The following is a 115,343-nucleotide window of genomic DNA, read 5'->3' as shown; positions in this document are numbered from 1 at the left end:
AAAGGTTTCATCCAACATAAAGCAGTTTGTGCCAGCTTCTTTAATCGCATAGCCTGCCGCATCTAAACGAATAATATTGACATTATTATCAGCAAATTTGCCAAGCACCGTATCTAAATACTCGATACCCGCCGTTGATTTCACATTGATATCAATTTGGTTATCGGTAAAAGTGGTCCAAAAATCATAGCTTTGGCCGTCACCACATGTAATTGGTGTAAAACAACTACCTGGACGCGGACGATAAATCGCTTGTTGTTCAGCCTCAGACATGCCATTTGGGAATACATCATCTTTGGTTAAAAATAAATCCCAAAATTCAGATTGCTTGCCTTTAGCGAGTACATCTTTAAATTGGAAAGATTGTGCTGAAACATGGTTAACAATTAAGTCAGCCATTAAGTCATAGTTTGCACCAAGGACTTTTATATCGTCCCAGCTACCAAGGCGCGAGTCTACTTCACTATGATCAATAGGATCAAAGCCAGCATCACTGCCATCAATCGGATTATAAAATGGCAACAAATGTACACCTGCAAACACATTGTTAAGTGGGCCATTTAATAAATTACTTAATTCATCAATACCTTGACCAGTAATACGGTCTGCGTAGGTGATTAATTGCACTTTATTGTTGATCATAATTGTTAATACCAAGTTGAAACTTAATCGATTAAGATATATCTTTAACCACGACAGCAAATTATTCAAGCAGTTTTTATAGTTTTTATACACTAATATACATAGTAAAGGCGCAGACCTTTCGGTGGGGATACAACAATGAATAGAACACACGATCCTTTGCAAACCATTAGATGGCTGACATACATGATGTTTTTTATGTTTGCGATGACCTCTGATGCGGTTGGTATGATCATACCTGAGCTTATCGAAGAATTTAATTTAAGCATGACCCAAGCCAGTGCTTTCCATTATGCACCGATGGCACTTATTGCTTTTAGTGGCCTGTTTTTAGGTTTTTTGGCCGACAGCTTTGGCCGCAAACAAACCATCATGCTAGGACTCGGCATCTTCACCATTTGTTGTTTTCTATTTGCTGTTAGCAGTAGTTTTAGCGTATTTGTAGTGCTGCTTAGCTGTATTGGTCTTGCTATTGGCCTATTTAAAACCGGTGCTTTGGCACTGTTAGGTGATATTTCTACAAACAATTTAGAGCACACAAAAACCATGAATTTGGTCGAAGGTTTCTTTGGTGTTGGCGCCATTGTAGGCCCTGCCCTTGTCAGCTTTTTAATCACCCAACAGGTTAGCTGGACCTACCTTTATGTTATCGCTGGGGTTTTATGTTTGATTTTAACCATAATTGCTTGGCGTGCAGATTACCCTAAACCTAAAAAGCTAGAAGAACACGCAAAACCGGCCTCTCTTGCAACCACCATGAGCATGATGAAAAACCCTTATGCACTGGGCTTTTCATTAGCAATTGCCCTTTATGTTGCAACCGAAGTAGCAATATACGTTTGGATGCCTACTCTACTTGGCGATTACGACGGCCCGTGGCAATTACTGGCAACCTATGCACTGACCTTATTTTTCATTTTACGCGCTGCGGGGCGGTTTTTAGCGGTATGGCTATTAAATCACTTAAGCTGGCAAGCGGCGATGCTGTATTTAAGCTTAGGAATTGCACTGTGTTATTTAGGCTTAATCTTCGGTGGCGTTGATTGGGCGGTATTCTTACTCCCTTTATCTGGGCTGTTCATGTCGATGATCTACCCAACTTTAAACTCAAAAGGTATTTCTTGCTTTGCGGTGCAGCAACACGGTGCGGTAGCTGGAGTTATTTTGTTTTTTACCGCCCTTTCTGCGGCAGCAGGCCCATTATTAATGGGTGTGATCAGTGACTACTTTGGCCACATTCGTTACGGCTTTTATCTCGCAACAGGCTTCGCATGTTTACTGTTTTTAGCCATGCTATATAACTACTTACGTAACCCTGCTGAGCAAGCGTTAGCGCAGCACAGTGCATTAAGCCACTAAATAAAAATCGTTAAAAATCAATTATCGAACATAAATCGTGCAAGTTTTTCACTAAAAAGACTTGCACTGTGTAAAATTATTGTTATCTTAACTTAATCGATTAAGAAAACAATTTAGACAACAAACCATCTGGGATTGAGACGAGGCACATTATGACAACACACAAACATGCCCTTTATACATTAAGCGCGCTTGCATTAGCAGTAAGCCAAAACTTACACGCCGAAGAGCAAGCACAACCTGAGGCTAAAAAAAGCGGCCTTGAAACTATCGTTGTAACCGGTGTACCACGCCGTACAACCATCATGGCATCAAGCTCATCGGTTAGCAGTGTTACATTAGCTGAAATTGAAGTATCAACACCACGCTCTACTGCAGAAGCCTTCAGAACAATTCCGGGTGTACGTTCAGAATCGACGGGCGGTGAAGGTAACGCAAATATCGCGGTACGTGGTTTACCGGTTGCATCGGGCGGTGCTAAATTCTTGCAACTACAAGAAGATGGCTTACCTGTTATGCAGTTTGGCGATATTGCCTTTGGTAACGCAGACATTTTCATGCGTTTAGATTCAACAGTACAAAGTGTTGAATCAATCCGTGGTGGCTCAGCATCAACAGCAGCAAGTGATGCCCCAGGTGGTATCATCAACTTTATTTCAAAAACAGGTGAGAACGAATCAGGCAGTGTATCAACCACTGTTGGCCTTGATTATGACTCTATTCGTACGGACTTTGAGTATGGTACTTACCTAAACGACAGTGTGCGCTATCACATTGGTGGCTTTGTTCGCCAAGGCGAAGGCCCGCGTGAAACTGGTTATACATCTAATAAAGGTGGCCAAATTAAGGCAAACCTAACGAAAGAATTTGATGCCGGTTATGTACGTGTGTACTTTAAACACCTCGATGATAAAAGCGTAGGTTACCTACCTATGCCTATGTACTCAGATGGCGATTCAATCCCAGGTTTCGATGCGCAATCAGATACGCCGCATTCTGCTCTTTTCACACAAACGCTGCGTTTAAATGGTGATAACCAAATCAGCACGGGCGATATGACCGACGGTATGAACCCAGTTGTTACCTCAGTAGGTTTTGAAGCAGCATTTGATTTAGAAAACGACTGGCGCATCGAAAACCGCTTTAGAACGTCATCAGTAAGCGGTAACTTTATTTCTCTTATTCCAGCTGAAGTTGCAAGTGCAAGCTCTATTGCTTCTAGTATTGCTGGTGATGGTGCATCGCTTGTTTATGCAAATGGTGGTTCAGCAGGCGAAGCCTATGGCGATGACGATTTAGCAATGCGTATTCACACATTCGATGTAACGCTAAACGACATGGGCTCAATTGTTAATGACCTTAAGTTAACTAAGTCGTTCTCTGATGACACCAGTGTCACGTTTGGTTACTTTGCATCAAGCCAATCGATTGATATGTCGTGGCTTTGGAACTCATATGTTATGGAGCTAAAAGGCGACAACGCGGCATTACTTGACGTTTACGCTGCAAATGGCGACAGCTACTCAGATAATGGCTTGTACGCTTATGGTACACCTTACTGGGGTAACTGCTGTCAACGTAACTACGACACAGAATACGAAACACGCGCACCTTACATTAACTTAGCCACTAAGTTTGGCGATTTAAGCATTGATGCAAGTGCTCGCTATGATTCAGGTGAAGCACGCGGTAACTACGCAGGTGCCGTAACATCAACAATTGATATGAATGGCGACGGTACCATCTCAATTCCTGAGCAAAGTGTTGCTGGTATTGATAATGCAAATCCTAGCATTGTTAACTACGACTGGCACTACAGCTCATACTCAATTGGTGCGAACTACCAAATTGATCCAAGCTTTGCGACATTTGCCCGCTTAAGTAAAGGCGGCCGCGCGAATGCAGACCGCTTATTATTTGGTAAAGTAGAAGCAGATGGTTCGGTTGCCGAAGCCGATGCAATTGATGAAGTAAATCAATACGAAATCGGTGTGAAAAAACGTTTTGATTCACTATCAGTATTTGCAACTGCATTCTACGCAGAAACAGAAGAGCAAAACTTCGAAGCAACATCACAAAAGTTCTTTGACCGCGAGTACGAAGCAAAAGGTATTGAGGTTGAATCAACCTACTACGTAGGTGATTGGGATTTCCGTGGTAACTTTACTTGGACAGACGCAGAAATTGCTAAAGATGCGTTATCGCCAGAGTTAGTCGGTAATACACCACGTCGTCAAGCTGACCTTATTTACTCTCTAATGGCAACTTACAACTTTGACAAAGGTGCTGCAGGCCTAAGCTTTATTGGTACAACGGATGCTTACGCACAAGACAGTAACGACCTTGAGTTTGATGGCTATACACAAGTGAATGGCTTTGTAAGTTACAATCTATCTGAAAACTTAAGTCTATCGCTTAACGTGAACAACCTGTTCGACACCGTAGGTATCACAGAAGCAGAAGAAGGCTCAGTACCAGATAACGACATTATTCGTGCCCGTACTATCAACGGCCGTACAACGTCGCTTACTTTAAAATACTCTTTCTATTAATTACTCTCCTCCCTCGTTTTAGCCCAGTGTTTACTGGGCTTTTTGCGTTTATGTGTTCTTACCAACAGTAACAAAAGGGTGCTGTATTTGACTAGGTTGCTGCTCATTTCGTTTTACATAACTAAATAGTATTAAGCACCCAAGGGCTAAACTTGCTGCTAACATTGAGCCAAGTGTTGCAAACCTAAAACTATAAAACTGTGCAACAACCCCAGTTGCCCCTGCCCCGCACATAACACCCAGTTTAATGGCGTTCGTGTAAAACGCTGAGGTAAACCCTATTCGTTCGGGGAGCTGATCTTGTAATACGGTTAAGCCAATGCCCGCAAAAATACCGTAAAACAACCCATTCAATACTTGCAACGCGATCAAATGCCAAACTTGAGTGGCAAAAAATACCCCTAAATAAAATACAATGGCACAACAAAATGCCACCGCAAGCATCGACACTTTACTGTATTTTTTAGCAAGCTTTGCCCCATACAGCATGATAGGAATTTCTAACAGCGCCACTACACCCATAAACAGCCCAGGCGTATGTTCAGCGAATCCTAGTTCAGTAATGCTATAGAGCGGCAGTGCCGATGAATACATAATATTGCCCGTTGAACCAAGCATAATAGCTAAGCCCAACAACCAAAATGATAAACTCGCTGCGGCTGCAGGCTCTCTGCCGTTTTGTGATTTCTTAGCGCTGTAGTCAGGAATAAACTTAAATGCAAAAAAAAGAGCAACCAAGGCACACACCGCAGCAAAGTAAAACGAGCGGCTAAACTCGCCTCCAGCGGCTAACAAATAACCAAGTGGCGGACCGCCCACCCAAGCAAAGGAAATAGCAGCACGTAAACGGGAATTAAAACTGGTGATGTCGATGTTCTGTTGACGCCCAGCCCATTGTCTTGCCACGGTCATCATTTGCGGAATTGCCGCATTACCCATCGCAAGAAACAACACGCCTGCGAGCAAGACTTGCCAAAATGCAGTAGCATTCGCAAAGGCCACTAACGCACACACCATACCCGATACAGCCACCATAAATAACTTTCGCGCACTGGTGCCTTTATCAGCCATGCTACCTAGCCACTGACTGATAACTAACCCCATAATGGTGACCGCCACCACATAAACACCTAAGTACATAGGGGGTGCTCGCAGCCCTTCTACAATAAATAAGCTCATCAATGGGTTAACGAATGCCCCCATTAACCCGGTTAGCATACTTAGAAGAATAAAAATTACACCATGCTGTTTCAGCAATGCTTTCACTCACAACCCCACATCAATACGACAAGTCAACATTTAAAGGGCGCATATTATACATTGTTGTAGTAGAAAACTCATTTTGTAATACAAATAAAAAAGCCCAGCGGGGAAACTGGGCTTTGTCGTGTGGAACAATGTTAGTCGAAGGACACTGTTACTGGGTTAGAACAAGTCGTTTCAGTTACACAGACTTGATACTCATAGCTTGGCAACTCAGCCTTACGCTGTACATCGCGGTAGAAACCACGATCAGCGACTGTTTCAAGTAGTTCACCGTTACGATAAATGCTTACTTGATCGGCCACTGTTTGCCAACCTAAATCAACACGCATCGTACCTAATCGTGTTTTACTTGCACGTTTAACAGATAGCTCAATTTCGACATCAGATACCACAACCGTTTGTGTAAACGTATCTGTTTGACCTTCGCTATCGGTCGCAGTTAGCGTTACTTCATAGCTACCCGCTTGTGCGTAACTATGCATAGGGTCAGCATCTGTTGAAGAAGCACCGTCACCAAAGTCCCACGCCCAAGCAACAATATCATCGTTACTATCAGTGCTGGTGTTAGTGAAAGTGACATTTAAGCCTGATGTTTCAAATGCAAAGCCAGCTTGTGGTGGCTGCGGGCTTACTTCACCAATAGCGCTAAACGTCAGTGACCAGCTGTTTAAAGTACCCGTATCAGCTGACAGTACGTCTTTCACATTAAGTACCCAATCACCTGTCGCAACTTCACCATTAAAGTTTGCTAGCGAATAGCTTTGTACTAGGTCGTCGGCACCACCACCTGATTGGCTGTGTAGTGTAGCTGTTGTACCTTGCGGCGACGTTAAGGTAACAACTAAATCACCAATGTAAGTATGAGCAATATCAATACTTGCATCCGTTGAGAAAACCGTCAGCTCATCTGCAACTGTAATGATTGAATCAACACCCGTGTCATTGTTATCTGGAATAGACACTGGTGTTTCATTTGAGTAAGTAAAGTCATTTAAGCCAACAGGGTTAACAAACAATGACGCACTGCTTTGTTTAGCTAGCTCGCCCGATGTTGCATCAACAACAAAACTATAGCTACCCCACGCTGTTGCCTCTTCTGTTGGTACAGTTAAAGTAACTACATCACCCGGTACCGCCTCAGTTTGCGATAGCGTTGCGCCCGCTAAGTCAGCTTGAAGTGCTAGGCTAACAACACCTTCCCACTGGGCGATTGAGCCAATTTCAAAGGTATAAGTTGCCGTTTCACCAGCAGTAATCTGCTGTGAACTTGGCGAAACCGAGATTTTGAAGCTTGGAGTCGGATCAGCTTGTTCTAGTGCCTGATTCACATTTAAACGATTGCCAGACACTGTTTTACCTTGTAGTGCTTCATTCTGGTCACCGCTATTCATTAGCAACTCTTTGAGTTCAAGCGCTGTTAAATCAGGATTAATCGATAGCACTAATGCTGCGGCACCCGCAACATGTGGTGTTGCCATTGAAGTACCCGAATAACTAGCATAACCATTGCCCGGTACCGTTGATAAAATAGCACTACCCGGTGCACCTAAATCAACACTGGTTAAACCCCATTGTGAAAAGCTAGACATGTTATCTCTGCTATCAGTGCTGGCAACAGATAATACGCTGTCGTGCTCGTAGTTTGACGGATAGTGAGGGTTTTGGTCATTATCAACCGCATCGTTACCCGCAGCAGCAACGAATAAGATATCAGCTTGTTCACTCGCTGTGATAGCATCCGCTAGAGCTTGGCTAAAGCCACCACCGCCCCAACTGTTATTTAGAACACGTAAATTTACGCCTTGATTCTTAAGATCAACCATGTAATCGATACATTTAATAGCGTCAGAAGTGGAACCGGTACCATCTGCACTTAAAAATTTACAACCTACAATCGATACTTCGTGGTTAACACCTACAATACCCGTGCTGTTATTACCTGACGCGCCAATTGTACCCGATACGTGAGTACCATGGCCTTGGTCATCCATTGGATCACCAGAGTCAGTGATAGCATTAATACCGTGAACGTCATCAACATAACCATTACCGTCGTTATCGATGCCATCTCCTGGAATTTCGCCTGGGTTGATCCATGCATTATCAGCTAAGTCTTCATGGCTGTAATCAACACCCGTGTCAATCACACCAACAACAACATCGCGACTACCTGTTGAGATAGACCATGCTTCAAGCGCATCGATGTCAGCATCATCTACACCACCTGTCTGACCTTCATTGTGTAACCCCCACAATGATGAAAAATCTGGATCATTAGGCGCACTTGCAATTGAGACTCGATAATCTGGTTCTACATATTCTATGGCGGCATGAGTTTGTAGACGCTTGATAGCTTCTTTTGTACTCATTCCTGCAATTTTAAACTTAGCTAAACGGCCAGATAAAATCGCTGAGTAATTATCATCAACACCATCTTTATTCATATCGCTGATTGTGGCTCTGACTAAGCTACGAGCATGAGCACGCATTGCTGCAGAAGTGCCCTTTTTATACATAACGAGTACAGAATCTTCACTTGCACCGACGAGAGTTGTTTTTGCTGGTGTGCTGATTTGCGCAGCACCTATACAAGGTAATAAGGCGAGGCTTAATACAGATAATTTAGTTTTCATATTTACTATCCATAATTAGTAATACTGACCGAATCAACATGATTCGACCACCAAAGCTCATTACTTCTGAAAATGATTATCACGCGGCATACCCCATAAATGGCGAATTGCAGATAACAGGCAAGGAAAAAAATTAAACAGGCAGCAAATCCATGCTTTTTTACCAATTTAGATTCTAAATTCAGATAAAAATCAGCCTTTTTCGTGACAAATGGAGCGTCAATTAGCCGAGGTTATTTATCAAACTTTTTTACTGCTTTGTAATAATTCCTCATATCAAAACCTGATTAGATAATTATAAGATCATGAAAATAAAGAATTAATTAAAACCACAAAAACTGCTGATTTTATATTATTCCATATCTGTCTAAAGTGATTTTCTGTTAATTGCTTTATCTTTTCAGTGCATTTAACAATTTTGCTTCATTCACTTCTGATTGTTAGCGAACACTTGAATATCACGCAATTTAATCCGGCAAGGCATGCCGGTACATGGCCCTAAAAGCAAAAATAATATTTTAGGGCTTTGATTAATAATAATTTAAAGGAAATAATCATGAAGTTAAGAAAGTCTCTTCTTACCTGTGCAATCACCTTTGCACTCGGTTCAAGCTTTGCTGCTAACGCAAATACTGATGACAAAGCGCAGTCTAGCTCTGAGCTTGCTACTCAGGTAACAACTTTAGGTGTTAGCAACTCAATTATTCTAGATCAAGTATCTGTAACAGGTGTGGGTAATGAAGCAGTTATTACCCAGCAAGGCACTGGACAACGTGCAGAAACCGTCAGTATTGGTGACGGCAATATGGTTCAAGTTAACCAAGCACAAACATCTAACTTATCACTTATTTATAATACAGGTGATTTCAATGATGTTGCTCATACTCAGAATGGCACAATGAATGGCGCACTGTCTGAAACAGTAGGTAACGACAACGCTATTCGTGTTGAACAACAAGGTGCTGGCTTCTTTGGTATTAATAATGAAGCTATTAACACAGTTACAGGTGATGAAAATACAATTACTGTAACCCAAGGTGATGGGGGCCACTGGTTCTACAACTTCGATTTAGAAGGCAATAGCAACACAGTAAGCTCTGAGCAAGTTGGTTTATTAAATGAAGCTACATTTAATACTGTCATTGGTGATGACAACACGATTGAAGTAGCTCAAGAAGGCTTATTCAACGCCTTTACGTCAGATGAAATTGTCGGCAATGGCAACGACATTACAATTGACCAGACCGGTGCCTTTAACAGTGCAACATTAACTTCTGTTCGTGGTGATTACAACGAAGTTGAACTTGAGCAAGATGGCGACTCAAACACTGCGTTAATTGCTGAAGTTACAGGTAATGATAACGAAGTTAAATCAGACCAAGAAGGCAACAGCAATAGCTTTGAATCAGCGGTATTAATTGGTGACGGCAATACGTTACTTGTTAATCAAAAGCAAGATGGGAATACTGCAGGCTTAGATGCAATTGGCAATGATAACGAGCTAACGGCATTCCAAAATGGTAACGGCAATGATGTATACCTTGGCGCAATTGGCAATGATAATGAATTTGTTGCAAACCAAATTGGTGATGCAAACAGTGCACATATTGCTAACTTCAATGGCAACGATAATAACGTTGATATTGCACAAGCAGGTGATGAAAACACGGTACTGGTTCAGTCTTCTTATCCAGATACATCGCTATCTTCAAATGATAATGATATTGCGATTAACCAAGAAGGTAATCTAAATGAAGCCGCACTAACGTTTGCAAGTGTGCTTGATAGCAACAATAACCAGGTTGCTTTCACACAAGTTGGTGAACTGAATGCGATTGACCTTATCATGGAAGGAAGTAGCAATTCAGTTGATATTAGCCAAACTGGTTCTGAAAACTTTGTTGCAGGCATTGGTGAAGGCGCATTCTTGTTAGGTGGTGAAGGTAATTCACTGGTAGTTGTCCAAGAAGGTAATGCTAACCTTGTAGAAGGCTCAATGATTGGCTCTAACAGCACGGTCGTTATCACTCAGCTAGGTGATGGCAATATCGCGACTGTAACCCAAGAATAATCATATTTAGGGGGAGCCTTGCTCCCTCATTTCGCTATGAAATTAAATAACTTTCTCCGCATATGTTGTATCTTGCTTGCAGCTCATAGTGCTGCTAGTTATGGCGAAGATCTCGAAATTGATGGTTTAGTACTCGATAGAAGCATTAGCCGATTTGGCCATCAATTTTATTTTGAGTTTGCCAATCTTTGGCGTGACTTACCTTCAACAGCTGGCTTTAATATCGAAATAAAAGAAACGGTATTACCTCGAGCGGGTACTCGCCTTGTTTTAAGAATGAACAACCAAATTGTGTACGTTACCTACCTAGGGCGTCGTTTAGAGCCATTAGATGAGCGTGTTAAACAAGCCATGTATAGCGTAATGGATGCAATGGCGCGTAACAAAATGCAGCAATCATCACCTGATATGGCAAAAAATGGATGGTAAAATGAAATACTTAACAACACTAATAATAATACTCTGCCCCCTCTACAGTTGGGCAACTGAACTCGTTTATACCCCTATAAATCCAAGTTTTGGTGGCAGTCCACTCAATGGCAGCATGCTGCTTAATAAAGCGCAATCCCAGAATAAACATAAAGCGCCAACAATCGAACAAACTTATGGTGAAAAATTTCAAGACTCATTAGAGCGTACCTATTTAAATCGCATGGTTCGTGAGATCACCGATATGGCGTTTGGTGATGAAATCGACGACAGTATTTTTAACGGTGACTCTATCTTCATGACAGGTGATTATGAAATTCAGATCATTACCAGTACTAGCGATTCTATTACTGTAAGAATAACAAATACTTCTGATGGAACAATTACAGTTATTGAAGTACCGAGGTTTGGATAATGAGAAGTTTAATCTTAACCACACTAATCGTAATTTTGTCGGGTTGTTCATCAATGGGCAATTTAATTCCACCGACAAAGCAACTCGCAAGTACACTAGAGCCAACAGAAACCTTTAAGGCATTGCAAGCACTTCCACAACCAGTGGGCAGCATTCCTGTTTCTGTGTATTCATTTCGCGACCAAACTGGGCAATACAAACCTCAAGCTAATGTCAGTTCGTTTTCTACCGCAGTGACCCAAGGCGCAAACTCTATTTTAGTGCAAGCATTACATGAATCAGATTGGTTTATTCCGGTAGAACGTGAAGGTCTACAAAATATTTTGACTGAGCGTAAAATTATTCGTGCCGCGCAAGCCGAAAACGACAAACTGCCTGAACTGCCACCGCTTACGACTGCAAAAATAATCTTAGAAGGCGGTATCATCAGCTACGATACTAATATTAAAACGGGCGGTATTGGGATGGAATACTTCGGGATTGGCGCATCAGAGTTATACCGTGAGGATGCAATCTCAATTTATTTACGCGCTGTCGATGTTCGCACAGGCCAAGTTTTGCTATCCGTTGCGACAAGCAAAAAAGTGCTCAGTCAAGAAATGCGCGCAGGGTTCTTTCGCTATGTCAGTTACAAGCGTTTAGCTGAAGCAGAAGCCGGTTTTACCGACAACGAGCCTATGAGCATCTGCGTAACTCAAGCAATAGAAAAAGCATTAAGTGATCTTGTACTAAAAGGTATTAACAAAGGTATTTGGGCTGCAAAAGCGGTCTAATTGAATTGTGGCGCTGAACATCACAGCGTCACACACTTAAAATGAACTGCCGACTTTCGTCACCAAGAACTACTACTAACCATGCTAGAGCTAAGCACTGGGTAAAATCACTCTCCTTTAAACGCAATACTTACACCTTTGGATTATAATCACTGTGTATTTTGTAAAGACAAACTCACTGCCATGTAGCTTTGTGCCCAGTTAGCTAGTTCTACGCGATTACGTGATGATGTTTTCTTAAATGCGCTGTAAAGATGGGTTTTAACCGTATGATCGCTGATGTTTAAACGCTCTGCGATATCTCGATTACTCGCGCCTTGTGCAAGTAGATGAATCACTGATTTCTCGCGTTTAGTTAGTAAGCTGAGATCAATATCGTTATTTACCGAATCATTACTGGCACTAAATTGACTACGAGACATAGCATAAAGCATGTGATTAAAGGTTGTAGAAATACTTTTACGACTAAAAAATAACTCACCATTGATCACTCTCACAAGCCCTGAAAAAATATCTTCAGGTGATTGCTCGGCAAAAAACACGCCTTTAATGCCATTTAAAAGTAGGTTCTTTTCACAGATGGCGTCAGCATCTGCATTAAAAATAACCACTGAGTTTTGCTTAGCAAGTTGTACTAATTCTGCTGGTAATAAGTCTTTCCAATCGGTGTTAGTGCTATCTATCAGATAAAGATCAAATTCGTCGCGCATCGCATCTTGGGGTAAGCTTGTATCTACTTTGACGCGGACAAAGAATGCATCAAGCATCTTGATTAAATATTGATAGCTTTGACTACGGTTTTGCAGTTTTGGTTGTGCTTTTAGAAAAACAGAAGTTGGTTGAATCATCTCATTTCTTCCTTGAAACATTTTATTCACAATACCCAATTTGGATACATGATTCAACCATTTATAATCCTTTATTTTAGTAATTTACAACATCACCAATCCATTTAGATGGCCAGACGCGAGAGTTAACAAATTGTAAACAACCATACTCGCATCTCCCCTTTTACAGTGAGTCATTGAGTAGTTTATAAAAACGTGATGTTACGCCGTTCGTCCAACCAAACCCTTGTTGTACTGTGTATTCACCGCCACCAGCACGACTTACCAATTCACATACATTGTATTTTTCAAGAAGACACTTATCCTCAGCAAAACGCATTTCGATCATACTCAACCAATTTTTCATGACAGCTTCAGCTTCGCTGATAAAGCCATAGTCAAGCAAACCCTTAACAGCAAACCATTGCAGAGGTGCCCAGCCATTAGGGCTATCCCACTGCTGAGGAGTATTAGATAATGTTGTAACTAACCCTCCAGGTTTTAAAAAGTCACTCATTAGTTTAGTTTTTACTTGCTGAGCTTGCTGCTCAGATGCTGCACCGACAAATAAAGGTACAGCCATTGCCATAGAATCAATGGGACTTTGCTTATTTAAACGAATATTAAAGTCTCTATAAACGCCTTTATCATTGTCCCAACAATATTGATTAATTGCTTCTAGTCTAAATAATGCCAATTCAGCAATTGCTCGACTTTTATGCTCTTTGTTAATTAAGCTGTAAAACCTTTCTAAGGTCTTTTCGAGGTTATAAACTAAACAATTTAAATCAATGGGTACTATATTTGTTGTTTCAATACTCTTCAAATCACTTGGCTCACTGAGCCAGCGACTGCTGAAATCCCACCCTGATTCACAGGCAGCACGAATATTTTGAAAGTAACTCAACTGCTGATCAGCTGAAAGATTTTGCGCATCATGCAAATCTTCTTTCAACGACTCTGGTCGTGGCGAGCGGGCGCTATCCCAATATCGATTTAAAATAGCCCCATCAGACATTTTAACGACACGCTTAGTAGCTTGTTTATCGTCAACTAACTCTTCACACCCTTTCATCCAAAACTGATATTCAGCTTCTAATGCCGCTATCGCATTTTCTAGCCAAGAAAAGTCTTTGCGTTGCTCATATTTAGCCTCCCATAATAGCGTAACCATCAAAGCTAAAACGGGCGGCTGAGACCGAGAGCTGTAATAAACTCTATTTCCATTTGGAATGCAGCCATTGCGCTTTTGCAAGTCAATAAAATTATTAACCATGGCTTCAATGGTTGCCAGGTCGCCTATGTCCTCAAGGCCTAATGCTGTAAAGTAACTATCCCAGTAGTAAATTTCTTGAAAACGTCCACCAGGAACAATGTAGTCAAACTGTAGAGGCATCAAAGAGCTTGATAAATCACTATCGGCACTGCGATGCAGGTGCGGCCATAGATCGAGTATATACTGGTTTACCGATGTCGTATTGAGTTTCGCCATTGGTATAGCTTGGTTGGCGAATGAAAAGTGTGACATAACAAACTCACGAAGCTTTTCACCTTGCAGAGGACCTACTAATTGGTATAACTCACTCGCACTCTGCCAAGATAAATTGGGGACTGCATCTGCAAATGTTTTAGAATCAGCAAAAATTTCTGCCATTTGCACATCTTTAAATAGCTGGCTATTAACAAAGTTCATAATCATTCCTTAATTGCCTGACGTGTCAGACCATTTTCTAAAACAAGCGTCGCTTTTTTAAACGCCGAAACACTTACTAACAACAGGACTATTGGCAGCAAAGTTAAATAAAAGGCGTGCTGGCCACTAAACTTATCGAACACAAAGCCCGTAATTATTGAACCCGTGGTGCCCCCTAAAGCCGAGAAAACAACGATTAAGCCAGTCATCGCAGCATGTTTATGCTTTTCTAAAGAACTCAGCATGACTGAGTTGAGTAAAGGGTAAATAGGTGCCATAAAAAAACCGACTAGAGGCAACATATATGCCGCAAAAGGCACATCAAAAATATTTTTTACTTGGCTGCCATCAACATCATGAGTAAGAGGTAAAACAAGTAAAATCAACAGCCCCATTGTAATCAGGCAAGTCAATAACATCTTGAACCAACTAATAAACCTAAGTACTTGCCCAGCAACCAAACGGCCAAGCGCTAACGCTGCAGCAAATAAACTAGCGAGCTGAATACTGACATCAACGGGGAGTTTTAAAACTTGATTGTTAAAGGTAGGCAGCCAGGTACCCACTCCTTGTTCAATTAAAACGTATAAAAAAGCACTAACTACAAAAATAAGCACTAAGGGTTGGTATGTTAATTTCAGCATATCTAAGAAAGCGTCTACTTGTGACTGTTTCTGGTTATGTAACTCAGGAGATTTAATAGGCGCTGTTAAAACAGTAAAGGTAGTCACTAAGACGATCGCTGCTAGCATGTAATATACATTCAACCATTCATTACTTTGGGGGTTATTAGCATCGATGAATAATGCAAAGATCCAGTAACCCGATAACACCCCAAGCATAAACACCCCTTCAATAGTGTTTAGCAAAGACGAATGTTTGTTCGCGTTATCAGAAAGTTGACCAATAATTGAGTAAACAGAGATTTTCACTACAGCGAAGCTACAACCAATTGCTGCAAATAATGCTTTTAGCACCCAAAATTCAGCAATGCTTGGCACCAATAAACAAAGAGCCGACACTAACAATAATGCACAGAGCATCGCGATTTTGTAGCCTATTCTTGGAATGAATGAAGCGACTAAAAAAGACATAATGGCAATGCTCAAATCCTTAAATCCCTCTAAAATAGAGGCATCCGTCTTGCTAACATCCAGGCTATTAATTGCTTGTAAAATAACAGTGCCTACACTATTGAGCATAATTGCAAATACAAAATAGCTGCTTGCTAACGCTATGGTAATTCTTAATGAAGCCATTTAACTATACCGAAAGTAATTTTTACTCAGTCTAGTTGAGTGGAATTTCTTTTGCAAACGTTTGCAATAACAAAATACACAATTTATTCACAAAAAACCGAACTCTATTTGCTAGATTGTCGATTTATCATTTCAATTTCAACAACTTGGGAGTTAACTTTTTGGCCTGCGAGTTGTGCAAGTAGTTTTTCAACCAAAATAATAGAGGCGCGCTGGGTATTTTGCTTAATAGTTGAAAGTGATGGATGACTAATATCAGCCATAGAAATGTCATCAAATCCGATAAGACCAACATCATTTGGTATGCTGATGTAGCGTTCTTTAAGGGCCTTCATAGCGCCAAGAGCAACCATATCACTACATGCCATAATCCCATCGAAACAAAGCCCCTTATCTACCAGTAACTGATTTATACCCTGATAGGCAGCTTTACTCGTGATATCGATAGACAGTACATTTGGCGTGGCTTTTGCCTTTGAAACTGCATCTAAGTAGCCTCTGTAGCGCTCACCAATTTCTGCGTGAGCAGGATCGCCCAAAAACAACACATTTTTTGCACCGTGCTCAAGTAAGCGTTCAGTGGCTAAACGGCCTCCCAAGTAATTATCACTACCAACTATAGGGTAATTACTTTCTGTTTTTGGATCTCCCCAAACAACCAATGGAACACCCGCATTTGCAGCTGCCTCAATATTCGCCTGGCTTTTACCTTGTCCGACAACAATCAAACCATCAGCCCGACGGCTGTTGATGAAATAATTGACCCAATCATCACTTGCCATAAATGAGTTAGAAAGTAACAGTTCGAGGCCATGCTTATTCAGTGCAAGGTTTATTTCGCCAACAAGTTTCAGTAAAAAAGGGTCATTAATTGATTGTTCTGTGTCACCATCAAGATTGATCATCACAGCAATCACATTGGTTTTTTGCGTTCGAAGACGGCTTGCAGCAGTATTCAGACTAAAGTTGTGTTTCTTCGCTAAACGCTGAAGCTTCTGCCTAGTTTCTAGTTTAATCAAAGGGTTATCATTAAGTGCTCTTGACACTGTCGAGGTAGATACACCTGCTAATTTAGCAAGATCAACTAATTTTAATTTTTTATCGTTCATGGCAGTAACACAGTAATCCTTAAACTGGGATAACAATATAGCATTTTTTTAAACAAACAACTGCTTAAAATTTTTTATTAAAAATCAATAACAAAACCAAGTTAACTGGAAGAAACCAAGAAAATTGTGAAAAACAGTTACAAAATTGTTTGCAAACGTTTGCATAAACTTCTATGGTTTAAATAGGCAAAGCATTAACAATTTTTTAAAATCTTGTTATGCAGTGTACTTAACAACAGATTAGTGGGAAAAAACTATGGCAACAAAACACACACGAACTGCAATTGCATCCGCAATTCTTTTAGCAATGTCAGGCCAAACTGCTTTTGCTGAAGAGCAGACACAACAGGCAGCAGAAGAAAAAGTAGAACGCATTATTGTATCTGGTACACCAGGTGGTGTAGGTGTTCGCAAAATTGACGCTGGTTATGCCGTGACGAATATTGATGCTGACCAAATTGTTAAACTTTCACCTAAAAGCACCGCGGACTTGTTTAAAGCTGTACCTGGTGTTTGGGTAGAAAGCTCTGGTGGTGAATCAGGCGCGAACGTATTTGTACGTGGCTTTCCGGGTGGTGGTGATGCACCATTTTTAACAATTAGCATTGATGGCTCTCCTATCTACCCTGCTCCGACGCTCTCATTTTTAGAAAACTCTTCTATTTTCCGTCTTGATGAAACAATTGAGACAATGGAAGCACTTCGCGGTGGCCCTAACCCAGTTGTTTCAAACGGTCAGCCCGGTTTAACAACAAACTTCCGCTTAAAGCGCGGTAGCGAAGATACCGAAGCTATTTTTAAGTACACAACATCTGATTATGACCTACAACGTATTGATGCGATGGTAAGTGGTGAAATTTCTGAAGATTTTTACTACATGGTAGGTGGTTACGTTAAGAGTTCACCTGGTATTCGTGACGCAGGTTTTACCTCAGAAAAAGGCAATCAATTTACGATTAACCTTACAAAGGTGCTAGACAATGGCACCATCAACTTATACAGCCGTCATACCGATGATCACGGTGCGTGGTACTTACCTACGCCTTTAAATGTTGAAGGTATTGATGCTGGCTACACACAACTTGGCACTCTAAATCGTCAAGCAACTATATATACTGGCCCTAACAATGATGAACATCAAATTGACTTAGGTGAAGGGCGCGGTTGGAAAGGTCATGTGTCTGGCGGTAGCGTCAAGCTTGAATTTGATAATGGCTGGCAGTTTGTAGATCGCTTTAACTTTACTAAAGGTGATGCAAATACCTACGGCCTTGTTCCAGCAGGCTCTGCAACAACATTGGGTGAAGTAGCAACTAATGGTGAAACCGCAGCAGGTGCAGCAACAGGCACTGTTTATGATGCAGATACACCAGTACAACAACTTGGCCGTTGGGTTGTATTAAAAGAAATTAGTTCATTCACTAATGATCTTGCCTTTTCTAAAGACTTTGGTGACCTGTCTGCCGCATTCGGTTATTACACAGCAACCACATCAGCAAACGACTGGTGGAGCTTAGGAAACGCTGCTTATCATGTACTTGAAGCTGGCGGTGAGATGTTAAATGACATTGAGTGTAATGCAAGTACTGAAGGTTGTGCATGGAACTACGATATTAACTCGACAGGTGATGCACGCACCAATGCGTTTTACTCAACAGCTCAGTATAAAATCAATGATGCATTCACACTTGATGCAGGTATTCGTTTTGAAAATCACGAAGTAGAATACACGGTAGATGAAGGCCTAGATGGTGTTATTACTAAATCTATCCAGTACGATGAAAGCAAAACATCATGGACAACAGGTATTAACTACTCAATTAATGATGATATGGGTGTATTTGCACGTGTTAACCGTGGTTATAAAATGCCTTATTTCGATGATTTTCGTGATAACTACGGCGCTTACCAAGGCGGCGAAAAGTTAATCAAAGAAGTGACACAGGCTGAATTCGGTTACAAGCTTTTGACCGACAGTACTGATTTTTATGCCACTTTATTCACGAATGAAGTAAAAGGTGACACTTTTGTTCGTCGTCCAGGCGCCCCTGCTGAAATTTTAACAAATGAAGCATACGGTATTGAGCTTGATTACAACTATAACCACGAATCTGGTTTCTCAGTTAACTTAAACTCAACACTGCAAGAAACTGAGATCACAGAAAGCCCGACCAACGAAGGCAACGAAAGCCAACGTCAGCCAAAATGGCAAGTACGTGTTACACCGAGCTATGACTTTGAAGTCAGCGGCATGTATGCAACTCTATACGGCACAATTTCAGCAGTTGATGATCGTTGGGGCGACAACGAAAATACTGTTACATTAGAAGGCTATGAAAAAGTTGACCTAGGTTTAATTGTTGAGCCTATGGAAGGTATTAAAATACAGTTAGCTATTGATAACTTAACTGATGAACAAGGCATTACCGAAGGTGATCCTCGTAATGCTGATGCACCAAATGGCCGTTATATTATGCCTCGCACCACGCGTTTAAGCGTAAGTTATGAGTTTTAAACTCTCCTAAAATCCCTTGGTTGTAAGTCAATCAATACCCAAGCCACAGTGTTTTACAACCTGTGGCTTTTTTGTATTTATACTTCCAAAAAAAGCTTATTAATTAAGTCTTTCTCTTGTTCATTAAGTTGTTCTTGCAACGCTCTAATAAAATCCATTGACGTTGCTGGTCGGTTAGGAAATGCATATTTTTGCCATACTGATTTTAAAGCAGCCACAATCACAGCATCGCCAATTTCATTTCTAAGTTTTGCAAATACAAGAGTAGCTTTGGAATACTGATCGTAACTTTTTGATGAGTCTACCAACGCTTGCTTTGTCGAAATATCTAGCCGAGAAGCTTGTTGATATCGCTGAGTTTCATATTTGACTAATGCATCGACAGCCTTTTTTCCGTATCGTTTTTCAATCACCACAAGCTCTATATACTTAGCTAATGATTCAATCAAAAAAGCGCTATCTTCAGGAACACTATTGCCAATATCATGACCAAACCATTGATGAGCCGTTTCATGTACTGCACGGCGGTAGCGTTGATCAAAACCTGCGCCTTCACTTGGTTTAGCTCTAAAACCGACCTTATTATCAATCAACATGATTTCAGGTAATGCATACCCTGTCCCACCAAATCCTGTTGCGTCGATCAAACTGAGATTTGAACCTTTGTACGCATTAAGATTATTATTAAACCAAAAAAGCGTGTCACTCATAGCTTGTAAGTTAACTTTTACGGCATCTTTATTAGCTTCTGTTGCACTTGATTTAGTAAAAACCTGTAACTTCACACCCTCATAAATTAACTCAGTTGCTGCAAATGGAAATGACAACCAAGCAGGTAAGTTGTTAATTGGCACTGTCGTCTGAAATTTAAAAACGGCTCTTTGCCCTTCAACAATATGCGCTATTTTCTTCCCCTGTGAAACGACCTGATAACCTAGGGCGGTGGTAACTTTGCTTTTCATGGTGATGCGTTCATAGTTATATGGTACTTGGTATGTTGCATTAAAAAGCTTTGAAGGCGGTGTTTTAACATAGAGTGGAAGCCCATAATCTAACCTTAACTGCTCGTCATCTAATTCATAGTTTCTTTGATACCCAAGCGTCGGTAATAGCGGAACTGAACGAATATAACTAAATTCAGGCGTTATGATTTGATGCCCTTGTGTAGGCCATAAATTGGCTTGCTTTACTACAAATTGCGTTTTTAGTTGCCTTGTTTCGAATGGCTGAAGTGCGGATTTAAACTCGTAAATAGCTTGGTTCATTGATGGATAAAATGCGACTTCCTCAGCTCCTTCTATTTTAATATCTGCCCATTGATAGAAGCCTGCACGACCTATCAATACCTGTTTTATTGGTTTTTTGTGAGGGTTAGTAAATGAGTAGGTTAAGTTAAATTGGGCTGACTGCTTATAAGGATAGAAATCTATTTCTGCATCGATATGACTCACTTTTGGCTGAGCTTTATGTTTCCAATCAGCAAACATTTTTTCATAATTTGCTTTAAATGTTTCTCGTTTATAAGAGTTACTTAATGGCTTTTCTGAAATTAAATTAGTATGTAGCTGCCAAAATAAATTGATAGCCAAAACTGCAGGTATTAACAGCCAAGCATCTTTATTTTTAAGTGCCCTACTGCCCATTCCTGTCCCGCGGTGATTAAAAGCCTGACTAACAAGCACAACACTAAGTAATAATACTAGCCACGCGCGGACATAAGGCCAGTAACTACTTAAACTTGCTCGATATCCCCAAAATTCATTAGCCGGCTGCAATGGTGTCCAAGCTACACTCCAAAACGTGTGTGTTAGCCCCAAATAAGTCATTACTGGGGTAAATTTAAGTAACAAAATGGCAAACACCACTAAAGAAGCAACAAGCTCTGAGCGCAATAAATTAAAAATACATACAAATATCGAAGCAATAATAGCTAGCGGCAGTCCCATTAAAGCTAAGGTATAAATAGCGTGATAAGCGTCAAAGTCACTGCCAATAAAAAGTTCAGCTAACGATGCACCAACAAAACCTATTAACGAAAAAACAAACACCAAACTCACTATTGCCAATAATTGGCTATGCAAAATCGAAGCAGTCTTAATAGGCGCTGCCGCAATTATCTCTGCTATTTTATAGTGCCTAGCATGACAACTAAGTTGCCAACTCCATAGAGCCATCAGTAAACAACCGAGCAATATATACATATCAAAGGCATATTGATTAACAGCATCAATGCTAGTTGCTTTAATAACACTCATTGGTTCTGCATACTGAGAAGAAGATGCAACACTATTGAACACTAACCCTAGCCATAAAAGTAACAGAATAAGAGTTATAGGTTGTTTTAATATATTTAAAATTGCAGCTTTATATAGCTCGAATAGAATCGAGCTTTGACGAAATGTAGGCTTTACCGTTTGAAATTGAGTGTAAGGCCTAAGGTCAGACTCAATACATTGTTGTTTGGGTTGCTTTGTCCTTGCATATACTTGGGGGTGCGAGCCAACAGCATGAGTAAAAATAACAATTGCTAGAGTAAAACAAATAAAGCGATTAGTATAAAAAGGCGTATTTTGTGACTCGCTAAAACTTGCTATTACCGTTGTATAAGCAAATGGGTCTAACCAAATAAATAGCTGATAAAACGTTTCGTTTAGTACACTACTTCCTGCCAAAATTGGATTACCCGTTATACTCGCAGCGAACAAATAAGCAATCCAAACACTTGCAAAAGCGGCGTAGATAATCATTGAGCTTCGAAACCTTTGACAAAGCCAAAATGCCAAAGCAATAAGTAAAAAACAGTTTATGAGTAGAACAAAACCACTATAAAAAACTGTATAACCAAGTATTTGCCAACTAAATCCATTATTTTGAAAATGTACGTAACTCATAACCAACGTACTGCTTAATGAAACCATCATTAATAGACTTACAAAACCACCTATTCGAATATAGTTTTTTTGTTTTGAACTTACTGATGCAACAGCAATAATTTCGTCCATATGAAAGAGGTGGTCACGTAAGAAAATTGCTGGCGATAATGCTCCAACCAATAAAGCCAATTGCATCATGTGTAATGACACTAAATGCAATTGATACTGCTGTAATGGGTCAACATTACTTGTTGCAAGCCCTGAAGAAAGTGAAAATGCAAAACTTGGCGCAATAAGCAAGCATACCCAAACTATTGGTTGACGAAAAAGATACTTTAACTCATTGATTATTAGCATAATTCACCTCTTCGAGATTTTAGTTCAAAGAAGTACTTATCTTGTAATGATTCTGCAGCCAAAACAGCCCCAGTAGTTGGGCGCTCTGCGGCATAAACTCGAAAGACGGGCTCACCATATCGATAACTTTGGCTCAGTACTAAAGCGTCTTTGGGCAGTGCGCGTGGCAAAGTTTTTAATACCCATACTTTACCTTTGAGTTGGTTTACTAAGGTATCGATATGGCCACTTTGGATCAGTTGACCACCTTTAATCATCGCCACAAAGTGACATTGGTTTTCTATGTCTTCCACAATGTGTGTTGAAAGCAAAATCAGTCGATTCTTACTCATTGAAACTAATAAGTTATTGAGACTCTCTCGCTCTGCCGGGTCAAGCCCAGCAGTAGGCTCATCTAAAATGATTAATTTAGGATCACCCAACAATGCTTGAGCAATACCAAAGCGTTGTTTCATTCCCCCTGAAAAGTGACTGACTCTTTTATTTGCATGCTGAGTTAAGTTTAATGCAGTAAGCAGGTCATCAATCTGTTGCTTTGTCTTTTTAGATTCAAGCCCTTTTAATATGGCGATGTGTTCAAGTAATGCTCTACATCCCATATGTGGGTAAACACCAAATTGTTGTGGTAGATAACCAAGTTGCTTACGTAACTTGTCAGGGTCTTTTAATATATCTAAGCCACTAAACTGTATACGGCCAGAATTAATAGTTTGCAGGCATGCAAGAGTTCTCATCAAACTAGACTTGCCAGCGCCATTTGGCCCCAGCAACCCTACCATGCCGCTGGGTAACTCAATGGTTATATCGTTAAGTGCTTGAGTTCCATCAGGGTATGTTTTCGAAATATGCTCAAGTGTTAGCATTTATTGGCTCCTTAATTAGCACAAATCTAGATTAAGGAATGGCAAAGCTCGCTGCTACGAAGTAATGATCAATGAGTCAAGTTTGATGATGAAAGCAAAATTTCTTATTTCGTCATCAAAAAAAGAACTTTCATCAAGATGTGGATGAATAAAGAAATAAAAACGTTAAGCTAAATCCATTATAACGCTTAATCAGAGTATTACTCCCTCAGTTTCCACATTATTTAGAAATTAGGGTAATATATAAATGTTCGAAAAAACAACAGTGTACGTTGCAAAAATAAAAACTGAACGGAGTAGATTTTGCTGGCAGCTATTAGCTATCTATCATCACCTAAAAACACAAAAAACATGGTTGCTCTACTACCATTAATCGCTGCGATACTACTTGAAAGTCATGTTCGCTATCTTTCGCTGAGAATTGATTCACCCAGTACTTATCTAACAGTAAATTTACAGCTAATATTTGAGTGTATCCCTTTCTTAATCGCTCACTGGATGGCATCACAGCATTCTTCAAAGCAGGCTTCAATATGGTGGTTATCTGGGTTTATTGGTTACCCAATACTCATTTATCTGTTAAGCAACAGCTTGCCACTTTATGATAAATGGCACTACTTACAAGAGCAATGTTGGTTACTGTGCAGTCTAGCAAGTTTACTTTGGCTTTCATCCCAACGCTTTAAGAAGAACCAAAAATCCAAATTAACCAGTTGGATGAGCTCTTTGTTTACATTAAATAAAGTTGTTTTTGTTATATGTTTTGGCTGGGCCTTTGTCATGGCTGGCATACTCAACAGCCATAACGAACCTTTGCAAAATCAACCCTTTGCATTGATATTTGATACTCAAAAGCTACTTACAAACTATAATCAATTTATTTGGTATTTTTCTCAGCTTTTGGTCTACGCAATTATTGTACACGGCACTTTTTTATTTAATCGTTACATTTTAATACGTCAATTCTTAGCCAAGCATGGAGTGCTCATTTTTGTATCTGCATGCTTAATTAGCATGGTTGTTTTAACACCATTACTTGCCGCTATTGTGCTTACATTGCCTGTTAATGACTTACCCTCAAATGTTGCCAATCTAACTCCGGGAGGCAACCTAGACATTATCAATAAGTACAATTATCAGTTTATGTTTTTATTTTTAAGTATCTCTACACCCATTATCTTGGCGTTTGAACGCCAGCAGCACCATCATAAATTAGAAGAAATTGCCAAACAGCAAATAAAAACAGAACTAAAGCTACTGCAGCAGCAAATTAATCCGCACTTTTTATTTAATACTTTAAATAACTTATATGCACTTGCATTAACAAAATCAGAAAAGACACCTGAATTGGTATTACAGCTGGCTGACTTACTGAGATACACCGTCTATGAAGGGCAAAAACCATTTGTTCTACTCGAAAAAGAGCTAAATTACATTAAAAACTTTCTTGAACTGCACAAGATAAGGCATGCAAATAACTGTAGATTTAACCTAGCATGGCCTGAAACTAGTCACCCTCTTTATATAGCACCACTGCTTCTTATTATTTTAATCGAAAACACCATAAAGTACGGTGTTGAACACGCACAAGAAAACGCTGAAGTAACGATAAAACTATCCTTAAATGGCAACGCTTTAACGTTATATTGCGAAAATAGCATTCCTCGCAAAAACAATAATGATAATTCAGGCATGGGGCTAAACAATTTAAGGCGCCGTTTAGAGCTTCTATATCCAGAAAAACATACTTTATTGGTGCATAATCACAATGGACTTTGGCAAACCACCCTCTCTTTGGAATTATCAAATGATTAAAGCAATTATTGTTGATGATGAACCACTTGCTCATCAAGTAATTCTTCATCATTTAGAGTCGTATTCAGATATCAAAGTAGTTTCTCAGCATTTCAGCGCAAAAGATGCTTTGTACCAATTAGCAAAATCAACTATTGATGTCGTTTTTTTAGATATAAACATGCCAGAGTTGTCAGGGTTAGAACTCATTCAATCACTCGCTAACCCGCCTCAAATTATCATTGTGAGTGCTTATGAAGAATATGCACTCGCAGGTTACGAGCTAAATGTTACTGATTATTTACTCAAACCTGTATCTGCACAACGTTTACAGCAAGCAATAAATAAAGTCCGTGAACGTATTTCCCAAACGCCGAAAAGTAAAACAATCACCCTAAAAGTAGATCGCGAAAAACGCAAGCTTAGCTTAGATACAATTGAATACATTGAAGCGTATGGAAATTATGTAAAAGTGCACCAAGAAGACCAAACGATCCTCGCAACAACAACCCTAAAACAGATCTTAGAGCAGCTATTAGGCTCATTCACTCAAATCCATAAATCATACATAGTGAATAACAGCAGAGTCATAGCTGTTACGAACGAACATGTAGAGCTAGATACTGGTGATAAGATAAAAATTGGTAAATCATTTAAAGAACACAGCAAAGTATTACTTTAGAGACAACTTCTCAAGTGATCTACAAGTGTCTTATGCTGTGAGCTTGGCCAATGAACGCCTTCTGAAGAACATGGTGTTATTAATTCAAAGCAGTTAACGAAACAGCAGTTGTTGCTGTCAGCAACATTTTTAAACTCTTCCACTAACCGTTTTGCTTTTAGCTCTGCTCCTGCATAAATAGATTTATACGCGCCAACCTCATACACCGCTGGCGGGCTCAAAATTATTATTTTGGGTAATTCACGGTGCCGATAATAGTTTTTTATATCTAAAATAAGTGCTTCTAGTGCGTTGGCAATATCAACAACCGACAGCGCAAAACGGCGCTTTAAATCATTCGTGCCGAGCTGAATAACAATCACATCTAAATGATAAGCCGCTAGGTAAGGCTCTAGGTATTTAATGCCCAGTTTATCACCACTAAAAGGTGGGTCGTTCACCAGTGTACGATTGGGCTGGCCAGCTTCAATCACTTGATAGCCGGCACCTAATTTAATACCCAGTAAACTAGGCCAGCGCTCATCGGCTGCAAAGCGTTTACCATCGACGGGCGAAATACCATAGGTGTTTGAATCACCAAAACATAAGATATTCATTAGAATGGATTCAGTGTGTAACCTTGCTGCTGCAACTGAGCATGCGCGGTCATTGCCGATAACGCCATTTGCACACCAGGAATAAGCTGTTGCTGTTTTACCTTCATGTGCGTTGCAGACTGTCCACACACATAAACAACGGTATTATGCGCTAACAATTGAGTGATCAATTGCTGATTTTTATTGTCACTGGCAAAGCGCTGTTTATAAAAACTGTTTTCCAGTACATCAACACTTGCGCCACCATGCACAACTAAAGCAAGTTGAATGTTCTCAGGCTTCACACCATGGGCTATATGCATATTAATAAACCGTGCTAATGAGTTCATTTTGTTGTTCTGCGCCCCTTTTTCTGCCGCATCAGCTACATCAAATGCCACTTTGAAAACCGTTTGATCAGAGATTGGTGCATGGTTTGGCACGTCATAATAATAACCAAAGCCTTTGATAACGGGCTCAGCTTGCTCTGCATGACTAAACGAAGATAATAAGGCTAAAGATAAACCTAACAGTGTTGATTTCATAAAAGTTCCTGTTGTTTTTACTCTAGCCTACCTTGTTTAAACGCGTTTAACTAGCATCAATATGTTGGTGCGCTTTAAAGGTCATGCCTAAGTAATTAAAGGTGTTTTTAAACATCTCGATAAACGCGTTAGGTGCGTGAGCAGACCCTGCATTTGAGAGCAATGAAAACTGCTTTTCACGCAGTGTTCTCAGTTTTGGCCTGAGTGTGTCATCATCCATATAATCAGTGATCCTGTCTAAAAATGCTTTAAACTGCGGTGTGGTGTTATACCAATACACTGGCGATGCCAGTACCCAGTGTTGATAATTCAACAGCGCTTCAAATACCGCATAAAAATCATCATTTTTATATTGCTTATCGTAGCAATAAGGCGAGATAACATAGTCATCTAGACATACTACATCGCCGCCATATTGGGTTTTATAATCATTAACTTGTAAGCTCGTGTTACCCGCTTTTCGTGCACTTGAATAAATAATTACCGTATTTGTTGTTGGTTTTTGTTGCATGACTATCACTCCTTTTTTATGATGTGTGCAGCGTAAAACCTCAAGCTAACTTTAGGTCAACACCTTGGAGCAAATTATGTCAGATAAAAAACTTATTGATGCAAACCTAGCGGTTGGCTTTGTGGCAAAACGCAGTGGCGTAAAAGTTTCGACCTTGCATTTTTATGAGTCAAAAGGGCTTATTCGCAGCTGGCGTAATAACGGCAATCAGCGCCGCTATAAACCCGATGTATTGCGCCGAATTGCAGTAATAAAAGCTGCGCAAACCATGGGCATAACCCTTGAAGACATTAAACAAACGTTAAGCACCCTACCCGAGCAACGCACACCCACTAAACAAGATTGGGCTGCCCTTTCTAAAGTCTGGCAAACACAATTAGATGAACGCATTCAATACATGCAGCGATTGCGCGAGCGCGTTAACGGTTGCATTGGCTGCGGCTGTTTATCAATGGCTAAATGCCCAATCTACAATAAAGACGATTATTTAGGTGAAGATCACAGTGGTGCTGTGCTATTAGAAAGAGATTAAATATACAAATCAAATAATTGTGAGATACTAAATCAAAATAGTAAAAGGAATTTAATAATGGATAAAGGAAACAACCCAAAGATCACCACTGCATTTAAAACCGTTGATAATAAAGAACTAAAAAGTACTGGCTTTTGGCTAAACCAATTATTCCTCGTTTTTTCAACTATTTTTGGAGTTTATCTTGCAGCTCAAAGTGGCTTAGAACAAGCTTTAAAATTCGACTCATTCAGTAAAATGGAAGATAATTATTATCTTAGAACATCTCTATATGATGAAGTTAAAGATAATGCTGAACATCTCAAAGAATTTGCTATCTTATTAGCAAAAAGCCCACCTAAGTCCGAACTTGAATATAACAAGCCAACCATCGAAAAGTATATTTGGCAGACCATGCAGTATTCCCCCACAACCTTAGAAACGCCCAGTGAGTTTTTAACTGAAATTCGTCGTTTTTACAGCAAAAGTCAATTAATTATTGATGCAGCAATCAGTAGAAAAATGTCGGCCAAACATGCTTCAGAGCAGTTAAGTGAAGCGGTCGAAATCATAAATAACAAGACGTTACCAAATTTAAAAAGCAGTGCATTAAAGCTACAAAGTGAGCTGAGTAAGAATGGAATACAAATAAGCTCATTAAAAGAAAGCGAACAACGATAAGAAATGGGCATGCTAATCAGCATGCCCAATTTGTTATTAATCTAAACCATTTAGGCCATCTTTTGCGGCGCGATAAAGAGCACCAAGAGTCGAGTCAAAAGCCCACTTAATAACACTGTATGTTAGTTCAACGGCTTTGCTAACAACTTTGCCGGCAAACACCAACATATGACCAATAAGACCCAATGTTTGTGCAGCAAATGAGGCTGATGCTTTCGCAATTTTATCTAAAGTTCGAGCAAGCATATCGTAAAATGTCAGGCCTGTTCCAATTGCTGCTTGTGCAGCAACAGCGCTGTAATAACCAGCGTCTTTTAATAAGGTAACAAGCGCCGCACCTAATTTATCAGCCCAGTGTGAATTGAATGATGCTTGATTACGATCTTCAAAATTTAAACGCACAGGTGTATTCAAATAATGATTTGCACGGATCGTCAGATTGCCCCAATCATTACTATTTGCGGTATTGATGTAGCCAGGTGTCCCACTGAGTTTGTGGGCAGCACCTTTTAAGCCTTGTCCGCTGTCTAAACGAATTTCTTGGCCCTGATAAGGAGCATGAGAAAATGGCCATAACGGCACTTTAGTGACAGGATCGGCACCATGAGTACAACGATAAATCTTATCGATTCTGCCTGTTGCGGCTCTTGAGAAGTTATCTAGACCAACACGAGGAGAGCCAAATGTATACAGTTTTACAGGTAACGAATATTCAGCTTTGATCCAATCTGCCGCTAACGTTGCAAGTGCACCACCTAAGCTATGACCAACTAAATGTACGCACCCTGTTACTTTGTCTCGTATATTTGCTGTAACAAACTCTTGCAGGCCCGGCTTCATGGTGTAAAACGTTTTATTAAACCCCGCATGAACCATACTACCGTTTGAACCACCACTTAAACCGAAGTTTGCATCTGTTAAACCATCTCTTAAAGAGGCTGTGCCACGAATGGTGATAACAGAATCACCTTGATACTCATTTTTTCCGTGTGCAACTAAACCAAAACCTGTGCTTAAACCAAATAAATGAGAGAAAAAACCACCCGACACCCCCTGAACAGCACTTGGGTTAATTGAGAAATTAAAGCTATTTCGCAAAGAAGCGTGCAATGAGTGATTAAGTAAATTAGTTGTTTTAATACTTTTTGCTTTATAAGCAAGCTCAGCGAGTTGCACCGCTTGAGTAGGCGTCAAGGTATTCATATAAGTTCCCTTTGTATGAGATGTTTTAGGTTAAAGTTTACATGATGTATAAATCGCAAAAGTATGGCTTGTATCTTCTTCGATAGGAATATCGTATGTTTCTGGCTCTTTAGAAATATCGCATTCTAAATCAGCAAGTAATCGTTTGAGGGTTTGACTATTTTCATGCAGTGAAACCAGTGTGTACCACAATACTATTCCCTCTGGCGTGCCATTTTCTAAATAAATGTGCTGTACCAATGAGTCATTATCGAACATGTTAGCTGGTTTACTGGTTTTAATTGTTTTTTCTGAAAACGTAAAATAGCCCTGTTCATCAGTTACTGTTGCGTCGATATATTCATCACCGTAAGTAAGTGAACGCATTACTTTGGTATTTGCAACAGGCTTCCCATCATCAAGTAGCTGCCCTTTAACAGGGGCAGACAAAATAAAATCACTTTTATTAAAAAAACCAAACATATTCGCAAATACCTGTGTCGTAGTGAATAAAACAAATAATGTAGCAATTAATATAGCTAACTGCCTAACCCTTGATGAGAACACACCAAGCCTCCTTGCAATGCAATTTATGGCAACAAAAACCTTATTATGCTGATTTATACATTATTAATTTACGCAGAATAAAAACAACAAAACAGGTACAAATAATAACTAAAAAACAACCTCCCTTGCAAGGTTAAAAATCAAACTTCAGAAGTAAAAAATATTACACGTATAATTTTTATGATAATGGCCAACCCAACTCCCATTGATAATATATATGCATAGAAAAAAGCAATCGCTCCGCCAGAGGGGTCATTTATTTTATTAATTTCCATATACATAGAGCAAAAAATAAAAAATATGGCGATATTTATAAACAAGCCAAGAATAAAACTGCCATCAACGAGTGGTGATATACCGATTAACGCTGCCGCAAGTATCAAAAAAGTACCAGATAATGCTGGCTTTAATTGAAAGCGAAACTCGAGTACTTTAAGTAAAAATGTAAAAACCATTAAACCTAAATAGTAAAATGAAGGCCAAAATAGCTGATAAAACGGCTCAACTTGCTGATCAGCATCAGCAATTGTTGGCTGAACTTCTGGTGAGCCTGTAAATAATGAAATTAACCAATATATAACGCCAAAAATAAGCAGCCACGACGTCAAAAAACGCAAAGTTAGGATGAGATCCAATGGCCTTTTGCCCTTTGATTCTAAAGTTTTAGCAAGTGTTAAACCTAATAGCGTGACGCCACTTAACATCCCAACTGCGAACCAAAACTGCTCCATGTAAAAATAAGCAACACTAGGCGTGATACCCAAAAGACCAAAGTTAAATAGCATGACAGTCGAATCTTGCGAGTCTTCATTAAGATCAACTTCTTTTGCAAATAACGCAATGTAAACAAACAATGGCTGTAACAGCAGCATTAAAATGCACGCATTCATTAATGACATAAACCATCCTTGTAATTGTTTACCTAACTCAGATTTTGTAGCTTACTGATTAATTCGTTGAAAATAAGGCTTAAGCTTTAAAAGCCCTGACTCAAGCTCAAACTTTTGAATATTTGGGTTGGTAGATTTAAGGCCATTAACTAAATGGCAGTGGATCATCGTAGCCATCCCCTCAAACCCCGCTGGCGCACTAGCCACCAAGTCTTTTAATAAAGGTTGAATAAGAACCTGATGCTCTTCGATTAAGTCCGGTTTGTTATAAACATCGTTGACTAGTTGGGTGAGTGTTTGTTGATGTAGTTGTTCCATACTATTTCTATAGCGCATTTAATAGCGTTTATAGCTCCTTGCTGTGAGATTAAACTTCTTGATTTAAAATAGGTGAATAAAGCCCATGAGTTTTAAATTAGCGTATATGGGCTTCATACAATATGACCTTGTTTAACTAATTCCAATATAAGGAGATACTTTTACTGCTGCTATTACTAACTGATTGAGTTTCTCTAGCATCCAATAAAGTATTTTCTTCACTTTGGAATAGGTAATATCAACCAAAGTAACGCCAGACTTACCAACAAAGTTAAGTATATGGCCTAGCACCCCTTTACAATCTTCTGCATATTTCGAGGACATTTTTGATATTTCAACCAAGCTACGCGCTAAAGCATCATATATAGTCAAAGTACCAGCAACGACTCCTTGCGCTAATATGCTTGTTATTTTGCCACTCTCTCGTAAGAGCGTTAATAGTGCGCTCGTGATTTTATCTGCCCAGAGAGCATTAAATGATGCATGGTGGCGATTAACGTACTTTAAACGTGTCATCGTCAAATTAGATAATGAGCCTCTTTCCATACTTTTATAGTCTGGGTAACGAGAAGCGGTATTAATATAACCTGGTGCATTCCCTGCCATTTTGTGAGCAGCCCCAGTTAAAGAGACACAAGTACTAAGCCTATACTCGCTCCCAGCATGTACAAATGGCCAAACAGGTACCATAGGGACTGGATCACTCCTGTGTACTGCACGATAAATACCATTTAAATTTGTTTCAGTTTGAATCGCAAATGGGTTGCAGCCGACTCTAGGAGCACCAAATGTATATAACTTTACCGGCATTTTAAATTGCGACTTTATCCAATTAGCAGCCAATGTTGCAAGAGCACCACCTAAACTATGACCGACACAATGAACTGGTCTGCTACCTAATTTACTGAGTATCTTTGATAATTGTGGTTTAATAGATTCAAAAGTACGATTAAAACCTGCATGTACGGCTTTATAGTTTGGCCCCACAGTCATTCCGCAGTGTAAATCAGTTAGTGTGTCAGCAATACCTGCAGTACCACGGAAAGTTAACACTACTTCACCCTTATGGTTTCCTTTATTATTACCAATTCCAAAAAAGCCAAACCCTGTACAATGATCCAAAATATGCTCAGCAGCAGTTCCGCTAATGCCTGTAAACGTTGAAGCTGATGGATCAAATGCAAAGTGGCTAGTAATGATTGGGTTGGCATTTATTTTTCTAGAAGTATTATTTGCTTCTAAGCTTTTATAAGCAAAGTTAGCCAATTGCGCCGCTAAACTTGGCGATAAAACATTCATGTAATCTCCTTTTACTATCTAAAATCTTTAAAATAATCCGTGTCATCCTCGTTTTCGTATATTTCAAAGTCATTTTTCCATCTACAAATTGTCGAACCATAAAAATTTAAGTTCTTATTAGAATGGTTTGTAAATATGAAATCTACATTTTGAGATGATAAGTCAGCTATCAAGCTATTTAACTTTTCTTTATATTCATTTCGCTCTTCAATTCCTACTAACTCACAATTCCATAATTCGTATTCACTTGAATTGTATAAGACTGTTATATATTGGTAAGTAACTTCATGAGAAAACATATCTCCAGGAATTTTAGAGTCGATCACTACTTCTGGCATGAAGAATGAGCCATCAGCTGCAGTTAAAACTTGATCCTCTTTTTCAACTCTGTGGGCAAACTTCAAGTTTCGAATAATAACAGCTCCTTCTACAGGTTTTCCCTTTAAAGTAATAACTCCCTTAACCTCAGAGCACATATGAACATCGAATTTTTTTATTAAGCCAAACATATGCTTAAACCTCCCTTTAACTTATGACAGAAAGAATTTGTTACCTTCTCGGTATTATCAGTTTTAAGCTAAGATGCTTTATCCCTGAAGAATTATATAGTATTACTTTCGATTCTGATTTCTATTGCGCAACACTTCTTGCTCAATTGCTGCTCGAGCCTCTTTTATATCCTTAAAAAAATCAAACTGATATTGAACTAAACTTTGGTATTTTTCACTTTTAATTATATAAAACGCGAGTAACATCAATACGATATTGATAGCAGAAGCTATTTTATAGGGAGCTCCATCAATTAATATAAAAGCAGGCATACAAATAAGTGCTAAAAATAACGCGTAATACTTTAATATTTTTGCACACGTATAAGAGCCGTGACTCACTTTAAAGTTTAATAGACAAAACGCTGTGCCAACAGAAAACAAAATAACGATAATCCATTCAGGCTCGGCACTAAAATATTGCGTTAAGAAAGTCATTCCAGAAAAAACAGTTCCCAAAAGTAAAAGCACGGTAACAAATAAAAATGACCGCAATAATTCCCAAGGTGGAAATATCGACACTCTATAGTTTTTTGACACTATTTACTAAACTCCTCATAAATTCCAACAGCAAGAGAGTTTACACCCCCTGATAATGCACTTCCGCTAAAGCTAATAGATGCACCTACAGCATCTTTGATTTGCAGCTTTAAAGCTTGTGTAATCTGAAGTCCACTATACCTTTTAGGAAATTGCCCTGTTCTGACCATTCTTTTCAAAATATTATTAGACACTCCTGGATGATTCATCCTAATTATATCCTGCGTTAAACGCTTCCTTTCACTACGAGTAAGCCCTTTTAGTAATACATCTGTACTCTTGTTTGTATTTGCTTTTAATAATTTCACAGCTTTTAATGTTGCAGCCCCCGCAGCTGCTGCACCTGCTAATGAAATCACATCTAACGCCATGGTTACATTTTGATACCATTCTTTAGAGTCGTACAAATCATTTAACTCTGGATTTACGCTTTCGTTATAAGTTCGTACCCCTCCATTAATACATTGAAGTGAGCTTGCCGTACTTGCTGCTACAGCCAAATAAGTAACTGCTGAACTTGTCCCTCCAGAGAGTGGAATTGCAGCAGCACTTCCAAATACAACGATCCATCCTAACACTGCAGCGCTACAGCTTAAGACTGTGCCAGCAATTTCACCGACTAAACGAGATTCTCGTACATTGTTTTGACTATTTTTAAGATGGCCTGCAAACTCAGCCTGATTCATATTTCTAGGCTGTTCACGAAGTACTATTTTGGTGGGGGCTAAAGACGTGCCACTATAAGGTCTTAACTCTACGACAGTAAAACTTGAATCTATATATACAACCCCGGCACCTGCCAAGCCAGGTATCTTATCGATACTTTTAAAAAGCCGCTCTTGATCCATTTCAAAACTAAGGCGTGCTCTTAACCCCCTTTCTTTGTAACGATGATAGTCACTATTGAACATTATTGAATCCTTTCCAACATATTTAATTTACTTTTAAAACCAAAAAAAAGTTCATGTTATAAACACAAAAATCATAACATTGAGAATTTTAAACTCGTCGCTACAATTTCATCATAAGCTGACTATTAGATAATTTATCAAGCCTTCCTCAAGCTATGTAAAAATAGATTTTATTCAAAAAACCATCTAAATAACATTTAACAAAATATATAAATAGAATTACGCACTGATAAACTTATAACACCTAAAATATCAACCAAACACTTCTAAACATTAAAAATAAAAAACAACACCACCCCCTCACATTAAGTCACCGTAATTTAATATCAAAATAGTATCAAAGCAGCTATAAAAAACTGAAAACCCATACCTTAACACCAACTAATAATAAAAAACATTGATAACTAAATATCCCCCTCACTCTCTTCAATTAAAAAATCTACAACATTACACTTTTCCCTTGTCATAATTTCTAATTGTGGCTTATATTTTTTAATAAATTTAGAATTCCTAACTGTGTATTTTATGTTTTCATCAATAAAATCCTTATAAGGATTTTTTATTTTTATATCATCCTGAAAAGATAATTGATCGAAGTTTTCATGATAAACCATAACTCCTGGCTTAGGTAATTTACAGTTTTGGAAACACTCCTCACAAAACCAAAACGATAAGAAGCTATCACTTAAAAAGTTTTGTTCATAAACAGGATAAATTTTCATCTTTTCGTCACATTCTTCAATATTATCTTTAATGTGGATACATAGATTTGGACTTCTTATTGCATTATCAACAAAGTTTTTATATTTTGTGTTGTTTTTTCTATCCATCAGTTCTCTCTTTTTCTTCTTTTGTTAATTTAAGTAAATACTTTTTACTTTCCTTTACTTCGGAAGTTGAAGGGGCGTCATCTCTTCCACCTGCTTTAAGTATATCAAATACATGAGTTAAACAGCTTTGCTTGACTGCATCATAAGCGGGTGTATCAAGCTTCATAGGATCGTAATCAACAGCGTCTAACGCCAAATATGATGCATCCTTTAACTCCACCTGCCTCTTTCTAGCAGCAAGAGCATCTGGCAATACAACAGAAATTGTATGAACAATAGGCAAATTCGTATTCTTAGGATCAAAGTCAATAATAGCCGTAGGCGTACCTGTACTTCCGTATTGGTGAGATATTTCAGGTTCCCAATTTTGAGTCGTAACTTCAATTGCAAAGTGCATATCACTTCCACGCCCCATTCTATATATCTTTGCTATCCCTTCCTTACAACTCAATCCTAACGGATCCACCCAATTCACCGGATTCGGCGCGTATTGGTAGTGGTTTATGCCGCCAACTAAGCCTATCGGGTCTTGGTTTATAAAACGTTGTTGTTTGGGGCTATAATAGCGGTAGCGGTTGTAGTGTAGGCCGCTTTCTTCATCAAAATATTGTCCTTGAAAACGTATTGGCTGAGTGAAGCTGTTTTCTTTATTAAAGCCAGCATGGGTTTCTGGTTCTTCATAGCCGTACACATCAGCATGGTTTTGCCATACAACTTCTGCATTGTTGTTTGTAACAAAACGTGGGGTATTTAGTTGGTCTAGGTGGTAATAATACAGCTCACCTTGTTTAATCAGTGCGACCGGGTGAAATTGATTGGGTAGGTTGATATACCAGGTATACTCGCCGTGCTGGTATTCACCAATTAGCTGGTCGTTATCCCAAATATAATCAATCTTGCCATGCTCAGTCTGCTTAGCAATGCGACGACCCAGTGGGTCGTAGTCAAAATCGCTATCGCCAAAATGGGCTAGGCAATAAGAGCCAAAATATCTGCAAGGCTTAAGCCTAATAGCCCAAGCCTATAGAACATCCGTGTTGTTAAAGAACGATTTTAAATAGTATTACTAATTATGAAAAAGCTTTTCGTATAAGTGCATCATGATCAAGTACTTCGATTTGACCAAATTGCGCCAATATAGATAAGTGAACAAAAATATTTACCTTGTTAATATTGTCAAAAATAGCTTCTCCACCAACAATTAAGCTCGGTTCAAAACCAAAAATTTCATTTGGAGCTAAAGCTCCGAATTTTTTAATGCAAGGTTCAAACAAAACATTTCCCGCTTCATCCTTAAAGTCATGAGATGCTGTGTCTAAAAAACCAAAAAAGTATTCAATTGCGGTATTATGATCTTTCTTTACTCTACCTTTTTTTTCTATCACCCAGCCTCTTGCAGCCATTACTTTGTATTTATAACCAGTTTCTTCACCCCAAAGGAATAAATCACCAAAAGCATTTCGAGCAAAAACATGATAAACATCATTGTCAGGTATATCTGTAGGCTCTAACCATTCATCTAATAAGTCTTCATAATCACTAGGATTGACAATCCAAAATAAACCTTGTTTAAAGCTACAAAACCCAAATTCTTGCCAATATTCTAATAAACGATCTGGGAGCTTATTTTTAAATTTTTCTAATGTTATTGAAGAACAGCTTTCATGATGCTCTGGCATTCCAAAATCTTCTAAAAAGCCCTCAAAGTCCTCATCTAATTTAAATTCGTGCATCTTTCCGCCTTATTTACAACGTGATAATTCTACATTCATTTTTGTGTCTGGCCCATGCAAATCCATTGCCTGTTGAGCTGCTTTATCCATCCCATCAACTCGATCAGCTTTAGCCCATTGTGAACCAAGTGAAGAGTTAACATTCGTATTTCCAAGCCTTGATATCTTATCATGCCCCCCAGCTATCATGTCAGGGTCATGAAGGGCAGCTAAATCCTTCAAAGTGCTCTCTGCTTTGAGTGCCGAAAGACTTTTAGCTTCTAACCTAGATTTACCTTGCTCACGATAAGACTCGTAAGATGATTCTCTTATCTCATCATATAACTCATTTCGCGCCTTCTCTTGCGCATTTCCATTGTTTGTTAAAATTTTCCTCGCTTTTGCATGCCCATGCTCTTTAACTAAATCAGTCAGTGTTTCTCTATTCTTTAAATACTCACCAACCGACATTTTATTAATTCCGTCTTGTTGAGCCTTTAGCTGTTTATAAAACTCTTTTTCTAGTTTCTCTTTATTACCGCCGAAAGTTTTAGCTTTAAGTAATGTATCACCAGGTTTAAAGCACGGAGGGTTATATTTTTTCATTACTGGCGCTTTCAATACTCTTTTCTTTGTACTTTCAAGCGGTTTGCTAACTGAATCTGGTACTTTATCTAAAACCTTATCGATAGCCTTGAATGGTTTTATAAAAGCAAGACCTACACTAGCTATTGCATTCGAATAATCACCAGCAATAACCTGATTCGCAGCATTAATACCATCTTCAGCAAAAAAACTCCAAACCTCAGCTTCCCATCCACCAGCTTCACTAATTTGTTTGTTGGCATCATTTAAAAGCCAATCTCCAAAACTTTTATCACTACTCTCTTTACAACTAAGTCCAAACGGATCCACCCAATTAACAGGGTTCGGCGCATATTGGTAGTGGTTTATGCCGCCAACTAAGCCAATGGGGTCTTGGTTTATAAAGCGTTGTTGTTTGGGGCTGTAATAGCGGTAGCGGTTGTAGTGTAGGCCGCTTTCTTCATCAAAATATTGGCCTTGAAAACGTATAGGCTGAGTGAAGCTGTTTTCTTTATTTAAGTTAGCATTGGCTTCTGGTTCTTCATAGCCGTACACATCGGCGTGGTTTTGCCATACAACTTCTGTGTTTTTATTAGTTACAAAACGTGGGGTATTTAGTTGGTCTAGGTGGTAATAATACAGCTCACCTTGCTTAATCAGTGCGACCGGGTGAAATTGATTGGGTAAGTTGATGTACCAGGTATACTCGCCGTGCTGGTATTCACCTATTAGTTGGTCGTTATCCCAAATATAATCAATCTTGCCATGCTCAGTCTGCTTAGCGATACGACGACCTAGTGGGTCATAGTCGTAATGTGTTAGCGTGCCATTGTTGTTAAAGCTGCTTAATTGGTTGAATGCATTGTATTCACGGTGCGTTTTTATGCCTTTGCCCGTTTCGCGTACTTGGTTACCACAGTCATCGTATTCAAAATCGCTATCGCCAAAATGCGTTAACCTGTCGGCATCGACTTGGCTATGTGTAACAGCATCATTAGCTTCTTGTTTATTGACTGCTTCATCATGCTGCACTTGAGTTTGGCTAATCGGGTTGCCAAAACTGTCCCACTGAAATTGTTTGGCGGTTTCTGGTGCTTGTGTATCCGACTTTGCATCAGCTAGATTTTGCTGAATTAATTGGCCAAGGCTATTGTATTCAAACTCTGTATTTTGGCAGCTAATGCCTTGTTCTTCACGCGTAATGAGTTGATTAACCGCATCATATTGATAATTACAGCTATCAAATAGTGTGTGCTCTGGATGCGATAGTTGCTGCTGCGTTAAACGCCCAAAAACATCAAACGCCTGATTAAGGGTAACCTTATTACCGAAACGTTGGGTTTTGATATTATTTTGGCTGTCGTAGCCAAGCTCGACGAGTTTTGCTAACTCACCATCCGCTCGCTTTACCTGTATAGCACTTAACTGACCAAAACTATTATAGTTGTAATAAAGGATTGTTGAGTCTGGCAAGGTAAGAGACTGTCGTCTGCCATAGTCATCGTAGCTGTATGCGAGTTTATGGGTTTGAGACTGGTTGTGAATTTGCTCAACATTGAGTAGTCGTCCACCTTTATCAAACGACTGTTTAATCGTTGATTGCTCATTGTGAGCACGTGCTATTTTGCCCTCTGCCGTATAACTGTAATGGTTAGCGTTATTAACTATGTGTTTATTTGTGGCTAGACTTGCGTGCTGCGAAATAACGCGGCCTAGCTTATCACGCTTAATATTTACATGGCGTTTGTCGCTTTGCGTGACAGCAACTAAGCGATTACATGCGTCGTACTTAAATTGCTGCTCAGTACCATCAAAACCCGTGATTTGTGTTGGGTTTTCGTTTGCATCGTAATTAATGCGATAAATATGGCCGTCACTACGCTCGATTGCGGTTAAATTTCGCTCTTTATCATACGTTAAATGCAGTGCACTGCCATCTGGCTGGATCACGCAATGGGGTTGGCTTAGCCCCTCAAAGTGCTGCTCTGTGGTATCACCATTACCGTTTTTCGAACTAACTAATCGACCAGCATCATCATAGGAAAAAAGCTGTTGTTGTTTGTTATCAGGGTTACTTTGCTCAAACGCGGTTGTTTCAACTAGTTGCCCTTGCTCATTATATTTATATTGAGTAAGCAGACCGGCTTGGTTGATGGTAGCGTTTACACGACCGAGGTTATCGTAGCTGTAACGAATGAGCTCATCATTGTGCTGCTTTGCGAGTAGCTCACCTTGTTCATTCCATGTGTATTTTAATACATGACCGTTTGGCGTGACATGCTGGGTCAAATTACCTTGTTTGTCGTAACTGTAAAGTGCTATTCGCCCATCTGCTTGGGTTTCACTTTGTAGTAACCCTGAGGCACTGTATTGGCGTTTAATCTTCTCGCCATTTGGCAAAATAACAACGACTTGTTGACCAAGTTGGTTATAGCCAAATTGAGTGCGGTTACCATCAGCTTGGGTGACTGATTCAAGTTGGCCGTATTCCGTATAGGTATAAAGCGTTTGATGACCTAAGGCGTCTGTTTGCGCTACTTTTTGCCCAAGAGAATTGTAATCATAGCGTGTGATATTACCGTTGGCATCAGTGTGCTCAATCAGCTTACCTTGCTCATTGTGCACAAAGTGCTCTTGGTTGCCGCGTGAATCTATACTGGTTGTTTTATTGCCTTGATACTCGAACTGATAGCAATAGGTATTGTCATCCCCCCACTGTTTAATACATTTGGCATCATAACCATACGAGTCCCACTCAAAGTGATGACTAAAACCGCTTGCTCTGGTTCGCTTTATTAGTAAATTTGCAGCGTTATACTCATAACGCTCTTGTTCAGCAAATTGGTTTGTTGCCGCAACTAAGTTTGACTGTTCATCATACTCATAACTAGCTAATGGCTGATCTAAAAGTACTAATTTGCCTTGTTCGTTAGTACGATAAGCGTGCACCGTTTTGAGTAAACCGTGCTTATTATATTTAAGTACACAGCCGCGTACTTTGTTTACTTCAATACGTTGTAAACGCTCCATCGAATCATAATAAAAACGGGTGCTTTGACCTTTTTCATTGATGATTTTTTCGAGCAACCATGCTGATGCACCCGGCATAAACGTCAGGTGTTTATCATCTGGTGTTACTAATACTTGCTTGCCATTTTCTTTATAATGAAGCACCAAGTTACTACTTAACTGATAACTCGATTGCCCCGGCTTCACTTTTTCAAACTTATGAGTCGCACCATGTTCGTCGTGATACTCAAGCCAGTAAGTGCCCTTTTTCTTTGGGCCCACTTTCGGCGGTGGTAGGTAATGCTCGGTTAATTGCACTAAATAATCGTGACGCCAGCCATTACCCAGTATTGTTTTATGATTACAGTGAGACGAACGGTATAACCGACGCCACGTTAAAGGCCTATTTGCGGCTAATGAGAAGTCAGTTAAAGGAAGAATTTCTTCGCCTGTTAGCATCGAAACCGGGTCTGAACGGCATTCTTGTTCTGTTATAGGCGTTTCACTTGCGGTTGTGTTACTGGCACTGCCCTTATTGCTAGCAGGAGCTTGTGTTGCTTTTTTGGCATTACTTGGCACAGCCGAAGACGCTGAACTGCTACTTTGCGATGAGCGAGTATTATCACTGACTTGAATGGTGCTTTTTACTTGCTGCTGGTAGCACGTAATGGCACCTGAGGTTAAGGCTTTTATCAAAGCCGATGCAGTTTCGCGCGCTGTTGCTTGCCTTGGACAATTTATACCAGCAACATTTAACAATTGAATAAGATCTAATCGTTTAGCAGCATCGCCACTTAATACCGCACCAACCTCAGCTACAAATTTGTAGGCACTATCCGGCGTATTCGTTGCGACAGCAATAAAACCACTGGGGGCTGGCTGTTTAGCTAACACGAGGCAGATGGGATAACGTGTTCCCTGTAACACAACTGCTTTACTATCCATTAGTTGCACATTTCCTTACTTATCCATAAGTATGACGCGACGGCTTGGTACTTGTTGTACTCTTGCGAAATTATTAACGCCTGCCCAAAACGCTCAGCATAAAGGGCGATATTTGTCAGGCTTGCGAGGTTTACAACCCCTTCTATTGCTCCCATTTTGCCTAATTTATAATTAGGAAGTTGGAACATCGTTTGTTCATTAATTTTTTTACTTAAAACAGGTAAATAACTTACCCAATCATCACTTTCTAGGCCATTTCCTGGGGCAAACACTAAATCTATTTTTTGTTCATTTAGCGATAAAATACGTTCAAGCTCTGCATGTATAGGCTGATGCTTTGCTATATCTACAGAAGAACACATGCTCGTAGATTGCAGCGCCCAGCCTACCTGAGTAAATTCAACACATGCCTTACAAGCCGCAATACCCAAATATTCAAAGCCGTTATGCTTTGAGGCTTTAAACACACCATCAATTGCTACCACATCAAAAGCACTAAAATTTTGCTCTTTAGCTAATGCGATCGCACTGTGCATAGCGTTTGCGCCTTCAAAAATCATCTGTTCGACAGCAATGCCATAACGCTGCTGAAGGCTGTTTATAAATAGTGTTTTATGATCAGTTTGAAAAGGCAGTGCCGGTAATAACCAAATTAACGGTTGCTGCACGTCTGACTCTTTCAATACTGACTTTGCTTTTACAATACAGTCATAAATAAAGGCATCAAATGAATGCCAGTTTTGCACTTGCTCATGACCCGAGCTCCCCTCTAGTACTAATACTTCTGGGGCTACTTCATAAGGTGTATCAAACTGCTGTATTGAAATTTTAAATGCACTCAATGCTAACTCGCTTGACTATTTCGACAGTCATATTTAAGCGCATTTAAAATTGTAATCACCTGCCAACTAAAAAAATCAACACCTTGCAGGCTTGCAACACTAACAGGTCTATTCATCGCAAAGCCATAAACCAGGGTTTGATCATTAAATTTGATCTTTTGCTCTGGCCAACTCAATGCAAATTGGCGCTGAAAATCAACAGCGGCTTGCTTGCAATCGCCAGCCTGAATTTGAGTATCAAATGCAACTAATTCATCGAGCTGACTACCTAAGCAGCGTTTAATACCAGCAACAAGATTCTTGGCCGACCTCACTTCGGTCAACAGCGCAACAGCCATAGGGACATATTTTGTTGCCCCAGTTTGCAATAGCACCGCAATAGCTTGCTCTCGAGTAAACTGCTGGCTCACATAGTTGCAAACAAAATTCATCCTTTGTGGGTCTAGCAATAATAGGTACACAGACATTAACGGTGAATTAATCATCGCAGCATTTTCAAATGCGTTTACTGTTTCTTGCATTTCAGGCATATCTGGCAGCTGTTTTACAGCACGTTTTATTGCTTTATAAATAATCGCCTGTGTCTCTGAATTACCGTACACATTTGCCCAATTCAAAAGATCGCTATTGGCTGGCCCACTTATTGTTAAGCTCTTCTGCAAAAGCTTATGTTTTAAAAGCGTAAACTCATGTCGGTTTAATAACCCCAAAAACCTCTGCTTTTGAGAGCTCGACATTAATTGCAGCGCAACCAAGCATGCTTCTGCAATGTCATCTAATGACGTTTCTTGCTGTTTTAACGTCTCGAGCTCTTCAATAATGCACTGCACCATTTCAAACTGTACATTGCTAGCGCTCTGAGATGCTTGTACTTTTAAAATTAACTGCTGACGAACTTGAGCAATAAACCCAATGCTATAAAAAGCACTTTGCTGCATCATATTTAAATTTGATAGAGCTGCTTTATGCTCATTTAGAATGAGTGATAACACCTTAGCCACCAATTAAAACTGTTGGGTTACCTAAAACAATTTTACCGCCATGAGAAGTACTGTCTCCCATTCTAGCCGCAGGTTTCCCATTTATTTTAACTGTGCCAGAACCGCTATTAATGCTATCTGGTGGGCCAACACATACAAGCATGTCGCCTTTTCTTGCGGCAGGCATATTACCAATCAACACATTGGCCGAACCCACTACAATTGGCCCTCCAACATGAGGTACTGTACCTGTTACTTTTGGGCAAACATGCATGTGCCCTAACGTTGAAGCGGGTTTTCCCATATTCCTTTCCTTGTTATTAGCTATTCGTTTAAAGGAATAACTTGTAACTTATTTGTGCTCACGAGTTTTGCCAACTCTTGCGCTATTTCTGCATACGAGAGATCGTTTATTATTGAGCTTGTTTGTGTTGCGTATTGGTAAATATGCGACAACACATTGCTACTATTGAGTACAGGGTGAAGGTTTATAAAAAATTGCTCAGCAAAATAACCATCTAGGCCCTTAAAATAATCTATTGGCAAGTTTAAAAACGGATCATCTGGGCGATTTACACAAAGACACACCAAATGAGGAAGCCCATAACGGCAATAAACGGTAAAGCCATTACTTGCTGCGCCATGCACGACACCTGGTTGAAACGTATTAAGTAATTCCATGCTAGTTCAACTTGATCATGCCAGCAGAAAGGGTAATTGCACTCCCATCAACCTTTACGTTACTGCCTTTAATATTAATATTTGTGCCTTCAATAGAAATATTCCCGCTACTGCTCATAGTAATTTTTGCCGATCCGGTCTTAATAACGATTTCTTTTCCTGCTTCGATATTGAGTGATTTACCCACTTTTAATGTGTCATTTTCACCGATATCGACGGTGCGATTCACTTTTACTTTAGCATCATCATTGTTGCCCACTTCAAGGAATCGATCATTATCAATTTTTTCTTTTTGATCATTTTTTACATACAGCTGCTTATCTTTTTCTGCTTGCATGTATACAAGCTCACTGCCTTTTTTATCTTCAAAACGCAGTTCATTAAAATTATCGGCACCGCCCTCTTTTGTTGAGCGTGTTTTAATACCGCTTTGTGTTTTATCTGCAGGTAATGCATAAGGAGGCATTAAGTCAGCGTTGTATACTGCACCGCTAATGATTGGCTGATCAGGATCGCCATTAATAAAGTCGACTAATACCTCTTGCCCGACACGAGGAAAGAAAAATGCCCCCCATTTTTTACCGGCCCAGTTTTGCGCAACCCTGATCCAACATGAACTTTGCGAGTCTTTTTTACCTTCTCGGTCCCAATCGAACTGCACTTTCACACGTCCGTATTGATCAACCATAATTTCATCTGCGCTGTCGCCCGTAACTATGGCTGTTTGCACACCATGAATAACAGGTTTGCGCATGCTGTGAGCTGCACGATATGGCACATCTTTTGGCACACATTCAAAGTGGTTGGTAAATACTTCTTGCGCGCCAGATTGCTGAGTACCTGACTGATTTGGCACCGTTATAGACGTTAGTAACGAGGTGATAGCAAACGTTTTACCTTCTAGGCGCGGGTCTTCATGTTTTTTAAAGCTAAATAATTTACCTACCGAGAATGAACGGCAATCACTTCTACCGCTACTTAACTTCATATTACGCTGTAATGATTCAAGTTGAACGGCTGCCAAACCTGCAGCTCTTGGATGGGTTTCGGCTTCTGCGGTATATTCAAAAATTTCAGCGACTGACTGGGTTGGTAAATCAGCTTTTTTGTGATCGCCATCAGGGTATCGTGGTGGTTGCTTAAAATCATAGCCAATACGCTTGTAGCTGCCAGGCGCAATACTTAAACCACCTTGCCATTTATTTATGTGTGACTCACTGAGGTGACCAGAGGTAAACTCTACTTTTGCTTCAGCGCATTCTTCGTAAGCTGTTATATCATCAGCAAGTACTAACGTATGTGCACTGTTACTATGCTCGAAAAAATAAAAAATACCTTCTTGCTGAAACAAGCGTTGAATAAAGTCAAAATCTGACTCTTGGTATTGAACACAATACTCGTACTTAGGATACGTTTTAGTTGTATTATCTTTAAAAGCGACACTGTGTTGACCAAACAAATCGGCAAAAATGTCTTTTATACTTTTCTTTTGAAAGATCCGACTGTTTTTTCGGTTTCGCATTGATGCTGCGAAAGGCACAATTGTAGCGTGGTAATCTATATAATTTTTTTGCTCATCAATATCAGCGGTGCGGCTACCATTAGATACTAATTGGCTAACTATGCCATGAAAATAACGCTCACCTGCGCTATCGGCATTCTTTACTTTAATAGAAACAGGTTTTCCCACCAGATCTTCATGCGCTATTTGTGTGCCTATAGTGAACATATTCACTGACATCACAAACAAATCAGACATAGACTCTTGCACCACCAGTCGAGTTAAGTAAAGTGCATCTTTACCTGCTGGGGTGTTAATCTGAATTACATTATTATCTTGTGTCGCTTTTTGCATTCCATGCTTCCTATTTCCTAAAGATCAAAAAAGCTCTGAGTAAAACTCAGAGCTATTAGGTACTGCAAAAAATTACATTTGCTGACCTTTAACACCGCTGTAACCATAAACAAGTGGTGCAGTGATGTTATTTTTGTCGTCTGTAGGAGTAACAGTCATCATCATTTCTGTGTAGCTGATAGTGATTGTTTCAACTGGACGGTCGTTTTGAACTGATACAGAGTAGCTAGAGATCATTGCATCTGTAAGTTCGATTTTCATGATTTCTTCAACTTTATCACCTTGCTTAGTGATGTGGAAAACAGCCGGAAGGCCTTTACCAATTGTCGCTTCTTTGAAAAGGTCTGGAGACGCTTTATCTTGAAGTTTAGTGATAGTTACATCACCTAAGCGAGTTGAGCTAGATTCACGGTCCATTGCTGTACCAGTGTGTGCTGAAATTTCACGGCTTACGTTCCAATCTAATGATAAAACTGTGATTAAATCTTTAAAAGACTCAGCAGTAGTTTCGCCTTTAATTGAACCGTATTTTAAATATGTATTTGATTGCATTTGATAATGCTCCTTTTAATTTATAAATAACATCCATTACATTGGATCATTTACTTTTGGTTTCCCAAAATTCCTTTGAAATCATTATCTCTAACTGCGCAACGAAAAGGTCTTCAATATCCTTTCCCTAGACGAAGACAATGTCTCAATGTTCCATCAATTAATGAAGACGGACAAATTATAATCCGACTCCAAAAAAGAAACAAGAAACTAATTTAAATATATCAATTTATATTAACAACAAAAGAACCATCATTTATATCTAATGATATATCATTGATTTTGTTACCACTAACAAGACTATCAAGTAAAGATTCAGATAATAAAGGCAAGACATTATTTTGCAATAATGCATGAATATTTCTTGCACCCGAACCAGAGTCATTACAATTGTTAACTATATAATCTACAACAAGATCTGAATATAAAAAATCAGATTTGTAATTTTTGTTAACTCTATTTTTTATTTTACATAATTGCAGTTTTGTAATTTCTGCAAGAGTTTCTTTATTAAGTGGCAAATAGGGTATGACGTTGATACGACCAAGAAATGCAGCTTTAAATACTTCAAGTAAATCATTTTGAATAGCCTTTTGCAGACCCTGAACGCTTGGCGCAGTTTCTTCATCTTCAAAAAGACTCATTGTTGTATCAGTACCCACATTTGAGGTCATGATAATAATTGTGTTTTTAAAGTCGATATCTCTACCTTCACCATCTTTAATGGTGCCTTTGTCAAACACTTGATAAAAAATGTCATGTACACCTGGGTGCGCTTTTTCAATTTCATCTAATAAAATAACACTGTATGGCTTACGTCTGATCGCTTCTGTTAATACGCCACCTTCACCATAACCTACATAACCTGGAGGTGAGCCAAGGAGTAACGAAACTTTATGCTCTTCTTTGTATTCTGACATATTGATGACAGTGATGTTTTCTTCACTACCATACACTTCATTCGCTAACGCAAGTGCCGTCTCAGTTTTACCCACACCACTTGGACCCGCTAGCATAAAAATTCCATTCGGGCGGCTTTCGTCTGCTAAGTGCGCTTTAGATGTCTGTACAACTTTTGCAATTAGCTCCAACGCATGATCTTGACCCACAACACGCTCTTTCATTGTGCTGGCTAAATTAAGAACACTCTTCACATCATCTTCATGCATCTTGCCAACTGGAATGCCTGTCCAGTCAGAAATAACTTGAGCAATTAACTCATCATCAACCTGCCAATGCACCATGTTTGAATCATATTTAGCTAAGTTTTCTTTGCATTGTTGTAGCTTTTCAATTTCTTCACTTGGCTGTTCTATTTCATCATTCAGGCCACTAATGACTTCTTTTACATCTTTAATAAGCAACATTTCATTTTCGAACTGCGACTTTAATGGTGCAAGCTGCTCAGTAATTTGCTGGCACTTATTTGTTAAACTATCAAGCACCTCACTGTGATTTAATCCTGTGCGTTGCTCACGGGTTAACATATTGATTTGCGACTCTATTTCTGAGCGTTCATTTTCAAGCGTTTCAATTGAATTAGGTGTTGATGCTTGGCTCATTGCAACCCGAGCGCAGGCTGTATCAAGTAAACCAACCGCTTTATCAGGAAGTTGTCTGCCGGTAATGTAGCGGTGTGATAAATGCACTGCACTTTCTAGTGCTTGCTCAGAAATGAACACATTATGATGCTTTTCCATAACAGGTACTAAACCACGTAACATCGCAATCGCTTTTTCTGGTGTAGGCTCTTCCACTTTAACGACTTGGAATCGACGCGCCAGTGCTGCGTCTTTTTCAAAGAATTTTTTATATTCAGCCCATGTTGTGGCTGCAATTGTTCTGAGTTCACCGCGCGCTAGTGCCGGTTTTAATAGATTTGCTGCATCATTTTGACCAGCTTGACCACCACTACCGATCATAGTGTGCGCTTCATCGATAAATAAAATAACAGGATTTGGGGTATTTTTAATTTCCGATATTAAAGACTTAAGTCTATTTTCGAACTCACCTTTCATACCAGCACCTGCTTGTAACAAAGCAAGGTCTAGAGTGTGAATTTTTACATTTTTTAGAACATCTGGAACACTGCCTTGTGCAATCCTAAGCGCTAACCCTTCAACAACGGCCGTTTTACCAACTCCAGCTTCACCAGTTAGAATGGGGTTATTTTGTCTACGTCGAGTAAGAATATCGACCATTTGTCTAATTTCAAAATCACGCCCCAAAATTGGATCTATTTTTCCTGCTTTTGCTTGAGCTGTTAGATCAACTGTAAATTGATCTAAACTCGGCGTTTTAGAACTTGTAGATACCGATGTTTCAGTCTGACTATTTGCCACAGGACTTTGCTCTTGAGACTTAGAGACCATTTCAGGCCAAGCATGCAATAATTGCCCTGCTTCTATCTTATTGAACTCTTTACTACAACGACTCACTAAACTTGCTAAAGTGTCATCTTTTACCAGCGTGTAAATTAAGTAAGCACTACGGATTTGTGTATCTGTAAAATCAATGCTCGTACTAAGCCACGTTTGCTTAAGCAAACTGGTAACATGCATCGATAAGCTCGGTGATGAGTTACAACCCGTTTTGTGCATTTCTAAAGACTTATTCAAATCATTTTTTAACGAGTCGCTGTCAATATCGTAAGCGCTCAAAATAATTCTAAAGTCATCAAGTTGTTGTTCAAGCATTGCTAATAACCAGTGCTCTAATTCAACAGTGAAGTGACTTCTGCTATTACAAATTGCAACAGCTTGTTCAAGACTCTTTTTGCACTCAGGGCTTAATTTTTCAACGAGTGTATTTAGCGTCATTGTAGACATAATATTTCCTTGTATTTATTTATCCTTTGAACGAAAGCTCAGAGACTTTGCCGTCTATAGTTGCTTTTTCTGAAAACAGAAAACTATTACAGCCTAATTGAAGTCGCTCTTTTAATAGTTGCTTTGCACCAAGTTTGTAGAAGTTTGCTTTTACTATTAGTGCATGCTGAATTTGATTACCAACAAAATCATTCACTATTTGATGGGCTAAATTCCAAAGCTCTTGCTGTGGTAGAAGACGGGCTGTTTGGTGCTCATTTTTGGGCTCAATAGTAACTTCTATCTTTGTTGAGATGTCCCAAACTTGCTTACCTGCTATTGCGTCAATACCAAGCCTTGCATGTTGTCCTGCAAAGCCCCCGCTGTTAATGCGGGTTTGCTCTGATTTTTTTAGTGGCTGCCACTGACCCACAAACTGATTTATGCTGACGTCACAACCTAAATAGAAAGTTAAAATATTTCGCAGATCAGCAATATTTCGCGTTTTTCGACTGAAAAGACCACTGAAATAAAGCTGATGAGGGGCATTGCCCCCACTCAAAAGTGCCAAAATTTTCGTGTGATTATCTTGATTGCTGTTAGCAAAATTAAGCGCGGGTTTATACTTTTTCCAAGCTCGGTAGTACAACGAAATCAAACGATGATTAAACATATCGTAAAAATCTCTCATTGTGCTGTCTTTGTAGCGCAATCTTTGCATCACCAATTCACTATAAAAGTGTGGCAATGCGCCTGAGCAACCGGTCATCCCCATAAATGATATTTCCATATCAAACTGAGTGATCCCTGCAACGCTTTTAGCAGGTTTTAATTTAGTTATCGCATTACCCGCAAAGCCAAACTTTTGTGTTGAACTAAACTTAATCAGCTCTAGTTTTGGCTGACAATCATAGCCAACTTTCCGGTAGTGCTGAGCCGTACTCGATAACTGCGACTCGATCACAAACACGGCTTTGTAAAAATCTATTTCTGTCGCGTTCTCGAGCAATTGAGCAATCATAGTAGCACCTCTGAACCGACTCTAGCTGGCCACTGATGATAAACTCTGTCTTGTTCTTTTAACTTTAGACTTAAGCGTGTAAAGCTATTAATTGATGCAAATTGCGAGAAAAAACAATCAAGAACTGAAGCAAAAAAGAACACCCCACTGCCAGCGTAATCATCATTTGCAAACGTAATTTCAATATCGGTACCTGTTGCAAATGCAACCCGCCCATTTTGCACAACTCGTGCAGTTGCGGGTTCAATTTTGACGCTATAGATATTATCAATCATCCCTTTTGATTGGGGTGTTGCTTTAAAATCATATAGTCTCAATGTTTCTTTCAATTTCTCTACGCTGTGCTCACCACTGAATGAATCAAGAGTCAGATGATTAATCAGTTGCCAACGAGTATTGCTACCCAACACAGGTCTTACCGCATGAGTAGGTGCAACTAGGCACCTGATTTTTTTGATGACATCGCCACGCTTTGGTAATGTAAAACCAAGTTCATCATCACCAAATGGTAAACTAGCTGGTAGATTACGGTTACTACACTGCGCCCGTGCTGTTACGACCGTATTTCCCTCACTGAGTGCTTGCGCACTATTTTCAAAGCCACCATTTACTAATGACAAATAAGTTTCGGTGCCCGCTTCTGCATAACCACCGGCCCAAAGGGCTGTTTCTCGTCGAGTATGCCAATAGAGATCTTTATGCTCTTGATATTTAGGGTGTGTTTGCGCATAAAAAGGCGTCACCAGCTGTTTATTCCCCTTGTGGTCAAATGCAACTACTTCTTCAAGACTAATAACTTCTGATATTTCAGAGTCGATATAACGTGGTGCAAGCTTATACTCATATTCGCTTAGCTCTGGGCGGATCGGTTCAAGTTCTTGTTCATATAAATTTATGATTGGCGTGCAGCCCAGCAAGAACATGTCTTTATCTACTTGCTTCTCCAACTCGCTCGACTCAACATCTAAATAAAAATAAAGCGTTGTAGTGCTTGCATTGCGTGGTAGTACAGAACGAATATTTTGTAACTCAAAAAACTTAAATTTTTCAGGAAAAATAAAGTTCTCGACTAATAGCCTATATGCTGATGATGAACGCATTGAATAAGGTACTACAGCCTCATGCTCCTCAAAACCAACTGATTTTAAATGAGTTTTAGAGAGGTAATGCACTCCCTCATCGCCATTATCTACTGCTATTCCGATACAATGTTTAAACAATAGCTCGTATACTTTGAGCGTATAATGCCATTGTCCATGAATATAAATTTTTAAATCATTTAGCTCTGTTTCATGCAATGAAACGCCATCATACTCACCTGTCAGTTGTAACTTAAAAATCGCTTTAGCTGGTTCATTAAACTTTGGTTTAGGCGCAATAAAAGGACTGTTATCAAACTGGGCAGCGGTTATCTCTACAGGCCACAAATTGGTATCAAAACAGCTTTGAAATTTACACTGTTTCATTCCTTCTACATTAGTTTCAAGCTCACTCCCACGCGGAATGATGACCCCAGTCGTTGATAGGTTTTCTGACTCTAACTTTACAATTGATAATGAAGGGATCGGTGCTTGGTAGTCAGGATAAAGCTGACCTAATAGCGCATCCGTTAACTCAGGAAAGCTATCATCAAGTTTTTGCCTAATGTTGGCAGTTAAAAATGCAAATGATTCGACTAACCTTGAAACATGAGGATCTTCTATCACTTCGTCTGTAAGTTTTAACCTGCCTGCCACTTTTGGGTATTTTTCTGCAAAGTCTTTCCCAAGGTGGCGCACATAAGCTAATTCACGATTGTAATACTTTAATAATTCATCATTCATAGTGAAGACTCATAGATTTTCATACCTAAACTAACTGGCTCAACTTCAGAGTTAAAACTGATGTATTCAGGCTCAGGATCGGCATATAACAAGGCATTAATTCTTAGGTTTAAAATGCGGTTAAGGGGTAGCTCTTCATCAACTAGCACTTCAACTTCAATAAACCTAGGCTCAAATCGCAAAATTGCATCTCGAACTTTTTCACATAACGCTGCTCGCCCCTCATGGGAACTTACAACCATGCTTGAAAAGTCTGGCAATCCATATGATAAACACGATGTTGCAAGCTCACTGTATTGACTTGGCCATGTATGCCACTGGATCCGAGCATTTAACAGTGCTTCGATATCTCGCCTAACGTAACTTTTTAAAAGTGATAAGCTGATACCATCTGTTCGCTGTGGCGAATCCTGTACTTCAGGCTCGTCATCTATCAAGCGGTCTAAAATTGATGCTTTGAGCGGCTGTTTGCTTGCAATCATGAAAATTTCACGCTCAATTAATGAAAGAGCCAAGTTCAGACAATAAAACCGCTTCATCATTTATGAACAGCATTTTCATCCCGCGGCCTAAATACATTTCTTCACTTATTTCATGCCATTCAGTCACTTGACCTAATTTTTCAATTTCGCTCTTTGAGTGTGGGTAAACAACTGGGATATGAGCAGTACCGACAGGTCCATCTTTGATAGTTACTTCAACGCGTAGCCAAATTTGCTCAACGATTGATTCTATTGGCTGAACTTCAAACTTTTCGATTTCATCGAAACGAGCTAAATAAAACTCGCCATTGGTACCCAAAAGTTCCAAATATGGGTTTAATGAATCATCAATATCTCTTATTGCAGTAAGTTGCTCATTTACTGTACTTATCCTGAGAGACTCAACTTTAGCTGCCTTTTCAGTCGCTGATTTAAAATCATCTTCGCGTAAATCGATATGCATCTGAAGAAATACTTCATCTAGCTCATCTGCTTCATGAAATAGCTTAGGGGCCGCTTTACCTTCGTAAAAATCCTGTCTTGCTTGCTCAGCTCTAATTAGGTGCCTTAAATTAACAGCGCCCACCGCTAGCTCAGGCGACTTTGTCACCATAAAATCTAATTGTTTATCAGCTTTTTCAAGCTCACCGTTCACACACAATAGTTCCGTGTAAGCACTGCGAATATCAAAGTTAAGTGGATCATCTTTTAGTTTCTGTGCGCAATACTCTAATGCATCAGCTAATTTTCCATTGCGAATACACTCATGAATCTTCTTCATTTCTATTCCTTTATTTGGTGATGAGGACTTAGTTCAGTCACTAATTTGATACTTGATATCATTTGATCAAGCTGAAAATGGGGTTGTAATTGTAAAACAGAAAAATAATGGCCTGGCCTCGATTTATTTTCAGTCACTTTTACTTTTGCATTCGCCAAAGGATACTTACTTCTTATTTGCTCTGAGGCAGAATCCGATGCTGTAGTGTAGTTGTTAACCCATGCTTGCAAACCTTGTTCACAGGCTTGGGCTGTACTATAAGAGCCAACTCGATCACGCGCTAACAGCTTTAAATAATGAGCAAAGCGTGAAACACATAAAATATATTGCAGCATAGACGATAAGCGAGCGTTTACAGTAGAAGCCTCACTATCGTAGTGTTTGGCTTGCTGAGCTGATGCATTACTATAAAAAACGAGATGCTCAGTATTTGTCACTGACGATGCTGGGATAAACCCAAGTTCAGAGAACTGCTTTTCTAATTTACTAGTCACAATCAAGTCTATTGGTGGCTTAGCTTCTTTTCTGTAAACATCGGTTGAAAAGTAATTTTTCGTCAATCCGGTAACGATGCCTTTAGATATTTTGCCAGGCTCAATGCCTCTTATTTGACCAAACCAACCACTTTCTGCATAAGCTCGCACTAATGTCGACACAAATTGGTAAGCGGCGTTTCCCCATAACATTTCTGTTTCAGGCGTGGTTATTTTTTCTGTATATAAAAAATCTAAGTGACGTGTGCCGTCGTTTTTATAGGGTGCTCTAACTAATACATGCGGCAATACAAGACCAACAAAACGCGCATCTTCCATGTTCCTAAAGCTACGCCACTTCGTATATTCGACCTGTTCAAACTGAGTATACAAATCAAATTGATAGCCTAAATCAGTAAAACTATTTGCACCAAATAAGCTTGCAGACACAGCAGTAATAAATGGCGAAAAAGAGGCTGCGGCTACTTTCGAAATTTCTTTTAAGGTGTCTATATCGTTGTAAATTGTACCCGGTGCATTGCCATTGGTTATTTCGTAATCACCAATCAATACACCAAAAGGCTCACCGCCTGGACGATCGAACTCATTTTGATAAATTAATTGGAAGAAGCTACTTTGATCAAAGTCGATTGCTTTATTAACATCTCTCGATAACGTATTCCAGTCACAATCTAACAGCCGTAACTTTACTTTTTTTTCTTTATCATTAAGTTCTGTTTGTAAAGTTAACCACCACAAATTGCGCCAGCTGGCTTCTAATTGTTGTAACTTGGGGTGATGTAATATTTGATCTAATTGCTTAGAAATAAGCGAATCAATTTTGACAATGGTCAGTTGCAAATATGAACTAATTGACTCTTTATCCCACTGTAAGGGGGAATCTGAAGAGCCTTCAAGCCATAATAACAACGCTTTAAATGTTTCTTTCTCATTAAGAAATCGTTCCAATAAAGCGCTATTTTCGAAGATATCAGACGCTGTATTATTTGAAATTACAGCGTCTTCTCCTATGAATGAAAACTCTTCACAATTCATTTTGCATCATCCTTAATGCAGAAAGGGTTAACCAATCTCAGGGATTTTGGCAACCAATCTAAGTGATGACGTTAACTCTTCCATTTGTAACCATGGTCTTAACCACGCAACAGCATTATAGGCACCAGGTTGACCAGGAATTTCTTTAACTGAAACTTTTGCATCAGCTAAAGGATAACGTGCTCTGATATCTTGACCACCGCCCTCTGTTGCATTTACGTAAGATAGAATCCAACGATTTAACCAAGATTCAACGTCTTCAGCTTCCATGAAGCTACCAATTTTATCGCGTGCCATTACTTTTAAATAATGAGCAAAGCGAGAAGTTGCCATTAGGTAAGGCAAGCGAGCTGAAATAGCAGCATTCGCAGTTGCATCAGGCGTTGAGTAAACTTGCGGCTTTTGACACGATTGTCCACCAAAGAACACCGCGTAATCTGTATTTTTATAATGACACAGAGGTAAGAAACCAAGCTTACTTAACTCTGCTTCACGTCGATCAGTAATACCAATCTCTGTTGGGCATTTAAGATCAGGATCACCATCATCACTGGTGAATATATGGGTAGGTAAACCTTCTACTTTACCGCCGCCCTCTGCGCCACGAATAGCAGTACAAAAACCATATTGAGAGAATGCTTTTGTCATGTTCGTTGCCATCGCATAGGCAGCATTACTCCAGCAATAATCACCGTTATCAGTACTTACAGAGCGACCGGCAAGCTCATCAACTTCAAACTCTTCATAGTTGAATTCTTCAACCGGTTTAGATGCTGCACCGTAAGGTAAACGAGATAAAAATCTTGGCATCGTGAGTGAAACAAAGCGTGAATCATCGCTGTCTCTAAATGAGCGCCATTTAGTGTATTCAAGAGATTCAAATACCTTTTCAAGGTCTCTTGGTTTAGTGAGCTCTTCCCAACTATCAAAACCAAAGAGTGAAGGTGATGATGCCGAAATGAACGGACAGAAACCCGCTGCAGCAACATTCGACATTAAGCCAAGAGTTTCTACGTCTTCAGGGTGATTTGTAAACTCAAAATCACCAACAATAGTACCGTAAGGTTCACCACCTGGTGTACCAAACTCTGACTCGTAGATTTTTTTAAATGTTTGGCTTTGATCAAACTCAACCGCTTTACTTAAATCTTTATGAAGCTCTTTCTTCTTCATATTAAGCACACGAATTTTTAAAGTTGAACCAGTATCTGAATTCATTACTAAGTGATTCAAACCACGCCACGAACCTTCTAATTTTTGAAAGTCTTCATGGTGCATAATCACACTGAGTTGTTTCGATATTTTTTGGTCGATCAATTGAATCGCTTCATTGAAAGTCACTGTCATATTTTTATTCCATTGAACAGTGCCCTTTAAAGCTTCTTCAGTTAAAGTGCGTAATAGCTCTTCCGCTCGACTTGCGTCTGTTTGTTTAGTTGCGCCAATTGCTTGAGTTAATAACGACGTTGACTCAGTCGCTGTTGCTGTGTCTAATTCTTGTGCTAGTGTTTCGGTGCTCATTTTTCAGACTCCTCTAACTTTAGCTCTTTAGCAATTGAATCAAGACTCGCCGTGTTGCTTAACACTTCCTCTAAGACATTTTCTAACTCTTCCGAGCGGTCAATCTTAGTCATTAGGTCTCGAAGTTTATTACGTGTCTCCATCAAATTGCGTAATGGTTCAACTTGATTTACGACAGCTGCAGGTTCAAAGTCATCGATACTTTTAAAGTTGAGATCAACACTAAATTTGGTGCCATCATCAGTTAAAGTATTATCAATATCTAACTTTAGAGAAGGGCTCATTTTCTTTAAAACATCATTAAAGTTTTCTCTATCGATTTGAATAAAACGACGGTCTTTTAAAGGTTTTAATACTTCTTGATTATGACCCGAAAAATCGCCCATTACCCCAACCACAAAAGGCAGCTCTTTTTTTACAATTGCACCTTCAGTTTCAACGTCATAGGTAATATGCACTCTCGGTTTACGTACACGTTTTAATTTGTCATGGATACTCATTCAAAACTCCTTTTACTCGGTTTCTGTTTCGCTAACTTTGATGCCAGACAGCTTAAAGTATCCGGTCCTAGCATCACTATCGGTTATTAATTCATTTAATAATTCTGGTAGCGATAATTCGCTCCATCGAATAACTTGCTCAATGGTGTAAGACATAGGTGAATGTGGCTCTGTCTTCCTAAAAAACTGCGCAATTTCTTGCAACTTGTTTATCGCACTTTCTCGGCTATTGATTTGGGTATCATTTCGAGAGGGATTCTCACCGACAGATGTTTCGCCTTCAACCTGCTCATTTTCTTGCGGATCTTGTATCGACTTCGCTTCAAGGGACTTAAGTTTGTCTTCACCTAAATGTAAAACTGCATTTAAGCATTCCTCGAGTGCTTGCTTGATATTTGATGTAGGCTGCGATTGTTCTGTAGCATTATCAAGTGCACTACTCAAAGCACTAAATTCTGCAAGCGCCTCTTCAATGCCATTTTTTATATCGAGGAAAAACTCTGCTGGCGTTTCTTGGGCACTTTTCTCTATCAACTCAAAATCAATAGCCCCTTGCGCTATTTTTTTCTCTCTTTTCTCTTCATTGAGTCGAGATATATCGTAAGCTTGCTGATATTCCCAATAAGTAAATGGTTCGTAGTTTTGGCTATCGGTTAATGCAATACTTTTGATAGGGATGATCAATGCCCCATCCCCCGCAACACCATTTAAACCAACAAGGGCAGAGACTTTATCAGATACCTCATCACCTTCATCAAGTGTTGGGTAGAGCGCCTCAAAGTGATGACTTATTAGTTCATGTGCCACGCGAAAGCCAAATGCCAAACCTTTAAAACCATGAACACGACACAATGCTTCAGTAAACCAAGCTAAATACTCTATATCTTTACTTTCTGATTTTAATGCTGCGCTGCATTGTTCTAACAGTGGCTGCCAATCACGCGCAAGAGAAGCGATGCCTTCGTCATCGACGAGTGCAAGTCTTTCAGCAGCACGTAGCTGATTGCGCATATCTTTTAAGGAATAGTACGTTGAGGTAGGAGATACATCTGATCTAGGCTCAATGCCTGCGAATGCATCTTCACTAATCGGAGCTAAATATTCATCAAAAACAAACATTCCATCGCCTTAAAAATTCCTTTTACACCCAAAATAGAGACGTAAAATAATACATCTCTTATTTATAATTTCAAGCCACAAAAGCATTAATTAAAATTAAATTACAAAAAATAAAATAATTAAACAAAAATTATCCACCTTATTAAAATAATATATTAGCTATTTAATAATAAGGGCACAGTCAAGTCATCATTAATCAATGTTTTATCATTAGAATTATCCAGCTTTTCATTTTTCACTAAAATAAAAGTAACATTATCTCTTGCACCACGCACAAGAGTGGAGTGAATTAATGCCATTCCTGAATCAATGATATTTTTAGGCGCTAAAGCAATACTAATTTCTGAATCACTTAACTCACCTGTTAAACCATCCGAGCAAAGTAAGAAAATATCATCAGTTAATAAGTCACCTTCAACAAAGTCGACAGACAGCTCATTTTGCACCCCCACCGCACGCGTAATTACGTTAGCTAAAGGATGGTTTATTGCCTCTTGCTCTGTTAGTAATCCTTCATCGATTAAATCATTAATCTGACTATGGTCCCGTGATAACTGCAACAAAGAGTTAGACCTGTATCTATATATTCTGCTATCACCTACCCACAGAGCAGAATATTTATTGTCTTTAAAAAACAGTACAGTAACGGTTGTACCGGCCGTTTTATTACTTAAAAAGTCACTGCTATATTCAAGCAGTTTCGTATTTGCACTTTGTATTGCTTTAATCAACATCTCGGTTGAAATTGATGAAACAGGTAACTCTTCAACTTCAGCCTTAATAACATCAACTACTAGCTGACTTGCAAAATCGCCGGCTTCATGCCCACCCATGCCATCCGCTACAATCCAAAGGTTGTATTTATTAAGTTCAACATAAGCATCTTCGTTTAGCTCGCGAATAACTCCACGGTGAGACACGGCATAACTGATAAAATTTTTATTCACACTCACTTACCTGGGTATAATTCCATTCCCAATGCTGCCAACGTCCATCTAGCATTGCAGCCACTTGATTTACTGGTGGTAAACCTGCTGTAACAAAAACAACAGGCTTGATATCTATAGAACCGTGGGTCCACCAAACACTATAATCCCCATATTTATTGAGTAAGAGTGAATGCAATACATCATCGACAGTTCCACCACCTAACTCATCTCCTTGAAACTCAAAAACTACAGCAGATTTATTTTCATCTGGAGAAAGGCTTTTACTGAATATTTTAGCGGGTGAACGGCTCTCCTTAAGCGTACTCATCACCTTCTTCTGCCATAAACTTAAGTCTACACTGTCATCAAGTACAGATAACACAGCGTCTTCATAATCAAGAGACAGTTGATTCGAATTTAACGTCGCAATGGGAGTGCTATCGCTATCAACGAGGACCGTAAAAGGATAATGGCGCCCTACAGCATCAACACTTGGCAAAAGCGTTCCTTTTTTAGCACTACTCGTTATTAAATTTTCTGACAATGCAAAATGCCAAACTGGACTTGTTAAATAACGCTCTTGCCATTGAGCACCCAGTTGCTCTTTGCTGACTGCGATAGCAGCTTGTAACCAATGCTCCCAGTGCTCTGAAAACTGCTGACAAACTCCTTCTTGGACAAAGTCACCCAAAAATGGAACCTTGCCCAAATAGCCAATCCCTATAGCCTTGTCGGACATGAAAAACTCTCTATACTTGCGTTCCAAAATGGATGTCTAATTGAATTTGGCAACAATTCAACCATTGCATTATTACCTTGCAGCGAAAAGTGTAGCTCTAAGTCATTTTGTGTTTCGGCTCGCTGGGCCTTTAAATCATCTAACATTCGATAAAAAGACCATTCGCCACTGTAACTAGTATTGATTGTTCTGCCCCCATACGGTGGTGTAAACACAATTCTGGTTTTACTTTGGGCAACGTCTCCTGGCCAAACAATGCTCTTAACTTTCGGCGGACCATGCCTATAAATCATTGACTGACCATCTATTTCTATCATGAAACTGGAAATCGTTTGGTCTAATTTAATTGGCTTTAAACCAAACTCTATTCGCGGTGTATTGCTATTCCCATCAAAGAACACTTCGCGAATTCTGGCCGCTTGCTCAAACATTCTAAGTGCAGACTCGCTTACTCCTATATTTTTTTCAAAACGCCATGGGCTCTTACTCGTATCGACACTTGGTGCAATATAGGTCGTAAAGAAGTTATCAATAGTGCCTTCAGGCCCAAAGAAATCCGAAAAATCTTTAAGATTAATTTCTTTATCCGAGTGAGGTACTAGTGGGTAACGCCCTACAATTGCTGCGTTGTACTCTCGTAAAACACTACTTCTCCAAATTTCGTTAAGGTGTTGATTGGCACTTTTTCTAGTGATGTTTGACGTATCTTGGCTTATGTTCAACAACCAATGACTGGCAGGATAAGGTAGCCCTTTACTTTGAAACTCAAGCTGGCTTAGAAACTCTGGTTTATTTTTGCCACTTAATTGGTTCTTCACAGAAGACTTAAGTAAGCCACCACGATCAAGTTGATTTAAGTAAATATTTAGCTCTCTTAAACTTGCTTGTATTGTTTCAAGTTGCTGTGGTTCGATTTCTAAAATATCACTAAATGCTTCTTCTACTTGATGACCAGGAAGCTTGACCTCAAACTTTGGAGTTTCATTTGGTAAGTAGCGCTTAAGTCTATTAGCCTTAGTATGCATAGCGACTTCAGCTGCATTTGCAGCCACTTTACCGGCAGCCTTTTGATTTTCAGAAATAGGCAACTTAGTCAATTGAACATTTTTTTGAACCGTTGTAATAATATTTTTTATTGGCGCTTCAGGTCCCGCTAAAACATTAGTAACGCGAACACCTTCTGTTGGTGAATTGAACTCTTTTAAAGTCAGCTCATCGACAAACGAACGCCAGTAATAAATATAATCTTGAAAATACTTTTGCTCTAATTTCTTTTCGATCTCCGCTTTAGAAATATCGTATGTGTTTGCAGCTTCTTCACCGTAAACCCAACTACTTGCCATCAGATTACCCAGCATCTTGCTTTTCTCGACATTGAAGATGCCATGGTAACCATTATAAGTATAAAGGCCCGGAATACTTTTCATCGTAGCTTCAGGATTTTGAAAACTAAATTCTCTCGCGCTTTCGTAGCTTATAATGTCCGTTAGTTTTATTGGTGGAATGCTACTTTCCATAAAATCAGCTTGTAATCTTTGGTAAGCTCTTTCTGCGATTGGCAATTTTGTTAATTCAGCTCGAGCAAGGCGAACAGCTTGATGATCAATTTCCTGCCCAGAAATACCATAATCGAGGAGTGCTCGTGTATGAGCCATTAAATCAGCACGATTGGTTACGTTAACATCACCCGGAAGAGCTCTTTCGTAGTAGGCGCTAAACCATGCAAGTAAATCATCTTGGTTATAATGCTCAGGTTCAAATAACATCAGATAGCTACGCAAAGTCTCATATAAATAACTCAAATAGTCTGCTTGTTGTTCCATCTCAGATGTTAGCGCATTGAGTAGAAATGGTTCTAAGTATGTTTTTAAAGAACGTAAGTAGGCGCTTTTCGAAGCTTCTGTTAGCTCTTCAACTTTACTAAAACCATACGCTTCAAAGTCTTCTGCATTAATTTTATTAACAGGGAAGTTCTTTAGCGCATTAAAACGCTGATTCAAAATAATTAGATTACTTTTATCGACCGTATTTTGATCTAATACTTGATATTCAGCTAAAGCTTGATTCGTTTCATCTATTAGATCACTATTCCATGAAAAGCTAATAAACCAAGAAACACTTAATGTAATCAGTGTTATACATGTTACGGCTAGGCATGAAACGCGTAACCACTTACTTTGCTTTTCATGATGTTTGTTAGTACTTGCTAGATTCTGTTCAGGAAAAATAACACTTTCTAATAAACGCTTGATAAAAAAGCTTCTAGTTTGGTTAATATAATCTTTTTTTGCTGAGCTTTGATCACTCAACAAATTAGAAGGTGTTCCCTCTTGCGTTGCACTCGTAAGATAGACACCTCGAAATATTGGCAAGCTTTCATACGCATTTGGTGTAAATATTTCTTTCAAAAAAGAGTAACCAACACTCTGAAGAGCACGAAGTTGCTTCGGAAATTCAAACACTTTAGAGCGGTTCACTAAATCATGCTCGTTAATCAAACGTCGATTTAATAACGAAGTAAGGTTTGAAATTAATCCATGAAATTCTTTGTTAAACACTTCAATTTGATTGTCAGAATCAGTATCTAGTTCAAAAGTTACCCCCCAAACTTGCTCCGTTTCTTCATCACTGAGCTCACTAAAAAACTCTCTAAAGCCTTCAACCAAGTCGACTTTTGAAAAAATAACATACACAGGAAAGGTCATGCCAAGCTGCCCTTGAAGCTCCTGTAATCGTTGCTTTATCGCACGGGCATGTAAGTTACGCTCAGTTTTAGTTTGATTCATCAGTTCGGATATCCCCATACTGATGATCACACCATTTACAGGCCGCTTGGGTCTGTATTTTCTAAGTAGACCTAAAAAACCTTGCCATGCCTTTGAGTCATGTAAAGCATGACTATTTTGTGTTGTGTAACGACCTGCGGTATCGATAATCACTGCTTTATTAGTAAACCACCAATCACAATTACGCGTACCACCAACACCGTGAATTAGGTCTGTGCCTAGCTTTTCCTTTAAAGGAAAATCAAGACCTGAGTTATTAATGAAGTTTGTTTTACCTGAACCAGGAGGGCCAATCATGATATACCATGGTAGCTGATAGATATTACGACCATTAAAAAGCTTAGCATCCTTCAATAACTCGATCGCCTCAACCATACGAGTTTTTAAGGTTTTAATTTCTTCTTGGACTTCATCTGCAGCATTAGCATCAACCTCAATCAGTTCTTCTGTCATGCTGGTATTTCGTTTGCTTTGATTTCTGAACTCAATCAATTTAACAACGGTATATACCAATAAAATTGCTAAAATTGTGATAGCACGTGCTGCAATACTTTCAAACGGTTTATAATCGGCGATCGCAATCAATGGGCCACCAAACCAAATAAGTAGGAAGAGAGCTAAAAAGCCAACAACAATCATTACCTTACGAGAAGTAGCAGCGTACATAGCGCGCTTGCACTTTTGAATAAAACTCATCACAACTCCATTAAAAAAGTAAGTCGATTTCAATTCGGCGGTTTAATGCCTTATCTGAATTCGTATTGCTCACTAAAGGCTCTGCTGAACCTTTTCCTTCTGGCCATAACCTTCCCATTAAGCCTGTATTCTTAGCCATTGAGTTTGCTACTTGTGTAGCCCTAGCTAATGATAAATGCCAATTCGAAGGATACTGACTGGTACTTATTGGGCTATCGTCGGTGTGACCTGTGATTAAGATTTTGCCTTTTGTTCCTTCAAGGCTTAGCGCTAACTTCTCTAAAATTGGTTGAAAAGACGGCAAAAGTATCGCTTCGCCTGAGTTAAACAAACTCTCATTATTTATTGTTATTCTAATTCTATCTGTTTGTTGCTCAACACTGACTATACCGCGTTGTATTTCAGTGTGTAATAACTGGGTTAACAAGTCCAATTGCTTACTTTTATTGCCTTCAACTTGTGAAGATGACAAAGGATGAACTAACTTCAAATTTTCAGCTGTTGCGTCAACTTGCTCATTAAGGCGCATGTTGAAAAACAAATAAACCACAAGCGCAATTAAAGCAAGCACCGAAATTACAACCCAAAGTGGAATTTGATTTCTTAGCTCCATACCTGCTGCAACACGGCTTTTCCAGCTAGGTGCTAAAAATTGGCTATGTGGTCCATCTATTTGATTAAGAATGTGGTAAATTCTATTACGGTAATCTTCTAGCTTACTTTCCCCGCTGGCTTCAACTCGAAACTTACCTTTAAAACCTAAATTTAAGCAGTGGTACTGTAGCTCTAAGAAGTTTCTGTTCATTTCTGGGTGTACTAAAGCATCATCAAGCAAAGTAAAAAAGTACTCACCACCAAATGTTTCTTTATGAAAAGTAGATAGCAAGCTCTCTTCAGCCCATTCCAGCGAACTCCATTTAGCATTTAATACAGCTTCATCGATAACAGCACATAGGCAATAACGTGCATTATTAATGACCGTAAGTTCAATAGACTTTGCACGTAGATTGGTTTCAAATCGCTTAATTGATTCAATAGCCCGATGCTTTAAAGCTGCTAGACTGTCAATTTGTGATGACTGATTAATAAAAATAATCAATGAAAAGCTGTCATTAGCTGCATCGAGTAATTCATTTTTAAAAATTGATACAGAACTAACATTCGCCTTTTCAGGTGAAGAGTGACTAAAAGAGACAACGGTTTTGTCACTCGAACCTTGTGCTGCATCAGCATTTGATTTATCTCGGCTTAAACGGCCGGGACGTGGTTTGATTATTGTTTCATCCATTGAAACGCTTCCTTTTTAGCTTCTAATTGCCCAAAGAATTAAGTTTAAATCAGGGTAGTTGCCCGACAAATGAATAGCGATACCACCGCTTGATTTGAGTTTGCTCCAATGTTCACTGTTTTTATTGAGCTCAAAATAATGATACCCAGCATGGTAAGGCACTTGACGTGGAGCCGTAGGTAAGCCATTAATTGAGATCCCTGGCAATTGGTTATTTACTAAATCTCGGATCGACTCAACGCTACCAATCTTAATTTGCGAAGGTAATAGCTTTCTTAACTCTTCATGCGGAATACTCGCTTTAACTGCGAGTACAAATTGAGCAGAGTCAAGTATCGACTTATCTCTTAATGCACCAAATGAGATACCAAATTTGCTTTGTTCTAATTTAACTTCAGTGGCTGTTTGTTCAATCACCTGACTTAATGATTGATAGAGGAAGTTCACAACTTCTGCAAAAACAAACTGTAAATTTGTATGGTCATATTTAGGAAGTTGCGGTACCCGCTTGTTAACAGCACTAAAAGTTGCAAGTTCTCCTGCAAGCTCAATTAGTCGCGTGTAAAGCTCTCGCGGATGAACACGTGAATGCGTTAATAAGCTTTGAAAAACTGCATCATATTTATTAAGAGTTTGTAGCATCAGAAAATCGGCCACTGATGTACTACCTGCATACCCTTGGCACAGCCTCACTGCAATACTTTCAGCACGTTGCTTAATTAAGCCTGATACTTCTCTAACAAGCGCTGTTAAAGGCTTATTACTGCTAACATAGAGGCTTGGCGGAACATACTTAGAGTCAAGCTTAATTGCCCCTTCACTAGTCACTTCTGTAATTCTTGCAAGCGGCAGCAAGACATAACCTGATGTATCATCAGACATTAACATCAGTCTACTATGAAGCTTAGCAACTTGAATCATTTCTTGAGCTTGAGAGCCTAAACTGTCATCACTTACTGATAAATCTGCAACTCGGTAACGTGTCACCAATTCGTCGTCTTTAGAAGATAGATTAATGCCACTTCCTTTCAGAGCCGGTATTGCAAGGCATACTATTTCATCATAGGCACTTTTAGCTACAATCAAAGGCTCAGGAAGGTATTCATCGCCGGGCATCTGAATTGGGCATAAGTCTGCTGCAATAGCAGACAACTTATCAATGGCAAATTGGCCTGTTACAAGTAGCTCACTATTAATCTCAAGCTCTATTACTCCCCATGAATCAGGAACAGTGCCCTCTATAACTCTTCTAATTACACTAGAAACATGCTTATCTGCCTGTTGAAAGTGCTGAGGTCTTAAGAACATTCCTTCTGTCCATGCGACCCGCGTGTAATCACTCATGTTTATTCCTTTAATCTTTCATATATACAGCTAACGACTCAACATTTACGTCAATGTCATCATAGCCTGTTGGATCAACCTCTATTACCGCGCGCCAACGGGCTTTTTCAATATCTCTATAAGCGACTACAACACCAACAAAGCGAGTGTTTCTATTTAAATTCATTTTATATTCAATTGTTGAACCAGGCTGTAGCTCTAGCTCATCTTTTTTTAGAAGATCAGGCCCAAGTACTGCTTCAGGATTTTCATACAAACTAAAAAAATCTTGCGTATCGAAAATGGTGCGTGAGCTCAGTTCAAACACTTTGTAAACAACAGGTGAAGGACGATCAGAGATATCTGGATTCACATCTGAGGCCACTGAAATATTTAAATCAGTAGATGGGGGCACAAACTTATTTACTGTTGTACAGGCTGTTAAAAATACCCATAAAGCACCTACAAAGGTAAGCTTGAACTTCAACATTGCATTATTCCTTCATTGTAATACAGCTAATTTCCACCATTGTACGCCTTCAGGAAATCATCAGAAAATGCTAAAACGCCTTTAGCTTTAACATCATCTGTAATATCAGCATACAATTCGTTATATATACGCCAGCTAGAAGCACCACTATAAGCAGGCAATGAACTAAGCAACCCACCATTATTGCTTTGTGCTTTTATGCCATCGGGTGATAATTGTTCTAAAAGACCATTAAGTGCCCCTGTTGCACCTGCTAATAACCCTTGCTCGTGAAGTTTTGTATCAACAAAGCTTTCTTTAATTGCTTCATTTGCTGGCAAAAAACTTGCACTATTGCGAACAAAAAGATTCTGCATTACATCATCAATGGTTGCTGAAAACTTAAGTGGATTATTCTGTTCAACTTTAAACGTTGTGTGATTCAATTTAAGTTGATTCTTAATATTTGTTCGCTGGCGAATCAAATCCATCGAGCCTTCAAGGAAAAGCTTAAAGCACTCCCCCATACGCTGCCATGTGTCTTCATTTTGCAGCTCCGCTGATAGCTTTTCATTGACACTTAAGCCATTTAAAAATGAAGAGATTAACTTCGATGAGTTAGGAATTTGATTATCTTTTACAGGTGCGCTAACAGAGGCGTTATTTGCAGCAATTGCACTATTGCCATTATTAAACGGCTTACTATCGTTAACTGCTGGAGTGCTAATTACAGGCTCTTCTGCCGGTAATACAGGCACGCTATTTTCTTTTTCTTCTGCCGTAGCTGAAAGTTGTGCGAGTTCATCCCAATCCTCTGGAATGGGTTGACTCAGGCTTTGTTGTGAAAATATGTCGATATTATCACTCGGTGCTTCCGTAAAAGTAGGCGCTACTATTGCCTCTTCCAGCACATTTGAACTGTCATGAGCTACTTGTCGCTCAGCAGAGCCACTAAAATCTTCAGTTGAGCTCTTTAATTCAGGCTGTAATTGGTTAAATGAGTTGATTTGCGGCTCAAAACCTTGTGGTTGATTAGCTTGCTGGATTGTAGATTCAATTTGATAGTCACCAATAGTGAAAACATCACCATCACTAAGGCGGTGCTTATTTTCTTTACCTAAAGGAGATACAGAAAAGTTTACAAATAGTCCATTGGTTGAGTAGTCATATACATAAAAGCCATCAGTTTCTTTTACGATTTTGCCATGACGGCCAGATATTACTTTTTCAGGATCAGGTAAATACCAATCACACTGTTCTGAACGACCAAAAGTTAATTCATTTTTTACTACTTTTTTCGCATCTATCTCAGGAGACAGCCTGTGATAACTGGTAACATTTAGAATCACTTCCATTTGATTGTTAGTCCCATAAATACAAACATTCTAATAGGATAAAATACTTCACGGAATAAAGTCAACGCGCAAAAATACCCAAATTTGAAATTTAAAATAATTTTAAAAAACAAAATAAAAGAACATAAAGTAGTACCCACTTAAAAACCAAACCTTAAGTACTATTTCATTAATATAAACTGAATGATTGCTTATTGGTGTATTTTTTGTAAAATATGCACCAGTCAAAAGGAGATTGATTTTATAAAAAGGAATTATAATGACTTCTGAAAACGATAAAACACGTATTGCCTCAATAAAAAATAAAAATGCAATACAAAAAGAAAGCAAGCTTCATCTAATTGGTAAAACACTCGCAAAACGCTATTTAATTGAAGAATTAATTGGCGAAGGTGGGATGGGTTATATTTACCGAGCACGAGACACCTATCTAAATACTCATTCTAATCAAGATGATATTGTAGCAATAAAAGTATTACATCCAGAGCTAGCTGACTCTGAAGATGCGTTATTGTTGTTGAAAGATGAGACTATTAAAACTCGCGCTCTCTCTCATCCTAACATTGTGAGAGTTTTTTCTGCTGCATCAAGTGACATGTACCATTTTGTAGTAATGGAATGGATTGAAGGTGAAACTCTTGAGCAATTAATTAAAAGAAATAAACCCAGTGGTTTATCTCAAAAAAGAGCTAAGCCTATCATAAATCAGCTAATCGATGCCCTTACTTATGCCCACTCTAAGGGAATAGTTCATAGTGATTTAAAGCCTTCAAACATAATTCTTGACTCACAAGGAAACTTAAAAATCTTGGATTTTGGAATTGCAAAGACAAACCTACATGAAGATAAATATGCAGCTCCAGCTAACGATGAACAACCTAATAGCAATGGATATACTCCTACTTATGCGAGTCCTGAGCAATTAAATGGAGGCAAACCTTCCGCCAAAGACGATGTATTTGCATTTGGCTGTCTCGTATTTGAGTTATTAACAAGCAAGCATCCGTACAATAGAGTCGCTGCAAATCAAGTAGCAAAAGATACAAGTGTCAAGAAACCAAGCAATTGCTCTATCAGTGTTTGGCTTAAACTCAAAAAATGCATTTCACTTGATGCTGCAAATCGTCCTAAATCATTGTCCGAAATTAGGTCCGAACTAAACAATAATAGAACCACTCTATTTATCCATGCAGCTTGCTATGCTTTACTTCTTGGCGGTGCCGGTTACCTTTACTTCTCTCAAAGTGATACACAGCAATTGATTGAAGCAAACTATCAGAACTCACTCGCAAAAGTTGAACAACTTGAAACATGGATGGGTTGGTCTAGTGATGGCTTACCACAACGCCTAAATGAAATACCTCCACAATATAAAGTTTTAAAAGAAGGGCTTTTAGCTGTCCATCAAAATAAAATCGTAGAAAAATTTTCTCAGCAGGTTGAAGATTTACCACGAACTTCCATAAATACAAGAGCGTATGATGAAGCTATTCATATCTATGACGAAGCGAAAAAGGTCTACCCTGATTCTGAAACACTAAGTAATAAACTCGAAAGTTTACTTACTGAAAGGCAGTCGATCCTTTCTGATCTTAGCTATCGTCTGGATGTACTTTTATCGCAATCGAGGTATACCGAGAGCGGTGACAATAATATAGATAGCCTTGTATCTCAAATAAACATTATTGATTCTAGTTTTGTATACACGCCCAACCAAGAACACATAGATAATTTCAAACTAGCTGTTTTAAGCTCGATTGAAAACGAGGATTTCGTTACACAGAAAAGGCTACTTGATGTAGGTGAATTAGTTTTTTCAAATACTTCAGAACTTGAGCCACTCGTTACTGCGTTGAGGAAAAAAGAGTCAGCCATGATCGCTTTAGCTGAATATAAGAAAAAAATCAGTGAGGGGCTCACAGTCAGTTACCCTGACGATGACGCAAAGATTTTTTATCAAGAAAAGTTAGCAAAGTTTAGCTCTCAACTAGCTAATGTTTCAGACTATAAGCAGCTTATCGAATTTGATGAGTCATTTAGCAAAGAAGCAGAAATTTTCCCTGAGTCATTTGAGCCTATTTTAATGATCAAAGATCAGATAGCGACAACGTATATTTCTATGGCAAGCAGCTTAATGAAAGTAAAAATGTACCGAACGGCAGAGAAGCTAGTTGAACGCAGTGAAGAAATACGGAAGAGTCTAGAAAATACCTTCTAACTCAGTAACTTAAATAATCAAGCGTCAGAGAAGAGCAATTTTGCAAAGTTTTACTTTTGAAAACACCACTCTTCTTCTTTCACGTTTACTAAATAGTGTAATTAAATGGAGTAATTATGAAAAAATTAAGTCTGGCTTGTGCGTTAGTAATACTAGCGGGCTGCTCATCAACTACAGAAGTTTCACCGGAGCCAGAGCCAATTGTAGAGCCTGTAGCTGAAGTGGTAGAAGAAGTACCTGTAATTTCATTAACGGTAGTCACAACACCTGATGATGCGCGCGTTCGTATTATGAATATTAAACCTGTTTATGAAGATGGTATTGAACTTGATGAAGGTAAGTACGACATTGAAGTAACCAAGCCTGGTTACTTAACTTACCGCAAATGGGTTGTTGTTGATAAGAAAACAATTCTAACAATTGAACTTGATAGCATTGAATCAATTCAAGCTGCTCAATAAGAGGTTTTAACAAAAAAGGAAAGCTGTTGCTTTCCTTTTTTGAGCTTCTTTTAAATTAACTGAAAATAATATAGCGACCATATCGCACTGCAATTAACAATAACTGTTAACCAGAGTACGGCAATAAAACTACGTTTTTTAGATTTGTGTCTTAACCATTGCTGTGCAATGAATGAACCTGGCCAACCGCCGATTAACCCTAAAATATGCAGTGTACGCTCAGGTACTCTTATCACATGCTCGCCATGTTGCATTGCTAAACGTTTATCCCAGCCATACACCAAAAAGCTTACTAAGCTCGCTACACTGTAAGTGCCTGCAATAAAGTAGGTAATATTAAGTTGCCATGATGTCAGCCATAGCAGCGCTAAAAACAACAATGAAAATGTAATTAATGTTTTCTTAATCAACGAAGTATCACCTATACTGTGCAAAACAAATTAATTTTATCGGGGCGCTATTATGGCATACCTAAAATCACTTTTACTATCAATCTGCCTGTGTTCGCTTTCTGTTATGGCAGCAGAGCAACAACTTGATGACAAGCTAAAAGTGTTTGAACCTTACTTAGGCACGTGGCAGTCAGACTTTAATGTCGCAGCAGGTAAACCTGCGGTGCAAGATGTGAGTACCTGGCAACGCGCGCTCAATGGCACGGCTATTAAAACCATTCACTCTATCAATGAAGGTGAATATGGTGGTGAGTCGATGATTTTTTGGGACAATAAAAAGCAGTCTTTGGTGTTTTATTACTTCACTACAGCTGGGTTTTACACCCAAGGCACTATGAATGTACTTAGCCCTACTCAGTTTGTTGCTTATGAAAATGTAACGGGTAATAAAGATGGGATCACTAAAGTCAAATCGACAAGCGAGTTTAAAGATAACAGCTTTGTAGTGTCGACCTCTTACCTTAAAAAAGGTCAATGGACAAAACCCGATACCCGAACTTACACCCGCAGCGAAAAAACGGTTAAGTTTAAGTAAGCTATGCCCAAACCTCCTCAAGATGCAGAAACTCGCACCTTGAGGTGGTTTGGGTATATAGCCGTGCTTTATTTATTACTTAATAAATTTTTTAAACGGCTGATCAACAGGCGTATCAGCTAAATGGTTCGTATAATTACTCATCACTTTTTGTGCTAAACCTAGAACAATTTCTAATAATTGCTGATTTCCATAACCCGCACTGTAAAACTCTTCTAACTCACTTTCGTCAATTACACCTCGGTTTCGCGTCATTGCTAAGGTTGTATTTCTTAAAGTTTCTAACTTGGGATCAGCAAGTGGAGTTTTATTAACTAACGCATCAACAATCTCTTGATCAACCTTCATACTCGCAGCGATTGCACTATGTGCAGGTACACAATAATGACAATTATGTTCAACATTAATTGTTTGCCAAACAACTGTCAGCTCTTGAGCATTAAACGATGTTTTTTGAAATAACTCATGAAGCACTTGGTAACCTTCAAGTAGTGTAGGTGCCTCTGCCATCACGGCATGTAAATTTGGCAACATACCAAAGGCTGATACTGAGTTATCGATAAGTGCTTTTGAGCCCTCAGGTGCGGTTTCTTTTGTGTAGAGTTCAAAGTTTTTCATGTTATCTCCTATCGTGTCTGACTAAGATTTATGATTAGCCTAGTTGTTTTTGAGCAGTTGTTCAAGTTAAAATTGAACAACTGCTCAATTTTGGTATTCGTCATGGTCAATAAAGTTAAATTCAATCGCGATGAAGTAATCACGAAGGCACAAATGCTATTTTGGAAAAAGGGTTTTTCTACGACATCTACCCGTGATCTCCAAACGGTCGTTGATATGCGCCCAGGCAGTATTTATTCAGCGTTTGGTTCAAAAGAAGGTTTATATTCAGAGTCTTTAAAAGTCTATGCTACGCAACTTAAGCTGTTGCTAGCGAGCCATATTGAGAATAGCGAAACAGTGCTTGATGGCTTACATGCATTTGTTGTTACGGTACTTGAAAGTGCTGAAGATGGATGTGAAGTATGTATGTTAATCAAAGCAAGTACAGAATTCGATCACACTCAGCCTAAACTTAAAACGTTAACCGATGACCTTTTGCAGCAGTTTGAACACGACTTATCGACTCTATTTGATATTGCACAACAGCGTGGTGAACTACCCAACACTCATAGTCCGCTAGAATATGCTCGTTTATTTCAGATACAATTTACTGGCTTAAGAAGTTATTTACACAGGCCAATGTCGAAACCGATGACTGAGCAGCTTATTGGTATGATGTTCACACTCATAAAAAGTTATTAAAGGGTAAGGCGTTTATCACCTTACCCTCACATATCAATGTCTAAAGTTAGCCATTAAAGCCGGAATACCTGGCAGCATCCCCACTATTGCCATCACGCTTGTTAAGATAACAAACATCACTAATGGAATAATCCAGCGGCTCATTGGAGACAGCTCAGAGCTTCGCTCTTTACAACCAATTAAGCCCAAATTGTCGAGCAACATAGTTAATGACCAACCAAATGCAGGGTTCACTAAGGTCGAGGAAAACACGACAATAGCAGCTGATTGCGTAGTTTTACCTTCACGGGTCATTTCCATGCCAGCTTCAAGAAGTGGGATAAACACACCAACTATTAGCGCGACGCATAACACAGGTTGCCAAATAGCTAAATCCATTGGGTAGCCCCAAATACTGGCAATAATACAAAATAATGCCGTTAATACCGCTCCCGCAGGAATTGGGCGTTTAGCGATGGCTGCTGGCACGATGTAGGTTCCCCATGACGAGGTAAAGTTAGAGCCGCCTAACAATGAACCAAATGTCTGGCGGATTGAAGCACTAAACATGGTATCGTCAATGTTCATTTGTACTTTTTCAGTGCGTTCTGGGTAACTAATTTTTTGGAATACTTGATGTCCTAAAAAGTCAGGTGACCACATGGCAACCGCAAGCACCGCGAATGGCAAGACCACTACAAAGCTCTCTAGGGTTGGTAATCCCAGCATCCAACCGGTATTTTCACCCCACCAATACATTGGGTTCATATTTGGTAAACCCGGTGCTGTTTTAAACTCAAACGGCGCCCCCAGTAAAAATGCAATTAAACCGCCAAGCAAGCAACTTAATGGCACGGCTAACCAACGTTTTTTGTAGTGCTCAAGTAAGGCATACAACACGATAGTCGATAAAATTACAATGAAAGCGATATGGGTCATATCAATGCCTTCAGCCCATGCAAACAGCTTTTTAACCTGTGAAATCGTACCAATAAAGCCAAGGTAAAGCAGTAAACCGCCACACACGCCTCGGCTGGTTAACCCCGCCAGTAAACTCCCGCCTTTACTAAGCGCCAGTAATAGCCCAAACGCCCCTATCAGCAAACCAAAAGCCATTGGGTGACCACCCGCTGCCACCACTATCGGGATCAAAGGAATAAGCGGCCCATGCGTACCCGCTAAGTTTGCTGTTGGTAAAAAGAAGCCCGAAAATAATAAAATGAAGATCGATACAATTAACAGCTCATAACGCACGTTTTCTAAAATAAAACCTTCGCCTAAGCCCAGTGGCGCTGCAAATGTTGCAGCAATTGCACCCACCATGACCACCTTGCCTATGGTCCCTGCCATGGCAGGGATAGAGTCTTCTAATTCAAATCGATAGTCACGAAATGGTAAATTTGGACGCCAACGCTTAGGCTGCATAATTTGTAATTCGTGTTCAAGGTATTCGTCACGACTCGAAAATTCACTGCTGGGTTTATGAAGATCTTGATAGCTTTGTTGCTTCTTATTCATAAGTTCTCCTACTACCTATCTTGAAAAATTGTGTGAGTTTTTATTATGCAGTTAGGGTAAAGCAGCCTGACGTAAAACACGATTAGGCAAAAGGTAGGGTATGAATTTATAAAATAGGTGTTTTTAATAAACTGAGAGCATCCGAAAATTAATTTAATACATTGATATAAATAGCTTTATTTATAAAAAACGCTTTGAAAAAGTAAGCTAAAGGTTTTTTTTCAAGCACATTAACTATTAGTCTAATAAATTGTATGAATAGCAGACAGTGTTATAAAAACTACTTTTAAATTAACTGAATTTGCCTAATTCCTAACTACTAATATACTAATTTATTAGTAGTTTGATTAATGCTAACTCGCCAGTCGGTGGCTTTCTCACATAAGCACATAAAGGGATGTATGAACACACAGCTCAAGCCTTGGCAATTTAATATCATTGTTTGCTCTGTTTATCTGCTGTTTGGCTTGTTTACTATGCAAGTGTTAAAAACACTGGCGGTATGGCCACCAGCAGGAGTCGCATTAGCAGGCTTGATGTTATTTGGTCGTAAAGCCTGGTTGGGCGTTGCATCAGGCACCTGTTTAGTTGTGCTTTGTTACTTTTATCTTAGCGACTTAAATCCATTCACGTTTAAACACATAGCAATAAATGCCGCAACAACCACAGGTAATACTCTCGCTGCTTTAACAGCATTTTGGCTAATTAACCGAAAACTTAAACAACACACACTGCTGACAAGCGTCACCAGTTTAGCCAGAGTGTTTATTGTTGCTTGCATTGCGATTGGCGTGATTTCTGCACTTTTCGGTGTGGGCATATACTCACTAGTTGGTATCGAGTGGTTTAATGGCTTGTATGTAGGCATATTAAATTGGAGTATTAGCAATGCCTTAGCGGCGATTGTATTCACCCCTGCCCTTTACTTTTTATGGCGAAATTGGCCGCACCCGGTCACCCATAGTGAATTTTCTAAACTTTTGTTGCTTACTTTGACCGTGGTTTTGTTGTGTTATTTTATTTTTGGCCCCGCATACACAGCCATGACATTACCATTTTTACAACCTGCATTACTGTTGTTTCCGCTGCTTTATGCAGCCACGCGGTTATCACCAACCGCCACCAGCTGCATGAATATGTTGGTATTTTTTGCAGCTTGGGTAGGAAGTAATCAAGGATGGGGGTATTTTTATTATCATCACCCTAAAACAGCTGAAGTGACCATGCAGTTTTTCTTTTTATTTACTCTTTCAGCGGTATTGCTTATTCAAGCTGTGTTTATTCAGCGCAAGAAAGAACAACAAAAGCTGACCACCATGCTCGAACAAAAAGTAGAAGAAAGAACCTATGAGCTAGAACGTGCTAAGCATGAAGCATTAGCCTTATCAGTGACAGATCATTTAACACAACTTTATAATCGCCGTGGCTTTTTCGAAAAGGTTAATCAGCAGTTTGCAAAATATCATGACGCGCAATGTACCTGCTCCCTGTTACTGTTAGACTTAGACCAATTTAAAGCTATAAACGACAAATATGGCCACGCAACTGGCGATGAAGTAATACGAACCACAGCACATAAACTCACCCAACATAGCAGAGCATCAGATATTGCGGGACGCATTGGTGGTGAAGAATTTGTCTTATTTTTACCTATGGCAAATAACCACACAGCCTTTGCTATCGCAGAAAAGATCAGAGCCGATATCGAACAGCAAGACATCATCGCCGACAACAAACACGTTAAATTCACCGTGAGTATTGGTGTTAGCACCTTACAAGCAAGTGATCAGCATATAGAATCGATGTTAAAACGCGCCGATAAAGCATTGTATCAAGCCAAAAACCAAGGCCGTAATCAAGCGCAGTGTAGTTAGAATGAGTTACGAGAGTAAAGATACGAGATGCGAGGACGAGATGCGAGGGGCGAGCATGTAGCAGCGATTTTACATCGCGTTTTATTCTCGTATGCCCTTACCTCACCCATGTCGCGGTATAAAGCCGCTGCTACCTGAGGCGTCACGCTTGCTTGGCGCGCGAAACAAGTTTCACGCCTACGTCCAAGGAGCTAACTTTTGTGTGGTGGTTAATTATTAATGACGAGAGTAAAGATACGAGGTGCGAGGTGCGAGGTGCGAGGTGCGAGATGCGAGCATGAGCTTAAGTTTCTTTGCACTATACGACTAGTAATTAATTAACGGCTCTGATAAAAATACACTGAATATGGAAGAAAACGAGCTATAAGCCCGTTAAGTTTAATGGAATTACTATCCTAGTGAGGTTCAAATGGAAATTGAAGTAACCAGACCAAAACAACATCATGATAAAATTAGAGATTACACTTTATGGGCCGATTCTAAAAAGATCGGAAAAATCAAACCCAACTCTTTAACCAACTACACAATACCTGACGACGCTAGATTTATCTGGTTCTCCATTGATTGGTGCTCTAGCCCTAAACTTTCTGTCAAAGATATTCAATCAAATAAAGTAACTGTTTCGAACACTATGAGCAGTAACTTACTATCGGGTCTATTTTTACCCATTTATTACGTTACTTTTGGTAAAAATAAATATCTAACAATTACGAGCGATGTATAACCACCCTTAATCGATTTCAGATTCGATTACTTCATCGCATAACGATATTTTTACCCTTCGTCGCGGCATAAAGCCGCTGCGACCTGTAGGCGTCACGCTTGCTTGGCGCACGAAACACGTTTCACGCCTACGGCCAAGGTTTACTTTTGTGTGGTGATTAATCATTCATGACTAAAGTCATTCTTACGATAAATAGATACAAGATGCGAGCTTGTAGCAGCGATTTCACATCGCGTTTTTCTCGCATCTCTTATCTCGCAACTAGAACTTATAGCTCCCTCTCTATTTCGTTTTTAACTTATTCAGCTCATCATCTTGTTGTGCAACAAGTGCATTAAGAGTTTGGCTACCATCACCGGCTTGGGTAGATAGCTCAGCGAGTTGTGATGCGGCATCTGAAATTAACGTCAGGTTGCGGTTTATTTCTTCTGTGACCGAGCTTTGCTCTTCTGCAGCCGTTGCAATGTGGGTAATTTGTTGCGTGATTTCGTCTACTTTAACTACAACTTCGTGTAATGCATCAAATGCAACTGAGGTTTCATCTACCGCGGTCTGTGCACGCACAACACCTTGTTCAATAACCTTAGACGCATTACCTACTTCTAGCTGTAAGCTGTCAATTAAACCACTGATGTCATCGGTTGATGAACGCGTTTTTGAAGCAAGGGCCCTTACTTCATCAGCCACCACCGCAAAGCCACGACCTTGTTCACCAGCCCTTGCTGCTTCAATTGCCGCATTCAGTGCAAGTAAGTTTGTTTGCTCTGCAATCGTTCGGATCACGTCTAAAATTTGTGTAATGTCGTTACTACGTGCCGCAACTTTTTCGACCGCTTGATTAGCCTCTTTAATTTCGTCCGACATGGTTTTAACTTGGGTAACCGCAGACGACAAGCTCGATTCACTGCTAACAACTAAACCATTTATTTCATCGGCTTGTTGCGCTGACTGCTCTGAGGCTCTTGCAACTTCAAGGGCTGTTGCGCTCATTTCGTTCATAGCGGTCACTACGCTCTCAATTTCTTGGAATTGAGCTTGAACGTTGTGCTTAGTATCAACAGCAACACTAGTCGCTAGGTGAGCCTGCTCTTTGGTTTGCGTTGATACATTCTTAAGCTCACCAATTAAATCGCGCAATTTAGCAAGAAACGCGTTAAAGCCAGTTGCTAATGCGATTAGCTCAGCGTGAGTATCAACATGTAAGGTCTGAGTTAAGTCACCTTCAGCACTAGCAAGGTTATCAACGCGCTTTTGAATCTGCTGTAATGGTGCCACAATTGTACGGATCACTAAGGTCATGATCACAAAGGCTGCACCAGCAATAATAATACCCGTCACCAAAATCAAACCGCCTAGTGTGTTGGCATTTTCACTCATGCTATTTGCTAGCGCTTGAGGCCCTTCAAGGGCAAGCTCGGCGGGTACTTCAATCAGTAAGTTCCACTGTGTTTTAGCAAGCTTTATGGTAATTGGGTAGTTAACTAAATACTCATCACCGACTTTAAATACACCACTTTGCTTTTTCGCTTTTACGTAATTGTCTAAAGTGCTTTTAGCCACCGCCTCTTTTAACGGTCTGCCAAGCTTATCTTTGTAATGGCTGCTACCAACCACTAAATCGAGTGAGCTTAATAAAGTGACGCGAGCTTTGCCGTTATACAATTCTTTTGAGAGTTGCTCGGTCATGCTTTGAAATACAGGCAATGTTAAATCAACCCCGGCAACACCAATAAATTCGTTATCACGAAGAATGGGCACAGTTAAAGAGGTCATCATTTCAGAATAACCAGGGGTGATTTCGTATAAGTAGGGTTCCATAATACATGGCACTTTGGTGTCTTTTACACACAAGTACCACTCAGCTTCACGCTGACCAAATTCATTGAGCGTATCCACATATTTTTCAGCCGCATCGTCAACTGCCTGCTGTTCTATGCTGCCATCTCTATTACGAGTAAAGTAGATTTCTAAAGTACCTACACCAGCAACTGAGTGATCATATCCACTAATAAAATTAGCATCTCGGCCATCAAACGCATTTGCTTCAAATTGCGAATAAATAGATGAAAGAATAGTATTTTTTTGTAGCAAAGAGCGATTTAACTCAACCACCGCATCTCGAGTTAAGGTGCCTGCTGCATCGTGGTCCCCTAAGATTGCTGCAAATGAGTAAGGTACTCGATAGGCTTCGTTTATGAAACCTGCAACTTGTTCACCATACGCTACGGCATTTGAGGCTAGCTTTTCTTCAACTTCGGCGACAATCAGCTTTTCTGATTGCGCAGCTAAATCTTGGTTACTGCTCGATAATTGCCACCATAAAACACTTGATAAAACAAAAACGGTTATGAAAATACTTCCAACTGTAAGCCATAACAACTTTTTCGCTAACGCTAACTGCCGCATTGATTCTTCCTGCTACTATTATAAATCACCTTTAGTTTAGACCATTTGACTGGTTTCATTAGGATAAATATAAAAAAAGTATGATTTCTAATAATTAAAAAGTAAGTTAATAATCAGCTAAATTAATAATAAACACCAATAGGCGAAAACAATGCAGCAACACACATTTGATTTTGACCAAATTATTATAGGCTCGGGATTTGGTGGCTCTGTGAGTGCGCTTCGCCTAAGCGAAAAAGGTAACCGGGTTTTAGTACTTGAAAAAGGTCTTCGCCGCGAAGATAAAGAGTTTCCAAAGACCAACCTAGATATCAAAAACTATATGTGGCAGCCAGAAATTGGCCTTAAAGGCTGCATTCAATTTTCGTTTACCAGCAAAGTCGCAGTGTTACATGGCGTTGGTGTTGGCGGTGGCTCACAAATTTATGCCAATGTGCACCTTATTCCTGATGATGAAGTCTTTCAATCTCCTGCTTGGACACGGATAAAATCAGACTGGAAAGACAGCCTCATGCCCTACTATGGCCTTGCACAGCGCATGTTAGGTAGCGCCAAAAATACCTATACCAATGTTGCCGATCACACACTAAAAGACATTGCTGATCAGATGGGGCAAGGCGACTCATTCAAAACCGTGAACACCGGGGTACTTTTTGCAAAACCCGGCGAAGCCTATAAAAAAGAGCTACCCGACCCATACTTTAGTGGCGATGGTCCGAGGCGAAATACCTGCCATTACTGTGGTAGCTGCATGATTGGTTGCCGCCATAATGCCAAAAATACTTTAATGAAAAATTATCTGTACTTTGCAGAACGCAACGGTGTAGAGATAAGACCTAGCTCTGAAGTAATCAAAATCATCCCGCTTAATGCAGATGGCAGCGCCGGATACAAAATTAAAATTAAAGATACCAGCCATCGCAATAGCCATATTTATACGCTGACAACACGGGGCGTCGTGCTAAGCGCAGGGGTCATGGGCACCGTGCCTTTGCTTTTAAAAATGCGCGATAAAGACAAAACACTGCCCAATATTTCAGCTTGGCTAGGCCAGCAAATTCGCACTAACTCAGAAACCCTCACCACCGCGAACAATACCACTAAAAAAGTTGATGATGGCGTTGCGATCAGCTCATTTATTTCGGTCGACAAAGACACCAACATTGAAATTTGCCGGTTTAGAGAAGGCGCTGATGGCACATGGCTATATTTACCTTACGTTCCTATGGTGACAGGCAAAGGCTTCAAGCGTATTGCTAAGTTTTTAGTGAATACACTGCGCCATCCAATAAAAACAGCTAAAGTATTGCGGCCAAAAGGCAAAGCCCGCAGCTCAATTGTATTTTTGGTGATGCAAAAATCCGAGGCGTTTATTCACCTTGAATGGCGACGCAAGTGGTATCGGTTATTTAAAAACAGCATTACTGCGGTGCAAAAAGATAATGACACGCCGCTTAGCGTTAGTTTTCCAAAAGCAGAAGAAGCAACCAAACTCTACGCCGAAAAACTCGGTGGCGTGCCCGGTTCAGCCTTAACTGAAGTGCTCTTTGGTGCCCCAATGACGGCGCATATAATGAGTGGAGTCGCCATGGGCACTGATGCCTCTAACGGCGTTGTTGATAGCTCAGGTGAAGTGTTCGGCTATCAAAACCTACGTGTTATTGACGGCTCAATCATACCCGGAAATTTAGGGGTAAACCCATCATTAACCATTACCGCATTGTCGGAATACGCAATGAGCCAAATACCGGTATTCGATGCAGCCCGAGCAAGCAAGATAAAGCCAATACAATTTAGTGAACCACGCGAAGGTCTAGTATCAGCACTTACTGGTTCAGGCGATTTAGCAAAGTCGATTGCTGAAAAACAAAAAAGCCGTGCATAAAGCACGGCCTATTTTGGTAAATAGCGATTAGATCACTGATAACTCTACAGCAATGTTACCGCGTGTTGCGTTTGAGTATGGGCATACTTCGTGCGCTTTATTAACCAATGCAAGAGCGGTGTCTTTATCAAGATCACCTACCGATACCGCAAGCTTAACTGCAATACCAAAACCACCTTCGATAGGACCAATTGATACTTCAGAATTAATGTGGGTATCTGCTGGTAATTTAATTTTTGCTTGGCCTGCCACTAACTTTAATGCGCCGATAAAACAAGCCGCGTAACCAGCTGCAAATAACTGCTCAGGGTTTGTACCTTGACCATCATCACCACCTAACCCTTTAGGAGTTGATAGTGCCACATCTAAACGACCATCGTCTGATTTTGCTGTGCCTTCACGGCCACCTGTTGCTGTTGCGTTTGCTGTGTATGCGACGCTTTGTAGTTCTTTCATGATTACTCTCCTAATTGAGTGAAAATATATTTTGTATGCAAAGTATATTAGATCAGCTTTTTCGGGATTGCAAATACTTTGCATGCAAATTAAAATACTCGTGTTGAATTTTGAGGATCGTGCATGAAATACCCACAACTAAAATTAGATAACCAGCTATGCCACCGCTTGTATATGGCATCGAATGGGATTGCCCGTGCGTATCGAGATTCTCTCAATCAATTAGATTTAACCTACCCGCAGTACGTAGTTATGATGGCGCTGTGGGAAAAAGATCAGATCAGTATTGCTGAATTACTTGAAAAAACCGCCATTGATGGCGGTGCGATGACGCAAATTTTGAAAAAAATGAGCGATAAAGCATTGTTGTCGATCACTAAGGATAGCCATGATAAACGCAAACGACTCGTGCAGCTCGAAGCCAAAGGCAAGGCGATGCAAGATCAAGCCGCTGAGATACCGTCGCAAATTCGTTGTCGCTTCCCGAGCATTAACGAACAACAAGCACTGCAACTAATTGAATTACTCGATTTAGTAAATAGTGACCTTAATTAACAAAAATTATTTGAAAGTGAATTTGGATTACACCTCTTTTTAATATAATTCTATACGCTATAGTGTTTAAAACTCATCAATACGGACACCATTATGAAAGCATTTGGATACACTACAGCAACCCCAACGTTATCTGACTCATCACTACAAGCGATTGAATTAGCTGATCCCGTTGCGACAGGTCACGACATTCTTGTCGCCGTAGAAGCAATCTCAGTAAACCCTGTAGATACTAAAATTCGCGCTAATGTTTCACCAGACAATGGCTACAAAGTTATTGGCTGGGACGCCGTGGGGACGGTTAAAGCCGTTGGCGACAAAGTATCGTTATTTAATGTCGGTGACCGTGTGTTTTATGCTGGCGACTTAACGCGCCAAGGCAGTAATGCTGAGTTGCAACTTGTTGATGAACGCATTGTCGGTCTTGCACCAACAAGCCTGAGTAATAGTGAAGCAGCCGCCCTGCCCTTAACAAGTATTACGGCATGGGAGCTATTGTTTGACCGCTTACAGATTGAAAAATCTCAAAACAATAAGCCAGCCTCTGTATTAGTAATAGGTGCCGCAGGTGGTGTAGGCTCAATTTTAGTGCAGCTTGCCAAACAGCTTACCAATTTAACCGTTGTTGGTACCGCCGCACGAGAAGAAAGCGCCAACTGGCTGAAAGACTTAGGTGTTGATCATGTGCTTGATCATAGCAAAAACCTTAACGAGCAACGTCTTGCGGCCGACCTGAATGAATTTGATTACGTAGTGAGCTTAACGCACACCGACCAACACCTTGATAGCATTATGGAAGTGATCAAGCCACAAGGTAAATTGGCACTGATCGACGACCCTGCAAGCTTTGATATTTTGAAGTTAAAGCGTAAAAGTATTTCGTTGCATTGGGAGTTTATGTATACCCGCTCAATGTTCCAAACAGAGGATATGATTGCCCAGCATCAGCTTCTATCAGAGCTTGCCACCTTGGTTGATAACGGCACAATTAAAACAACATTAGGTGAGCATTTAGGTAAGATAAACGTAGCAAACCTTATTAAAGCCCATGGGATTTTAGAATCTCACAAAGCTCGCGGAAAGCTTGTGTTGGAGGGGTTTGAGTAACGAGGAATGAAAAACGAGGTGCGAGCACGTAGCAGCGATTTCACATCGCGTTTTATTCTCGTATCGCACCGACCTTAGCCATGTCGCGGAATAAAGCCGCTACTACCTGTAGGCGTCACGCTTGCTTGGCGCGCGAAACAAAAAATTAAGATTCAAGTTACGAGATGTGAGGGGCGAGCATGTAGCAGTGATTTCACATCGCGTTTTATTCTCGTATCGCCCCTACCTAACCAATATCGCGGCATAAAGCCGCTACTACCTGTAGGCGTCACGCTTGCTTGGCGCGCGAAACAAGTTTCACGCCTACGGCCAAGGTTTTACTTTTGTGTAGTGGTTAATTATTCATGACTAAAGTCATTCCTACGAGAAATAGATACGAGTAGGTAGCAGCGATTTCACATCGCGTATTTCCTCGTTCAACAATAAAAACACGCATCATTAAAGTGCATTACTGCATTTGCCTTTCACTATTTTAGTGCCTGATTTTAGGGACACCCAAACCACAATTAGTTAACTTATTGATTTTTAACGCATATAAATTTAATAAAGGTTTGGCACGGATCTTCCAACGGTGAGTGTGAACTGGCACTAACAAGGAGACTAACGTGACTAACTTCTTTCACACTCTTTATCTACTTTGGCGATTAGACATCAGCACATGGCATATACATGAAGCAAACGATCCGCATAATGTTGCTGATTTGGAGCGTCGCTATGTTAAATAATGACCCTGCATTTGTTGAAGCGCTAAAAAAAATTTCGGTGCACCAACTGACAATCACCGAAGCGTCTGAGCAGTACCACATCCCTAAGCGTGTGTTATATAAAGCTGCACGACAGCAACAAGTTAAACAGAACAAACAAAAAGCGTATTTAATTGCCACTCAGAAACGCCTTCAACAAAGTTTGCGTCATGTAGAATTAGAGTTAGCTGGCTTCAGCTAAATAACTTCTGTATGGTTAAAATACACGCACAATAATGATGGATTAAGTATGCACGCAGTAGAAGTAAACTTTGATGGCTTAGTGGGGCCTACTCACAATTACGCGGGATTATCGTATGGCAATGTCGCTTCACTAAGTCATGCCTCTTCACATTCAAACCCTAAAGAGGCTGTACTACAAGGCCTTGAAAAAATGAAGGCAATGCACGAGTTAGGGCTAGAACAAGGTATTTTTGCACCCCATGCTCGCCCCGACATTAATGTGTTAAAGCGTTTAGGCTTTACAGGCAGCGATAGCCAGATTATTGAAAAAGCATTTAAAGCCGACCCTGTTTTACTGCGAGCTTGTTACAGTGCATCGGCCATGTGGACAGCCAATGCTGGCACTATCTCGCCTTCAGTCGATACGCTTGATGGCAAAGTGCACTTTACGGCTGCTAACTTAAATAACAAATTTCACCGCTCGCTAGAACCCGTCACAACTACGGCTTTATTAAAAGCCATGTTTAACGATGAGCGTTACTTTAGCCATCATACGCACTTACCTGATCAAGGCTTTTTTGGTGATGAAGGCGCCGCAAATCATAATCGATTATGCGACAGCCACGCAGATACAGGGCTTGAGATCTTTGTTTATGGGGCAAGTAGCTTTAATAGCGCCTTACCAAAACCCGTTAAATTTCCTGCAAGACAATCTCTTGAAGCTTCGCAAGCAATTGCTCGTTTACATCAGCTAAAGCCAGAAAATCAGTTATTTATTCAACAAAACCCTGATGTGATAGACCAAGGTGTATTCCATAATGATGTAATCGCTGTGGCCAATGGCAATGTACTTTTATGCCACGAACAAGCGTTTTTGCATCAAGCTGATACGCTAAAACAGATTAGACAAGCCTACCTTGGCAACAAGCCGCTACATATTATTGAAGTGCCAACCAATAAAGTGAGCATTACAGATGCTGTAGGCAGCTATTTATTTAATAGCCAATTAATTACCTTAAGTGATGACAGCATGATGCTGGTTGGACCTAAAGAGTGTCAGCGTAATCAAGCTGTTCACGATTACATTCAAGAAATGATTTTGGCTGATAACCCAGTTCAGCAAGTGCGCTTTTTTGACTTGCGCCAAAGCATGCAAAATGGCGGTGGGCCTGCTTGTTTACGCTTGCGTGTTGCGCTCAATACTGACGAACTAGCCGCGGTCAATCCGGGTGTACGATTCAGCGAAGAAAAATATAACCAATTAGTGAGTTGGGCGAATAAGCATTACCGTGACTCGTTAAGTAGCGACGACTTTGCCGATCCAATGCTTTTAACCGAAAGCTACCAGGCACTTGATGAGTTAACCAGCTTACTTAACTTAGGCTCTGTGTATCCATTTCAACAAGAATAAATAATGAAAATGAAAGCAGTACACTCTATTAAAGGGGTGTCTAAATCACTCAATAGTTTACTGATTGATAGCGTTGCCAGTGGCGCATCAATCGGCTTTATTGCCCCGCTATCATTACAATCAGCACATGACTACTGGCAAGGGGTCGATGGGGATTTAGCAACGCCTTACCGTAGGCTTTATCTTGCCCTTGATGGTGATACGGTGATTGGCTCCGTGCAGCTTTCTTTGTGCGCCAAAGCCAATGGCGCTCACCGCGGTGAAGTAGAAAAGCTCATGGTGCACAGCGAACACCAAGGTAAAGGAATAGCAAAGCAATTGATGAATAGCCTAGAAACCGACGCCCGTATCTTAGGTATTCAATTACTAATACTTGATACCCGCCAAGGTGACACTGCTTCATATTTGTATCGCAAACTCGATTATATTGAAGCTGGCACTATTCCTGGTTTTGCGAAAAGTTCATCCGGTGAATTTGACGCAACGGTGTATTTTTATAAGCAGGTCGCATAAACCAGCTTCAATAGCCTATCGATCTAACCATAAAGTCGACTAATAAAACTTTTGAAAAGTACTAAACTAGTACTGCGGATTTTTATTAGGAGCGATAAATGGCGCTATCAATACAGCAACGGGTACTCTTTCTAGCCCTACTTCCCCCCTTACTCATTGCAATTATGCTGACACTCTACAACTATGTGCAATCAAAACACAGTGGTGCACAAACCGTTGAAAGTTTTGCAACACAAATGGAAAACGACCGTAAGTCTGAAGTTAGCAATTACCAAAAAATTGCCATGAGCTCGATTGCTAACCTCATCGCACAAGATGATGGCTCTAATACTGAGCAACTAAAAAACCAAGCAAAAAGCATTTTACGTAATTTGCGTTTTGATGATGCTGGCGATACTGGCTATGTGTTTGTTTATGATGTAAAAGGTGTCAACATTGCCCATGGGGTTAACACCTCTCTTGAGGGTAAAAACCTTTATGATTTCAAAGATCCTAATGGGGTTTATCTCATTCGAGAACTGATTGATGCTGCAAAGAACGGCGGTGGTTATGTGCAGTATTCTTGGAAAAATACCAATGGCAGTGTGAATCCTAAGCTCGGCTATGCCGCTTTAGTACCAAAATGGAATTGGGTGCTAGGAACAGGTTTTTGGATCAGTGGTCTTGAGCAACAAGTCGCAGCGACAGAACAACGGGTTAATGAAGGTATCGATAATGCCTTTATAAACACCATCATCGCTTCTGTATTTGCTGTCGCAATTACCGCAGCGATTGCAGTGGTGGTATCGCGCAGTATTACTAGCCCTCTGCACACAACCGTACTAGCAATGAACGATATATCACAAGGTGATGGCGATTTAACGCAACGTTTAATGGTGAAACGAGACGATGAACTGGGCAAGCTTGGCAGCTCGTTTAACCGCTTTGCCGATGACGTTGGTAAGATGGTTATTGATATTCGCCAATCATCGCAATCGATGAATCAAGCGTCTCACAAACTCAACGAGCTACTTGCCAATATGCACGCAGGTATTAATCGTCAACATGAAGAAAGTGAACAAGTTGCAACCGCAATAAACGAAATGTCGGCGGCGTCAATGGAAGTTGCCCGCAGTGCCCAAGAGGCCTCAACCGCTGCTGAACATGCCGATCATTTAGTCAAACAAGCTAACAACCAATTACTCATAGCCATAAAGGTGATTAATGGCCTTGCCAAACAAGTTGATGAAGGGGCGAATGCGGTCGATCAGCTTAATCAACAATCGAGTCAAATAGGCAGTGTGCTTGATGTGATCAGAAACATTGCCGAGCAAACAAACCTACTAGCACTAAATGCGGCAATTGAATCTGCCCGAGCTGGTGAAGCGGGTCGTGGCTTTGCGGTGGTGGCTGATGAAGTGCGAACGCTAGCAAAACGCACGCAAGATAGCACTCATGAAATAGAGGCGATGATTGAGCAAGTACAACAAGGAACAACAACTGTAAATAACATTATGCAGTCAATCAAATCAGGCAGTGCAACCAGTGTTAATGAAGCGGGCGAAGTCGAAAAAGCACTCAATGAAGTATTGCTTTCGGTTAACACTATCACGTCACAAAATGCACAAATAGCCACAGCTGCTGAAGAACAAACATCAGTGTCTGAAGCAATTAACCAAAACATGACGACCATTGTCGATATTGCGAATAAAACCGCCAATGATACCGATGTAGCCACATCGTACATGCACGAGCTGACAGACACAGCAACTCAGTTAGAACAAAATGTAAGTCGTTATAAAACCTAATATCTAGCGCCATGGTTAAGCAGGTAAATACGCCTGCTTAACAAAAATCATTGGTCTTTTGTAAGTTCTTTAACCAATCAAACAAATCGTTATCGTAGCGCTTTAAGCGTTGTTGGTGTTTGTCATTAAGGCTATAAAAAGGCGCAAAGCAAATATATTTTTCGCCCATAACAAGCACTAATCGCAAACCAAAAAACGAGTAATGGTGAATAAATTGCACTTGTCTTGCATGCATATGGCGGCATTGCCCGAATAAATTGCGGTAATGCACACCGTGGCGGCATACCGTTAAATTGCGTTTTGAATTGAATACAAGTACCGCTAATAGTAATGAAACAGAGCACAACAAAAAACTAAAAAGTAAATTACTTACCTCCGATTTACTATTCATAAACCCCACTAGTAAAAGCATATTTACTGCACTTAATAATGCCCAGCTCATAAGCTCAAAGCGCTTTTCCAAGTCAATAACCTTCATTTTCGTTCCTAGGTTCTTATTTTTTGTCATGGTGTCAGCAAAATGTGGAAGAAAAATGGATTTACCTAAAAAGCATTCTAAACTTGCAGTTATTTTTTATTCTGACTTTCAGCTTGTTACATAAAAGGTACAAAGGTGTTAATCGAAACTTATCATTAGAAGTTCAAGTTACATTAAGTTTTAGTTATTACACTGCTAATAAATTTTTAGAACACAAAGGGAAGAAATGATGAACTTTAAATCTACATTACTTAGCAGCGCCGTTTTATTTGCACTTGTTGGTTGTGGTTCAGATAACGACAAGAACGACTCGGTTGATCCTCAGCCGCAAACTGCACAGTTCACATTAGGTGTGTCTGATGCACCAGTGACAGGTTTAAAAGCTGTAAATGTTGTGTTTGATTCAATCACATTGAAAACCCAAGGTGGTGAAGAATTCACGTTTGAGACCCGTGAAGATAATGATGAAACCATGCCTGAAATGGTTAACTTATTAGACTACACAGGTGATGATGTATTTTCTTTATTAGAAGATGAAGAAGTGCCTGCTGGCGAATATCAATGGATCCGTGCAGATGTGATCAATGGTGACACAAACGATTTAACCATGACTTCGCATGTTGTTTACGAAGATGACAGCATTGCACCACTGGTTGTTAAACGTAAAGGCAACGATGGTATCGGTGAAATTCAACTTGATGGCCTTACCCTAAACCAAGCTGGTAACGAGTTTGTTATTGAATTTGACCTTAAAAAGTCATTAGTTGATCCACAAAATAGTGATGAGATCTTCTTAAAACCACGCGGTGTTCGCTTAGAAAACCTTGCTGAATCTGAAGATATCGAAGGCACTGTAAGCGACGTACTTATCGCTAACTGTGAAACTGATAATATCGATATCGCACTAGAAGATGGCTCATTCGGTCATGCTGTTTACCTATATAGCAGCGATGTTGAAATGCCAATGGACAACTATGAAGTTAACGAAGATGAAACACCATTAGATGCACCTCTTGCAACGGCGGATGTTGTGTTCGATAGCGAAAATAACCAATACGAATTTGAACTTGCGTTCATTCAACCAGGTGACTATCAACTTGCTTATACCTGTGCAGCGCACATCGATGACGCTGAAACGCAAGACGAAGCATTTACGCTTTATCAAGTAAAACCAATTACAGTAACATCGGGTGAAGACTTAGACGTGTCTTTCACTGTTTCTGAATAATATTGGCATACCCCATTAAAAAGCCCGCACTGCGGGCTTTTTAATTATTGGCCACCCATTTAGCGACTCCTAGTGCTTCCATCACAAACTCAACAGATAATGCAGCTAAAATTAACCCCATAATTCGCGTTAGTATCGATGCACCGCCAACCCCAATAACTTTCAAAATTCGCTCACTTAATAACAGCAATAATAAAGTGATCAATAACACTACCAGCATTGTTATTGCCGAAATTACTTGTTCCTGAACGCTATAAATATGGTTATCGGTAATTAGAATAACCGCTAAAATTGCACCCGGCGATGCTGTTGCGGGAATTGCTAAAGGGAATACAGAAATATCGTGCTGTGACTCAACATCACCTTGCTGGGCCTCCTCAGCAAAAATCATTTGTAGACCGAACAGAAATAAAATAATGCCACCAGCAACTTGGAACGACAACAAACTAATACCCATTGCAGTTAACAGCAACTGCCCTATGACAATCGCTCCAATTAATACAATGGCAGCATAACCCACCGTTTTAAAAGCAGTCTTTCGCCGCCTATCGGCAGGCAATTTAGCTGTTAAAGCAGCAAACAACGCCATTGTGCCGATAGGGTCTATTGTTGCCCAAATGACTAAAAAATCATGCAAAACTTTATCTAACATATGTACCTTAAAATGAGAATACACTCCTTTTACATTAGCAATTTTTTGCACTAATAAGTATTACACAGATCCTTAAGTTATTGAGCTGCAGATTTTTAGAGCCTTTTTGTAACGATTTAATGACGCAACAAGCTGTGCAACCGTGCCATTATTATTAATAATGAGTTGTGGCTCTTTTGACCACAACGCATGTTCAATTTGCAGATAGGGGTTTTGCCACTCTGTAATTCTTTCAATTAAGCGCTTGTTATGCTTAATAAAATCACGCCATTCATCAACTTGCAATTGCAATGAAGTCTCAAGAGATTTAGAACATGTTTGCATATAGTCATCCACACTATAATCAAACTCACGCAGCATTAAGCTTTCAACTGGCAGCACATCTACTAACTTATCTAGGGGAGCCCCATAGTGGTACTCATTACGTAAGTAAGCTAGGTGATGCAAGGTGTAATAATGTGCAGGCTCAATAAATTCACTAAATTTTAATAACTTAGCAATTTCATCTTGAGTTACATTGTCGTCTAACAATGTCTTTAATCGCGCACTAAATTGCTGCTTATGTTTACCGCCATGCAGCAATGCAAACTCATCCATCACCGCTAAGCGACGATACATATCTCGCTCATCTACTTGCGTTTTTGACGACCAAAATCGCTCTGCAATAGCATATAAACGAGGCCATAAACGCGTATCTAGACTTTCAGTCGTTAAAAGTTCAGCCCATAACGTTGCTTCACCGCCCAACACCCTGCCGCTTTTATCTTTACCTTGTTCATCCTGAAGAGCATTATTAAGTGCCCTTAAGCTTAGTTTATTTTCTGGCTCGCTTTGCACCTCATATGGGGTGTTACCCACAAATGCAGGTCGATCACTTTTAGTTTTTCCGACAAAAATCTTTGTAGGCCCCATCCACGTGTCTATCAATAACTCAAAACCATGCTCTGTTTGCAAAACTTGGTCAGTAATGAAACGCCCTTTTCCTTCTATGGATACCAAAGCCGCTAACAAAGATTGAGTATCTCTAAATACCGTCACTTTTCCGTTAACTGAACTTCCTTTTAAGCGCGTCAAAGTAAACGCTGAGTGGTTGATCACCTCTTTAGCTGAAAGCGTTTTTGATTTTATTGGTTCTGGGTGGTTACGATAGTGATAACTGGTCCATTGTGGTTGATCTATATAAAAACCACTCGATAATAAACCATCGAACCCCGCTTCTTGAATAGCCGCGAGAGAATGATGACCACGCCAAGATTGCACTAAGGTTTGCTTGGGTAAGTTGGGGTGAAGCACCTCATCCCAACCTATCATTTTGCGATTATATTTAGCTAATATATTTGCAACGCGCTGATTGAAATAAGCATGTAAGGCATGGGTATCAGAGAGTTTATGTTTGGCCATAAACAATTGTATTTGAGTATTTTCTTGCCAGTCTCTGTCATCTATTTCATCACCACCAATATGTAAATAATGATCAGGAAATAACGCCGTCAATTCTTTAACAACATCTTCAACAAAGCGATACACGTTAGGGTTACTTGGATCTAATAAAGGCCTGAATACCCCCCAGCGACGCTCTATACCATCAAGTCTTGTCCCGCTACCAAGCTCAGGGTAAGCAAGCACGATGCTACTCGCATGGCCAGGCACGTCAAACTCAGGTACAACTCGGATCCCTAAACTTGCGGCATAAGCCACGACATCTTTTATTTCTTCTGCGGTATAAAAAAGTCCATCGGATGCAACTTGGTGTAATTTCGGGTAGCTTTTAAGGGCAACACGCCAGCCTTGATCATCGGTTAAATGCCAATGAAATACGTTCATCTTTGCCGATGCTAGCCCTCGCAATGTCCGTTTAACATCACTAATTGGTAAGAAATGCCTTACACCATCAAATAGCAACCCTCGCCATGGATAAGTGGGTGTATCGTTGATTGTCATTGCATTAAGTTGATAAGGTGTCTTTGCTGAAAATAGCAATTGATTGAGCGTTGCAAAACCGCGCAACATGCCAAATTGTGTTTGGCTTTTAAGTGTTATGGCCTCGGTGCTAATAATCAATTGATAACTTTCATCGATATCTAATCGAGGGATATCATCCAGCCAAGCTGCCACCTCTAGTTTTAACTGCGCACTGCGCTTATCTTGCCAAGTAACAGATGTAAAATTTTTCAAAAACGCCGCATTTTCAAATAGTAACTTGCTTGAACTTCTGTACTTTTCATCAAGGTAAACAGATAGATGGCTCGATGTCAGTTGCAGCTGACCATCAAGATTAGTCACACTTGCAGGCATAGGCATCAACAATGGCGGTTTAGCGATGGCAGTACCTGTCACGCATAAAACACACATCAATAAACGTAAAAAATAAGTCATTACTTAACCCTCATTCGCTATTTGGATTGTTGTAGGCACTATCGCTCCCTTTTGAGCGATAACCTGTAGCGCTAATTGTTGTGCGGTACTTATGGCCTGTTGTGTATCATACGAGTATAAATATGCAGCTAAAAACCCCGCACTAAAGGCATCACCAGCGGAGGTGGTATCCACCACATGCTCAGCCTTTGGTACAGTAAAGCGTTGTATTTCCTTGTTATTTAACACTAAAGTATCGGCTACACCTTGCTTAATAATCACCAGTTTATTAAAAAATTGTTGATAAAAGCTGACTATCCCTTTCTCATCACATTGACCAAAAACGCCATGATGATCATCGTCAGTCACAAATAAATAATCAGCAAGGTTGTAAGCGGTTAAATAAAACGGAGTGGCTTGCTCAGATTGCCAAAGAACCGAGCGGTAGTTGCTGTCGAAAATCACTTTGCCACCTGCACGCTTAAAGTCATCTAACGCATCGAGTAATAACTGCCGATTAGCTGCATCTAAAATAGCGAGACTAATTGCTGATAAATAACAATGACTAAAGTGAGTAGTTCTCAACGATTCTATAAAGTTATGTTGCGTATCTAACTGAAAAAATTGTTTGGCAGCGCTGTCACTTCGTGCATAACAAAATTTTCGCTCACCATGACTGTCAGTTGTGATTCCATAACGGCCAAATGTTTTATCCGTTGACGTTTGCACAAACGAAAGTGATAACCCTTGCTGTCGCCAAAGCATCTGGGCAGCTTGGCTTATTTCATCAATACCGATAGCACTAACAAAGTGCACGTCTGCCTGTGATGCTAAGCGTTTAAAATACACAGCAGTGTTATAAACATCACCACCAAAGCGAAGTACGTGCTCGTCATTTAATTCCTGCATAGCTTCACCAAAAAATGCGATTTTAATCATGATGCATCGCCTCTCTTTGTGCATTTAAAATTGCTAATGCTTGTTCACTATCACATGTTTGTTTTGGAGTAATAAGCGTTACAAATATCGATAGCAGCATTGATGCAGTTGTCGCTGGAATAATTGGATTACTCCAATAAGCTTGCCAACTCGGTGTTAAAATGACCGCCATTGATACAAGAAATGACACGAACAAGGCTGTCATTGCTCCTTGCCAATTAAAGCGTGACCAAAAATGCCCAAGTAGTACACAAACACACAATCCCGACATCAAAGTGGCAATCATATTGGTGATATAACCAATCACATCGTTGGTAAGTAATGCTAATAACAACGCGGTACCAATAGTTAGCACTAGGCCAATTCGCGAAAGCATTATAACTTCACTTGCATGCGGCATCCGTTTAAATACCAGCATATAAATATCACGTATAAGCACACTAACAGCAGCAATAGCATCTGAGCTAGCACTAGAAATAGTGGCTGAGAGCCCAGCAATAATAACCAACGCAGCTAAGCCAAATGGAAGTAGTTCAAAGGCCATGTAAGGAAAAGAAAATGCACTGTTTTCAAGTGATGGGTTTAGTTTGTATGCAGCCATACCAATAATCGCTGGCACGATTGCAAAAAGCAGATACAAGCCGCCTGATAAATAAAACGACTGCCGGATACTTTTCACATGCTTGCCAGAATAAATACGTTGACGAAATGAAGGCGCGACTAAAACACCAATCAACACGGCAAAAAATAACGAAACCCCATGCACTACACCTATTTTATCTAACGATAAAAAGCTTTGATTTAATAAAGGTTGTGCTTCGTTTATGGCGCCTAAACCATCTGCCTGATACAGCGCGACACCCGCCATCAAGAAAAACCCAATAAACAACACAAGCGCTTGAATAGAGTCAGTCCATACAACGGCTACATAACCACCAATGACCACATAAATACTAAAACCAAGCGCAATACATAATTTAGCGCTGAGCGGCGACAAACCTGTTAACCAAGCCAAATACATACCACCACCCAATATATGAGCGCCAAGCCAACCGATACTGGCTACAAAGATGAAAATAGCAATCGTATTTTTAACTAGCGGGTTGGCACCGACATAAAACGATACTTCTTCGCTCATTGTCATAAATTCGTGTTTTCTAACCGGCGCAAAGAGTTTAGCCAGCAATAAAATGCCGCACGCACCACCAAGCCCATATATCATGCCAGCCCAACCATTGCTGTAGGCAAACCCTACGGCCCCCATCGATGAGCCTGTTCCTACCATAGTCGCAACGGTGGTACCTAAGGTTAAAAAGAAAGGAAGGTTTCGTCCGCCTAAAAGAAAATCGTCACCCGTTTTGCTGTTACGACTAACCCACCAGCCAAACCAGATCATAAAAATCAGATAACCTAAAAAGGCCATTAATAATTGCCACTTCATACGACATCCTGCTTCACCTAAGCCTCATTATTATGATTACTTGCTGTTTGGCTTGGTGCTTATAGTTATAATTTCGTTTCGTGCTTTTTACGTTCAACAGCCTTTGCTGTTGAACGCTTTAGTGTTTTTAAGGTGCTTTATAGCAAGTCACATCAACTTCGACTTTACAGTCAACAACCAGATCTGCCACTGCGCAAATACGTGCCGGCGGATGTTCGCCAAAAAATTCTTTAAATACCTTATTAAACGACTGAAAATAGCGTGAGTCGGTCAAGATCACTTTTACATGCGCCACATGTTCAAGACCATAACCAGCTTCATCCATAATATCGATGCAGTTTTGAATCGCTAAACGCGACTGTTCAATTATGCCACCTTCAACAACTTCACCATCTTTCATTGGTGTTTGCCCCGAAACCATTAACCAACCACCTGCTTCTATCGCTCGAGCAAAAGGTAAATGCTGTCCACCGGTGCCTGTACCACCTTCAATACCAATACGTCTGATCATGTTATTCTCCAACTGATGTTAAAAATTTGCCCGAGTGTGCAGGCACAACTTGGCCATTAAGAAATGTTGCCTGCCCGTTGGTCCATACGCGATGGACGCCTGAAGCCGGCAATTCGGAATTAATAAATGTGGCGTTATCGCAAATGGCATCGCTGTCAAAAAGAACCAGATCAGCAAACTTGCCTAAGCCAATTTCACCACGATCGGTTAAACCATAATTACTCGCGCTTAACCCAGTCATTTTATGGATCGCTGTCGCAAGTGAAAAAATACCGTCTTCGCGAGCGTATTTGCCTAACACACGTGGAAACGATCCCCACAAACGTGGATGCGGGTGAGGGTCGCAAGGGAGGCCATCTGAACCAATCATGGTTTTATCAAAAGCAAGTATCATTGCTACGTCTTTTTCGTTCAGACCATGATACACAGCGCCCGCTGGTTGCAGCTTTTTAGCGGTATCAATTAATGATAACTGCCAAACATCTGCAATTTCTTGTAGTGAGCGCTCGGCCATTTCTGGATGTGGTTGTGACCACGTGATAAAAATTTCAAAATCACTTGTCACTTGTTTTAAATCTAATGTACTTGAACTAGCTGCATAAGGATAAGCATCACAACTACAACGAGAATGCGCTCCCTGAACTGAAAATCGTTCGATTAACTCAGGCGCGCGTCCCCAGTTATTTTTACCCGCACACTTGAGGTGAGAAATGATCACCTTAATATCAAACCGCTTTTCCATCGCAAATGCTTCATCCATAGCGTCCAGTACTGCATCAAATTCGGTGCGCAAATGCGTTGTGTACAACGCATTATGTGCTTTTAGTACTGGCCCAAACGCTTGAACTTCATCAGGTGTGGCAAAATTCGCATTTTTATAGGCAAGTCCGGTACTTAATCCCAGCGCGCCAGCATTTAATGCACTTTCAAGCTGCTGACACATTTGGGTAACTTCGCTTTCAGTCGCCGCGCGCAATAAATCACCCATTACATTATTACGAAGTGTTGTGTGACCAACTAAAGCGGCTACATTGACATTCGAAGGAGCGCTTTGAATTGCTGCTATGTAATCAGCCATATTGGCAAATTTAAACTCACTGGCCGCGCCAAGTAAGTTCATCGGATCAGGGGCGCATCCTTTAACAATTGCAGGGGCTGCACTGATCCCACAATTTCCTGTGATTACGGTAGTAACACCTTGACTGATTTTTGCAGCCATATTTGGATTGCGCAGTACTTCAAGGTCGTCGTGCGTGTGAACATCAATAAACCCTGGAGCAAGGCATAGGCCTTTAGCATCAATAACTTCTTTTGCTAAGAATGACGTTAATTCACCAATGGCAACAATACGATCACCATTTATAGCTACATCACAAGTAAGCGCTTCGTTGCCAAGGCCATCAAATACTCTAGCGCCTTGGATTAATGTATCAACAGGTTGTGAGACAGTGTACTGCATAGTTAATCTCCTATCGGTGCGCGGTCCGGTCCTTGGCGATATTGATCAAGCTCATGCTTTATGCGGCGTAGTTTTTCGCGAGATTTCTTTTGCGTCAAAATAGCAACTTCACTTGCTAACACATCAACTGCCGCCAACATTGCATATCGCGCGGTGCTTGGCGTAAAAATATAGTCAGATTCGTTAGTTTTGATTGGCAAATGGATTGTGGCTAAATCTGCTAACTCACTTTGCGGGCAGATTGCGATAACCTTAGCGCCATACTCTTTTGCAATACGTGCAGTATCAATCAAGTCACGAGCACAACCAGTCAGAGATAGCATCACAACAACGTCACTCACATCAACACTTGCCGCCGTCATACGCATCATCACAGGGTCACTGTAGGCATTACTTAGAATATCTAATCGAAACAGGCGGTTATGGCATTCCTGTGCAACGACGGAACTCCCCCCACCAACACCAAAAATTAAGCTGTGGCGGCTATTGGCAATATATTGAGCAGCTTGCTCGACATCGGTTTGTTTAATTAGCCCTGCGTTGATATCTAAAATATCGTGAATTGCTTTGTAAATAGCGGGGATATCTTCTCGCTGCGTAGTATTTTCATTTATAAAACGCTCGCCTACAGCTAAAGATTGAGCAAGTTGTAACTTCATATCACGTACATTGCTACAGCCTAGTGCTTTTGCTAAGCGGGTAATCGAAGCATGACTAACATTCGCTTTATCTGCTAAATCACTAATACTTGCAGAAGCTGCAAACTGCAGATCCGCCAAAATCAATTGAGCGACGGCTTGTTCTGATTGGCGCAAATGCCCTAAGCGCTCTTTTATTCTTGAAACTATATCCAATCGTCTATCTCCTAAAAATAAGTTTCGACCACATCAACTACGTTATAGCTATCATCAATCACATTGATGTAGCGCCACTTATCAAATGTTAAGCACGGATGTGAAGTAGCAAACGCGACAATATCGCCAACTCGAAGTGTACAATCGAGTGGTACTTTCATCATTGCGTGCTGGTCCATCATTTTCTCTATCTTCCAAGCGGGATCTGCTTTACTTACTTGCCCGTTTTGATCGACCTGTAGTGAAGGAATTGGGAAGCCCGCATCAAATGCAGCATCTCGCTTACCAAAACCAATAATCACACGACCTGGTTCAGGTATTGATTGCACATACGCCCAAATTTCTAAGCATGAGGTAAGCTCAGTTTCTAAAGAGCATGCCAATTCATTTCGCGCTAAAATTTGCTGCTGTGCTTGTTCGTAAATACCTTGATCATGAGTGACATAACAGCCAGGACGCAGCACTGCTACCATGTTTTGAGTCAGTTTTTCGGGATGAAATGCTTCACACACTAAGTCGTAGAAAGCTGACCCTCCCGCTGTAATCATCACTTGTTGTGTGTCAAATGCGTTATCAGCAATTAATTGCTTACACGTTGCGACTGCATATTCAAGGAACTGACTTACCGCTTCTGTTTGCGATAGCACTCCCTCATAAACTTCGATGCCAGCCAATGCAAGCGATTGATAGTTAGCTATTTCTGCAACCAATAATGCCAGTTCTTTACTATCAACAACGCCACAGCGCCCTCCCGGTACACCCAGCTCAATCAGCACATGAATCGTATGCTTAGTGTTAGCAAAGTACTCGCCAAGCATGCGTACATTATCTAGGTTATCAACCAAGCAATAAAAGGTTATGTCGTTAGCAACAAGCAACTCATCTAATTGCTGGCAATTAGCACGACCCACTAATTGATTTGCCATTAACACTCGTTTTGCACCACTCTTTACAGCGGCATGTGATTGAGCTACTGTCGCGACCGTAATTGCATAAGCACCTGCCGCTAATTGCTTTTTAAAAATTGCAGGGGTCATCGTTGTTTTACCATGCGGTGCAAAAAGAACATGGCTTTTTTTTGTATAGTCAGCCATCCACTGAATGTTATTTTTTAAGCGTGATTCATAAAGGCATAAACAAGGCAAACTGACATCTTGCTTAGCGACATTCCAACCTGATGAACATAGTTTTTGATAATTACCAAGTCCTTTATTAGCTCGATTTACTGTTTCTAGGTTTGCGACACTAAATTTTTTCATTTCAAAAGCCTGCTTATAAATCAACCAGTTAATGGCCATGGTTTAAAAATCAAACAAAAAATATAACGCTTTTAATGTAATTGTTATTGCAATTTTGTTAAATCTAATGTTAATTAATAACACACACACAGTCAATACGTGTTACAAATTAACAGAAAATAATAATTACCCTAAATAAACAGGATGAGGAACGTTAAAAATGAAATCTCAAACCCGTCGCCAAAATAAACTGAGTCGCAGTATAACGGCTAATGCCGTTGCAGCTGTTATTTGCGGTTATACCAGCTTCAATGCGATTGCAGCAGATCAAAACTCTATAACAAATGAAGAAATCGAAACCATTGAAGTTCGTGGTATTGCAGCCAGTAATAAGCAAGATATTAATAACAAACGTTTTAGTACTGGTGTTATGGATTCAATCACGGCTGAAGACATTGGTAAATTACCCGATGTAACGATCGCAGATACTTTACAACGCATTCCAGGTATTCAAATTCGTCGCTCGGCGGGGGAAGGTTCAACCATCAATGTTCGCGGTATGCCGCAAGTGACAACGCTGTTAAATGGCGAACAGTTTTTAAGTGCGGGTTCAATTACCACTTTACAACCTGACTTCACAGATGTGCCTGCAGCGCTACTTTCAGGTATTGACGTACTTAAATCACCTCAAGCAGATACGCTCGCAGGTGGTATATCGGGCACTCTAGACCTAAAAACACGCCGACCATTCGATTTAGAGCAAGGAACTACTTTCTCATTCACAGGAGAAGCAACACGCGGCAGTTTATCGGAAGAAACAGATCCAAAACTGGTTGCTTTTGCAGGTTATAACAACGATGACTTTGGGATTATTTTTACTGCTGCTTACGATGAAGGTACGCTTGCGAACTACCGTAACGGTACAATTTTGACATCAAGCGAGATTCAAAATGAAACAACTCGCGACTTTAACGGTGATGGTGATTTAAATGATAGTTTCTATAGTCAGCGCTTTTATGGTGTGATGCACCGTGAAACTGAGCGTGAACGTTTAGGTTTAAACACCACGATTCAATATCGAATTTCAGACGCTGTGACGTTTACCGGTGATATTTTCTACACCAACATGGATGATGCTGATAGAAAACAAGGCATGATGATAGATAATGCTCGCGGCGATATTTGGGCATATTCAGATAGCTTCATTCCACGCTTAGACAATGATCAAGGCGGTCAAATTTATACCGTAAATGATGCTACATTTTTGGCTCGCCGTGTAAGTGCTTACTCAGAGAGTTTAACGAATGATCGCGAATCAACTAATGTCAGCATGTTATTCGAATATCAAGGTGATGGTCCTCTTTCTGGTGAGTTTCGCTATATTCACGGCAGTGCTGAACGAGGTCACACAGAAAACGTTGCTCACGGTTATTTAACCTCTGGTGCACAACATGGTTTACTTAGAAACGATGGCACAGGTGCAACACCAGTAAACCCTAACGGTGTGGGTCCTGATTCGGTTGCGGTTGATTTTTCTCGTGATGGTGAGTACATCACGCTCGGGTTTGAAGAAGGCTTCGGCAGCGACATCAATCAATACAACCTAGTATCTACATATTCAGAAAATAACTTTGAAGAAGAAGCAACACTCGATGTAGCGCGCATCGACGGTCGCTATGAATTTTCAACAGAGCACCTCTCAAACGTTGATTTTGGTATTCGAGCATCAAAACGTGATGTTGAGCGAGAAACTTATATCCTAGTTGCCCCATTTACAACTGGCGACTTAAGCGCTGACGTTATGTGGAAAGACTCAGGTGCCTCATTAGGTGATACCAATGGTGATGGTGAAAATAGTGTAGCCGGTGGTGACTTAACTATTGGCCATACTAACTTCTTTAGTGATTTACCGGATGGTTGGGTACACCAAGTAAGTGATTTTGGCCCGGGAGGCTCTAATCAAGGCTTTTACTTGATTGATCCAAAAGTAATGGATGATCCAATGGCTTTTCAGAATGCCATTTACCCTGGTAATAAACGTTTAGCGAATCCATCACGTACCTACCAAGTGAAAGAGCAAACACAATCAGCCTATTTTAAGTTTAATTTTGCGGGTGAACTTGGTGATTTGAGCTACACCGCAAATCTTGGTGCGCAATATATTAGAACTGAACTCGACATGTTACAAAACCAACTTGGTTCAGCGCGTCCGTGCTCACTGTGTACTGCTAGTGAGAAAACAGGTGAAAAATGGTTAAATCGTGATTACTCAGATTTTTTACCATCAATGAACTTCAATTTAAATCTGACTGAAGATTTTATTTTACGTGCTGGTTACGGCAAAACAATGACAACGCTGGACATTGGTAAACTTGCAGGGGGTATCAGTGTGGGCCGTACTCGTGCTGGTGATGTTCTTGCCGCTGAACTTGGTGTGAGTCCTGATTTACTAGTTGCGGTTCAGGGTCGCCAAAATGGAAACCCTGATCTAGAGCCTTGGCGCGCTACAAACTATAACTTATCAGCTGAATGGTATTTTAATGAAAGTGGATTAGTGAGTCTCTCAGCATTCTTAATGGATATTGAGTCTTTTGTTGAAAATGGCACTGTCATGATGGGCTTACCTGATATTGATGGGGTGATTCGTCGTGAAGTACCTGTTACTACTGAAATTAATGGTGAAGGTGGTGAAATTAAAGGCTTCGAATTAACGTATCAACAAGCATTTGATTTCTTACCGGAGCCATTTGATGGTTTAGGTACATCACTTAACTTTACTTACGCACCAAGTGATAGCGCTAACGTTGATGTATATGGCAAAAGCTTACCAATCCAAGACAATTCAGAAAAATCAGCAAATGCTGTTTTATGGTACGAAAAAGGCCCATTACAACTTCGTTTAGCAGCAAACTATCGTAGTGACCGTTTAGATAGCTTAAGTTCAGCGATGGGTGAAGGTGTGATGCCATTTTGGACTAAAAGCACCTTGTACTACGACCTCTATGCTGGCTATGAGTTAGCCGAAGATACCAGCATTTATACATCTGTCAGTAATTTAACCGAAGAAAAAGAAGATATTTACGCACAGTGGTCAGATAATGTGATCACTCAAAATATCTTTGAGCGTCGTATTACATTAGGTATTCGTACACGCTTCTAAGGTTGATCTAATTTGGCTCACTTCTGCCCAAGTGATAAAAGGCCTACTTGGCCTTTTTAAAGAGCAACGCAACGCGTGGTTTAGCCAAATACTAAAACCAGCATAGCCTCCCCTTGTAGCTATGCTGGTTTTCTCGTTGTTACTATCTGAATATGTTAATATTAAGCCTTACCCAAACAGCCTAGGCTTTGTTATGACATCGCGTATTCTCAAATCGATTTTTTACTCATCTTTTCTATTAGGCTCTGCTGTATTTTTGCAAGGTTGCCAAGAACAACCTCAATCAGATCAAATTGCCGTCACCGGCGGGCTTATCCAAGGGCAAAAAGAAGGACGTTTTATTGCCTATAAAGGCATTCCGTATGCTGCAGCTCCGGTGGGAGAGTTACGCTGGCGAGCGCCGCAACCTGTGCCCAAGTGGCAAGATGTAAAAGTACTTAACGATTACGCGCCTGACTGTATGCAAAAGCCGTTTGCAGCCGATGCAGCACCGCTGACAACAACCCCTTCGGAAGATTGCCTTTATTTAAATGTATTTAAACCCACTAAACCCAGCGATACTCCTTACCCTGTTGTGGTGTGGATACACGGGGGGGGTTTTGTAAATGGTGGCGCATCACCTGCTGTTTATTCAGGTGAGAGCTTTGCTAAACAAGGGGTTATTTTTGTTAGCTTTAATTATCGCTTAGGCCGATTTGGCTTTTTTGCGCACCCTGCCCTTAGTCGTTTTGAGAACGATGCACTGGGCAATTACGCTTTGATGGATCAAATTGCGGCACTTGAATGGGTGAAACAAAATATCGCTCAATTTGGTGGTGATGCTGCAAAAGTGACACTCATGGGTGAATCTGCAGGAGGCGCATCGGTACATGCGATGATGCAAACCCCTGCAGCTAATGGCTTATTCCAGCAAGCGATTATTATGTCAGCAGGCGGACGAGAACTATTTAAGCAGTTGCCACTTAATAGTGATGATGACACCGTGTTAAGCGCCGAAAAAATTGGCGAAAACTTTGCCAAACAACACACCATTTTAGGCAGTGATGAAAATGCCCTTGCTGCACTACGTGAGTTATCTGCCGAAGACGTGGTTGATAACCTAAATTTGAGTACATTAAATCGACAAAATAATGATGAGTCTACGTACGTTGGCGGGCCAATTATTGATGGCACTATCATCAATTCGGCGACTGAAGCACGCTTGAGTAAAGGTACATTTAGCCATGTCGCGACTATGGTTGGCACAACAGATATGGATTTAGGCTTCGCTAATTTTGCTTCTAAAGAGGCGCTATTCGCAAGTTTTGCCCCGCACAGTACACAAGCAAAAATGACTTACGATGCAAGCGGCGAAACGCCATTGCCTTTACTCAATTACCAAGTTGGGCAAGATGCTTTGATGCAAGAGCCAGCAAGGTTCGTTGCAAAACGTGTGACAGATATGGGGAAAGATGCCTTTTTGTATCGTTTTGGCTATGTGGCGCAAACTTTAGATAAACCCGGTGCAGAGCACGCCAGCGAAATCCCATACTTCTTTAATACTGTGGCTGCTAAATATGGGCACGTTACCACAGAGCAAGATAAGCAAGCTGCTAAAATAATGCACCGTTATGTGACGAACTTTATTAAATTAGGCACACCAAATGGCCCAGGTTTACCGACTTGGCAAGCATATCAAAATGATGAATCTTTTATACTGCAAATGAGTAAGTCAGGGACTGCAGAGTTTTTACCGGACCCCTTACAAGCGCGGTTAAACATCACAGCAACAAAAGCTGAAAAGTAATAATTAAATAAGGCGCTTAATAAGCGCCTTATTTTTATCCTTGCTGCTGAACATACTCAAGCGCTGTCATTTTGTGATATGTCACATTAGGATGAAATACGTGAGTAGGATCTGGGTCAACCACTTCAATTGGCGTGCCTTGACTGCGTGCAATATCGAGTGCCATTTGCGTAATATTGACGCTAAACGAAGTGCCGATAAAGACGATTTTATCGGCATCAAGCATGCGCTGTTGCGCCTCAGAGATTCGATAAAGCTCAGTGTAGTATTCGTCAAATAACAACACGTACGGCTTAAACGATTCGTTGAGCTTAGGGCTTTCATTATTAATATTGAACACCTCAAGCAAGGAGTGGTGGAGGTTGTCTTCGTTGACTTTATCCCACGGCGCGTTAAAAGCCATCACATCGTCACCTTGATGGTGAAACAGTGTCATTTGATCTAAGCGACCATGAATAGCAATAAAATCAGTGTTTCCCGCTTTGCCATCAAGGCCATCGATATTTTGCGTAATGAGATTTTTATTACTCAACCAATGATGAACCTCATTAGGGCCGTGATGGCGGTAGGTTGCAAAACGATGATAATACCAAGCTAAAAATTCGCGAGGGTTGTTTTGATACATAGCACGGGTTGCCATTTCCATCGGCGTATAATTTTTGCTACCAATGGTCCAATAACCATCTTCACCACGAAAGGTTGGTATACCGCTAGCGGCACTCACTCCCGCTCCAGTAATATAGAGTGTATTCATAGAGATAACTTTACCTTGTAACCAAGGGCATCGGCTGTCACTTGTTGATTATTGTCCATACCACCCAGACGATACAAACTTCCTTGGTGCTCTAATAAACCTCGATGATCCATGCTCGCGGTATCGGCTTTTGGCATTACTTGCCATGTGTTTTTTTCAACATCAAAGCGCCAAACATGATCACTCGCTGGTGCTGGTTTGCCATCGTATCCCATGCCATTGTAGTTATATGGGTTATCAGAGCCTCCCATCATATAAATATCGCCATTAAAACTGGTTGCTGCCATACGGTAATGGGCAACACCTGTAGGGTGCGGCACGGTACGCCAATCTATTTTTAATGGGTTATCAGCATCAATCGTGCCTTTTAAACACTGTGCAACCGCAGCAAAAGAGCGGCGCTTATCAGCATTCGCCTGTGTTTTAACGCCATCACACACCAATAGAGTGTTTCCACTAATTGCCGCTGCTTGGCCAAACACCGGTTGACCTAAAAACGGCGAAGCCTGTTGCCAAGTATCTGTTTGTGTATCATACACTTGTACTAAGTTAACATTACCATCGTTATGCCAACCACTGACTAAATAGATATAACGCTGCTGGTACTTAAGTGCCACACTGTCATCCACCGGCACAGGCATACTGGCAAGTTGCGTATATGAATTAGAGAGCACATCATAGCGATATACATCGGGTGTAGAGATTTCTTGATGATCGGCGCTAACGGTATACCCACCAAATACATAGGCGTGCTTACCCACACCCACTGCGGTACTTGCCAAACGACCAGTAAGGGGCAATGTACTTGGCACAGCTTTAGCCGCTTGCCACGCGTTGTCGCCCACTTTAAGGACCCACACTTTATTATGAACATCGGTATGTGCTTTGCCTGAGCTCAAGCCCATAAAGCTTAGGAAGTAGGCTTGTTCATCAATAACAACTTTGGCGACAGCATTGTTTGCGACGGGTTCAGGTAAAGCAGGAATGGTTGCAAGTGCAATAGAAAATAACAGGCTCATAAATTAAACAGGTAACTTAACACGTCGCTTAAGAATACCATTTTATGAGCCTGAATAAAGGCTCGCTATTAGTAAGCAATACTAATACGTTGATTTAAATGCGCTGCCGACTGTGCTTCATCAAGCATCGCTTTAGCATAATCAGTAACTGATATTTTGCTTTCGCCATTTGCATCAGTAAAGAAGCTGTCGCCACCAACACGGTACGGGCCTTCTGACTCCCCAGGGTAAATGACCGCTGCCGGTGATACAAAAGTCCAAGCTGTATCTGCTGCTGATGCTCTAAATACATCAAGTGCCTCACCTTGAGCAATGGCTTCTGCTTTGTATTCAGCAGGAAAATCTGGGCTTGATACCAGAGTTACACCGGGTGCCACTTCTAAGCTACCAGCACCGCCCACCCATAAAATACGTGTGCCAGTACCTGCAAGCGCGTTTAATAATTGCTTTGCTGTGTTTGCAACAATTTCATGATTCCCTAAAGCACGACCACCAATTGCCGCAATAACAACATCACTACCTGCAGCTGCAGTTGCGATATCGTCTTTAGTTAAATCAAATTCAGTCACAGTGACGTTATCTTGGGTTACTTTACTTGCGTCTCTAACTAATGCATTAACTTGATGACCACGTGCGATTGCTTCTGAAGTAATGTGGCTGCCAATCCAACCTGTTGCGCCAATAACTGCTAATTTCATGAGGAATTCTCCGTTGTTTGTTTCAATGATTGCAGTTTACTTGTTCACCAACTACTGATAAATACACTATATAGATACACATTGTTTCATTTTAAGATATCAATGGATAAACTCACTTCAATTACTAGCTTTGTCGAAGTTGCCCGTACAGGCAGTTTTACTCAGGCTGCAGAGCATTTAGGTTTAAGCCGATTACAAGTTTCTAGGCATATTCAATACATTGAAAAGTGGCTAAATTTAAGGTTGTTTCATCGCACAACACGCAAAGTAAGTTTGACCCTTCAAGGCGAAGAAGCCCTTAGCTATTGCCAGCAAATATTAAATCAAGTGTCTGATTTACAAAGCCGAGCACACAGTCATAACAACGAATTGGTAGGTACCATTCGCGTTGCCTCCCCGATTGGGCTTGGCCAACATAAGCTATTTGATGCCATTGAAGAGTTTACCAAACGCCACCCGCAGACGCGCTTTGAACTGTTACTTTCAGATAGTTTATCGCAGCTGGTTGATGACCGCGTTGATATCGCTTTGCGTTACATCCACCAGCCTGACGAAGGTCTTATTGCCCGTAAGCTAATGTATATCGCAACCGCAGTGTGTGCCTCTAACGATTATTTAGCTGAGAACCCACCGATTTTTGAGCCGAGTGACTTAACTATTCACAATTGCCTAGTTCATAACAAACACACCATTTGGCAATTTCAACACGACGACAACACACAAAAAGTGACCGTGAAGGGCAACATTGTTGCTAACGATATGGGCGTACTTCTAAAAGCTGCAAAACAAGGAATGGGCATTGCTCACCTACCTTGCGATCTCGCCAATGACTATTTGGCATCGGGTGAGCTTGTAAAAGTACTGCCAGAGCATACTACTATGGGCTCTCACTTATGGGCGGTGTATTTATCGCGTAACTTCCAACAAAATGTAGTCAGAGCGTTCATCGACTTTTTAGCAGAGCACTGGCAACACGATATTTTATAATCTAAACCTGCTGCAAATACGTATAAGCTACAAAAAGGAGCCGTAATGCAGCACTTAGATCATGAAGTATCACGCATCATAGAGATGGCGTGGGAAGACAGAACCCCGTTTGAAGCAATAAACCAACAGTTTGGTTTAAATGAAAAAAACGTTATTGCACTGATGCGTGAGCAATTAACAAGCTCGAGTTTTAAACTCTGGCGAAAGCGCGTATCAGGGAGACAAAGTAAACATATTAAACTTCGCCATCCCGATATTTTAAGAGGTTATTGCAAAACTCAATATAACCACAGGTAACACTATTTAAGTTGGTCAGCGAACTGACCAACCGCATCGACCACTTTTTGTGCGCCATTTTGAATATCTGACATAACTTTGCCAGATTCAGTTGCTAGGCTGTAGCCTTGTTCAGCTTTGCTCTTACCTTGTTCTATAACTTCAACTGTATTTTGAGTCAGTGCCCTGTTTTGCTGTACAACATCAACAATTTCAACAGTCGCATTTGAAGTACGTGAAGCGAGCTGTCTTACCTCATCAGCAACAACAGCAAAGCCCCTTCCTTGTTCGCCAGCACGAGCTGCTTCAATCGCTGCATTAAGCGCTAATAGGTTTGTCTGATCAGCAATACTACTGATACTTTGAACTATATTTGCGATTTGCTGAGACTGTTTATCAAGTGCTGTGATCTCATTTGCTGCTTGTTCCATTTTATTTGCAAGTTCATCCATAACACTAACCATATTACTGAGTACTTCAGCCCCTTGATGAGCGATTTGATCAGTTTCAGTCGAGGTACTATAAGCAATGTCAGCTGCTTGAGACACAGCTATTTCACGATTTACTTGATCAGTAATCACCGTTGCAAACTTAACAACCTTATAAAGCTCCCCTTGTTCACTAAACACAGGATTATATGTGGCTTCTAACCACACGGGATCACCATACTTATTAACACGTTTGAATCGAGAGGAAACAAACTCACCTTTTTGAAGTTTCTGCCAAAATGCCGCGTACTCTGATGAGCTTGCTTCTTCAGGTGAACAAAACATACTATGGTGCTTACCAATAATTTCGTGTTCTTTATAGCCGACACCCAGTAAAAATTGCTGATTTGCTTTTAATACATGACCCGTTAAATCAAACTCGATTACGGCCATAGAGCGATGAATTGCTTTTACTAAGTCCTGGTTTTCGCGTGACGATTCAATCGTGCGTGTTAATGCATTTGCATGCAATGTAAAATGAAGAAATTGGTTTTGCTTATTTACCACAGGATGAACGAACACTCTTAGCCAAGCCTCTTCACCTTTAGCATTGACCAACTGAACGGCTCCTGCCCATGGCTTTTTGTTTTGTAGTGCGTGTTTAAAGTTCAGATAGTGTTCTGTTTTTCGCGCCAATTGCGGCACTAAATCAAGTAATGCAATCCCATCAAGTTGATTTGCGCTAAAACCCAGTTCAATTTGAACTTGGGGATTAGTATCTATAACACAGCCTTTGCCATCAAGCGTTAATGTAAGCATTAGCTCATCAAGATTTTGCTTTATTTGAGAAACCCTAAATAATTCGTCTTCAAGATTAGTTATTTTATTTTTTAGTGGCTTGGTAGAAAACATGGGGTACATCACTTCATTGCTAAATTAAAATTCAAACAGTGAACTCATTTACTTAAAAAGTTACTGAATATTAAACTATTACAATATATCCCTATATTTCTATGATATGGAGTTTCAAGAAGTGAGACAAGGTATTCCTTCCAATTCGCAAAAAATAGGAGGAGCTTTAAGGAAATTAAACCGCATTGATAACACAGCAAAATTTCGTTATTAGGTTGCTTATAATAATCTGTACCTGCATCCATGCAGATGCCTAAGGCTTATTGCAAATTAAAATCACTTATTTAACTGGTTAGCAAACTGGCCAACTGCATCAACAACTTGCTGTGCTCCATGTTGAATATCTTCCATTACTTGTCCTGATTCATTCGACAAAGCAAGACCTTGCTCTGCTTTGACTTTCCCTTGTTCTATAACCTTTACTGTATTTTGAGTTAATGATTGATTTCGCTGAACAACTTCCACAATCTCTTCAGTTGCTTTAGATGTCCGAGATGCTAATTGCCTAACCTCATCTGCAACCACCGCAAAACCACGGCCTTGCTCACCTGCACGAGCAGCTTCAATTGCAGCGTTAAGCGCTAATAAATTAGTTTGATCAGCAATACTACTAATGCTTTGTACAATACTTGCTATATGTTGCGACTGCTTATCTAAGGCTGCGATTTCTTGCGCCGCTTGCTCCATCTGTAAAGCAAGTTCATCCATAACAGCCACTGTGTTTTTAAGTACTTCAGCTCCTTTTACAGCGAGTTTGTCGGTTCCTGTTGAGGTACCGTAAGCAATCTCTGCCGCTTGAGAAATTGCATGCTCACGATTCACTTGTTCAGTGATCACAGTTGCAAATTTCATTACCTTATAGAGATCCCCAAAATCATTAAAAATCGGATTGTAAGAGGCCTCAAGCCAGACGGTATTACCAAACTTATCAACACGTTTAAAGCGAGATGCTATGTACTCACCATTTTTTAAACGCTGCCAAAATTGCTCATACTCAGTAGAGTTTGCTTCTTCTGGTTCGCAAAACATTCTGTGATGTTTACCTTTTATCTCTTTTTCGGAGTAACCCATCGCATTATAAAAATGACTATTTGCACTTAAAACATGACCCTCTAAATCAAATTCAATAACCGCCATAGCACGGTGTAACGCTTTAATAATGTCTTTATGCTCTCTTGCGGTAGCAATTGTATCGGTTAGTAAAGTGGCATAAATTGCGAAAAATAGAATTTGATCTTGAGGGCCTTTTACTGGGTGCGAAATAATTCTAAGCCACTCTGTTTTACCACTTTTGTGATAAAACTGCAGCGCCCCAACCCAGTGCTTACAATGCTCTAAAGCAGAAGAGAATTGGCTAAATTGTTCAGTAGATTTGGACTCATTTGTAATGATGTCAAATAAGTGCGTGCCAGGGAACGCATCTTTATCGTAGCCAAGTGCTTTGGTAAAGTTTTGATTTATATAGGATACCTCGCCGCTTTCAAGTACATTAAGCGAAATCATTTCTTCATTCAAGCCATCACGCACTTGCTGTAGATGAAATAACTCAGTCTTTAACGATACAAGCTCAGAGTTTACTGACTTACTGAAAAACATAGGATCCTCAAGAGATTAACGTGCATTAAAGTAAGTGTAGAACATTTGAATCAAGGTGTACTAATAAGCTGTAAATTTTATTATTAATTCACTCAGTCAGCTTAATATATTTTTCAGCAAGCTCATCTAACGTTTCACGATGATTAGGATCAGGCTTAATACAGTCGATAGGACATACACTAACGCAGGTAGGATTATCATAATGCCCAACACACTCAGTGCATTTATTAGGATCGATTTGATAGATTTTTGCCCCCATATAAATAGCTTCATTCGGGCACTCAGGATCACACATGTCGCAGTTAATACATTTGTTGTTGATGAGTAATGCCATTTAATGCCCTCGAACATAAATCACTATAAAACAAGTGGTTACATGAGTCGGTATGTAACACATATATTTTTCAAACAAGCTTAGTTTAAAAAACATTCGATAAATAATAACACAATTCGTAGCACACTCTGTTTATGAGCAGCCGTTACAAAAGCGGTCGCGCATTCTACTTTACCCCACTCTAAATTTTGTTGATCTAGATCAAACGACAGGCCTGCAGGGCTTAATAAACCTGAGTTTTAGATAAATGAAAAAGTACTCTTGATGTCTTGCATGAAATTTAGAAAACATAAACTAATTTTCTTCTAACCATTGAGTGATATCAGTAATAAGCTGGGTAAGTATTTGCTCTATTTCTGTAATAGTTTTCTCAAGGTTTAAATTGCCTTGGCTCGCTTTTTTTTCAACGTCAGCGAATAAACTTCTCAAGTGACTGGCACTTATTTCTCCGCAAATCCCCTTTAAGGCATGTGCAACCTGACGAACTTGCTCACTATCTTTAGCATTAATTTGGCTTTGCAATTCTTTAAGCCTTAGCGGCGCTTTAGTAATGAACATCTCGCATATTTTGATTAATAAGGCTTCTTTATTTAAAAGTCTAACCAATGCTTGCTCACGATCCCAAAGAGGCTCTAAATTACTTTGTTCAGTACTAAGCGAATCTCCCTCGTAATTCGATAAAGACCACTTAACAACTTTTGACTGAACTTCGTGAGCTTGGATAGGTTTACTAACATAATCACTCATACCAACTGCAATACACTTTTCCTTCTCACCAGCCATAGCACTTGCCGTCATTGCTATGATGGGAATTTGTGCATAGTACTGACCAGCCTCTGCGGCTCGGATTTTTTCACACACTTCATAACCATTGAGAACCGGCATTTGGCAGTCCATTAAAATACAATGAATAACTTCGTTACTCGCTTTAGAATTTAATAAAATTTCCAGCGCTTCTTGACCATTTTGAGCAGTAATAACCTCTATAGGCAATCCATCTAAGGCGCCAAGTGCAACTTCAATATTTATATCATTGTCATCCACAATTAATATTCGGCAGCCTTTAAGTTGGGTTAAAACATCTGCTGTTATGTCATTTTCTGTCGTTCTGTTTTCACTCAGCAAATAAAGTGGCTCATTTTCTGATACTTCAAAACCTGCAACTCTCAATAAATTAGTTTGTGTAATTGGTTTATTAAGGGATGTAACTTTTGTATCGAGCGCCTTTGGAAGGGGGTTAGTTGGTAGATGCAGTAAAATTATACGGCCTTGTTCTAATGTATTCGCGAGGCTATTTACCAGTGATTGAGGGTTTATCGCTTGAATACTTTCATAATCAATAAAAACATAATCAACATTGCTTGTATGTTCATCAGCAAGTGTGTTTATGTCGCTAACTTTAACATCAGCCCCATATACTTTTAGTAACTTTTGCATCACATCATGGCATTGCGAGTTGTTACTAATCAATAAAATACGTTTATGATTATAATAGTCTGAAACATCTGGTTTAGGGGCTTGGCTACTCCCAACCTTAATGTAAAAGCTAAATGCGCTCCCTTCATTAATTGCAGAATTAACTGCAATATCACCATTCATTATATTACACAGCTGTTTGCATATTGATAAACCAAGCCCTGTTCCGCCATAGTTGTCGGCTATAGAACTATTAGCTTGTTGAAATGCATCAAATAAATGACGTTGAGTATTTAACTCTATTCCTATCCCCGTATCTTGCACGGTAATTTTTAAGGTATGCTCCGTATTAGAAACCTGCTCAGATGATGCCGTTACTTTGATAAAGCCTTGCTCTGTAAACTTAATCGCATTACTAATCAAATTATTAATGATCTGAGTAAGCCTAAGTGGATCAGTCTTAACTTCGTAACAAGCCAGCCCGCTCGTATCTAAATAAACATCAAGACCTTTATCAAAAGCCCTCACAGAGCATGACTCGACTAAACTTTCGATCAGTAATTGAGGTTTGATTTTTTGAATGTTTAAATCGAGTTTACCCGACTCAATTTTAGATAAATCTAAAATATCATTTATTAATAGCCTTAAATTTGAAGCACTTAACTCCATCATATCTACAAGCTTACGGGCATTATCGGGCAATGTTTGACGTTTTAAAATATTCAACGTGCCAATCACTCCATTTAATGGCGTGCGTAGTTCATGACTGATATTAGATATAAATGCGCTTTTGATATCGCTGTGCTTTATTGCTTCATCTTTAGCTTCAGCAAGTGCTTGAGTTCTTTGCCTTACTTTTGCCTCAAGCTCCGAATTTAAACGTTTAACTTTATTCGCAGCTTCTTGTTCTTTGCTAATATCTCTAATAATCAATGCAACCCCGATTAAAACGCGCTGATCCGAAAAAACAGGGCTGACCGAAATGGCGAAATAATTCACCACACCGTTTTCAGAAATACTGCATTCATCTTTGATTTGTGTTTTTGAGTTTTGAATATCCGCAATGTAATCAGGAATAGGTAATCGGGCCAAAAAATCAATATCTTTACTCGCTTTTCCTATCGACATCGAACTTGCCAACATTAATAGGTTTTCAGCTGTTTTATTTAAACTTGTCAATTTACCTTCTAGATTTAAACCAACAATGGCATCTATCGACCCTTCAACGATAGCAGACGCTTCTCTTCTAGCCTCTGCTAGTAACTGGCTCCGGTTTGCGTTTCGGTAAAACGTTAACAGTAATACCCCCGTAAAAAGAATTATCAAAATTAATAAGCTATAGGTCATGACCCGCTTTTCATTTATTACTTTATCAACGTATTGCTTAGCCACTAAAAGATTAAAATTGATAAAGCCATAACTTTTACCTGGTCTTGTTTGTACTTTTTCTGAATGAACATAAAACTGCTGAGTTGTTGGTGAAGTTGCAGTGACTAAATATAGCCCTTGGTGCTGAACAGGCTGATCGTACACTGACTGCCATGTAATAGACGGATCTAAGTCTCTCGTGAATTGATACCCTTCATAAGGGTGATAAATAAAATCTCCCTCTGAACTGCTGATCACTAACTGAGAATAATCAAAAATAGTTTCTTTTAGCTTCTGTATTAATGGGGTGGCATTTACATTCATGATTAAAAAAGCAAAACGCTTTCCTTTATCACTGTATATGGGTATAGAAAAACGCAACATGGGTTTGTAAGGAAACACTACCTCGCCAAACTCTTTGTTTAGCGACATAGGCGACATGTATATTTGGTTCACTTCTAATAATGAACTTGGCAAAAAATAAGGTTCTGCGCTTTTCGCTTGTAAAGAATAGTCAGGTACAGCTTCTACTGAAGCGCCAACACGTTGCACACGAATTAACTCTTTTCCTTCTGCGCTCACAGCTATTATGCGCAGCTGTTCAACCGCAAGGTTGTTCTCCATAAAGCCTATAAAAATGGTTTCAAGCCGCTCCTTCCATTGCTGATAGGTTGTACCATCGTAGGGGTCAATTCCATCATTAAAATGAGCCCGAGGTAGGCCAGCTATAGGGGGCGTTGAATATAAAAATCGTAAATCAGATTTCGACTGCAATATTGAAGATGTGAGTATTTTCTTTAAACGCTGGTTTGTTTCTGTAAACTCTTGATCAATTGAGTTTAACGCATCCCGTTTAACATGCCCCTCGAAAAAGTAGACAGCGATGGCAGCAAAAACGCTAAAAATTAATGAAACAAATAACAAAAACGTTTTAGATGACATTGTGCTTTTATTATCTATATTGAGACTGTTCACATTGCTTCCTTGTTAGTTTAT

General features: G+C 40.0%; 96 protein-coding genes (2 of these 96 running past the window's edge). 28 read left to right on the top strand and 68 right to left on the bottom strand.

The features are described 5' to 3' along the window. A protein-coding gene (gtfA, locus tag IMPJCBKJ_RS02410; RefSeq protein WP_166338592.1) for a sucrose phosphorylase crosses the window boundary here: on the bottom strand, window positions 1-642 show its 5' portion. The gene continues 831 nt to the left of window position 1, outside the view; 642 of the gene's 1,473 nt are visible here — the first part of the coding sequence; it begins with the start codon at window positions 640-642; its stop codon lies off the left edge, out of view. A gap of 138 nt (window positions 643-780) precedes the next feature. On the opposite strand from gtfA, the gene IMPJCBKJ_RS02405 reads away from it, so the two are divergent. Together IMPJCBKJ_RS02405 and IMPJCBKJ_RS02400 are read left to right on the top strand one after the other, a co-directional pair. Continuing rightward, window positions 781-2,001 carry an MFS transporter gene (locus IMPJCBKJ_RS02405; RefSeq protein WP_054554008.1) on the top strand — a complete coding sequence of 407 codons (1,221 nt, stop codon included), beginning with the start codon at window positions 781-783 and terminating at the stop codon, window positions 1,999-2,001. Between the two features lie 152 nt (window positions 2,002-2,153). Then, window positions 2,154-4,553: a TonB-dependent receptor gene (locus IMPJCBKJ_RS02400; protein ID WP_166338590.1), complete on the top strand. Its 2,400-nt coding sequence runs from the start codon at window positions 2,154-2,156 to the stop codon at window positions 4,551-4,553. A 48-nt stretch (window positions 4,554-4,601) separates the two neighbouring features. Here IMPJCBKJ_RS02400 and IMPJCBKJ_RS02395 read toward each other — a convergent pair whose 3' ends face one another. Beyond that, window positions 4,602-5,819: a sugar efflux transporter gene (locus IMPJCBKJ_RS02395; protein ID WP_346774149.1), complete on the bottom strand. Its 1,218-nt coding sequence runs from the start codon at window positions 5,817-5,819 to the stop codon at window positions 4,602-4,604. Between the two features lie 134 nt (window positions 5,820-5,953). Continuing rightward, the gene (locus IMPJCBKJ_RS02390; protein ID WP_166338588.1) at window positions 5,954-8,452 is read right to left on the bottom strand and encodes a S8 family serine peptidase; all 2,499 of its coding nucleotides are present in this window, start codon (window positions 8,450-8,452) and stop codon (window positions 5,954-5,956) included. A 556-nt stretch (window positions 8,453-9,008) separates the two neighbouring features. On the opposite strand from IMPJCBKJ_RS02390, the gene IMPJCBKJ_RS02385 reads away from it, so the two are divergent. Genes IMPJCBKJ_RS02385 through IMPJCBKJ_RS02370 form a run of 4 tightly spaced genes read left to right on the top strand, consistent with a single transcriptional unit; the run spans window position 9,009 to window position 12,140 of the window. After that, window positions 9,009-10,523 (top strand): curlin, encoded by a 1,515-nt coding sequence (locus IMPJCBKJ_RS02385; RefSeq protein ID WP_138599242.1) that lies wholly within the window; start codon window positions 9,009-9,011, stop codon window positions 10,521-10,523. Between the two features lie 36 nt (window positions 10,524-10,559). Beyond that, window positions 10,560-10,952 (top strand): curli production assembly/transport protein CsgE, encoded by a 393-nt coding sequence (locus tag IMPJCBKJ_RS02380; RefSeq protein ID WP_138599254.1) that lies wholly within the window; start codon window positions 10,560-10,562, stop codon window positions 10,950-10,952. Between the two features lies 1 nt (window position 10,953). Further along, window positions 10,954-11,367, top strand: coding sequence for a curli assembly protein CsgF (locus IMPJCBKJ_RS02375; RefSeq protein ID WP_228290569.1), 414 nt, complete (start codon window positions 10,954-10,956; stop codon window positions 11,365-11,367). After that, the gene (locus IMPJCBKJ_RS02370) at window positions 11,367-12,140 is read left to right on the top strand and encodes a CsgG/HfaB family protein (protein ID WP_054554014.1); all 774 of its coding nucleotides are present in this window, start codon (window positions 11,367-11,369) and stop codon (window positions 12,138-12,140) included. The genes IMPJCBKJ_RS02375 and IMPJCBKJ_RS02370 overlap by 1 nt, the downstream gene beginning before the upstream one ends. Window positions 12,141-12,289: 149 nt before the next feature. Here IMPJCBKJ_RS02370 and IMPJCBKJ_RS02365 read toward each other — a convergent pair whose 3' ends face one another. From IMPJCBKJ_RS02365 to IMPJCBKJ_RS02350, 4 genes are all read right to left on the bottom strand, one after another. Next, window positions 12,290-12,988, bottom strand: a complete 699-nt coding sequence (locus tag IMPJCBKJ_RS02365) for a response regulator transcription factor (protein ID WP_054554015.1) — start codon at window positions 12,986-12,988, stop codon at window positions 12,290-12,292. Between the two features lie 163 nt (window positions 12,989-13,151). Next, window positions 13,152-14,660: a trehalase family glycosidase gene (locus tag IMPJCBKJ_RS02360; protein WP_138599239.1), complete on the bottom strand. Its 1,509-nt coding sequence runs from the start codon at window positions 14,658-14,660 to the stop codon at window positions 13,152-13,154. Between the two features lie 2 nt (window positions 14,661-14,662). Beyond that, entirely contained in the window at window positions 14,663-15,919 is a 1,257-nt protein-coding gene (locus IMPJCBKJ_RS02355; protein ID WP_166338586.1) for an MFS transporter, read from the bottom strand. A 104-nt stretch (window positions 15,920-16,023) separates the two neighbouring features. Continuing rightward, a complete protein-coding gene (locus tag IMPJCBKJ_RS02350) occupies window positions 16,024-17,028 on the bottom strand; it encodes a substrate-binding domain-containing protein (RefSeq protein ID WP_054554018.1) in 1,005 nt (334 codons plus the stop codon). 256 nt (window positions 17,029-17,284) lie between these two features. Between IMPJCBKJ_RS02350 and IMPJCBKJ_RS02345 the strand changes: the two genes are divergently transcribed. Further along, window positions 17,285-19,543, top strand: a complete 2,259-nt coding sequence (locus tag IMPJCBKJ_RS02345) for a TonB-dependent receptor (protein WP_166338584.1) — start codon at window positions 17,285-17,287, stop codon at window positions 19,541-19,543. Window positions 19,544-19,620: 77 nt separating this feature from the next. Here the strand turns inward: IMPJCBKJ_RS02345 and IMPJCBKJ_RS02340 are convergent, their stop codons facing one another. Both IMPJCBKJ_RS02340 and IMPJCBKJ_RS02335 read right to left on the bottom strand, forming a co-directional pair. Next, complete coding sequence (locus tag IMPJCBKJ_RS02340) at window positions 19,621-22,773, bottom strand: M1 family metallopeptidase (RefSeq protein ID WP_166338582.1); 3,153 nt, start codon at window positions 22,771-22,773, stop codon at window positions 19,621-19,623. After that, complete coding sequence (locus tag IMPJCBKJ_RS02335) at window positions 22,767-23,636, bottom strand: ABC transporter ATP-binding protein (protein WP_166338580.1); 870 nt, start codon at window positions 23,634-23,636, stop codon at window positions 22,767-22,769. Before IMPJCBKJ_RS02335 ends, IMPJCBKJ_RS02340 begins: the two co-directional genes overlap by 7 nt. A 726-nt stretch (window positions 23,637-24,362) precedes the next feature. Between IMPJCBKJ_RS02335 and IMPJCBKJ_RS02330 the strand changes: the two genes are divergently transcribed. Continuing rightward, a complete protein-coding gene (locus IMPJCBKJ_RS02330; protein WP_240920978.1) occupies window positions 24,363-25,451 on the top strand; it encodes a sensor histidine kinase in 1,089 nt (362 codons plus the stop codon). Then, complete coding sequence (locus tag IMPJCBKJ_RS02325; RefSeq protein ID WP_166338578.1) at window positions 25,444-26,112, top strand: response regulator transcription factor; 669 nt, start codon at window positions 25,444-25,446, stop codon at window positions 26,110-26,112. The genes IMPJCBKJ_RS02330 and IMPJCBKJ_RS02325 overlap by 8 nt, the downstream gene beginning before the upstream one ends. On the opposite strand, the gene IMPJCBKJ_RS02320 is transcribed toward IMPJCBKJ_RS02325, so the two are convergent. The 3 genes from IMPJCBKJ_RS02320 to IMPJCBKJ_RS02310 are packed head-to-tail and all read right to left on the bottom strand — an operon-like array spanning window position 26,109 to window position 27,743. After that, the gene (locus IMPJCBKJ_RS02320; RefSeq protein ID WP_138599233.1) at window positions 26,109-26,708 is read right to left on the bottom strand and encodes an SGNH/GDSL hydrolase family protein; all 600 of its coding nucleotides are present in this window, start codon (window positions 26,706-26,708) and stop codon (window positions 26,109-26,111) included. The genes IMPJCBKJ_RS02325 and IMPJCBKJ_RS02320 overlap by 4 nt on opposite strands. Continuing rightward, complete coding sequence (locus IMPJCBKJ_RS02315) at window positions 26,708-27,232, bottom strand: DsrE family protein (RefSeq protein ID WP_166338576.1); 525 nt, start codon at window positions 27,230-27,232, stop codon at window positions 26,708-26,710. Before IMPJCBKJ_RS02315 ends, IMPJCBKJ_RS02320 begins: the two co-directional genes overlap by 1 nt. Before the next feature lie 46 nt (window positions 27,233-27,278). Then, window positions 27,279-27,743 carry an NAD(P)H-dependent oxidoreductase gene (locus IMPJCBKJ_RS02310; protein WP_166338574.1) on the bottom strand — a complete coding sequence of 155 codons (465 nt, stop codon included), beginning with the start codon at window positions 27,741-27,743 and terminating at the stop codon, window positions 27,279-27,281. A 76-nt stretch (window positions 27,744-27,819) separates the two neighbouring features. Here IMPJCBKJ_RS02310 and soxR point away from each other — a divergent pair, with 76 nt between their 5' ends. After that, the gene (gene soxR, locus IMPJCBKJ_RS02305) at window positions 27,820-28,275 is read left to right on the top strand and encodes a redox-sensitive transcriptional activator SoxR (RefSeq protein ID WP_166338572.1); all 456 of its coding nucleotides are present in this window, start codon (window positions 27,820-27,822) and stop codon (window positions 28,273-28,275) included. Between the two features lie 57 nt (window positions 28,276-28,332). Continuing rightward, the gene (locus IMPJCBKJ_RS02300; RefSeq protein WP_206004050.1) at window positions 28,333-28,935 is read left to right on the top strand and encodes a hypothetical protein; all 603 of its coding nucleotides are present in this window, start codon (window positions 28,333-28,335) and stop codon (window positions 28,933-28,935) included. Between the two features lie 36 nt (window positions 28,936-28,971). Here the strand turns inward: IMPJCBKJ_RS02300 and IMPJCBKJ_RS02295 are convergent, their stop codons facing one another. The 34 genes from IMPJCBKJ_RS02295 to tagH form a co-directional block, all read right to left on the bottom strand. Beyond that, entirely contained in the window at window positions 28,972-30,138 is a 1,167-nt protein-coding gene (locus tag IMPJCBKJ_RS02295; RefSeq protein WP_166338570.1) for a lipase family protein, read from the bottom strand. 30 nt (window positions 30,139-30,168) lie between these two features. Beyond that, complete coding sequence (locus IMPJCBKJ_RS02290) at window positions 30,169-30,684, bottom strand: DUF4198 domain-containing protein (protein ID WP_166338568.1); 516 nt, start codon at window positions 30,682-30,684, stop codon at window positions 30,169-30,171. A gap of 140 nt (window positions 30,685-30,824) precedes the next feature. Continuing rightward, window positions 30,825-31,538, bottom strand: coding sequence for a hypothetical protein (locus tag IMPJCBKJ_RS02285; RefSeq protein ID WP_166338566.1), 714 nt, complete (start codon window positions 31,536-31,538; stop codon window positions 30,825-30,827). Between the two features lie 87 nt (window positions 31,539-31,625). Continuing rightward, complete coding sequence (locus IMPJCBKJ_RS02280) at window positions 31,626-31,892, bottom strand: hypothetical protein (RefSeq protein ID WP_166338564.1); 267 nt, start codon at window positions 31,890-31,892, stop codon at window positions 31,626-31,628. A 132-nt stretch (window positions 31,893-32,024) separates the two neighbouring features. After that, entirely contained in the window at window positions 32,025-33,191 is a 1,167-nt protein-coding gene (locus IMPJCBKJ_RS02275; RefSeq protein WP_166338562.1) for a lipase family protein, read from the bottom strand. A gap of 14 nt (window positions 33,192-33,205) precedes the next feature. Beyond that, a complete protein-coding gene (locus IMPJCBKJ_RS02270; protein WP_166338560.1) occupies window positions 33,206-33,700 on the bottom strand; it encodes a DUF6795 domain-containing protein in 495 nt (164 codons plus the stop codon). A 102-nt stretch (window positions 33,701-33,802) separates the two neighbouring features. Then, window positions 33,803-34,279: a hypothetical protein gene (locus IMPJCBKJ_RS02265; protein ID WP_166338558.1), complete on the bottom strand. Its 477-nt coding sequence runs from the start codon at window positions 34,277-34,279 to the stop codon at window positions 33,803-33,805. Continuing rightward, complete coding sequence (locus IMPJCBKJ_RS02260; protein WP_166338556.1) at window positions 34,279-35,190, bottom strand: hypothetical protein; 912 nt, start codon at window positions 35,188-35,190, stop codon at window positions 34,279-34,281. The genes IMPJCBKJ_RS02265 and IMPJCBKJ_RS02260 overlap by 1 nt, the downstream gene beginning before the upstream one ends. A 404-nt stretch (window positions 35,191-35,594) precedes the next feature. Next, window positions 35,595-36,020 (bottom strand): hypothetical protein, encoded by a 426-nt coding sequence (locus tag IMPJCBKJ_RS02255; protein ID WP_166338554.1) that lies wholly within the window; start codon window positions 36,018-36,020, stop codon window positions 35,595-35,597. Further along, a complete protein-coding gene (locus IMPJCBKJ_RS20810; RefSeq protein ID WP_346774148.1) occupies window positions 36,013-36,711 on the bottom strand; it encodes an RHS repeat-associated core domain-containing protein in 699 nt (232 codons plus the stop codon). The genes IMPJCBKJ_RS02255 and IMPJCBKJ_RS20810 overlap by 8 nt, the downstream gene beginning before the upstream one ends. A gap of 379 nt (window positions 36,712-37,090) precedes the next feature. Further along, on the bottom strand, window positions 37,091-37,753 hold the full coding sequence (locus tag IMPJCBKJ_RS02245; RefSeq protein WP_166338552.1) for a GAD-like domain-containing protein: 663 nt from the start codon (window positions 37,751-37,753) through the stop codon (window positions 37,091-37,093). Window positions 37,754-37,762: 9 nt separating this feature from the next. Next, window positions 37,763-42,271: an RHS repeat-associated core domain-containing protein gene (locus tag IMPJCBKJ_RS02240; RefSeq protein ID WP_166338550.1), complete on the bottom strand. Its 4,509-nt coding sequence runs from the start codon at window positions 42,269-42,271 to the stop codon at window positions 37,763-37,765. Continuing rightward, window positions 42,271-43,113: a hypothetical protein gene (locus tag IMPJCBKJ_RS02235; RefSeq protein ID WP_166338548.1), complete on the bottom strand. Its 843-nt coding sequence runs from the start codon at window positions 43,111-43,113 to the stop codon at window positions 42,271-42,273. The genes IMPJCBKJ_RS02240 and IMPJCBKJ_RS02235 overlap by 1 nt, the downstream gene beginning before the upstream one ends. 2 nt (window positions 43,114-43,115) lie before the next feature. Further along, entirely contained in the window at window positions 43,116-44,105 is a 990-nt protein-coding gene (locus IMPJCBKJ_RS02230) for a hypothetical protein (RefSeq protein ID WP_166338546.1), read from the bottom strand. A gap of 1 nt (window position 44,106) precedes the next feature. After that, window positions 44,107-44,397, bottom strand: a complete 291-nt coding sequence (locus IMPJCBKJ_RS02225) for a PAAR domain-containing protein (protein ID WP_135926857.1) — start codon at window positions 44,395-44,397, stop codon at window positions 44,107-44,109. Between the two features lie 20 nt (window positions 44,398-44,417). Further along, window positions 44,418-44,774: a hypothetical protein gene (locus IMPJCBKJ_RS02220; protein ID WP_138618898.1), complete on the bottom strand. Its 357-nt coding sequence runs from the start codon at window positions 44,772-44,774 to the stop codon at window positions 44,418-44,420. Between the two features lies 1 nt (window position 44,775). Beyond that, window positions 44,776-46,629, bottom strand: coding sequence for a type VI secretion system tip protein TssI/VgrG (gene tssI / locus IMPJCBKJ_RS02215; RefSeq protein ID WP_166338544.1), 1,854 nt, complete (start codon window positions 46,627-46,629; stop codon window positions 44,776-44,778). A 72-nt stretch (window positions 46,630-46,701) separates the two neighbouring features. Then, the gene (locus tag IMPJCBKJ_RS02210; protein ID WP_105181734.1) at window positions 46,702-47,181 is read right to left on the bottom strand and encodes a type VI secretion system tube protein Hcp; all 480 of its coding nucleotides are present in this window, start codon (window positions 47,179-47,181) and stop codon (window positions 46,702-46,704) included. A 224-nt stretch (window positions 47,182-47,405) separates the two neighbouring features. Next, window positions 47,406-50,009, bottom strand: a complete 2,604-nt coding sequence (gene tssH, locus IMPJCBKJ_RS02205; protein WP_166338542.1) for a type VI secretion system ATPase TssH — start codon at window positions 50,007-50,009, stop codon at window positions 47,406-47,408. A gap of 19 nt (window positions 50,010-50,028) precedes the next feature. Then, window positions 50,029-51,009 carry a type VI secretion system baseplate subunit TssG gene (gene tssG / locus IMPJCBKJ_RS02200; protein WP_138618892.1) on the bottom strand — a complete coding sequence of 327 codons (981 nt, stop codon included), beginning with the start codon at window positions 51,007-51,009 and terminating at the stop codon, window positions 50,029-50,031. After that, window positions 51,006-52,832: a type VI secretion system baseplate subunit TssF gene (gene tssF / locus IMPJCBKJ_RS02195; protein ID WP_138618890.1), complete on the bottom strand. Its 1,827-nt coding sequence runs from the start codon at window positions 52,830-52,832 to the stop codon at window positions 51,006-51,008. The genes tssG and tssF overlap by 4 nt, the downstream gene beginning before the upstream one ends. Further along, window positions 52,829-53,314, bottom strand: coding sequence for a type VI secretion system baseplate subunit TssE (gene tssE / locus IMPJCBKJ_RS02190; RefSeq protein WP_166338540.1), 486 nt, complete (start codon window positions 53,312-53,314; stop codon window positions 52,829-52,831). Before tssE ends, tssF begins: the two co-directional genes overlap by 4 nt. 13 nt (window positions 53,315-53,327) lie before the next feature. After that, window positions 53,328-54,095, bottom strand: coding sequence for a type VI secretion system accessory protein TagJ (locus tag IMPJCBKJ_RS02185; protein ID WP_138618886.1), 768 nt, complete (start codon window positions 54,093-54,095; stop codon window positions 53,328-53,330). A gap of 2 nt (window positions 54,096-54,097) precedes the next feature. Continuing rightward, window positions 54,098-55,624: a type VI secretion system contractile sheath large subunit gene (gene tssC, locus IMPJCBKJ_RS02180; RefSeq protein ID WP_138618884.1), complete on the bottom strand. Its 1,527-nt coding sequence runs from the start codon at window positions 55,622-55,624 to the stop codon at window positions 54,098-54,100. Between the two features lie 27 nt (window positions 55,625-55,651). Continuing rightward, window positions 55,652-57,145, bottom strand: coding sequence for a type VI secretion system contractile sheath large subunit (tssC, locus tag IMPJCBKJ_RS02175; RefSeq protein WP_166338538.1), 1,494 nt, complete (start codon window positions 57,143-57,145; stop codon window positions 55,652-55,654). After that, window positions 57,142-57,645, bottom strand: a complete 504-nt coding sequence (tssB, locus tag IMPJCBKJ_RS02170; RefSeq protein WP_166338536.1) for a type VI secretion system contractile sheath small subunit — start codon at window positions 57,643-57,645, stop codon at window positions 57,142-57,144. Before tssB ends, tssC (IMPJCBKJ_RS02175) begins: the two co-directional genes overlap by 4 nt. A 12-nt stretch (window positions 57,646-57,657) precedes the next feature. Continuing rightward, the gene (gene tssA / locus IMPJCBKJ_RS02165) at window positions 57,658-58,764 is read right to left on the bottom strand and encodes a type VI secretion system protein TssA (RefSeq protein ID WP_166338510.1); all 1,107 of its coding nucleotides are present in this window, start codon (window positions 58,762-58,764) and stop codon (window positions 57,658-57,660) included. Between the two features lie 155 nt (window positions 58,765-58,919). Next, the gene (locus IMPJCBKJ_RS02160) at window positions 58,920-59,711 is read right to left on the bottom strand and encodes a protein phosphatase 2C domain-containing protein (protein ID WP_138618878.1); all 792 of its coding nucleotides are present in this window, start codon (window positions 59,709-59,711) and stop codon (window positions 58,920-58,922) included. Beyond that, window positions 59,704-60,432 carry a type VI secretion system-associated protein TagF gene (gene tagF / locus IMPJCBKJ_RS02155; protein WP_138618876.1) on the bottom strand — a complete coding sequence of 243 codons (729 nt, stop codon included), beginning with the start codon at window positions 60,430-60,432 and terminating at the stop codon, window positions 59,704-59,706. The genes IMPJCBKJ_RS02160 and tagF overlap by 8 nt, the downstream gene beginning before the upstream one ends. Continuing rightward, window positions 60,414-63,914, bottom strand: coding sequence for a type VI secretion system membrane subunit TssM (gene tssM / locus IMPJCBKJ_RS02150; RefSeq protein ID WP_166338508.1), 3,501 nt, complete (start codon window positions 63,912-63,914; stop codon window positions 60,414-60,416). Before tssM ends, tagF begins: the two co-directional genes overlap by 19 nt. A gap of 10 nt (window positions 63,915-63,924) precedes the next feature. Further along, window positions 63,925-65,202: a type VI secretion system protein TssL, long form gene (gene tssL / locus IMPJCBKJ_RS02145; protein WP_166338506.1), complete on the bottom strand. Its 1,278-nt coding sequence runs from the start codon at window positions 65,200-65,202 to the stop codon at window positions 63,925-63,927. 15 nt (window positions 65,203-65,217) lie between these two features. Further along, window positions 65,218-66,546, bottom strand: a complete 1,329-nt coding sequence (gene tssK / locus IMPJCBKJ_RS02140; RefSeq protein ID WP_166338504.1) for a type VI secretion system baseplate subunit TssK — start codon at window positions 66,544-66,546, stop codon at window positions 65,218-65,220. 10 nt (window positions 66,547-66,556) lie between these two features. Beyond that, complete coding sequence (gene tssJ, locus IMPJCBKJ_RS02135; RefSeq protein ID WP_138618868.1) at window positions 66,557-67,015, bottom strand: type VI secretion system lipoprotein TssJ; 459 nt, start codon at window positions 67,013-67,015, stop codon at window positions 66,557-66,559. A gap of 26 nt (window positions 67,016-67,041) precedes the next feature. Then, window positions 67,042-68,349 carry a type VI secretion system-associated FHA domain protein TagH gene (tagH, locus tag IMPJCBKJ_RS02130; RefSeq protein ID WP_166338502.1) on the bottom strand — a complete coding sequence of 436 codons (1,308 nt, stop codon included), beginning with the start codon at window positions 68,347-68,349 and terminating at the stop codon, window positions 67,042-67,044. Between the two features lie 259 nt (window positions 68,350-68,608). Here tagH and IMPJCBKJ_RS02125 point away from each other — a divergent pair, with 259 nt between their 5' ends. Both IMPJCBKJ_RS02125 and IMPJCBKJ_RS02120 read left to right on the top strand, forming a co-directional pair. Then, a complete protein-coding gene (locus IMPJCBKJ_RS02125) occupies window positions 68,609-70,567 on the top strand; it encodes a serine/threonine-protein kinase (RefSeq protein WP_166338500.1) in 1,959 nt (652 codons plus the stop codon). Between the two features lie 116 nt (window positions 70,568-70,683). Beyond that, window positions 70,684-71,028 (top strand): PEGA domain-containing protein, encoded by a 345-nt coding sequence (locus IMPJCBKJ_RS02120; protein ID WP_138618862.1) that lies wholly within the window; start codon window positions 70,684-70,686, stop codon window positions 71,026-71,028. 50 nt (window positions 71,029-71,078) lie between these two features. Here the strand turns inward: IMPJCBKJ_RS02120 and IMPJCBKJ_RS02115 are convergent, their stop codons facing one another. Next, window positions 71,079-71,438: a DUF1294 domain-containing protein gene (locus IMPJCBKJ_RS02115; RefSeq protein ID WP_166338498.1), complete on the bottom strand. Its 360-nt coding sequence runs from the start codon at window positions 71,436-71,438 to the stop codon at window positions 71,079-71,081. A gap of 52 nt (window positions 71,439-71,490) precedes the next feature. On the opposite strand from IMPJCBKJ_RS02115, the gene IMPJCBKJ_RS02110 reads away from it, so the two are divergent. After that, complete coding sequence (locus IMPJCBKJ_RS02110) at window positions 71,491-72,015, top strand: hypothetical protein (protein WP_054553611.1); 525 nt, start codon at window positions 71,491-71,493, stop codon at window positions 72,013-72,015. Between the two features lie 75 nt (window positions 72,016-72,090). Here the strand turns inward: IMPJCBKJ_RS02110 and IMPJCBKJ_RS02105 are convergent, their stop codons facing one another. Next, window positions 72,091-72,633 (bottom strand): carboxymuconolactone decarboxylase family protein, encoded by a 543-nt coding sequence (locus tag IMPJCBKJ_RS02105; RefSeq protein WP_054553610.1) that lies wholly within the window; start codon window positions 72,631-72,633, stop codon window positions 72,091-72,093. Window positions 72,634-72,735: 102 nt separating this feature from the next. On the opposite strand from IMPJCBKJ_RS02105, the gene IMPJCBKJ_RS02100 reads away from it, so the two are divergent. Then, window positions 72,736-73,317 carry a TetR/AcrR family transcriptional regulator gene (locus IMPJCBKJ_RS02100; protein WP_166338496.1) on the top strand — a complete coding sequence of 194 codons (582 nt, stop codon included), beginning with the start codon at window positions 72,736-72,738 and terminating at the stop codon, window positions 73,315-73,317. A 33-nt stretch (window positions 73,318-73,350) separates the two neighbouring features. Here the strand turns inward: IMPJCBKJ_RS02100 and IMPJCBKJ_RS02095 are convergent, their stop codons facing one another. After that, entirely contained in the window at window positions 73,351-74,814 is a 1,464-nt protein-coding gene (locus IMPJCBKJ_RS02095; protein ID WP_166338494.1) for a DUF3360 family protein, read from the bottom strand. Window positions 74,815-75,215: 401 nt separating this feature from the next. Here IMPJCBKJ_RS02095 and IMPJCBKJ_RS02090 point away from each other — a divergent pair, with 401 nt between their 5' ends. Continuing rightward, window positions 75,216-76,688: a diguanylate cyclase gene (locus IMPJCBKJ_RS02090; RefSeq protein WP_166338492.1), complete on the top strand. Its 1,473-nt coding sequence runs from the start codon at window positions 75,216-75,218 to the stop codon at window positions 76,686-76,688. A 1,006-nt stretch (window positions 76,689-77,694) separates the two neighbouring features. On the opposite strand, the gene IMPJCBKJ_RS02085 is transcribed toward IMPJCBKJ_RS02090, so the two are convergent. Beyond that, a complete protein-coding gene (locus IMPJCBKJ_RS02085) occupies window positions 77,695-79,818 on the bottom strand; it encodes a methyl-accepting chemotaxis protein (RefSeq protein WP_054553606.1) in 2,124 nt (707 codons plus the stop codon). A gap of 151 nt (window positions 79,819-79,969) precedes the next feature. Between IMPJCBKJ_RS02085 and IMPJCBKJ_RS02080 the strand changes: the two genes are divergently transcribed. After that, window positions 79,970-81,703, top strand: coding sequence for a GMC family oxidoreductase (locus IMPJCBKJ_RS02080; RefSeq protein WP_166338490.1), 1,734 nt, complete (start codon window positions 79,970-79,972; stop codon window positions 81,701-81,703). A gap of 27 nt (window positions 81,704-81,730) precedes the next feature. Here IMPJCBKJ_RS02080 and IMPJCBKJ_RS02075 read toward each other — a convergent pair whose 3' ends face one another. Then, the gene (locus IMPJCBKJ_RS02075; RefSeq protein ID WP_166338488.1) at window positions 81,731-82,159 is read right to left on the bottom strand and encodes an organic hydroperoxide resistance protein; all 429 of its coding nucleotides are present in this window, start codon (window positions 82,157-82,159) and stop codon (window positions 81,731-81,733) included. A 123-nt stretch (window positions 82,160-82,282) separates the two neighbouring features. Here IMPJCBKJ_RS02075 and IMPJCBKJ_RS02070 point away from each other — a divergent pair, with 123 nt between their 5' ends. The 6 genes from IMPJCBKJ_RS02070 to IMPJCBKJ_RS02045 all read left to right on the top strand — a co-directional run bounded on the left by IMPJCBKJ_RS02070 (window position 82,283) and on the right by IMPJCBKJ_RS02045 (window position 88,458). Then, the gene (locus IMPJCBKJ_RS02070; protein WP_054553603.1) at window positions 82,283-82,714 is read left to right on the top strand and encodes a MarR family transcriptional regulator; all 432 of its coding nucleotides are present in this window, start codon (window positions 82,283-82,285) and stop codon (window positions 82,712-82,714) included. A 93-nt stretch (window positions 82,715-82,807) separates the two neighbouring features. Next, window positions 82,808-83,821, top strand: coding sequence for a zinc-binding alcohol dehydrogenase family protein (locus IMPJCBKJ_RS02065; protein ID WP_166338486.1), 1,014 nt, complete (start codon window positions 82,808-82,810; stop codon window positions 83,819-83,821). Window positions 83,822-84,535: 714 nt separating this feature from the next. Continuing rightward, window positions 84,536-84,766 carry a helix-turn-helix domain-containing protein gene (locus IMPJCBKJ_RS02060; protein WP_138617797.1) on the top strand — a complete coding sequence of 77 codons (231 nt, stop codon included), beginning with the start codon at window positions 84,536-84,538 and terminating at the stop codon, window positions 84,764-84,766. Window positions 84,767-84,814: 48 nt separating this feature from the next. After that, window positions 84,815-86,158, top strand: coding sequence for an N-succinylarginine dihydrolase (astB, locus tag IMPJCBKJ_RS02055; protein ID WP_166338484.1), 1,344 nt, complete (start codon window positions 84,815-84,817; stop codon window positions 86,156-86,158). 3 nt (window positions 86,159-86,161) lie between these two features. After that, window positions 86,162-86,671, top strand: a complete 510-nt coding sequence (locus IMPJCBKJ_RS02050) for a GNAT family N-acetyltransferase (protein WP_166338481.1) — start codon at window positions 86,162-86,164, stop codon at window positions 86,669-86,671. A 98-nt stretch (window positions 86,672-86,769) separates the two neighbouring features. Further along, entirely contained in the window at window positions 86,770-88,458 is a 1,689-nt protein-coding gene (locus tag IMPJCBKJ_RS02045; RefSeq protein WP_166338479.1) for a methyl-accepting chemotaxis protein, read from the top strand. Between the two features lie 37 nt (window positions 88,459-88,495). Here the strand turns inward: IMPJCBKJ_RS02045 and IMPJCBKJ_RS02040 are convergent, their stop codons facing one another. Further along, a complete protein-coding gene (locus IMPJCBKJ_RS02040; protein WP_054553598.1) occupies window positions 88,496-88,936 on the bottom strand; it encodes a hypothetical protein in 441 nt (146 codons plus the stop codon). A 229-nt stretch (window positions 88,937-89,165) separates the two neighbouring features. Here IMPJCBKJ_RS02040 and IMPJCBKJ_RS02035 point away from each other — a divergent pair, with 229 nt between their 5' ends. After that, on the top strand, window positions 89,166-90,164 hold the full coding sequence (locus tag IMPJCBKJ_RS02035; RefSeq protein WP_166338670.1) for a DUF4382 domain-containing protein: 999 nt from the start codon (window positions 89,166-89,168) through the stop codon (window positions 90,162-90,164). A gap of 40 nt (window positions 90,165-90,204) precedes the next feature. Here the strand turns inward: IMPJCBKJ_RS02035 and IMPJCBKJ_RS02030 are convergent, their stop codons facing one another. The 8 genes from IMPJCBKJ_RS02030 to IMPJCBKJ_RS01995 form a co-directional block, all read right to left on the bottom strand. Beyond that, on the bottom strand, window positions 90,205-90,816 hold the full coding sequence (locus IMPJCBKJ_RS02030; RefSeq protein WP_054553595.1) for a MarC family protein: 612 nt from the start codon (window positions 90,814-90,816) through the stop codon (window positions 90,205-90,207). 72 nt (window positions 90,817-90,888) lie between these two features. Beyond that, window positions 90,889-93,192, bottom strand: coding sequence for a family 20 glycosylhydrolase (locus tag IMPJCBKJ_RS02025; protein WP_166338477.1), 2,304 nt, complete (start codon window positions 93,190-93,192; stop codon window positions 90,889-90,891). Between the two features lie 3 nt (window positions 93,193-93,195). Next, a complete protein-coding gene (locus tag IMPJCBKJ_RS02020; RefSeq protein WP_166338475.1) occupies window positions 93,196-94,110 on the bottom strand; it encodes a sugar kinase in 915 nt (304 codons plus the stop codon). Next, a complete protein-coding gene (locus tag IMPJCBKJ_RS02015; protein WP_166338473.1) occupies window positions 94,103-95,551 on the bottom strand; it encodes a sodium:solute symporter family protein in 1,449 nt (482 codons plus the stop codon). The genes IMPJCBKJ_RS02020 and IMPJCBKJ_RS02015 overlap by 8 nt, the downstream gene beginning before the upstream one ends. Window positions 95,552-95,678: 127 nt before the next feature. Beyond that, window positions 95,679-96,062, bottom strand: coding sequence for a RidA family protein (locus IMPJCBKJ_RS02010; RefSeq protein ID WP_130052824.1), 384 nt, complete (start codon window positions 96,060-96,062; stop codon window positions 95,679-95,681). A gap of 1 nt (window position 96,063) precedes the next feature. Continuing rightward, window positions 96,064-97,521 (bottom strand): D-aminoacylase, encoded by a 1,458-nt coding sequence (locus IMPJCBKJ_RS02005; protein WP_166338471.1) that lies wholly within the window; start codon window positions 97,519-97,521, stop codon window positions 96,064-96,066. Between the two features lie 2 nt (window positions 97,522-97,523). Further along, window positions 97,524-98,375, bottom strand: a complete 852-nt coding sequence (locus IMPJCBKJ_RS02000) for a MurR/RpiR family transcriptional regulator (protein WP_166338469.1) — start codon at window positions 98,373-98,375, stop codon at window positions 97,524-97,526. Window positions 98,376-98,386: 11 nt separating this feature from the next. Then, complete coding sequence (locus IMPJCBKJ_RS01995; protein ID WP_166338467.1) at window positions 98,387-99,634, bottom strand: amino acid deaminase; 1,248 nt, start codon at window positions 99,632-99,634, stop codon at window positions 98,387-98,389. Between the two features lie 199 nt (window positions 99,635-99,833). Here IMPJCBKJ_RS01995 and IMPJCBKJ_RS01990 point away from each other — a divergent pair, with 199 nt between their 5' ends. Together IMPJCBKJ_RS01990 and IMPJCBKJ_RS01985 are read left to right on the top strand one after the other, a co-directional pair. Next, window positions 99,834-102,773, top strand: a complete 2,940-nt coding sequence (locus IMPJCBKJ_RS01990) for a TonB-dependent receptor (protein WP_166338465.1) — start codon at window positions 99,834-99,836, stop codon at window positions 102,771-102,773. A 193-nt stretch (window positions 102,774-102,966) separates the two neighbouring features. Continuing rightward, window positions 102,967-104,559: a carboxylesterase family protein gene (locus tag IMPJCBKJ_RS01985; RefSeq protein ID WP_166338463.1), complete on the top strand. Its 1,593-nt coding sequence runs from the start codon at window positions 102,967-102,969 to the stop codon at window positions 104,557-104,559. Between the two features lie 34 nt (window positions 104,560-104,593). Here the strand turns inward: IMPJCBKJ_RS01985 and IMPJCBKJ_RS01980 are convergent, their stop codons facing one another. The 3 genes from IMPJCBKJ_RS01980 to IMPJCBKJ_RS01970 all read right to left on the bottom strand — a co-directional run bounded on the left by IMPJCBKJ_RS01980 (window position 104,594) and on the right by IMPJCBKJ_RS01970 (window position 107,030). Further along, window positions 104,594-105,313 (bottom strand): Sir2 family NAD-dependent protein deacetylase, encoded by a 720-nt coding sequence (locus IMPJCBKJ_RS01980; RefSeq protein ID WP_166338461.1) that lies wholly within the window; start codon window positions 105,311-105,313, stop codon window positions 104,594-104,596. Next, window positions 105,310-106,332 carry a kelch repeat-containing protein gene (locus IMPJCBKJ_RS01975; RefSeq protein ID WP_166338459.1) on the bottom strand — a complete coding sequence of 341 codons (1,023 nt, stop codon included), beginning with the start codon at window positions 106,330-106,332 and terminating at the stop codon, window positions 105,310-105,312. Before IMPJCBKJ_RS01975 ends, IMPJCBKJ_RS01980 begins: the two co-directional genes overlap by 4 nt. Before the next feature lie 68 nt (window positions 106,333-106,400). Then, a complete protein-coding gene (locus tag IMPJCBKJ_RS01970; protein WP_054553591.1) occupies window positions 106,401-107,030 on the bottom strand; it encodes an NAD(P)-dependent oxidoreductase in 630 nt (209 codons plus the stop codon). Window positions 107,031-107,132: 102 nt separating this feature from the next. On the opposite strand from IMPJCBKJ_RS01970, the gene IMPJCBKJ_RS01965 reads away from it, so the two are divergent. Then, a complete protein-coding gene (locus IMPJCBKJ_RS01965) occupies window positions 107,133-108,017 on the top strand; it encodes a LysR family transcriptional regulator (RefSeq protein ID WP_166338457.1) in 885 nt (294 codons plus the stop codon). Between the two features lie 45 nt (window positions 108,018-108,062). Then, window positions 108,063-108,314 carry a TIGR03643 family protein gene (locus tag IMPJCBKJ_RS01960; protein WP_166338455.1) on the top strand — a complete coding sequence of 84 codons (252 nt, stop codon included), beginning with the start codon at window positions 108,063-108,065 and terminating at the stop codon, window positions 108,312-108,314. Between the two features lie 2 nt (window positions 108,315-108,316). On the opposite strand, the gene IMPJCBKJ_RS01955 is transcribed toward IMPJCBKJ_RS01960, so the two are convergent. The 5 genes from IMPJCBKJ_RS01955 to IMPJCBKJ_RS01935 all read right to left on the bottom strand — a co-directional run. Further along, window positions 108,317-109,633, bottom strand: coding sequence for a PAS domain-containing methyl-accepting chemotaxis protein (locus IMPJCBKJ_RS01955; RefSeq protein WP_166338453.1), 1,317 nt, complete (start codon window positions 109,631-109,633; stop codon window positions 108,317-108,319). 276 nt (window positions 109,634-109,909) lie between these two features. Continuing rightward, window positions 109,910-111,229, bottom strand: coding sequence for a methyl-accepting chemotaxis protein (locus IMPJCBKJ_RS01950; RefSeq protein ID WP_166338451.1), 1,320 nt, complete (start codon window positions 111,227-111,229; stop codon window positions 109,910-109,912). An 88-nt stretch (window positions 111,230-111,317) separates the two neighbouring features. Then, complete coding sequence (locus IMPJCBKJ_RS01945) at window positions 111,318-111,563, bottom strand: YfhL family 4Fe-4S dicluster ferredoxin (RefSeq protein WP_054553587.1); 246 nt, start codon at window positions 111,561-111,563, stop codon at window positions 111,318-111,320. A 294-nt stretch (window positions 111,564-111,857) separates the two neighbouring features. Further along, window positions 111,858-115,322 carry an ATP-binding protein gene (locus tag IMPJCBKJ_RS01940; protein WP_166338449.1) on the bottom strand — a complete coding sequence of 1,155 codons (3,465 nt, stop codon included), beginning with the start codon at window positions 115,320-115,322 and terminating at the stop codon, window positions 111,858-111,860. 17 nt (window positions 115,323-115,339) lie between these two features. Further along, window positions 115,340-115,343: the 3' end of an ATP-binding protein gene (locus tag IMPJCBKJ_RS01935; RefSeq protein ID WP_138601930.1), read on the bottom strand. The gene runs 2,258 nt beyond the window's last position; only the last 4 of its 2,262 coding nucleotides appear in the window; its start codon lies off the right edge, out of view; the stop codon is at window positions 115,340-115,342.

Origin of the sequence: Pseudoalteromonas sp. MB47, assembly GCF_011319765.1 — a bacterium.
GTDB lineage: Bacteria > Pseudomonadota > Gammaproteobacteria > Enterobacterales > Alteromonadaceae > Pseudoalteromonas > Pseudoalteromonas simplex.
The sequence above is the reverse complement of the archived record's forward strand: the minus strand, read 5'-3'. Positions and strand labels throughout refer to the sequence as shown.

Bases quoted from the DNA above. Each gene is read 5' to 3' on its own strand.
- IMPJCBKJ_RS02405 (WP_054554008.1), top strand. From the start codon at position 781: ATGAATAGAACACACGATCCTTTGCAAACCATTAGATGGCTGACATAC.
- IMPJCBKJ_RS02400 (WP_166338590.1), top strand. From the start codon at position 2,154: ATGACAACACACAAACATGCCCTTTATACATTAAGCGCGCTTGCATTA.
- IMPJCBKJ_RS02390 (WP_166338588.1), bottom strand. From the start codon at position 8,452: ATGAAAACTAAATTATCTGTATTAAGCCTCGCCTTATTACCTTGTATA.
- IMPJCBKJ_RS02385 (WP_138599242.1), top strand. From the start codon at position 9,009: ATGAAGTTAAGAAAGTCTCTTCTTACCTGTGCAATCACCTTTGCACTC.
- IMPJCBKJ_RS02380 (WP_138599254.1), top strand. From the start codon at position 10,560: ATGAAATTAAATAACTTTCTCCGCATATGTTGTATCTTGCTTGCAGCT.
- IMPJCBKJ_RS02375 (WP_228290569.1), top strand. From the start codon at position 10,954: ATGAAATACTTAACAACACTAATAATAATACTCTGCCCCCTCTACAGT.
- IMPJCBKJ_RS02370 (WP_054554014.1), top strand. From the start codon at position 11,367: ATGAGAAGTTTAATCTTAACCACACTAATCGTAATTTTGTCGGGTTGT.
- IMPJCBKJ_RS02365 (WP_054554015.1), bottom strand. From the start codon at position 12,988: ATGATTCAACCAACTTCTGTTTTTCTAAAAGCACAACCAAAACTGCAA.
- IMPJCBKJ_RS02360 (WP_138599239.1), bottom strand. From the start codon at position 14,660: ATGAACTTTGTTAATAGCCAGCTATTTAAAGATGTGCAAATGGCAGAA.
- IMPJCBKJ_RS02355 (WP_166338586.1), bottom strand. From the start codon at position 15,919: ATGGCTTCATTAAGAATTACCATAGCGTTAGCAAGCAGCTATTTTGTA.
- IMPJCBKJ_RS02350 (WP_054554018.1), bottom strand. From the start codon at position 17,028: ATGAACGATAAAAAATTAAAATTAGTTGATCTTGCTAAATTAGCAGGT.
- IMPJCBKJ_RS02345 (WP_166338584.1), top strand. From the start codon at position 17,285: ATGGCAACAAAACACACACGAACTGCAATTGCATCCGCAATTCTTTTA.
- IMPJCBKJ_RS02340 (WP_166338582.1), bottom strand. From the start codon at position 22,773: ATGCTAATAATCAATGAGTTAAAGTATCTTTTTCGTCAACCAATAGTT.
- IMPJCBKJ_RS02335 (WP_166338580.1), bottom strand. From the start codon at position 23,636: ATGCTAACACTTGAGCATATTTCGAAAACATACCCTGATGGAACTCAA.
- IMPJCBKJ_RS02325 (WP_166338578.1), top strand. From the start codon at position 25,444: ATGATTAAAGCAATTATTGTTGATGATGAACCACTTGCTCATCAAGTA.
- IMPJCBKJ_RS02320 (WP_138599233.1), bottom strand. From the start codon at position 26,708: ATGAATATCTTATGTTTTGGTGATTCAAACACCTATGGTATTTCGCCC.
- IMPJCBKJ_RS02315 (WP_166338576.1), bottom strand. From the start codon at position 27,232: ATGAAATCAACACTGTTAGGTTTATCTTTAGCCTTATTATCTTCGTTT.
- IMPJCBKJ_RS02310 (WP_166338574.1), bottom strand. From the start codon at position 27,743: ATGCAACAAAAACCAACAACAAATACGGTAATTATTTATTCAAGTGCA.
- soxR (WP_166338572.1), top strand. From the start codon at position 27,820: ATGTCAGATAAAAAACTTATTGATGCAAACCTAGCGGTTGGCTTTGTG.
- IMPJCBKJ_RS02300 (WP_206004050.1), top strand. From the start codon at position 28,333: ATGGATAAAGGAAACAACCCAAAGATCACCACTGCATTTAAAACCGTT.
- IMPJCBKJ_RS02295 (WP_166338570.1), bottom strand. From the start codon at position 30,138: ATGAATACCTTGACGCCTACTCAAGCGGTGCAACTCGCTGAGCTTGCT.
- IMPJCBKJ_RS02280 (WP_166338564.1), bottom strand. From the start codon at position 31,892: ATGGAACAACTACATCAACAAACACTCACCCAACTAGTCAACGATGTT.
- IMPJCBKJ_RS02275 (WP_166338562.1), bottom strand. From the start codon at position 33,191: ATGAATGTTTTATCGCCAAGTTTAGCGGCGCAATTGGCTAACTTTGCT.
- IMPJCBKJ_RS02270 (WP_166338560.1), bottom strand. From the start codon at position 33,700: ATGTTTGGCTTAATAAAAAAATTCGATGTTCATATGTGCTCTGAGGTT.
- IMPJCBKJ_RS02260 (WP_166338556.1), bottom strand. From the start codon at position 35,190: ATGTTCAATAGTGACTATCATCGTTACAAAGAAAGGGGGTTAAGAGCA.
- IMPJCBKJ_RS02255 (WP_166338554.1), bottom strand. From the start codon at position 36,020: ATGGATAGAAAAAACAACACAAAATATAAAAACTTTGTTGATAATGCA.
- IMPJCBKJ_RS02245 (WP_166338552.1), bottom strand. From the start codon at position 37,753: ATGCACGAATTTAAATTAGATGAGGACTTTGAGGGCTTTTTAGAAGAT.
- IMPJCBKJ_RS02240 (WP_166338550.1), bottom strand. From the start codon at position 42,271: ATGGATAGTAAAGCAGTTGTGTTACAGGGAACACGTTATCCCATCTGC.
- IMPJCBKJ_RS02225 (WP_135926857.1), bottom strand. From the start codon at position 44,397: ATGGGAAAACCCGCTTCAACGTTAGGGCACATGCATGTTTGCCCAAAA.
- IMPJCBKJ_RS02220 (WP_138618898.1), bottom strand. From the start codon at position 44,774: ATGGAATTACTTAATACGTTTCAACCAGGTGTCGTGCATGGCGCAGCA.
- tssI (WP_166338544.1), bottom strand. From the start codon at position 46,629: ATGCAAAAAGCGACACAAGATAATAATGTAATTCAGATTAACACCCCA.
- IMPJCBKJ_RS02210 (WP_105181734.1), bottom strand. From the start codon at position 47,181: ATGCAATCAAATACATATTTAAAATACGGTTCAATTAAAGGCGAAACT.
- tssH (WP_166338542.1), bottom strand. From the start codon at position 50,009: ATGTCTACAATGACGCTAAATACACTCGTTGAAAAATTAAGCCCTGAG.
- tssG (WP_138618892.1), bottom strand. From the start codon at position 51,009: ATGATTGCTCAATTGCTCGAGAACGCGACAGAAATAGATTTTTACAAA.
- tssF (WP_138618890.1), bottom strand. From the start codon at position 52,832: ATGAATGATGAATTATTAAAGTATTACAATCGTGAATTAGCTTATGTG.
- tssE (WP_166338540.1), bottom strand. From the start codon at position 53,314: ATGATTGCAAGCAAACAGCCGCTCAAAGCATCAATTTTAGACCGCTTG.
- IMPJCBKJ_RS02185 (WP_138618886.1), bottom strand. From the start codon at position 54,095: ATGAAGAAGATTCATGAGTGTATTCGCAATGGAAAATTAGCTGATGCA.
- tssC (WP_138618884.1), bottom strand. From the start codon at position 55,624: ATGAATTGTGAAGAGTTTTCATTCATAGGAGAAGACGCTGTAATTTCA.
- tssC (WP_166338538.1), bottom strand. From the start codon at position 57,145: ATGAGCACCGAAACACTAGCACAAGAATTAGACACAGCAACAGCGACT.
- tssB (WP_166338536.1), bottom strand. From the start codon at position 57,645: ATGAGTATCCATGACAAATTAAAACGTGTACGTAAACCGAGAGTGCAT.
- tssA (WP_166338510.1), bottom strand. From the start codon at position 58,764: ATGTTTGTTTTTGATGAATATTTAGCTCCGATTAGTGAAGATGCATTC.
- tagF (WP_138618876.1), bottom strand. From the start codon at position 60,432: ATGTCCGACAAGGCTATAGGGATTGGCTATTTGGGCAAGGTTCCATTT.
- tssM (WP_166338508.1), bottom strand. From the start codon at position 63,914: ATGAGTTTTATTCAAAAGTGCAAGCGCGCTATGTACGCTGCTACTTCT.
- tssL (WP_166338506.1), bottom strand. From the start codon at position 65,202: ATGGATGAAACAATAATCAAACCACGTCCCGGCCGTTTAAGCCGAGAT.
- tssK (WP_166338504.1), bottom strand. From the start codon at position 66,546: ATGAGTGATTACACGCGGGTCGCATGGACAGAAGGAATGTTCTTAAGA.
- tssJ (WP_138618868.1), bottom strand. From the start codon at position 67,015: ATGTTGAAGTTCAAGCTTACCTTTGTAGGTGCTTTATGGGTATTTTTA.
- tagH (WP_166338502.1), bottom strand. From the start codon at position 68,349: ATGGAAGTGATTCTAAATGTTACCAGTTATCACAGGCTGTCTCCTGAG.
- IMPJCBKJ_RS02125 (WP_166338500.1), top strand. From the start codon at position 68,609: ATGACTTCTGAAAACGATAAAACACGTATTGCCTCAATAAAAAATAAA.
- IMPJCBKJ_RS02120 (WP_138618862.1), top strand. From the start codon at position 70,684: ATGAAAAAATTAAGTCTGGCTTGTGCGTTAGTAATACTAGCGGGCTGC.
- IMPJCBKJ_RS02110 (WP_054553611.1), top strand. From the start codon at position 71,491: ATGGCATACCTAAAATCACTTTTACTATCAATCTGCCTGTGTTCGCTT.
- IMPJCBKJ_RS02105 (WP_054553610.1), bottom strand. From the start codon at position 72,633: ATGAAAAACTTTGAACTCTACACAAAAGAAACCGCACCTGAGGGCTCA.
- IMPJCBKJ_RS02100 (WP_166338496.1), top strand. From the start codon at position 72,736: ATGGTCAATAAAGTTAAATTCAATCGCGATGAAGTAATCACGAAGGCA.
- IMPJCBKJ_RS02095 (WP_166338494.1), bottom strand. From the start codon at position 74,814: ATGAATAAGAAGCAACAAAGCTATCAAGATCTTCATAAACCCAGCAGT.
- IMPJCBKJ_RS02090 (WP_166338492.1), top strand. From the start codon at position 75,216: ATGAACACACAGCTCAAGCCTTGGCAATTTAATATCATTGTTTGCTCT.
- IMPJCBKJ_RS02085 (WP_054553606.1), bottom strand. From the start codon at position 79,818: ATGCGGCAGTTAGCGTTAGCGAAAAAGTTGTTATGGCTTACAGTTGGA.
- IMPJCBKJ_RS02080 (WP_166338490.1), top strand. From the start codon at position 79,970: ATGCAGCAACACACATTTGATTTTGACCAAATTATTATAGGCTCGGGA.
- IMPJCBKJ_RS02075 (WP_166338488.1), bottom strand. From the start codon at position 82,159: ATGAAAGAACTACAAAGCGTCGCATACACAGCAAACGCAACAGCAACA.
- IMPJCBKJ_RS02070 (WP_054553603.1), top strand. From the start codon at position 82,283: ATGAAATACCCACAACTAAAATTAGATAACCAGCTATGCCACCGCTTG.
- IMPJCBKJ_RS02065 (WP_166338486.1), top strand. From the start codon at position 82,808: ATGAAAGCATTTGGATACACTACAGCAACCCCAACGTTATCTGACTCA.
- IMPJCBKJ_RS02060 (WP_138617797.1), top strand. From the start codon at position 84,536: ATGTTAAATAATGACCCTGCATTTGTTGAAGCGCTAAAAAAAATTTCG.
- astB (WP_166338484.1), top strand. From the start codon at position 84,815: ATGCACGCAGTAGAAGTAAACTTTGATGGCTTAGTGGGGCCTACTCAC.
- IMPJCBKJ_RS02050 (WP_166338481.1), top strand. From the start codon at position 86,162: ATGAAAATGAAAGCAGTACACTCTATTAAAGGGGTGTCTAAATCACTC.
- IMPJCBKJ_RS02045 (WP_166338479.1), top strand. From the start codon at position 86,770: ATGGCGCTATCAATACAGCAACGGGTACTCTTTCTAGCCCTACTTCCC.
- IMPJCBKJ_RS02040 (WP_054553598.1), bottom strand. From the start codon at position 88,936: ATGAAGGTTATTGACTTGGAAAAGCGCTTTGAGCTTATGAGCTGGGCA.
- IMPJCBKJ_RS02035 (WP_166338670.1), top strand. From the start codon at position 89,166: ATGAACTTTAAATCTACATTACTTAGCAGCGCCGTTTTATTTGCACTT.
- IMPJCBKJ_RS02030 (WP_054553595.1), bottom strand. From the start codon at position 90,816: ATGTTAGATAAAGTTTTGCATGATTTTTTAGTCATTTGGGCAACAATA.
- IMPJCBKJ_RS02025 (WP_166338477.1), bottom strand. From the start codon at position 93,192: ATGACTTATTTTTTACGTTTATTGATGTGTGTTTTATGCGTGACAGGT.
- IMPJCBKJ_RS02020 (WP_166338475.1), bottom strand. From the start codon at position 94,110: ATGATTAAAATCGCATTTTTTGGTGAAGCTATGCAGGAATTAAATGAC.
- IMPJCBKJ_RS02015 (WP_166338473.1), bottom strand. From the start codon at position 95,551: ATGAAGTGGCAATTATTAATGGCCTTTTTAGGTTATCTGATTTTTATG.
- IMPJCBKJ_RS02010 (WP_130052824.1), bottom strand. From the start codon at position 96,062: ATGATCAGACGTATTGGTATTGAAGGTGGTACAGGCACCGGTGGACAG.
- IMPJCBKJ_RS02005 (WP_166338471.1), bottom strand. From the start codon at position 97,521: ATGCAGTACACTGTCTCACAACCTGTTGATACATTAATCCAAGGCGCT.
- IMPJCBKJ_RS01995 (WP_166338467.1), bottom strand. From the start codon at position 99,634: ATGAAAAAATTTAGTGTCGCAAACCTAGAAACAGTAAATCGAGCTAAT.
- IMPJCBKJ_RS01990 (WP_166338465.1), top strand. From the start codon at position 99,834: ATGAAATCTCAAACCCGTCGCCAAAATAAACTGAGTCGCAGTATAACG.
- IMPJCBKJ_RS01985 (WP_166338463.1), top strand. From the start codon at position 102,967: ATGACATCGCGTATTCTCAAATCGATTTTTTACTCATCTTTTCTATTA.
- IMPJCBKJ_RS01980 (WP_166338461.1), bottom strand. From the start codon at position 105,313: ATGAATACACTCTATATTACTGGAGCGGGAGTGAGTGCCGCTAGCGGT.
- IMPJCBKJ_RS01975 (WP_166338459.1), bottom strand. From the start codon at position 106,332: ATGAGCCTGTTATTTTCTATTGCACTTGCAACCATTCCTGCTTTACCT.
- IMPJCBKJ_RS01970 (WP_054553591.1), bottom strand. From the start codon at position 107,030: ATGAAATTAGCAGTTATTGGCGCAACAGGTTGGATTGGCAGCCACATT.
- IMPJCBKJ_RS01965 (WP_166338457.1), top strand. From the start codon at position 107,133: ATGGATAAACTCACTTCAATTACTAGCTTTGTCGAAGTTGCCCGTACA.
- IMPJCBKJ_RS01960 (WP_166338455.1), top strand. From the start codon at position 108,063: ATGCAGCACTTAGATCATGAAGTATCACGCATCATAGAGATGGCGTGG.
- IMPJCBKJ_RS01955 (WP_166338453.1), bottom strand. From the start codon at position 109,633: ATGTTTTCTACCAAGCCACTAAAAAATAAAATAACTAATCTTGAAGAC.
- IMPJCBKJ_RS01950 (WP_166338451.1), bottom strand. From the start codon at position 111,229: ATGTTTTTCAGTAAGTCAGTAAACTCTGAGCTTGTATCGTTAAAGACT.
- IMPJCBKJ_RS01945 (WP_054553587.1), bottom strand. From the start codon at position 111,563: ATGGCATTACTCATCAACAACAAATGTATTAACTGCGACATGTGTGAT.